This is a genomic window from Chloroherpetonaceae bacterium, from assembly GCA_033763895.1.
In the GTDB taxonomy this organism is placed as follows: domain Bacteria; phylum Bacteroidota; class Chlorobiia; order Chlorobiales; family Thermochlorobacteraceae; genus JANRJQ01.
Map to the genome: position 1 here is coordinate 403,701 of JANRJQ010000007.1, position 115,343 is coordinate 519,043.

85 protein-coding genes and 4 tRNA genes (2 of these 89 cut by a window edge) are annotated in these 115,343 nt (G+C 39.8%); 37 read left to right on the forward strand and 52 right to left on the reverse strand.

What is annotated here, in order from left to right:
• Positions 1-1,375: the 5' portion of a DEAD/DEAH box helicase gene (locus SFU91_06815; GenBank protein ID MDX2128733.1), read on the reverse strand. Its footprint begins 491 nt before the window's first position; only the first 1,375 of its 1,866 coding nucleotides appear in the window; it begins with the start codon at positions 1,373-1,375; its stop codon lies off the left edge, out of view.
• A gap of 328 nt (positions 1,376-1,703) precedes the next feature.
• Here SFU91_06815 and SFU91_06820 point away from each other — a divergent pair, with 328 nt between their 5' ends.
• The 3 genes from SFU91_06820 to SFU91_06830 all read left to right on the forward strand — a co-directional run bounded on the left by SFU91_06820 (position 1,704) and on the right by SFU91_06830 (position 7,756).
• On the forward strand, positions 1,704-2,738 hold the full coding sequence (locus SFU91_06820) for a DNA methyltransferase (GenBank protein MDX2128734.1): 1,035 nt from the start codon (positions 1,704-1,706) through the stop codon (positions 2,736-2,738).
• A gap of 140 nt (positions 2,739-2,878) precedes the next feature.
• Entirely contained in the window at positions 2,879-5,674 is a 2,796-nt protein-coding gene (locus tag SFU91_06825; GenBank protein ID MDX2128735.1) for a prolyl oligopeptidase family serine peptidase, read from the forward strand.
• Between the two features lie 12 nt (positions 5,675-5,686).
• The gene (locus SFU91_06830; GenBank protein MDX2128736.1) at positions 5,687-7,756 is read left to right on the forward strand and encodes a sensor histidine kinase; all 2,070 of its coding nucleotides are present in this window, start codon (positions 5,687-5,689) and stop codon (positions 7,754-7,756) included.
• Position 7,757: 1 nt separating this feature from the next.
• Here the strand turns inward: SFU91_06830 and SFU91_06835 are convergent, their stop codons facing one another.
• From SFU91_06835 to SFU91_06845, 3 genes are read right to left on the reverse strand one after another with little or no spacing between them, the layout of a single operon-like run.
• Positions 7,758-9,065, reverse strand: coding sequence for a hemolysin family protein (locus tag SFU91_06835; GenBank protein MDX2128737.1), 1,308 nt, complete (start codon positions 9,063-9,065; stop codon positions 7,758-7,760).
• Positions 9,066-9,068: 3 nt separating this feature from the next.
• Positions 9,069-9,701, reverse strand: coding sequence for a carbonic anhydrase (locus tag SFU91_06840; GenBank protein ID MDX2128738.1), 633 nt, complete (start codon positions 9,699-9,701; stop codon positions 9,069-9,071).
• The gene (locus SFU91_06845) at positions 9,688-11,334 is read right to left on the reverse strand and encodes a SulP family inorganic anion transporter (protein MDX2128739.1); all 1,647 of its coding nucleotides are present in this window, start codon (positions 11,332-11,334) and stop codon (positions 9,688-9,690) included. The genes SFU91_06840 and SFU91_06845 overlap by 14 nt, the downstream gene beginning before the upstream one ends.
• A gap of 54 nt (positions 11,335-11,388) precedes the next feature.
• On the opposite strand from SFU91_06845, the gene SFU91_06850 reads away from it, so the two are divergent.
• On the forward strand, positions 11,389-11,625 hold the full coding sequence (locus SFU91_06850) for a hypothetical protein (protein ID MDX2128740.1): 237 nt from the start codon (positions 11,389-11,391) through the stop codon (positions 11,623-11,625).
• A gap of 8 nt (positions 11,626-11,633) precedes the next feature.
• Here the strand turns inward: SFU91_06850 and SFU91_06855 are convergent, their stop codons facing one another.
• Positions 11,634-13,493: a GGDEF domain-containing protein gene (locus tag SFU91_06855; protein MDX2128741.1), complete on the reverse strand. Its 1,860-nt coding sequence runs from the start codon at positions 13,491-13,493 to the stop codon at positions 11,634-11,636.
• Positions 13,494-13,755: 262 nt separating this feature from the next.
• On the opposite strand from SFU91_06855, the gene SFU91_06860 reads away from it, so the two are divergent.
• A complete protein-coding gene (locus SFU91_06860; protein MDX2128742.1) occupies positions 13,756-16,200 on the forward strand; it encodes a PAS domain S-box protein in 2,445 nt (814 codons plus the stop codon).
• Positions 16,201-16,202: 2 nt separating this feature from the next.
• Positions 16,203-16,490 carry a EutN/CcmL family microcompartment protein gene (locus SFU91_06865; GenBank protein ID MDX2128743.1) on the forward strand — a complete coding sequence of 96 codons (288 nt, stop codon included), beginning with the start codon at positions 16,203-16,205 and terminating at the stop codon, positions 16,488-16,490.
• Between the two features lie 62 nt (positions 16,491-16,552).
• Here SFU91_06865 and SFU91_06870 read toward each other — a convergent pair whose 3' ends face one another.
• The 19 genes from SFU91_06870 to SFU91_06960 all read right to left on the reverse strand — a co-directional run bounded on the left by SFU91_06870 (position 16,553) and on the right by SFU91_06960 (position 34,776).
• A complete protein-coding gene (locus tag SFU91_06870) occupies positions 16,553-16,876 on the reverse strand; it encodes a hypothetical protein (GenBank protein MDX2128744.1) in 324 nt (107 codons plus the stop codon).
• 103 nt (positions 16,877-16,979) lie between these two features.
• On the reverse strand, positions 16,980-17,618 hold the full coding sequence (locus SFU91_06875; protein ID MDX2128745.1) for a dCMP deaminase family protein: 639 nt from the start codon (positions 17,616-17,618) through the stop codon (positions 16,980-16,982).
• Positions 17,619-17,692: 74 nt separating this feature from the next.
• Positions 17,693-18,430, reverse strand: a complete 738-nt coding sequence (locus SFU91_06880) for a DUF547 domain-containing protein (GenBank protein MDX2128746.1) — start codon at positions 18,428-18,430, stop codon at positions 17,693-17,695.
• 13 nt (positions 18,431-18,443) lie between these two features.
• The gene (locus SFU91_06885; GenBank protein MDX2128747.1) at positions 18,444-19,892 is read right to left on the reverse strand and encodes an alpha-amylase family glycosyl hydrolase; all 1,449 of its coding nucleotides are present in this window, start codon (positions 19,890-19,892) and stop codon (positions 18,444-18,446) included.
• Positions 19,893-20,010: 118 nt separating this feature from the next.
• Complete coding sequence (locus SFU91_06890) at positions 20,011-21,741, reverse strand: T9SS type A sorting domain-containing protein (protein ID MDX2128748.1); 1,731 nt, start codon at positions 21,739-21,741, stop codon at positions 20,011-20,013.
• Positions 21,742-21,783: 42 nt separating this feature from the next.
• Positions 21,784-22,335: a hypothetical protein gene (locus SFU91_06895; protein ID MDX2128749.1), complete on the reverse strand. Its 552-nt coding sequence runs from the start codon at positions 22,333-22,335 to the stop codon at positions 21,784-21,786.
• A gap of 84 nt (positions 22,336-22,419) precedes the next feature.
• Complete coding sequence (locus SFU91_06900) at positions 22,420-24,168, reverse strand: T9SS type A sorting domain-containing protein (GenBank protein MDX2128750.1); 1,749 nt, start codon at positions 24,166-24,168, stop codon at positions 22,420-22,422.
• A 42-nt stretch (positions 24,169-24,210) separates the two neighbouring features.
• Positions 24,211-27,090, reverse strand: coding sequence for a TonB-dependent receptor (locus tag SFU91_06905; protein MDX2128751.1), 2,880 nt, complete (start codon positions 27,088-27,090; stop codon positions 24,211-24,213).
• A 221-nt stretch (positions 27,091-27,311) separates the two neighbouring features.
• Complete coding sequence (gene miaB, locus SFU91_06910; GenBank protein ID MDX2128752.1) at positions 27,312-28,766, reverse strand: tRNA (N6-isopentenyl adenosine(37)-C2)-methylthiotransferase MiaB; 1,455 nt, start codon at positions 28,764-28,766, stop codon at positions 27,312-27,314.
• Positions 28,767-28,805: 39 nt separating this feature from the next.
• Complete coding sequence (locus SFU91_06915) at positions 28,806-29,549, reverse strand: TIGR00266 family protein (GenBank protein MDX2128753.1); 744 nt, start codon at positions 29,547-29,549, stop codon at positions 28,806-28,808.
• Between the two features lie 30 nt (positions 29,550-29,579).
• On the reverse strand, positions 29,580-30,140 hold the full coding sequence (gene frr, locus SFU91_06920; GenBank protein MDX2128754.1) for a ribosome recycling factor: 561 nt from the start codon (positions 30,138-30,140) through the stop codon (positions 29,580-29,582).
• Positions 30,141-30,266: 126 nt separating this feature from the next.
• On the reverse strand, positions 30,267-30,479 hold the full coding sequence (rpmE, locus tag SFU91_06925; protein MDX2128755.1) for a 50S ribosomal protein L31: 213 nt from the start codon (positions 30,477-30,479) through the stop codon (positions 30,267-30,269).
• Between the two features lie 219 nt (positions 30,480-30,698).
• The gene (locus tag SFU91_06930) at positions 30,699-31,397 is read right to left on the reverse strand and encodes a flavin reductase family protein (GenBank protein MDX2128756.1); all 699 of its coding nucleotides are present in this window, start codon (positions 31,395-31,397) and stop codon (positions 30,699-30,701) included.
• A 124-nt stretch (positions 31,398-31,521) separates the two neighbouring features.
• Positions 31,522-31,608, reverse strand: a tRNA-Ser gene (locus tag SFU91_06935).
• A gap of 57 nt (positions 31,609-31,665) precedes the next feature.
• Positions 31,666-31,738: transfer RNA gene (locus SFU91_06940), tRNA-Gly, on the reverse strand.
• Between the two features lie 94 nt (positions 31,739-31,832).
• Positions 31,833-31,908, reverse strand: a tRNA-Arg gene (locus SFU91_06945).
• A gap of 47 nt (positions 31,909-31,955) precedes the next feature.
• The gene (gene glmS / locus SFU91_06950; GenBank protein ID MDX2128757.1) at positions 31,956-33,788 is read right to left on the reverse strand and encodes a glutamine--fructose-6-phosphate transaminase (isomerizing); all 1,833 of its coding nucleotides are present in this window, start codon (positions 33,786-33,788) and stop codon (positions 31,956-31,958) included.
• A 9-nt stretch (positions 33,789-33,797) separates the two neighbouring features.
• Positions 33,798-34,631: an orotidine-5'-phosphate decarboxylase gene (pyrF, locus tag SFU91_06955; protein MDX2128758.1), complete on the reverse strand. Its 834-nt coding sequence runs from the start codon at positions 34,629-34,631 to the stop codon at positions 33,798-33,800.
• A 68-nt stretch (positions 34,632-34,699) separates the two neighbouring features.
• Positions 34,700-34,776: transfer RNA gene (locus tag SFU91_06960), tRNA-Ile, on the reverse strand.
• A 206-nt stretch (positions 34,777-34,982) separates the two neighbouring features.
• Between SFU91_06960 and polA the strand changes: the two genes are divergently transcribed.
• The 11 genes from polA (at position 34,983) to SFU91_07015 (ending at position 45,164) form a co-directional block, all read left to right on the forward strand.
• On the forward strand, positions 34,983-37,862 hold the full coding sequence (gene polA / locus SFU91_06965; protein MDX2128759.1) for a DNA polymerase I: 2,880 nt from the start codon (positions 34,983-34,985) through the stop codon (positions 37,860-37,862).
• 83 nt (positions 37,863-37,945) lie between these two features.
• Positions 37,946-38,326 (forward strand): glycine cleavage system protein GcvH, encoded by a 381-nt coding sequence (gene gcvH, locus SFU91_06970; protein MDX2128760.1) that lies wholly within the window; start codon positions 37,946-37,948, stop codon positions 38,324-38,326.
• A gap of 62 nt (positions 38,327-38,388) precedes the next feature.
• Positions 38,389-38,847: a GNAT family N-acetyltransferase gene (locus tag SFU91_06975; protein MDX2128761.1), complete on the forward strand. Its 459-nt coding sequence runs from the start codon at positions 38,389-38,391 to the stop codon at positions 38,845-38,847.
• Positions 38,834-39,352 carry a DUF2059 domain-containing protein gene (locus SFU91_06980; protein ID MDX2128762.1) on the forward strand — a complete coding sequence of 173 codons (519 nt, stop codon included), beginning with the start codon at positions 38,834-38,836 and terminating at the stop codon, positions 39,350-39,352. The genes SFU91_06975 and SFU91_06980 overlap by 14 nt, the downstream gene beginning before the upstream one ends.
• Complete coding sequence (locus SFU91_06985) at positions 39,349-40,047, forward strand: beta-phosphoglucomutase family hydrolase (protein MDX2128763.1); 699 nt, start codon at positions 39,349-39,351, stop codon at positions 40,045-40,047. The genes SFU91_06980 and SFU91_06985 overlap by 4 nt, the downstream gene beginning before the upstream one ends.
• A gap of 77 nt (positions 40,048-40,124) precedes the next feature.
• On the forward strand, positions 40,125-41,504 hold the full coding sequence (locus SFU91_06990; GenBank protein MDX2128764.1) for a M28 family metallopeptidase: 1,380 nt from the start codon (positions 40,125-40,127) through the stop codon (positions 41,502-41,504).
• A 152-nt stretch (positions 41,505-41,656) separates the two neighbouring features.
• Positions 41,657-41,965: a hypothetical protein gene (locus tag SFU91_06995; protein ID MDX2128765.1), complete on the forward strand. Its 309-nt coding sequence runs from the start codon at positions 41,657-41,659 to the stop codon at positions 41,963-41,965.
• A gap of 45 nt (positions 41,966-42,010) precedes the next feature.
• Positions 42,011-43,057 carry an NAD(P)/FAD-dependent oxidoreductase gene (locus tag SFU91_07000; GenBank protein MDX2128766.1) on the forward strand — a complete coding sequence of 349 codons (1,047 nt, stop codon included), beginning with the start codon at positions 42,011-42,013 and terminating at the stop codon, positions 43,055-43,057.
• Positions 43,054-43,950, forward strand: a complete 897-nt coding sequence (locus tag SFU91_07005; GenBank protein ID MDX2128767.1) for a hypothetical protein — start codon at positions 43,054-43,056, stop codon at positions 43,948-43,950. Before SFU91_07000 ends, SFU91_07005 begins: the two co-directional genes overlap by 4 nt.
• Positions 43,951-44,041: 91 nt before the next feature.
• On the forward strand, positions 44,042-44,494 hold the full coding sequence (locus SFU91_07010; GenBank protein ID MDX2128768.1) for an ApaG domain: 453 nt from the start codon (positions 44,042-44,044) through the stop codon (positions 44,492-44,494).
• 1 nt (position 44,495) lies between these two features.
• Positions 44,496-45,164, forward strand: coding sequence for a class I SAM-dependent methyltransferase (locus SFU91_07015; GenBank protein MDX2128769.1), 669 nt, complete (start codon positions 44,496-44,498; stop codon positions 45,162-45,164).
• Positions 45,165-45,181: 17 nt separating this feature from the next.
• On the opposite strand, the gene SFU91_07020 is transcribed toward SFU91_07015, so the two are convergent.
• On the reverse strand, positions 45,182-46,642 hold the full coding sequence (locus SFU91_07020; GenBank protein ID MDX2128770.1) for a helix-turn-helix domain-containing protein: 1,461 nt from the start codon (positions 46,640-46,642) through the stop codon (positions 45,182-45,184).
• A gap of 233 nt (positions 46,643-46,875) precedes the next feature.
• Here SFU91_07020 and aceB point away from each other — a divergent pair, with 233 nt between their 5' ends.
• Positions 46,876-48,474, forward strand: coding sequence for a malate synthase A (aceB, locus tag SFU91_07025; GenBank protein MDX2128771.1), 1,599 nt, complete (start codon positions 46,876-46,878; stop codon positions 48,472-48,474).
• Positions 48,475-48,522: 48 nt separating this feature from the next.
• Positions 48,523-49,800, forward strand: coding sequence for an isocitrate lyase (gene aceA, locus SFU91_07030; GenBank protein MDX2128772.1), 1,278 nt, complete (start codon positions 48,523-48,525; stop codon positions 49,798-49,800).
• A 218-nt stretch (positions 49,801-50,018) separates the two neighbouring features.
• Here the strand turns inward: aceA and SFU91_07035 are convergent, their stop codons facing one another.
• The 8 genes from SFU91_07035 to rsmA all read right to left on the reverse strand — a co-directional run bounded on the left by SFU91_07035 (position 50,019) and on the right by rsmA (position 59,463).
• Positions 50,019-50,594: a hypothetical protein gene (locus tag SFU91_07035; GenBank protein MDX2128773.1), complete on the reverse strand. Its 576-nt coding sequence runs from the start codon at positions 50,592-50,594 to the stop codon at positions 50,019-50,021.
• 34 nt (positions 50,595-50,628) lie between these two features.
• Positions 50,629-53,100 (reverse strand): TonB-dependent receptor, encoded by a 2,472-nt coding sequence (locus tag SFU91_07040; protein ID MDX2128774.1) that lies wholly within the window; start codon positions 53,098-53,100, stop codon positions 50,629-50,631.
• A gap of 67 nt (positions 53,101-53,167) precedes the next feature.
• Positions 53,168-53,575, reverse strand: coding sequence for a MerC domain-containing protein (locus SFU91_07045; GenBank protein MDX2128775.1), 408 nt, complete (start codon positions 53,573-53,575; stop codon positions 53,168-53,170).
• A gap of 111 nt (positions 53,576-53,686) precedes the next feature.
• Positions 53,687-53,884, reverse strand: a complete 198-nt coding sequence (locus SFU91_07050) for a hypothetical protein (GenBank protein MDX2128776.1) — start codon at positions 53,882-53,884, stop codon at positions 53,687-53,689.
• A gap of 101 nt (positions 53,885-53,985) precedes the next feature.
• Positions 53,986-54,885, reverse strand: a complete 900-nt coding sequence (locus tag SFU91_07055) for an MlaD family protein (protein ID MDX2128777.1) — start codon at positions 54,883-54,885, stop codon at positions 53,986-53,988.
• A 14-nt stretch (positions 54,886-54,899) separates the two neighbouring features.
• On the reverse strand, positions 54,900-57,485 hold the full coding sequence (locus tag SFU91_07060; protein ID MDX2128778.1) for a sugar phosphate nucleotidyltransferase: 2,586 nt from the start codon (positions 57,483-57,485) through the stop codon (positions 54,900-54,902).
• Positions 57,486-57,622: 137 nt separating this feature from the next.
• Entirely contained in the window at positions 57,623-58,498 is an 876-nt protein-coding gene (locus SFU91_07065; protein MDX2128779.1) for a phosphatase PAP2 family protein, read from the reverse strand.
• Positions 58,499-58,635: 137 nt separating this feature from the next.
• Entirely contained in the window at positions 58,636-59,463 is an 828-nt protein-coding gene (gene rsmA / locus SFU91_07070) for a 16S rRNA (adenine(1518)-N(6)/adenine(1519)-N(6))-dimethyltransferase RsmA (GenBank protein ID MDX2128780.1), read from the reverse strand.
• A 178-nt stretch (positions 59,464-59,641) separates the two neighbouring features.
• On the opposite strand from rsmA, the gene SFU91_07075 reads away from it, so the two are divergent.
• The 3 genes from SFU91_07075 to SFU91_07085 are packed head-to-tail and all read left to right on the forward strand — an operon-like array spanning position 59,642 to position 63,213.
• Positions 59,642-60,604, forward strand: a complete 963-nt coding sequence (locus tag SFU91_07075; protein MDX2128781.1) for a transketolase family protein — start codon at positions 59,642-59,644, stop codon at positions 60,602-60,604.
• Between the two features lie 40 nt (positions 60,605-60,644).
• Positions 60,645-61,139, forward strand: coding sequence for a MarR family transcriptional regulator (locus SFU91_07080; GenBank protein MDX2128782.1), 495 nt, complete (start codon positions 60,645-60,647; stop codon positions 61,137-61,139).
• Between the two features lie 4 nt (positions 61,140-61,143).
• Positions 61,144-63,213: a M1 family metallopeptidase gene (locus SFU91_07085; GenBank protein ID MDX2128783.1), complete on the forward strand. Its 2,070-nt coding sequence runs from the start codon at positions 61,144-61,146 to the stop codon at positions 63,211-63,213.
• 90 nt (positions 63,214-63,303) lie between these two features.
• Here SFU91_07085 and rlmB read toward each other — a convergent pair whose 3' ends face one another.
• Positions 63,304-64,050, reverse strand: coding sequence for a 23S rRNA (guanosine(2251)-2'-O)-methyltransferase RlmB (gene rlmB, locus SFU91_07090; GenBank protein ID MDX2128784.1), 747 nt, complete (start codon positions 64,048-64,050; stop codon positions 63,304-63,306).
• 39 nt (positions 64,051-64,089) lie between these two features.
• On the opposite strand from rlmB, the gene SFU91_07095 reads away from it, so the two are divergent.
• The 6 genes from SFU91_07095 (at position 64,090) to SFU91_07120 (ending at position 71,771) form a co-directional block, all read left to right on the forward strand.
• On the forward strand, positions 64,090-65,505 hold the full coding sequence (locus SFU91_07095) for a GWxTD domain-containing protein (protein ID MDX2128785.1): 1,416 nt from the start codon (positions 64,090-64,092) through the stop codon (positions 65,503-65,505).
• A gap of 6 nt (positions 65,506-65,511) precedes the next feature.
• On the forward strand, positions 65,512-66,711 hold the full coding sequence (locus tag SFU91_07100; protein MDX2128786.1) for a glycosyltransferase family 9 protein: 1,200 nt from the start codon (positions 65,512-65,514) through the stop codon (positions 66,709-66,711).
• A 1-nt stretch (position 66,712) separates the two neighbouring features.
• Positions 66,713-67,777 (forward strand): glycosyltransferase family 4 protein, encoded by a 1,065-nt coding sequence (locus tag SFU91_07105; GenBank protein ID MDX2128787.1) that lies wholly within the window; start codon positions 66,713-66,715, stop codon positions 67,775-67,777.
• The gene (locus SFU91_07110) at positions 67,770-68,597 is read left to right on the forward strand and encodes a hypothetical protein (GenBank protein ID MDX2128788.1); all 828 of its coding nucleotides are present in this window, start codon (positions 67,770-67,772) and stop codon (positions 68,595-68,597) included. Before SFU91_07105 ends, SFU91_07110 begins: the two co-directional genes overlap by 8 nt.
• Positions 68,598-68,632: 35 nt before the next feature.
• Positions 68,633-71,131: a DUF5686 family protein gene (locus tag SFU91_07115; GenBank protein MDX2128789.1), complete on the forward strand. Its 2,499-nt coding sequence runs from the start codon at positions 68,633-68,635 to the stop codon at positions 71,129-71,131.
• A gap of 247 nt (positions 71,132-71,378) precedes the next feature.
• Positions 71,379-71,771 carry a DUF3887 domain-containing protein gene (locus SFU91_07120; GenBank protein ID MDX2128790.1) on the forward strand — a complete coding sequence of 131 codons (393 nt, stop codon included), beginning with the start codon at positions 71,379-71,381 and terminating at the stop codon, positions 71,769-71,771.
• Between the two features lie 59 nt (positions 71,772-71,830).
• Here SFU91_07120 and SFU91_07125 read toward each other — a convergent pair whose 3' ends face one another.
• Positions 71,831-72,298 (reverse strand): SET domain-containing protein-lysine N-methyltransferase, encoded by a 468-nt coding sequence (locus SFU91_07125; GenBank protein ID MDX2128791.1) that lies wholly within the window; start codon positions 72,296-72,298, stop codon positions 71,831-71,833.
• Positions 72,299-72,364: 66 nt separating this feature from the next.
• On the opposite strand from SFU91_07125, the gene surE reads away from it, so the two are divergent.
• Positions 72,365-73,192 (forward strand): 5'/3'-nucleotidase SurE, encoded by an 828-nt coding sequence (surE, locus tag SFU91_07130; protein ID MDX2128792.1) that lies wholly within the window; start codon positions 72,365-72,367, stop codon positions 73,190-73,192.
• The gene (gene bshC / locus SFU91_07135) at positions 73,174-74,871 is read left to right on the forward strand and encodes a bacillithiol biosynthesis cysteine-adding enzyme BshC (GenBank protein MDX2128793.1); all 1,698 of its coding nucleotides are present in this window, start codon (positions 73,174-73,176) and stop codon (positions 74,869-74,871) included. Before surE ends, bshC begins: the two co-directional genes overlap by 19 nt.
• Here the strand turns inward: bshC and SFU91_07140 are convergent, their stop codons facing one another.
• From SFU91_07140 to SFU91_07200, 13 genes are all read right to left on the reverse strand, one after another.
• Positions 74,872-75,807 (reverse strand): hypothetical protein, encoded by a 936-nt coding sequence (locus tag SFU91_07140; protein ID MDX2128794.1) that lies wholly within the window; start codon positions 75,805-75,807, stop codon positions 74,872-74,874.
• Positions 75,808-75,836: 29 nt separating this feature from the next.
• The gene (locus SFU91_07145) at positions 75,837-76,766 is read right to left on the reverse strand and encodes an ATP-binding cassette domain-containing protein (GenBank protein MDX2128795.1); all 930 of its coding nucleotides are present in this window, start codon (positions 76,764-76,766) and stop codon (positions 75,837-75,839) included.
• 4 nt (positions 76,767-76,770) lie between these two features.
• Positions 76,771-77,970 (reverse strand): molybdopterin-synthase adenylyltransferase MoeB, encoded by a 1,200-nt coding sequence (gene moeB / locus SFU91_07150; GenBank protein ID MDX2128796.1) that lies wholly within the window; start codon positions 77,968-77,970, stop codon positions 76,771-76,773.
• A 77-nt stretch (positions 77,971-78,047) separates the two neighbouring features.
• Positions 78,048-80,213 (reverse strand): prolyl oligopeptidase family serine peptidase, encoded by a 2,166-nt coding sequence (locus SFU91_07155; protein ID MDX2128797.1) that lies wholly within the window; start codon positions 80,211-80,213, stop codon positions 78,048-78,050.
• 23 nt (positions 80,214-80,236) lie between these two features.
• Positions 80,237-81,181, reverse strand: a complete 945-nt coding sequence (locus SFU91_07160; GenBank protein ID MDX2128798.1) for a DMT family transporter — start codon at positions 81,179-81,181, stop codon at positions 80,237-80,239.
• Between the two features lie 88 nt (positions 81,182-81,269).
• Positions 81,270-81,617, reverse strand: a complete 348-nt coding sequence (locus SFU91_07165; protein MDX2128799.1) for a hypothetical protein — start codon at positions 81,615-81,617, stop codon at positions 81,270-81,272.
• A 143-nt stretch (positions 81,618-81,760) separates the two neighbouring features.
• Positions 81,761-82,189: a M67 family metallopeptidase gene (locus tag SFU91_07170; GenBank protein ID MDX2128800.1), complete on the reverse strand. Its 429-nt coding sequence runs from the start codon at positions 82,187-82,189 to the stop codon at positions 81,761-81,763.
• A gap of 12 nt (positions 82,190-82,201) precedes the next feature.
• A complete protein-coding gene (gene galE / locus SFU91_07175; protein ID MDX2128801.1) occupies positions 82,202-83,182 on the reverse strand; it encodes a UDP-glucose 4-epimerase GalE in 981 nt (326 codons plus the stop codon).
• A gap of 13 nt (positions 83,183-83,195) precedes the next feature.
• On the reverse strand, positions 83,196-84,134 hold the full coding sequence (gene trxB / locus SFU91_07180) for a thioredoxin-disulfide reductase (protein MDX2128802.1): 939 nt from the start codon (positions 84,132-84,134) through the stop codon (positions 83,196-83,198).
• A gap of 53 nt (positions 84,135-84,187) precedes the next feature.
• A complete protein-coding gene (locus SFU91_07185; protein ID MDX2128803.1) occupies positions 84,188-84,445 on the reverse strand; it encodes a glutaredoxin domain-containing protein in 258 nt (85 codons plus the stop codon).
• Positions 84,438-84,773 carry a thioredoxin gene (gene trxA / locus SFU91_07190; protein ID MDX2128804.1) on the reverse strand — a complete coding sequence of 112 codons (336 nt, stop codon included), beginning with the start codon at positions 84,771-84,773 and terminating at the stop codon, positions 84,438-84,440. The genes SFU91_07185 and trxA overlap by 8 nt, the downstream gene beginning before the upstream one ends.
• A gap of 153 nt (positions 84,774-84,926) precedes the next feature.
• The gene (locus SFU91_07195; GenBank protein ID MDX2128805.1) at positions 84,927-96,890 is read right to left on the reverse strand and encodes a T9SS type A sorting domain-containing protein; all 11,964 of its coding nucleotides are present in this window, start codon (positions 96,888-96,890) and stop codon (positions 84,927-84,929) included.
• Positions 96,891-97,215: 325 nt separating this feature from the next.
• Complete coding sequence (locus tag SFU91_07200) at positions 97,216-98,874, reverse strand: NAD(P)H-hydrate dehydratase (GenBank protein ID MDX2128806.1); 1,659 nt, start codon at positions 98,872-98,874, stop codon at positions 97,216-97,218.
• Positions 98,875-98,968: 94 nt separating this feature from the next.
• Here SFU91_07200 and SFU91_07205 point away from each other — a divergent pair, with 94 nt between their 5' ends.
• Together SFU91_07205 and SFU91_07210 are read left to right on the forward strand one after the other, a co-directional pair.
• Positions 98,969-100,522, forward strand: a complete 1,554-nt coding sequence (locus SFU91_07205; GenBank protein ID MDX2128807.1) for a thioredoxin-like domain-containing protein — start codon at positions 98,969-98,971, stop codon at positions 100,520-100,522.
• Between the two features lie 81 nt (positions 100,523-100,603).
• The gene (locus SFU91_07210; GenBank protein MDX2128808.1) at positions 100,604-100,894 is read left to right on the forward strand and encodes a hypothetical protein; all 291 of its coding nucleotides are present in this window, start codon (positions 100,604-100,606) and stop codon (positions 100,892-100,894) included.
• Between the two features lies 1 nt (position 100,895).
• On the opposite strand, the gene SFU91_07215 is transcribed toward SFU91_07210, so the two are convergent.
• The gene (locus tag SFU91_07215; GenBank protein ID MDX2128809.1) at positions 100,896-101,909 is read right to left on the reverse strand and encodes a hypothetical protein; all 1,014 of its coding nucleotides are present in this window, start codon (positions 101,907-101,909) and stop codon (positions 100,896-100,898) included.
• A gap of 49 nt (positions 101,910-101,958) precedes the next feature.
• On the opposite strand from SFU91_07215, the gene SFU91_07220 reads away from it, so the two are divergent.
• Together SFU91_07220 and SFU91_07225 are read left to right on the forward strand one after the other, a co-directional pair.
• Entirely contained in the window at positions 101,959-103,665 is a 1,707-nt protein-coding gene (locus SFU91_07220; GenBank protein MDX2128810.1) for an amidohydrolase, read from the forward strand.
• A gap of 9 nt (positions 103,666-103,674) precedes the next feature.
• Complete coding sequence (locus tag SFU91_07225; protein ID MDX2128811.1) at positions 103,675-106,452, forward strand: M14 family metallopeptidase; 2,778 nt, start codon at positions 103,675-103,677, stop codon at positions 106,450-106,452.
• Positions 106,453-106,464: 12 nt separating this feature from the next.
• Here the strand turns inward: SFU91_07225 and SFU91_07230 are convergent, their stop codons facing one another.
• Both SFU91_07230 and SFU91_07235 read right to left on the reverse strand, forming a co-directional pair.
• Positions 106,465-109,674 carry a two-component regulator propeller domain-containing protein gene (locus tag SFU91_07230; GenBank protein ID MDX2128812.1) on the reverse strand — a complete coding sequence of 1,070 codons (3,210 nt, stop codon included), beginning with the start codon at positions 109,672-109,674 and terminating at the stop codon, positions 106,465-106,467.
• A gap of 142 nt (positions 109,675-109,816) precedes the next feature.
• On the reverse strand, positions 109,817-112,186 hold the full coding sequence (locus SFU91_07235) for an adenylate/guanylate cyclase domain-containing protein (protein MDX2128813.1): 2,370 nt from the start codon (positions 112,184-112,186) through the stop codon (positions 109,817-109,819).
• Positions 112,187-112,513: 327 nt separating this feature from the next.
• On the opposite strand from SFU91_07235, the gene SFU91_07240 reads away from it, so the two are divergent.
• Positions 112,514-112,942: a gas vesicle protein K gene (locus SFU91_07240; GenBank protein MDX2128814.1), complete on the forward strand. Its 429-nt coding sequence runs from the start codon at positions 112,514-112,516 to the stop codon at positions 112,940-112,942.
• A 96-nt stretch (positions 112,943-113,038) separates the two neighbouring features.
• Here the strand turns inward: SFU91_07240 and SFU91_07245 are convergent, their stop codons facing one another.
• Positions 113,039-113,302, reverse strand: a complete 264-nt coding sequence (locus SFU91_07245; protein MDX2128815.1) for a hypothetical protein — start codon at positions 113,300-113,302, stop codon at positions 113,039-113,041.
• 162 nt (positions 113,303-113,464) lie between these two features.
• On the opposite strand from SFU91_07245, the gene SFU91_07250 reads away from it, so the two are divergent.
• On the forward strand, positions 113,465-114,793 hold the full coding sequence (locus SFU91_07250) for a nucleotide sugar dehydrogenase (protein ID MDX2128816.1): 1,329 nt from the start codon (positions 113,465-113,467) through the stop codon (positions 114,791-114,793).
• Between the two features lie 244 nt (positions 114,794-115,037).
• On the forward strand, positions 115,038-115,343 hold the start of the coding sequence (locus SFU91_07255) for an SDR family oxidoreductase (protein ID MDX2128817.1). 567 nt of this gene lie beyond the right edge of the window; the window shows 306 of its 873 coding nt (coding positions 1-306); its start codon is at positions 115,038-115,040; its stop codon lies beyond the right edge, outside the window.

Below are 115,343 nucleotides of genomic sequence, written 5' to 3' on the forward strand. Positions count from 1 at the left end.
GATCATTACTTTTCCAACCTCCGGGGCGTTTGCGATCTCCGCTAAAACGCCGGGAATCATTGCGTTCAAAATTTTGCCTTACACGCTTATCACCGCGCTTGAATGGCGTTGGTGCTCCTTCTCGGCTTGGCTGTTCACCTCTTTCAAAAACTTCTCCTTCGGAAAAATTTTCATCGGACATCGCGACATCACCTTCACCTTCTGCTGAAAAACTGCTTCTGCGTCCAAATGACGACGATGCGGCGGAATAATCGAAACCGGGATAATTTGCCACTTCAAAGCGTTTCCCAACAAATTGCGAAATACTTTTAAAGTGCTTGAATTCATCCGGTGAAACAAACGTAATCGCGTCGCCGGTTGTGGCTGCGCGTCCGGTTCGACCGATGCGATGCACATAATCTTCGGCATAAGTTGGTGTATCGTAATTGATTACATGTGAAATGCCATCAATATCGATTCCTCGAGCTGCAATGTCTGTGGCGACGAGAACCTTGAAATGCTTCTTTCGGAATCCGTTTAATGCGCGTTCCCTCTGAGACTGAGTTCGATTGGAGTGAATCGCAATGGCTTTCACACCTCGTTGATCCAACCGATGTTGAATTTTGTCGGCGCCGTGTTTAGTTCTAGAAAAGACAAGAACGCTATCCATTTCTACAGTATCAAGAATATGGAACAAGAGATCAAATTTTTTCTCTTGAGGCACTTTATAAAACTTTTGGGCGACTGAATCGGCGGTTTTTCTTCGAGTACCAACTTCAACGATAGATGGGTTATTTTGAACACTGCTTGTGAGTGCTTGAATGCCTTGAGACATTGTTGCTGAGAAGAGAAGCGTTTGACGCTCTTCAGGTAAAAATGATATGATTTTTTTCACATCATTGACAAATCCCATATCAAGCATTCGATCGGCCTCGTCAAGCACTAAGATTTCGACTGCGGAGAGATCGATTGTGCCTTGTCCGATGTGATCAATCAACCGACCGGGCGTTGCGATAAGAATATCGAACCCACGATGAAGGTCGCGAATTTGCCGGCGCATATCGGTGCCGCCATAAATTGTCAGTGAAAAGAATTTCATAAACCGGCCATATTCTTTGACCGATTTTTCGATTTGACTGGCTAACTCTCTGGTAGGAGAAAGAATTAACGCACGAATGGGGCGTTTCTTTTCTGTTGGGGTTAGGCTTAATCGGTGAAGCAAGGGCAACACATAGGCTGCTGTTTTTCCTGTTCCGGTTTGTGCCAACCCAATAACATCTTTGCCTTCAACTGCAAGCGGAATAGCCCGAGATTGAATTTCTGTTGGGGCTTCATACCCCGTGGCCAAAATACCTTGTACCAAGGCATCTGATAGGCCAAGTTGTGTAAATGACATGATCTATTTGTTAAGTGTCGAGACGATCTTCATCACAATCGTGGTGTGGTCTGAATTGGGAGGTAACTGGGGTTAAATCCTTTCAGCGTTTCCAAACTTATGGCCGTAACTGCCGTCTCTTAAAATATGGGTTCAGACGATTGCTGTGCAGAATGTGAACCCGTTTGTAAACCTCAAGTTACACAATTTTCTAAATTCCAAGAGAATTTTTTTTGAACCTGTTTGTACTTTCAAAAAATTGCACGCCAAATCCAACTCCTTTTCTTTCTAAATTTTCCTTAGCTTACTTTTTATTCCTCTCTATTACTGCATGATGAGAATCAAACCAATGAAAAACACAGACTATTCTGAACGGAATTATCTCTCTGCTTCGGAGGCTGCCAAATTTTTACAAATCACGGTCAACGAACTTCACTTGCTCACAAAATCGAAAAAGATTTTGGGGCAAAAGTCAGCCAGTGGTCAACTTCGATATAAACGCGCTGATTTACTTCTTTACTCAATTCCTCATAAGAAAAAGGAAACGGTAACAAAAATAGAGCTTTTAGGTTTTGAGCGGAAAGTCAAGCAGTCTTTGGTTCAACTTTTGATTGGCAATTCAGCATTCATGAAAGAGGTTTCTTCGGAATCGATTCATTTGATAATAACTTCACCGCCCTACTACAATGCCAAAATGTATTCACGGGTAAAAATCAAAGGTGACTTAGGAGATATTCACAATGCTGATAAATGGTTTGAGGAAATCGGGTCTGTATGGAGAGAGTGCTTTCGTGTACTTCAGCCCGGAAGAAAAATCTTTATCAACATTATGAATCTTCCTCTCAGGTTGAGTGATGGGGGTTATCGAACGATGAATTTGGTTGGTAAAACAATTGATCTTTGTGAATCGATTGGGTTTATTTTTAAACGCGATATTATTTGGCAAAAGACCAACGGCGTTCGTGCACATTTTGGGACTTATCCCTACCCGGGCGGTATTCTCATCAACAACATGCATGAGTTTATACTTGAATTCGATAAACCGAAAGTGAAATCAGGGTTAAAGTATCCTCACGTTTCAAAGCTCGACAAAGAAAGATCGAAGCTTACAAAAGAATTTTGGTTATCGATAAAAAACAGCGATGTATGGCTTATGAAACCGGAAGCAAGTGGCGATAATCGTACTCATGTTGCGCCGTTTCCGAAGGAGCTTCCGCATCGTTTAATTCGAGCATTTAGCTATCGTAGCGAAACAATTCTTGACCCATTTGCGGGTTCTGCTACCACGCTTATTGCAGCATCTGAATTAGAGCGCAATGCCATTGGGTATGAACTAAACCCTGAAATCGCATCTGAAGCTTGGAAAAAAATTGACGAACTTTAAACACGAGTTTGACAAAGAATCGCTCAAGATATGATTTGTACTAATTCAAAATCTTCTGTTAAAAATTCATATTTCTGGAATTCATAAATTTCTTTCTTAAAAAAGTGACTAAGTTTTAGCGTCAATTCAATCAAACAGCTATGAAATATCGTTTCTCACAATTTTTTTTAGTTTTTATTTTTTTCATTTCATTTTTCGATTGTGAATCTTTTTCACAAAAGAAACCCTTAACCCACGATGTGTATGACCAGTGGAAACGTGTAATAGGAAATGCAATTTCGACCAATGGGGAGTGGCTACATTTTGTTGTGAAACCTCAAGAAGGGGATGCTGATTTAAAAATTCGATCGGTTAAATCAAGCGATAGCGCATCATTTTTTAGGGGTGAAGATCCTCAGTTTTCCTATGATTCAAAACACTTGGTTTTTTTTCTTAAGCCTTCACTTGATAGTGTGAAGAATCTCAAAAGAAAAAAAACCAAATCGGAAGACTTGCCAAAAGATACATTGGCAATATTATCGCTTTCTGATAAACGCCTCGTAAAAATCGAACGCGTGAAATCATTTAAGATGCCCGAAAAAGCTGGCAATTGGATTGCCTATCAACTCGAAAAAAAGAAACCAACAAAAGACACCTCGAAAGTAAAAGGCAGGCCCACAAAGGAAGAGGGAGATTCATTGGGAACAGAGGTTGTTCTTCGAAATCTCGCGAGTGAAAGAGAATGGCGCTTTAAATATGTGACCGAATTTTCCTTTTCAAAGTATGGGAAGATTTTCACATTTATCTCTACCGGCGATGATTCGCTAATGATGCCCGGTGTTTATAGTGTAACTCTCGAAAATGAAACCCTCTCTCCGATTTTTCGTGCTAAAGGAATATTCAAAAAATTGGCCACCGATGAAAATGGTAATACCATTGCGTTTATACATGATTCGGATACCACAAAATCGCGTATCAGATATTATTCTCTCTTTTTGAAGCAGAATCAACAAGACTCAGCATTAAAAATTATAGATACCCTGAATTCGGTCATTCCCAAAGGTTGGCTACTAAGCGAGTATGCTTCACTTTCATTTTCAAAAAATGGGAAAAAGTTGTTTTTTGGTGTTGCTCCAAAACCTTTTTTACAAGACACAACCAAGTTGCCCGAAGAAATTGTCTCTGTGGATGTTTGGAATTGGAATGATGCTAAGCTGCAGCCTGAACAAAATCGGTTCATTACAAGAGAACGAGAAAAATCCTTTCGCACTGTTTATTTGCTAGAGTCGAATGGGGCGCAAGCGTTAGAAACACCTGAATTTGAAACCTTTATCTCTGCAAGCGAAGGAGATTCTCCTAACGGACTACTTCTTTCAGAATCCAAATATGAGAAACGGAAAGTTTGGGAAGGCTATCCCACCCGCGCCGATATTTATCTTGTGAATGTCAATACAGGAAGTAAGAGACTGATTACAACTAATCTGCGGGCTTCAGATCTCCAATTTTCGCCAAAGGGAAATTTTATCATTTGGTACTCCGTGGAGGATCAAAGCTGGGTTACCTATGAGTGTGCAACCGGAAAAAAAACCTTACTCACTAAGAATTCAAATCCTAGATTTTTTGATGAAGAGAATGATCTCCCTGAATCACCATCTCCTTATGGGCTTGCAGGGTGGACTGACGATGAAAAGCCAATCCTTTACGACCGTTACGACTTGTGGCAATTTTCTACGGATGGAAAAACAAAAACACGTTTAACAAAAGGTCGTGAAAGCAAAACCGTTTATCGATATGTATGTTACAACTCCGATGAACGCTCGATTCCTAATACCACCAATTGGATTTTGAGTGTATTTCACGAACCAACCAAAAGCTCAGGATATTCATCCCTTAATCCATCTTCAAATCAATTGAGAGTGTTGACTTACGGCAATTATGCAGTTTCTGATTTTAAAAAAGCAAAAGAGGGTGATGTGGTCACCTTCAGAAAATCAACCGTAAAAGATTATCCCGACCTTCAGCTTACGGACTTAAGGTTTCAATCCATTCAACAAGTTTCGTTCGCAAACCCACAACAAGCCGATTTCATTTGGCCTACGGTTCAACTTGTGAAATGGAAATCATTTAGCGGCGAAATGTTAGAAGGCCTTTTATACCTGCCCGACGATTTCGTACCAACAAAAAAGTACCCGATGATTGTTTATTGCTACGATCGAAGCAGCGAATCACTTCATCAGTATTCACCTCCGGCACCGAGTGCATCGACGGTTAATCGTTCTCTTTACCCAAGTAACGGGTACGTGCTCTTCATTCCGGATATTACTTATAAAGTGGGCTATCCCGGTCAAAGCGCCTACGACGACATTATTTCAGGAGTAAAATCAATTGTCAAACGCGGCTTTATTGACGAAACTAAAATGGGATTGCAAGGCCAAAGTTGGGGTGGCTACCAAACCGCCTTTTTGATTACCAAAACAAAAAAGATGTTTGCGGCGGCAATGGCAGGTGCACCTGTTGCAAATATGACCAGCGCGTATGGTGGCATTCGATGGGAATCGGGAATTAGCAGAATGTTTCAATATGAACAGTCACAAAGTAGAATAGGGGCAACGCTTTGGCAAAAGCCCAATTTATACCTTGAAAATTCTCCTCTCTTTTCTTCAGAAAAAATTGAAACCCCGCTGTTGATGATGGCGAACGATGCTGATGGTGCCGTGCCGTGGTATCAAGGAATTGAGATGTTTATGGCACTCAAACGTTTGGAAAAACCGGTTTGGATGCTCAATTACAATGGAGAAGCACACAACTTGGTTCAACGGAAAAATCAAAAAGATTTATCTGTTAGAATGATGCAATTTTTTGATCACTACCTTAAAGGTGCACCGATGCCCCGGTGGATGAAAACGGGCGTGAAAGCCATTGAAAAATCAATTAATACAGGATTCGAATTAGAATAAATCATCTTCGGTATGAAGGACTTTTTTCCCAAAATTTCGCGAACATTTCCCCCATTTTTTTCATTACGATTCGTTCTGCTTTTCTTTGTATTTCCTCATTACGCATTTGCCTTTCAGGATACACTTGAATGTCATCGAGAACTTGGCCATATCAAACTGAATACGCATTCATTAAGGTATTATGAGGATGTCACAGATTCACTTTCATTGGATTCATTGATAAGGCATGAGCTTAACGGCGAACTTCATTTTTCTCCGAGCCCTTCAACCAACTTTGGCTATACCCAAAGTGCATATTGGGGAAAAATAGTTTTGAAGAATTCCACCAATGAATCCCTGAGTTATTTTCTCGTTTCCAAAGATCAGTATTCAAAAACAATAGATTTCTATTCCATTCCTTCGACATCGAATGGAATCTACTCTGAACATCATACCGGACTGTATTTTCCATTTGATACACGTAAAGGTTTTTTAAGAGAATTTGTATTTCAAACTTCTTTAGATGCACACGAGGTAAAAACGATTTATGTGCGGACAACTTCATTCCGCCAAACCATATTAGACCTTCACTTATATTCCCCTGCCGACTTTGAGCGTCGAAATAGAGTTGAGTTCTATCTTTTTGGTTTGTACTTCGGTGCTGCCTTTTCTTTGATTCTTTATAACTTTTTTCTTTATCTCTCGCTTAGAGATCGAAACTTTATCATCTATGTTCTTTTTAATCTGCCTTATGTTACAGCGGTTTGGCTGCACAATGGATTTGGTTATGAAATCTTGCCTGAATCCATCGCGTTTTTCAGCCGTAGGTATTTGATGTATTCCCTTTACTTTTTCTCCTTGATTTTTGCCATTGCTTTTATTCGTGATTTTCTAAACCTGAAAAAGTTCCTTCCTTCTTTTTATAAAGCCACCTTTATTTTTATCTACCTCTTTATCATCCTTTCGCTCCTTAGTTTTGTTCTTCCACAGCCTTTGCTTTCTAAAGCAATCAATTACACCACATTACCAACGGCCATCTTTGCGATTGTTATTGGTGTTTTAAGAATGAAACAAGGTGATAAAACCGCTCTGTACTTCTTTATCGGTTGGTCGGTTTTTATCACTGGTGGAATTCTCTTTCAATTGGAAGGCCTTAATCTTGTTCCATCAAATTTCTTTTCGAGTTATGCGTATCAAATTGGTTCAGGGTTGGAAATGATTCTGCTTTCGTTAGCGCTCGGCGATCGTATCAATACACTTCGTCTCGAAAAAGAGGCCGCGGAAAAGGATGCAATTGAAGCTGAACTTTTCCGATTAAGAAACATCGAATTGGCTTCTGCACTTCAAGAGTCTGACCGACTGAAGAAGATTGCCGAAGAAGCGAACAAACAAAAAACCGAACTCTTTGCTATAGCAGCTCATGACTTAAAAAATCCGCTCACTTCGATAGGAGGCTTTTCAAGTTTAATTCTTGAGGAATCGGATATCGAGAAAATTAAGATGATGGCGGGTCGCATTCAATCGTCAAGCAGAAGAATGGTGAACCTCATTTCTGAACTCTTGGAATCATCGGCGTATGAAATTGGATCGATTACTCTTAAAAAAGAATCGTTTCATCTTTCGCCAATCCTTGAAGCGGTTGCAAACCAAAACAGTGCTTTAGCAGAGTTAAAATTTCAACGGATTCAACTCACCTGTGATTCAAAACTTATGCTTGTGGCTGATAAAGCCCGGCTTTTTGAAACGGTTGATAATCTTATTTCAAACGCGATTAAGTATTCATTTGAACACACTACCATTGAACTTTCCGTAATGCCATTTTCTTTGACTAAAAATCATCCAATGCATTCATCGGTAAGTCATCCCTCAGGGATATTGATTTCAGTTCGAGATGAAGGGCAAGGGTTAAGCGAAAGCGACCTTGAGAAAGTATTTAAGCGGTTTCAAAAACTTTCCTCTAAACCAACGGGAAATGAAAGCTCAACCGGCTTAGGGCTTTCGATTGTGAAAGATATTGTAACTCTTCACGGAGGAGCGGCTTGGGTGGAATCGTTAGGAAAAAATAAAGGATGTACTTTTTATCTATTTTTTCCTTTGCCATAGCTCAAGGCTTTTCTGAAAGAAGAATTTTATCGACACGGCGCCCATCCATATCCATCACTTCAATAATATAATTATTCCATTCAATTGTCTGCCCTTCTTTGGGAATGGCTGTAAATAGATGCATCACAAACCCACCTACTGTATTCATCCCTTCAAACTCATTTTTTACTTCTGTACTTACTTTCAATTCATCGAAAAATTCATCTAATGGTGTGGTGCCAGAAACGAGAAACGTCCCATCTTGTCGTCTTATAATTTTGCTTTCGATTGTTGTGTCATCAGAAATTTCTTCAAAAACTGATCTTAAAATATCGTTTAAGGTTAGAACGCCTTGCACAGTTCCGAATTCATCAATAACAACTGCTTGATGATTCTTATTTTTTTTGAATACTTCTAAAGCCTTGAGCGCAGGGAGATTTTCAGAAAGGAAGATTGGTTTTACTTGAATAGTCTTTAAGTGTTCTTTCAAGTTCAGTTCATTTTCACCAAAAAATATCTTAACGAAATCTTTCATTCTAATCATCCCAATAACGCGGTCTATTTCTCCATCGCATAATGGAAAACATGCATAGTGATGGCTTAACATCGTCCGTTTAATGTCATCATCTGTTCCCGAATAATCAATCCACTGAACTTCTTTTCTTGGTGTCATTAAAACACTTACAGTTCGGTCAGAAAGGCGAAAGACGCGCTTAATCATGTCTTCCTCAAACTCATGAAATGTTCCTTGCTCCCTGCCTTGCGAGATTAATACCTTGATCTCTTCTTCGGTTATTTGAGGTTCTTCAGAATCCTTAAACCCAATTCCTTTGAGCGCAATTTTTGTAGAAACACTGAGAATCTTTACAACCAGCAAAGAAATCTTAGTTAGCGAAATCATTGGGCCTGCAATCAAACATGCAATTTTTTCCGGGGAATTTAAGGCAAGCCGTTTGGGAACAAGTTCGCCGATTACCAAAGAGAAGAATGTAATCGGTAATACCACCAAGCCTAAAGAAAGCGGCTCTGCGTATGATGCAATCCACACGAAATCTTTCAAGCGAAGAGCAATTCCTTCAGCAATGGTCGCACCGCCAAAAACGCCGGCCAAAATTCCAATTCCTGTAATTCCCACTTGAACTGTGGAAAGAAAATCTTCGGGAGACTCTGCCAACTCAAGCGCGAGTTTTGCATTCTTATTTCCTTCATTCGCCAATTGTTGAAGTTTTGCTTTTCGTGAAGAAACAATCGCCAATTCTGAAAGTGAGAAAAGCGCATTCAAAATGATTAGAAATAGGATGACAACAATTTCAAAAATGTATCCAGTCATTGTCTATTCGATATCGTATCGATAAATATCTTCCACCTCAGAGCCGGGTTCCCAAAGATGAAGTTGCTTGAGTAAACCGGTTTCGATGTCATAGACCCAACCGTGAAGTGTCGGCTGCTGTTCCTTTTTCCACATCCGTTGGATAATGCTTGTATCAGCAATGTTCTTTAATTGCTCATATACATTGAGCTCAACTAAACGATCAAAACGCTTTTTTTCATCCTGAATCATTTCCAATTCTGTTTTATGAAACCGGTACACATCTTTGACATGTTGAAGCCATTTGTTTATCAACCCATAACTCCTGTGAGACATTGCAGCCTTAACGCCTCCGCATCCGTAATGACCACAAAGCACCACATGCTTTACCTTTAAAACTTCAACCGCGAATTGAAGAACGCTAAGCATGTTGAAATCTGTATGTATCACCAAGTTTGCAATATTCCTCTGAACAAAAAGCTCACCGGGTTCAGCAGCTACAACATCCTCCGCAGGAACACGGCTATCAGCGCACCCAATCCATAAAAACTCAGGCTTTTGTTCATACTTAAATCTTTCAAAGTAATCTTCTCGAATTTGAAGGCATTCCTTTACCCAAGCCTTGTTTGCAAGAAGCATTTTCTTATAGCTTTCCATTTTCTGCTGTTTGTTTTGAAATGTTTTTATCGCTTATTCTTGGATTTCGAATATTGAATAATGGGAGTTCTTTTGAATGAATATTGCGCGTTTCAATCGTAATCTCTTTGTATTTCGCTGATTCTTGAAAATCATTAATGACATCATAAATATCGTTATCAATAAAAATTGCTTTTGTCCCATCAATACAAACAAGGCTTTTATCAGGAATTTGAATTAAGCACTCCTTAAGTTCAGCTTTATTGACAAAAGACATATCCTTATTAAACCGAATAAGATAATAGTCGTCTTGGCTTACCATTGTTACCGAAGAGTGATGATTTGCACGAATCACGAAGAAAAATCCTACGACAGAACCAATTGCAATTCCAATTAAAAGATCTGTAAACACCACAGCAAGAACAGTGACTATAAAGGGAATAAAGACGGAGTTGCCAGCCCGAAACATACCAACAAACAACTTAACTTTTCCCAAGCGATATCCCACTACAATGAGAATCGCAGCAAGACTCGCTAATGGGATTTTATTTAATACAAACGGGATCGTCAGAATTGAGATTAAAAGTAACAGCCCGTGAAATATAGACGAGTATCGCGATTTTGCACCTGCATAAATATTGGCAGAGGTCCTCACAATCACTGCTGTAATGGGTAGCCCTCCTAAAAGACCACTGACGATATTTCCAATACCTTGGGCTCTTAATTCACGATTGGTATCGGAGATGCGTTTATATGGGTCTAATTTATCCGCCGCTTCAAGCGATAGAAGCGATTCCAAACTTGCCACAATTCCAATAGTGAGTGAAATGATATAGGTTTCCTTATTGAATAATGCGTGAAAGTCGGGGAAATGCAATTTTTCCAGTACATTTCCTATTGGCATCAAATCCGGAATGCTGACCAATTGATTTTTCTCTACCGATAATTGGAATGCCGGAAAGAATATTTTTGAGATCTCATTGATTGTAATTCCCAGAAAAACTACGATGAGAGAGGGTGGCAGATAGGTTAGCATTCGAAACTTTTTTGAAAGGATTTTCTCCCAGTAAATCAAGATAAATAAAGAAAGAAGAGAAATAAGAAATGCAATTGGAGTAAAAAATTTTAATGCAATAAGAATAGAAGAGAATGTATTTTCTTCACCCGAAATAAAACTCATTTCGCCTTCAAATTGATTATCCCACCCTACGGCGTGTGGGATTTGCTTGAGCACAATCACGATTCCAATTGCAGCCAACATTCCTTCAATGACACTCGTCGGAAAATAATTTCCAATTACCCCTGCTCTTATTTTACCCAATAACAATTGAAAGAATCCTGCAAGAACCAACGCTGTCAAAAATGCATCGAATGATCCAAGCTTTTGAATTGATGAAGCCACAATCACGGCTAATCCCGCAGCTGGGCCGCTCACGCTGACTTCAGAACCGGATAAGAAACCAACCAAAACTCCACCGATAATACCCGCAATTAATCCTGAAATCAAAGGCGCGCCAGAAGCAAGAGCTATTCCAAGACAAAGAGGCAATGCAACCAAAAAAACAACAAAAGATGCGGGCAAATCAAAACGAAGTGTTTTCTTCATTTCATTTATAACAGTGAATTCACTTTCCTTTGGTTTGGTGATGCTCATTTAAATTGAAGTTAATTTTTGAGTTGATATCGCTTTTTTGAAGGTCACACGGGGATGTTCGGGAAATGGATTGGCAGTTGGGATGAAAACGAAGAAGAAATTTGGGATAGACTTTTGTTTCATGAATACAGCCATTTAGAAACATATCCTTCTTTTATTCATCGAAGCGTTGAATTCAAATCTTTTTCATTTGAATTTAGTCTAATCTTGCGACGCATAAAAGAAGAATTTCATCTTACCACGATTGTCTTTAATCGTGTTGTAGAGTTAAAACGATGGGTTAAAAATTGATTATTCATTTAAGGGAGAATGCTAGCAAGAGTAATCCCCCCGTTTAATCCCTTTGCACTCTTTTTCATTTGAGCTAAAATCTTTCCGATTTCCTCTTGGTTATCATATTTAAACCCTTGTGAAAGTTCAAGAATCCCTGCGCTAACTGTAAGGAGTGAAAAGTCTTTTGGATTTCCTTCTCGGTCAATCGAGCGAATCTTCCCAGCTTCACGGTCGGCGGGGTCATATAGATCGGCAACCTCTTTGCAATACTGAGTGCAAATGGATTTCACCAACTGCAATACCTCATCAATGTTTTTCCCCAAAGAACCTAAAAAGAAATCGTCGCCACCCACATGACCTAAGAATAGCTTTTGATCAACTTCGCTTTCGTTTCTCTCGGAGTAAAATGAACCCATTGAAGTGGCTTTTTTCAAAATATCTGAAAAAAGGAGAATCGCTCGGTCGCCTCGTCGAAAGCCGTATTTATCATTAAAGGGCTTAAAATTATCAAAGTCAAAATAAACCAGATACCTTGCCATATCTGAAAGCGTCAATGCTCTATTGATAAAATCAGTGATTCGTTGATTTCCATTGAGCTTTGTAAGTGGATTTTGATCCCGTGCTTGCTCTAAATTTTTTTCATTGAGAATTTTCAACAAATCAGAAGCGAATAAAAAACCAACATACTTCCCACCTTCTGTCATCATAATGCCTTCATCCCCTTGAGAGACTGAAAATGTGTTCATGATTTTTTCTGCAGAAAATCGAAGTTCAGATTTGGGGCAAGAAGAAAGAAACTCCATAACCCCCTTGCTTTTAGCAATCCTTTTTAAGACTTCCCTTCCATACGGGGAATAAACATATTGTTTAAGACCACTTTCACGAATGATTCCAATAGGTTCTTTAAGCGAATTGAGGATCGGAATAAATGAACATTGAGGGTTATCTCGAAAAATATTAAACACATCTTCAATATCAGAATCTGTTTTCAAAGTCGGGAGCGGTTCAATATGATTTTTTAACATCAACCGATCATCTTTCAGTTTACGGCGATCTTTATCATTGATTTCTTGAATGTGAGAGTACTGCCCAACTATTTGACGGAAGTCTGTTGAAGGAGATTTCACGAAATACCCTTGAACATAATCACAGCCGAGTTCTTTACACAAATAATACTCCCTTTCATTTTCAACACCCTCTGCTATGACAGTTATTCCAAGAAGGTGTGCCAAATGAACTATGTTGGCAATAAAGAGTCTTTTCCTAAATGCTGATTCATCTTCGGAGACAAAAAAGCGATCGATTTTGATATAATCCGCTTCTGTATTATAGAGCTGTTGCATCCCAGAGTAGCCTGTGCCGAAATCATCAAGTGCAATTTTATAGCCCTGCGATTTCACTTTTTTGATGAGCTCAACCGCTTGTTTGACCGTATTAAAATCATACCGCTCAGATATCTCAAAACAAATTGATGAAATCGGAATCTGATATTTTTCTATAAGTTTTGCAGTCTCTCCTCTTTTGTAATCAGGCATAAGGATCACGCGCTGATCGACATTGATAAATGTCACTTTCTCCCTTAACACCGCATGATTACTTATCTCTGCAAAAAGCTTTTCGCGTAAAGCAAGTTCAAGACGAAAAAGATTTTTTTCTTTAAATGCCGTATCAAATACATCCGGAATACTCCTAAATCCTCCGGATTGCCAACCGCGAAGCAACGCTTCAAAACCCATTACTTCTCCGCTGGTGAGATTAACAATGGGTTCAAATTCAAAATGAAACTGATCCTTGATGATTGGTAGCCACCAATTCTCAAAGTAATCGCTTGCTTCATGAAATCGACTAAAAGGAGAATCGAAAGAAGTGCCTGATGTGCGTACCATTATTTTCCTTTTTTTTGGTGTGAATCGGTTTAATTCTAATTCATTATAGGGCTTATCGATTAAGGGAGTGTAATAGCAGTGTTAGCGAATGATTAATAAATCTCTGAAAAATCATCAGCTTTAGCCTGCCTGAATAGCTTTTTTTCATTAAATTCCTTCATTAATGAGGAACTTACGGGTTGTGCTCAAATTTAAAGCCACTGAAGTAAATCACAGTTTTATTCAATTTGTGATTCTTACTTTTCAAAAAAAATACTTGCCAATGTCTTCGCGCATACTTCACTTTGAACCTGAAAAGTTTGATGCTCAACTAATCTTTATTGCATTACAAACCGAGCGTCTTCAAGCACAAAAAGAAATTTATGTTATTGATCATGTAACGACGCTTCCAGCATTTACAAAAGCTTTTGTGGAGTATGAGTATGATCTTATCTTAACTGAATACCAACTTCCTGATACATCTTCTGAAGGGCTAATTTCTACCATTCGCTCGAAAAACCCTGATTTACCGGTGATTTTTGTAACCTTAATTGAAGATCCTTCTTTAGCAAAAAAACTCATCTTAGCTGGCGCTTCCGATGTCATCTATAAATCTCACCGAGCTCACTTAGGCGGGGCAATCGAAGAAGCGCTGCAAAGAAAACCCATTTCAAGTCATTCAAAAAAAGCTGGAAAGAAAATTGTCATCGATGATATTGATGAGGATCATTTATCCGCTTCGAAAAGCGCCATCGCATCACCATTTCAAGAAGATGTTGCGTCTGATTCACACACATCTGATGAACTCTCATCGAGCGACAGTTCTGAATTTGAACGCTTAATTCGCAGTACAAAACCCGGTGCATTACCATTTGAAGAACCTCGAAAGGAAGCAAATGAAGAAACTCAACCGCTAGAAGATGAACAAGAAGAAGGAGAAATGACCGTTCGAAGCGGTTACGCTTCAAGGGATGAATTCAACCATTCTTTAAAAGTTAAAAATGATGATACTTTTCTAACCATCGTGTTGGAACAACTTCCTGATGCCATTGCCGTTCTTCAAGACGAACAAATTGTATTTTTCAATGCAACCTTCAAGAGACTCGTCTTAAAGCCCGAAGATTCGATTCGAGGATTAAATTTTGTGGAGGATTTTGTGACACTTCACGATGCAAAAAAACTCCGCGAAGTTTTGCGTCAATCAACCCAACAGAAAATTGAATTCACGCTCCGATCCGGGAAAAATAAAATTGCAGTAGCAGCTTTAATCACTCCAACGACATACGCCAATACGCCTTCAATGCTCTTGATTTTAGAAGATTTAACCGAGAAGAAGGCACAGGAGAAAGCGGCTCTCGAAAGAGAAGATCGATATCGGCAGCAGTTCGATACATTTAAGGAACGTCAAGAGCGATATCGCCTGACATTTGAATACAATCCTACACCGGCCATTTTAGAAATTGATGCGGAAACGGAAACCTTCCACCAACTAGATGACGGGAATCGCTCCGCTCTTCAATTTTTTGGTTTTGATAAATCAGAATTGCTCCCTCTAACCGTTATTGAACTCATTGCCGACGAACATCAAGAAAGTTTCTACTACGCGAGAACCACAGCTTTTAATGGTGAACCTGTTACCATTGAATCTGTCGTGAAAACGAAAGGTGCCGAGCTAAAACCCGTTACAGTAACGATGATTGTTGAGCAAGTTGAAAATAAAAAAGTGCTCATCTCATATTTTCAACCACAGACAATTTCAAATTCTTATTCGGGTGCCATTGATCTCTCTAAAGAAACCTTGCAACTTGACGAGGCAGATTCTTTTGACAATGACATCGCATTGTCCTCTTCACCTTCGCTACAAGAAGAAATTCGTACCCTTAAAGCAGATTTACAAAGCGAACGCCTTAGCTATGAGGAACTTGAAAAGTCTTTTGCTGAGAAAGAAATTTTTATTAAGTCAATTCAATCCGAACTAAGCTCAACCCTAAATTCAAATCGAAATCTTGAAGAAAACGCCGAGAGGTTCTATTCGATCCTTGACCGAATATCGGTTGCTGTCATTTGGGTTGATTTATCGGGCCAAATCTCATTTTGGAACAAAGCGGCTGAAGATTTTCATCAAGTTCCAAAATCTAAAGCCATTGGGTTCAGCTCGGAACGCATCATGAAATATCGTTATGCGTCGCTCTCAAAAAAGGAAGCCGCAAAGAAAAGTTTTGATACCGAGGGTAAATGGAAGGGCGAGGTCAGTTTTATCTCAGCCTCAGGCGAAGTCAAACATGCAATTCTTCAAGTTGAAAAGCAATTTAATACCCAAGGCGAGATGCAAGGCGTTGTCACTTTGCTGGAGGATTCAACAGTTAAAAAGCGCCAAGAAATTGACCAAGCGTTGCTTTCTGCGAAGTCCACTGCATTACAATCAAACCGGGCATTAACCGTCTTTGGAATTGATTTCAAAGGCGAAATCACTTTCTTAGAAGGCTCCGTGCTTAACCTGAACTTTTTTGGCGAAGCCGAGATTGGAAAGTCATCGTTCGAGATATTCAGAAAGCACCCCGAATTCATTGATTTTCTTAGCCGTGGGCTTTCAGGAGAAAAGATCAGCGACTATCTCGAAAATGGCGATTACTCAATTTCAGTCGCGCCCGTCTTTAATCAATCGGGGATTGCTATCGGCGCCGTATGCACCGTGGCTGCTTATTCTAAAATTTCAGCGGCCTTTTAAGTATGCTTTTATGCAAAGTTATTGGCAATACCGTCGCGACCAAAAAAGATGAAGAACTTCGAAAAGCAAAATTGCTTGTTGTTAAACCCATTGGTTTGAAAAGGGAGTTTCTAAAATCACCTGAATTCATCGCACTGGATACCTTAGGCGCGGGAATCGGAGATATGGTGCTCGTTGCTCAAGAAGGTGCTGTTGTAGAGCAAGTTTTCAAAAGTCCCAAAATGCCCGCAAATACAATTATTTTAGCGATAGTTGATGACTTTCAAATAGCAGAAAAAGCAAGCATTTAAACAGAAATCAAAAAAGCCGCGAACCGCGGCTTAAAATTTGATGCGGAAAAACGTAGAGAAGTTTACTTTTCAGTCCCTTCACTCAATTGCGCTTGAGGTTTTTCGCTCTTGACAATCGGAACAAATTTTCCATTTACAAGCTCTACCGGCACTTTTGCTATGACCTCCGCTAAATGCTTTTGAGCGGCAAATTGCTCTTTCTTTTTCGCTTCCAATTGCGATTGATCAAGCCCAACGACATTATCGCTCGTATCAAAAATTGGTGCAAATTTCTCATTATCGTGATCCAACTTGAATGAGGTGAATTTGTATAAACCATAAACCAACCCAAAAAAGATGGGTAGCGCAAAGGCATAAATAATTAGCCAAGAAAGTCCGCCTTCCATAGATTACTCCTTTTCTTCTGTTAATAAAACTACCTACAAGGTAATCACCCGAAGAGAGAATCGTCTTTGCTTTTTGTAAAACAGACGGCCGACTTGGACGAATTTAAATTATCGAATCTTGTAATGGGGGTGGTGAAACTTGGATGAGCTTTACTCCTGAAAGACGAATCAATTCTTCAATGTTGTGAATCTTATAAGGCTTATCGTAATAAATCCTTTTCACCCCAACATTAATTAGAACTTTCAGGCAATTCATACAAGGGCTTGCTGTGATATAAATATCAGAACCGTGAATTGAAGTACCATTTTTCGCCGCTTGAGCAATCGCATTAATTTCTGCATGAATCGTTCTCATACAATTCTCTTCTACGCTTCCATCGGGGTGAGTTGATTTGTAGATCAAGCATTTTGGCCCCTCGCAATGAGGCAATCCAGCCGGCGCACCATTATATCCCGTTGCTAAAATATTGTTGTCACGCACAAGCACAGCCCCGATTTGCGCGCGTTCACAGGTTGCTCGCTTTGAAATCAGATGCGCAACACTCATAAAGTAATCATTCCACCCGATGCGATTCGCCGTCTTCAATGGCGGATTCTCAATGTGATGTAGAGGCTCGGGCAATCGGTGATTTCCATTTTGCCAATCTTTCGTTGCGCCAACAAATCCAACTGTGATACCGCCACTTATACCTTTAGTTCTTTTTTCCTTTGACTTTGAAATCTTAAGTGTTCCTTTTTTCATTTCTTCCAAAACAAATTTCGTTTTTCAGCAATACTGCGCCTTAATTTCCCGAGCAACATTCTCATTCATTATTCTCATTTGACTTCATTTAGGCTCCAATCATAATCCATAAACTTTATCTCAACTGTTCCACTTTCAAGTATTTTTTGTTGTGATTGCGTGAGGTATGGTTTCAAGTAATCAAGTAACGCTTTCCCATTTTTCTTAAAATCATTGGCATACCAATCAAATATTGGGGACAGGTACAAAGTATTTTCTTCAAACTTAAATTGATTTTTTAGGGTATCACTTAAAAATATTTGGAGTTGATCATTTAATTGCTCTTTCAATCGCTCACCACGGTAGGCTTCAGGGCGAAGTATCGGGCAAGATTCCGATGCGCAATTCACAGCAAAGTGAATTTTTTCTTCCCCAAGTTCCTTCCTCAATATTTCATGCTCGATATAATCAAGCGAATAAACCTTACCACCAACTTTGCAAAACTCTTTCTTCCAAGGTCCTGAAACAAACCCGAAGATTGTGTTTCCAAGAAATGTGACATCGCGAATACTTTTTACAGGATAGTTATCAAGAATCAACTTAAGGGTATAAGCATTATAAGCATTGATCCAAAAAGCAATTTTTTCTTCCCTCGTTTTTAATTGGGTAAGATCGGCTTTTTCGAGTTGATTCAAATAATCCTTAAAAAGTGGTTCCTGCTTCAATCCTTTGTAATTGACCTTTCCATTCACAACATATTTTTTTAGAACGGCATCAAATATTGAGTGGTCAAATGAATTCGGTGCACCCGTAACCGAAATTGTAAGAAGCATAAATAAAATCATCTTAAGAAAGAATAAATATCAAAGCCTCGGCAGAGCGAATTCGAATCGTAATTCCACCTTCCCATAAGTCAAATTGAGGACTATTAAATCGCGAAGAACTCACAATTTCGATGTGTTCGTAATTGGTAACATTCTTAAAGGCATCGGTAAAGAAATGTACTTCAGCCGTTGAATCACCAAAGTTCGCGATTGTCATTGCCCTTCCGGTATTTGCGCCTGCAAGCCGTTCAAAGCCAAGGACTTGAGCCGATTGCCCTTGAAGCTCAAGCACTTTCAACTCACCCCTCACAAATGCCGGATTATCTAAAATCCTTAACAAATTTTCATAGTAAAATTCTGTGTCAGCATCGGTCGTTTCCTCCGGTGTTCGAATCAGTTGAACAGGCAATTTGATTCGCTTCCCTTCAAATTGTCCATCATGAAAGAGCCTTGCCCCGAGCGAGGTTGCCGCTATCGCACCCGCCGCTTTATTGAACACCCCAAATACAGAGGCGGCTCTCGGCTCATCATGATTTTCGATAAAGCGCACCAGCTTTTGTTGAAACACCTGTGATGCCTGCAAATGCTGCTTCAATCCACTGATATCGCGTGTCACCAAACGATCATAAAAGCGCTTGTCGTAGGTATAATCAAAGCCTAGCTGATGTAAGTTCCATTCGGTATCCCAATATGCTTCTGCGATAAATAAAAATTGAGGATGTGAACCTTTCACTTCTCGAATTGCTCTATCCCAAAATTCATTCTCCATCTCTCCGGCAATCCATCCCCAAGTTTGATTAAAAATTCTTTTGAGTTCAAGCATTGCCATATCACATCGAACACCATCACAAAGTGCGGCGATTTTTTTGAGCGTATCAATTATTGCAGCCTGCAAACCCTTATTCGCATAATTGAGTTGAAGCGTGTCTGTCCAAGCCGGAAAGTACGGGTCTTTCCCGTGTGCTAAATGATGGTGATCAATTGAGAAATATGACTCGGGAGAGGAATAAAATACTCTTTCTGAGGCTTGAATAAAAAACTCAGGATTTGTTGAAACCCAGTGATGATCAAGCGCAACATGATTTGGTACGAAATCAAGAATGAGTTTTAATCCATATTTATGCAGTCTGTCGCGAAATTTCAGCAGCGCATTTTTACCACCTAAAGAATCTGCCACTGAATAATCCTGAATGCAATAAGGAGAGCATACCACATCTTCCGGTTTTGGATCAGAAAGTGTTCGACGGTAATCAGTCCAAAGCCCCGGATGTTCAACCGCAACGCGCCTTCCGGGCTCACTTGGTTTCCAAACACCCATCAACCAAACCGCGTCAAATCGCGATTCCTTCCATTTCTGAAAAAATGAATCGGGGATATTTTCTAATGAGGTTGCTTTTCCATCAGCAATGAGGTTCTTTATCCAAACCCGAGTATTGATTTCGTAGATAATCGGGAATTTCTGTGCGTTCATTTTTCACTCCCACTTTCCTTCACGGCGAGAAGATAGCCGATATTAGGATTGAGCTTTGAGTAATGTCCTCTTCTCTATTTTCAAATTAGCCCCAAGAGAGAGACTTCCCAAATAAAATTTACTTCACCAAATTCATCTTGCGCGATTCGCTAACATCACCCACTTGCAAGCGATAGAAATATACACCGCTGCTAAGCTGTAACGCATTGAATTGCACGCTATAAGTACCGATTCCTTGGCGTCCATTGACGAGCGAAGCCACTTGTCTTCCTAACACATCATACACCTTCAAGCTCACCAATCCGGCTTGTGCTAAGCGATAGTTAATGGTTGTTGAAGGGTTGAATGGATTCGGATAGTTTTGTGAAAGCTCAAAGGATTGAACCGGATTCACCGCTTCTGCTCTCCCAACAACGGAAAGTGTTGTTGATGTGCGTGAAAAGTTAGTCCAACCGATGGTCCAATCACCTTCATTGTTTTGTGTAGAAAAACCAGCAGGAACTAACGGAGGTAATGCGCCCATATAAGTAGCACTTACATCAAAAAAACCATCATTCGGCGGAGTAGCACCATTTAAGGTTGCCGGGTTCTGCGGACGAAGATTCGGGCGAACACCATTTAGCGGTGTAACATAATTGAGGTTCACAAATTGCGGGTCGGCAACCACATTTCCTGCTGAAGCTGCATAAAGAGGGAAAAGTCCTGTGGTATCCCCATCACCCGTGGTTCTATTGGCTGAACGAATGGCAAAAATTGCTTTTGATCCATTTTGTGCAGAATCACTTACTGAAGTTCTGTTCTTAACAAAAAACATAGAATTGCTGACAGCAAGTGCAGAATCCGCTGAAGCGGGTGAATAAAGGTTATCACGAGTTCCGTCACCATCTACAACAACCCCTGCGGCACCGAAATTTGCGATGATGTGATTTCGATGCAATCCGCCTGTATTGGCACGAACATAAATACCGTCATTGATTTCATTATTGGCTTGTCGGATACCGGCACCAATCATCGTGACATTCCACGCAGCATATTTGTTATGTGGTTTTGCGCTGGTACCTGAACCATCATTGTTTGATTCATAACCACGATTTGCAAGTTTCTCATCTTGAACACCAACGACAAATTGGATTCGCCCGCGATATCCAAATTCCGTATCAATCATATCATCATCACAACCGGTCGCTACCAAATACTTCGCATCGACTGTACCCCCTGAAAATTCAAAGGCATCATCCGCGATAAAATATGATTGCAAATATTCAATTTTTGTTCGTGATCCTACAAAATTAAACTGAAACCCATTTGCTTCATTTCCTTGTCCCAAAAGACCACCACCCCACTCAACACGCATATATCGTATAGAACCACTGCTATCTTCATCAAATTGGCCACCCGTCATCCCGGGCTCATGAGTTTGTAAATTTACCCTATTTCCTCTTGCGATACCGTTGAGAATCACACCACCAATTTGACCTCGACCACCTCGTCCACCGGCGCTATCTGCTGCGCTGCTGGTGAAAATAACTGGCGCCGACGCCGTGCCTTCAACGATTAATATGCCACCTAAAGAAGGATTCGTTGCGTTTGTAGTGTCTATACTTCGAAGCGTTTGGATTGCAGCTTTTGAATTCGTTTGCCCAACTAATTTTGTGCCCGCTGGGATTTTTAGGGTAGCACCGGGATGAATATTGACAAAGCCGAAAATGTCATAAACCGTATCGGCACTTAAAGTCCTTATTCCTGAGGTGATATTACTTTGCAGCGTTGCCCTCGGTTGAGCATAGAGAGATCCTAATCCCACACTGAATAAAAGCCCAACAATGATATAAACCTTCTTTGAAATCATAAACAGAGAGAATTTATTGTTCAAAAAAGCCAACGATTTTCCTTATCGCTTCTCGGTGTAATTCAAAATCTTAAAGCGTTTGTTCATTTCAATGATAGCAACAATTTGCTTAATAATCACTTGATTCCCCTTTTCATCTCGGGCAATAACTTCAGGATAAAGATGGAGTTTAAATGTCCGGTATTCATCAGGTTTACCCTTCATTCGTAACCCCTCAAAAGTAAGTTTTTCTCCACCGTGGCTGCTAAGTGCCTTTAACATCCCCTTTGCGGAATTGAGAAAATGAAGTTCCCACGCCGATTCTGTTGGAATGTTATACTTCGGGTCGCTCGATTCGTTATCCGGCCAAAACCACTGTTTGAATTCTTTTGGAGAGAGGCTGATATTGAGCAGAGCCGTTGTGTCCCTTTTGTTTAAGGCAACTACAAAAATTTCTGCAATCTCCTCTGGCGTTGCACTTGAAAAAGATAAAACACGCTTTTTTATACTATCGGGTAATACTTCCCCTTTCTTAAAGGGCTTAATCAAATTCTGTGCAGAAAGGCTGCCTACAAAAAAACTGAATGCTAGAAAAAGAGATATGAGATGCTTCATAAGTAAAATGATAAAGATAAAAAAAGGGGCATCCCGAAAGATGCCCCACAATGAACAAATCAAGTCAACAACAATAAAAAAACATTACTTAACCAAATTCATCTTGCGTGACTCGCTGAATTCACCCACTTGCAAGCGATAGAAATATACACCGCTGCTGAGGTTCGAAGCATTGAATTGTACGCTGTATGTACCAACACCTTGGCGTCCATTGACGAGCGAAGCCACTTGTCTTCCTAAAACATCATACACCTTCAAGCTCACCAAACCGGCTTTTGCTAAACGGTAGTTGATGGTTGTTGAAGGGTTGAACGGATTCGGATAGTTTTGTGAAAGCTCAAAGGATTGAACAGGATTCACTGCTTCTGCTCTTCCACCAACTGAAAGGGCTGTGGTTTGTCTTGCAAAGTTAGACCAAGTTGCAGTCCAATCTCCAACGGTGCTTTGAGTTGAAAAACCGGTCGGAATTGACGGAGGAAGTGCACCCATAAAGGTCGCACCAACATCAAAGAATCCGTCATTCGGCGGAGTAGCTCCATTTAAGGTTGCCGGGTTTTGCGGACGAAGATTCGGGCGAACGCCGTTTAATGGATCGTTATAATTTACGCTAACAAATTGCGGATTTGCATTTACATTACCTGAAGAAGCAGCATAAATTGGAAACAAACCAGTTGTATCACCATCACCTGTTGTTCTATTGGCTGAACGGATTGCATAGATTGCCTTTACACCGTTATCAGTTGTTGAATCAGTTGTGCTTGTTCGGTTCTTCACAAAGAACATCGAATTTGTAATCGCAAGTGCAGAGTCTGCTGAAGCAGGTGCATAAAGGTTGTCACGAGCAGCATCACCATCAACGACAATACCAGCAGCACCAAAGTTTGCAATAATGTGATTTCTATGCAAGCCGCCAGTATTGGCACGGACATAAATACCGTCATTGATTTCATTGTTGGCTTGTCTGATACCGGCACCAATCATCGTGACATTCCAAGCAGCGTATTTGTTATGTGGCTTTGCGCTGGTTCCTGAACCATCATTATTCGATTCATAACCACGGTTGGCAAGATTTTTGTCTTGAACGACTACGACAAATTGAATGCGACCGCGATATCCGAATTCGGTATCAATTTGGTCGTCATCGCAACCGGTTGCAATTAAGTATTTGGCATCTGCTGTTCCGCCAAACCATTCAAAAGCATCATCAGCGATGAAATGCGCTTGCAAAAATTCAAGTTTGGTGCGTGAACCTGCGCCATTAAAGGTAAACCCATTTACTTCATTACCTTGAGAAATAACGGTTCCACCGTATTCAACACGCATATAGCGCAATGAGCCGCTGCTATCGGTATCAAATTGTCCACCACCGGGGCCGGTACCACCTTCACCGAAACGGGTACCGCCGGGGACGTTGTTTTTTGCAATACCATTTAAAATCACGCCACCAATTTGACCTCTTGCTCCTTTGCCGCCCGCGCTATCTGCTGCGCTGCTGGTGAAAACAACCGGTGCATTGGCTGTACCTTCAACAACAAGAATACCACCCAAAGTTGGGTTGGTCGTATTGGTTGTATCGTTGCTCCGAAGGGTCTGAAGCGAAGGACGGCTACCGGTAAGCCCAACAAGTTTTGTGCCGGCAGGAATGCGAAGTGTTGCTCCCGGAAAAACATTCACAAACCCGGTAACTTCATATACGGTATCGGCACTCAATGTTCTGAGACCCGAGGTGATATTTCCATTTAATGCAGCACGAGGTTGTGCATAAGCAACGCTGCTGACCATTAACGCCAGAACAAGCATTGCGAGGTTTTGTACTATATTTTTTTTCATCATTTTTGATAAGGATAAATTAGAAAGATAAAGAACAAGTAAATGTTACATGTTAAAAGACAAGGCGATACCGAAGGTTCGTCCTACAAAATACCGTTCAGCCCAAGCCTCACCGATTACAAATAAATAGCGGTCGTTTAAGATATTTTTTGCGCTGAATTTCACCGTTAAACTGTTGAAAAACTGTTGGCTGATGGAGATATCCACTTGATTTCTCGGCATTTCTTCGACATTATCGGTCAAATTCCGAACGCCGGTAAGTTGTGAAATTCTTCTTCCAAACACATTGTAAAGTAAAGAAGCATTAAATCCACTTTGCGGATCGCTGTAGGATAAATTGAGATTTACGACATAGGGCGATTGACCTTGTAAGGGGCGCTCTTTTTTTACTGCTTCAGGTGCTTGCGAAATCTGCTGACCTTGGGACTCGTTATACAACACCAATGTTTCAGGCGGCTTGATGGTGGATTGAACAATCGTTACATTTGCCCCCAAAGTCAACGGATCTAAGAAATCGGCGATAAAGTTTAATTTCTTTCTAAATTCAAACTCTGCTCCGTAATTTTTTGCCTCAATGGCATTAACAGTGGTAAAGAAAAGATTGGTACCAATATCATCTAAAACAATTCTTTCAAGAGGATTATTAAGATCTTTGTAGAAGAAACTAACCGCAACCATCTCACCAAACCCTTGAAAAAGCTCTGCTCTTAAGTCAAAATTTTGAATAGTGGTTTGAACAAGAAATGGATTACCAAGGGTTGAACTGATGTAATCATCAAACTGAAATGGCGCAATTTCACGCATTTCGGGTTGTGCAACCGTTTGACTGAATGAGGCTCTTAGATTAATTGATTCACCAATCGAATAAATTAAGTTTACGGATGGAAGGATATTGGTTTGATCAAAACCACCATTGACAGGAACCGGCTGAACAAATGAACCTCGAATTGCATTGGCCTCTAAAAAATTATTTTCAAATCGGATGCCCCCTACAAATTTCAGATTGGCAATAATGGGCAATTCAACCATAAAGTAACCCGCAGTCGTCTTCTCATTTGCGGTATAACTATCCGATGGGTTTGTATCATCTAAAAATTCAATATCACCATTTGCTACGCGTTCTGGAATAAAGAGAGCATCCGGCTGAACATTGATGATGTTTGAAAATCTAGCCGCTCTAAAAGAAAAACGTCTCGCGCTAAAATCTCTATCTTTTTGAGAGTACAGTCCTCCGACCTTTAGTTTTGATTTTAGCCCATCCCATTGTGTAAACGAAAAACTGATATTCCAAATAGCATCGAATTGCTTGTCATCCAAAAGTCCAAAGAATCGTTGATTTCTGAAATTTTGCATCGAAAAGAAGTTTTCTTCAATACTTCCCGAATAAAGTGATTCTCTGTTATCGGGTTCATCTCTTTTCGCCGTTGCATATTGAAACGTCCAATCAATTTCTGGTTGACCCAGTAAGTCAGTCACAAAATGATTTCCGGTCAGTTGAGTTGACGAGAGCTCACGAGTTACAAATCTTAATCTAGTAGAACGAACATCTTGTGAGGGGTCAAATAAATTATCCCGTCCAAAAGCAATTCTGGTTTCATCTTCTGCACTTCTATTGTAAGTGGCTTTGAGCCCCAATTTGTTATTATCAGAAAGTCGGAGATTGAAGTGCATAATACCACCAATGTTTACCGTAAACATTGAAATATCGGTATTGTAACGATACCTAAACTTTCCGATGTCTTCATCAAAATCAGGGTTAGGGAAAAAGAGACTGGTGTTTCTGTATGAAGCATCGTTATTGTAACTCAAACTCGCAATGAACCCTAAAGGAAAAAGACCGAGTTGATATTGATCGCCAACGGATAGATTGTAAGATTGATTTAGTCCATAGTTACCGCTTCTTGGTGAATAAACTCCATTATTGAACAATCTTAACACATCACCACGCGCATTACCCACAGTTGCACTCGATTTCAATTCATTGATTGAAGGCAATCCAGAGGGCAATGCTCTTAATCCATCGTCGAAGGCCAAAAAATCAGTACCGCTGCCGGGGTAATTCGGGCGTACTTGGAAATGAGTTAGCGTATTATAACCAACCGAAGAACCGACGCTTAATTGAAATTCATCCGGAAATTCTTTCGTCTTAATCTTCACCAAACCGCCGGCAAAGTTTCCGGGCTGATCGGGTAAAAAGGTTTTGATGGTTACCAAATTCTCAATGAGGCTCGAAGGAATAATATCAAAAGGCACGGTTTTCTTTTCAGGTTCGGGGCTTGGGATGTTCACACCGTTAAGTTGTGTAGAACTGTAGCGTTCACCCAAACCGCGAACATACACATATTTACCACCCATTACCGTTACACCGGTGATTCTTTTTGAAGCTTCGGCGGCGTCGGAATCGGGTGTTCTTTTCATCTGTTCAGCACTCACGCCATCTTGGACAGTCAACGCTTTTCGCTGTTGAGCGAGTAAAGCACCTTCCGTTGCACCAGAAACATCCGCTTGAACGACAATTTCCTCGGTGTTTACCGTCTCTGTGGCAAGCCTTATATCTTGGCGGTTCAAAACCCCCGCTTTAACCACAACCCCTTTTATAAGGCTTTGCTTATAACCAATATAAGAGACCTTTAAATCGTAGGTTCCTTCAGGAAGCATCAGGTTGAAAACACCATCCACATTGGTTTTACCTCCTGTGGTAGTACCAACGACGAGAACTGTCGCCCCAATCAGTTCTTCCCCATTATCTTTATCAGTTATTTTACCAGTAAGTTTTACTTTTTCTTGTGCACTCAAAGTTTGAAATGCAATGCACGCTGTGAGCAGTATAAGAATGATTTGGGGAAGAAGGGAGAAAGACGGTGTAAGGCTACTCTTTTGAGAAGAAATTTTATTTGAAATAAGGGAATTAGCTGTCAGATTCATAACGGTCGTTTGTTTCGATCAAAGAAGGAGCAAAAAGCTCGTCAAATTCTTTTATTCCAAGACGCCGCTAAGTTAGACTAACAATGTTACGAAACTGTTAACATGAGATTAAGGGGAAATTAAGATTCGCTGTTTAACGGAAAATAAAAAAAGGATTATCCCTCTATTTCAAAAAAAAAAAACAGAGATACGGTTTTTTAAGGCCTCTTTCCAAAGAGAGATCAAAATGTTATTCTTTTGCCTATTAAAGTCGCGGAGGTTGCTTCTTCAATTTTGACCTTGACATACTCCCAGAGTTGTTCACCGTTTGATTTTGGAAACACGACGACTCGGTTATCGTCTGCTCGCCCCATCCACATTTCTGAAGAGCGTTTGCTATTGCCTTCAATAAGAACGGTTTTGGTTTTGCCAATATCCTCTTTATAGTTTTGGGCAGATATCTTGTGTTGTAAAGAAACTATTTCTTCAAGGCGGCGCTGCTTGACTTCCGCTGGAATATCATCACGCATTTTTTTTGCCGCCGGCGTATTAGGTCGCTCAGAATAAATAAAGGTGAACGCATAATCGTATCGAACCGCTTCTAAAAGTGAAAGTGTTTCTTGGTGTTCTTCTTCTGTTTCTGAACAAAAACCTGTGATTAAGTCCGTTGAGAGAGCGCAATTCGGAATTTTAGTACGAATCATTTCAATTTTACGGAAGTAATCTTCCCTTGTATGATTTCGGTTCATGATATCAAGCATTCGTGTTGAACCCGATTGTACCGGCAAATGAATTGATTTACAGATATTTGGCCGGGAGGCAATGGTATCAATGAGTTCCTCTGAAATATCTTTTGGGTGTGATGTAGAAAAGCGAATTCTTATTGAATCATCCACCAAGCTTGCTTCATAAAGTAATCGCGCAAAAGACACGCCTCCGATTTCATCTTTATAAGAATTCACATTTTGACCTAAAAATGTAATCTCTTTGAAGCCTTCCTCAGAAAGCATTTTCACTTCGTCAAGTATTGAATCTGCGGCTCGGCTGCGTTCGCGCCCTCTTGTAAAAGGGACAACACAAAAAGAACACATGTTATCGCACCCGCGCATAATTGAGAGAAAGGCACTCTTCCCTTGGCGCCGAATAGGCGTGATATCAGAATAAGTTTCTTCCAATGAAAGAAATACATTGGCTGCTTTCTGGCCGGATTCAGCAATTTCAATCAACTGAGGTAAAGAGCGATAAGCATCGGGACCTGCAATTAAATCAACGATTTTTTCTTCTTCAAACAAGCGCTGCTTCATTCGCTCTGCCATACAGCCCAAGACCCCAACAATTAATTTTGGGTTTTTCTTTTTGATTCCTCTGAGCTTATCCAACCGGTGATGAATTTTTTGCTCTGCATTATCACGAATTGCGCAGGTATTTAAAAATATTATATCTGCATCATGTTCAGAATCAGTAAGCCCAAAACCATCTTTGCGCAAAACTGACGCGACAATTTCGGAATCCGAGAAATTCATCTGGCAACCGTAAGTTTCAACATAGACTTTCCCGCGGATCGGTTCAATTCGATCTCGCTTAGAAATGCCAACAAATGTTTCTTCCCCTGATACTGATTTTTCTTTTGTATCCTCAAGAAGATTGACCGAATCAAGCATTTCGATACTGTCTTTGCTCCCCTTATGTTCCATCATGATGCTTATCCTTAAAACAAATTTCTTGAAATCGTAAGATTATTCTCTTCCCAAAAGATTGCCAATACCTAATCCGCCTTCGTCACGGCCGCCGTAAGAAGCCGAGAGAACTCGATTTGCCAATCGTGAAAAAGGCAAACTTTGAAGATAGACCAAGCCGGGACCGGTTACTTGTGCAAAGAATAGGCCTTCGCCACCAAAGAGAGCGTTTTTAAACCCACCAACGAATTTGATATCATAATCGACCGAAGGCGACATCCCAACAAGACAGCCCGTATCAACGCGGAGTGTTTCACCTGCCTGCAATTGTCTTTCCAGAATGGTTCCGCCTGCATGAATAAAAGCCAGACCATCTCCGGTTAAGCGTTGAAGAATAAATCCCTCGCCGCCGAAAATTCCGGTTCCGATTTTCTTTGTAAATGCGACTGTGATATCTACGCCAGCAGCAGCACAAAGAAAGCCGTCTTTTTGGCAAATGAATTCGCCGCCTACTTTCGCCAAATCAATCGGGATGATTTTTCCGGGGTAGGGTGCAGCAAAAGCGACCTTTTGTTTTCCTCTCCCTTGGTTTAAGAACGTTGTGATAAAGAAACTATCTCCCGAAAGCATTCTTTTAAATCCTGCAAAAAGTCCACCCCCAGTGGAAGTTTGCATTTCGATTCCGCTTTCCATAAAAAGCATTGCCCCAACTTCGGCACGAACACCTTCTTGGGGGTCAAGCTCAATTTCGACGACTTGCATATCGTCGCCATACAATTTGAAATCAATCACATCTGCGGGCATAACTCTTTCTGTTTTTTTGGTTGATAATGATTAAACTTCCATTAATTCCTTTTCTTTTTTCTGAACACTTTCATCAATCAATTTTTCATACTTTTGAGTCAAAGCATCGGCATCTTTTTTTCCTCGGTTTTTATCGTCCTCGGTAATCTGTTTATCCTTTTCTAACTTTTCAACAGATTGAATGGCATCTCGTCGAATATTTCTCAGGGCGACTTTCCCTTCTTCGGCGTGTTTCTTCACCATTTTGACATAATCTTTACGACGCTCTTCAGTTAAAGGTGGGATCGGAATCCGCATGACTTGACCTTCAGTAACCGGATTAAATCCTAAGTTAGCATCGCGTATTGCTTTTTCTACGGCTTGCATTAGTGAACGATCCCAAACTTGGACACTTAAGGTTTTATTATCAACGACAGAAACATTTGCAACTTGTTTCAAAGGTGAAATCTGACCATAAGACTCTACTCTTACTCCGTCCAAGAGTGCTGTGCTTGCTTTACCGGTTCTGATCGTGGCAAGCTCATGTTGGAGACTCTCCAACGTTTTTTTCATTTTTTGGTCTGCACCACTCAAAGTTTCTTTTAATGACATACTTGATAGATTATTGTATTGGTTTAAAATGAAAACCGCCCAAATATACTCCTACAGTCGTATAATTGGGCAATTCTCAAAACTTCATCATAATGCCACGAAAGGACATTATTTAACAAAATTGCCTTAGGCGGTTGCTTTTTTAGCAAATCGCTTGTTATACCGATCTACTCGACCTGCGGTATCAACCAAAACCTGTCGGCCGGTATAAAAAGGATGGCAATTGTTGCAAATATCAACTTTCAGAGCCGGTTCGGTGGAGCGGCTTACAAAATGATTTCCACAATTAGCACATGTGACTTCGGTGCGGATATAAGTTGGATGCGTATTTTCTTTCATTGTTCTAAATATATAATTGATTAATAAATTGGTTTCTCACCAAAGAGAATAGAATATCTTTTGAAGTAGTTTCTCACTGATTGTGACAACGAATCCCTTAAAAAACCTTCCCACTAACTCACATAGTTCAAATAGTTCTTCTCAAAGGGGTGCAAATTTATGATACACGATTAAATTTTCCTAACAACTTCCCAAAATCTCCCTAACTCATTCTCCATTTCAAAGTTTGATTTCCGGCCTTTTTAATTCAAAGGTGTTTTCTACACAGCAATACCGATTTCCTCCCATCGCGCCAATCACCTTTAATTCATTTTGATTAATTTTTCCATCTTCGGTGAAAAGTGATTCTCGAACATGCACATGTAAAACTTTACCGATGATTAGCGTCACCTCTTCTGTCAGCGGCATCAGCGAAATGAGTTTGCACTCCATCTGAACCGGAGAGGATTCAATGCGAGGCGCTTTGACAATCAATGATTTCACGGTTTGTATTCCAAGAAATTCTAGTTCACTGATTTCTGGTGGAAAGTTAAACGCGGTTGCATTCATTGGATCGGCTAAGGTTTCATCGACCATATTGACCACAAAGTCTTGTGCCCATTCAATATTTCGAAGGGTATCCTTTTTCTTTCCTTTTGGCGAAATAATTGAAAAAGCAATAAACATTGGTTGAGCATTCAGCGCGGTAAAAAAACTAAAAGGTGCGGCGTTGGTGAGTCCTTCTTCGCCAACGGTAGAAACAAACGCAATTGGTCTTGGGACAATTGTAGAGATCAGAAGTTGATAGGCTTCTCTGGCTGAGAGCGCCTCAGTTGAAAAATCGCGCATTCCCCCCTTTTCATGAAGATGAGGCACGTTTTCAAATGATATGCCCGGAGGCGGAAGTGGATTATTAGAGGAACGTTCGGGCTGATTCATAAAACTCCTTTTGATAGATTGATATAGATTGATTTTGGTTTTGCAAAAGAAGTTATTACAGGGGAAGAAAGAATCAAAACTTTACTTTAGAGAATAAAAAAACCTGCCCTAAGGCAGGTTCAAGCGGAGAGAGAGGGATTCGAACCCTCGATACAGTTGCCCGCATATCGGTTTTCGAGACCGACCGATTCAACCACTCTCGCATCTCTCCGAAAAAAATGGTTGTTAAAAGCAAAAAGCCTCTAACTGAGGCCTAATGCTTACTGCGAGCGAGAGACGAGATTCGAACTCGCGACCCTCACCTTGGCAAGGTGATGCTCTACCAGCTGAGCTACTCTCGCAAACTTTGGTTAAAAAACCGGTCAAAGAACAAATCAAATGGGTTGCAAATATAAAAGCCTGAATTATTCTATGCAAACCTTTTTGAAAAATTTGTGCCCTCGATAGGATTCGAACCTACGACCAACAGTTTAGGAAACTGCTGCTCTATCCATATCTGAGCTACGAGGGCAATTCGACCTTATACTGGAAAACAGGTAAATGAAAATTTTCAATGGCTTATTCCACAGTCACAGATTTTGCAAGGTTTCTTGGCTGATCGACATCACAGCCGCGCATTACTGCAATGTGATAGGCTAACAGTTGCAACGGTAAGACCGTTAGTAACGGCAACAATTGATCTTTCGTTTCAGGAATTCGTATTACGAATTCAGCAATCTTTTGAATTTCATTATCACCATCGGTGGCAATTGCAATAACCCTACCCTTTCGGCTTCGAACCTCTTCGATATTGCTGACGATTTTATGATAGCCGGCATCGCGGGTTGCAATAAACACTACCGGCATATTTTCATCAATCAAAGCAATTGGCCCGTGTTTCATTTCGGCCGCAGGGTAGCCTTCTGCGTGGATGTAAGAAATTTCTTTCAGTTTCAAAGCACCTTCAAGTGCTACGGGGAAATTAAATCCGCGACCTAAATAAAGAAAGTTTTTTGCGTCCTTAAAGAGCGCTGCAAGTTTTTCGATTTCCTTATCCTGCTCAAGAATTTTACGAAGTTTATCGGGTAAAACCTTTAGCTCATCAATCAGCACCTTAAGTTCTGCATCAGAAATGGTTCTTCGTTTTGCAAGCCCTAAAGCGAGTAAAGTTAAAACAGTGATTTGAGCTGTGAATGCTTTTGTTGACGCCACACCGATTTCCGGCCCGGCATGTGTATAAATCCCGCAATCTGTTTCGCGAGCAATGGTTGAACCGACTACATTACAAATTCCCAAAACCAATGCCCCTCGAGATTTTGCTTCTCTTGCGGCAGCGAGCGTATCAGCTGTTTCGCCGGATTGAGAAATCACGATAACTACATCATCTCCATTGATAATCGGGTTTCTGTAGCGAAATTCAGAGGCATATTCGACTTCAACCGGAATTCGGGCAAATTCTTCGATTAGGTATTCACCGACTAAGCCTGCATGCCAACTTGTTCCGCAGGCGCAAATAAGAATTCGCTTTGCATTTCGAAGGCGCTCGAGATGTTGACCAATTCCCCCTAACTTGATGCCCGCTTCATCCCATAAAACACGACCGCGCATTGAGTTTTCAATCACTTCCGGCTGCTCAAATATTTCTTTGAGCATAAAGTGTGCATAACCTGCTTTTTCAATTTCAGTAAGAGAAAAATTCAATTCATCAATTTGCTTTGGTAATTGAATATTCTCGGTATTTTTTACCGTATAGCCGTCACGAGAAATAACGGCCATTTCATGATCGGCTAAATAAATTACGCGGCGGGTATGACCAACAATGGGAGAGGCATCTGAACCCACAAAGTATTCCCCATCGCCGATTCCTAAAATCAGTGGGCTTCCATTTCTTCCGACAATAATCTTATCGGGTTCACGAGACGAGATAACGCAAATGCCATAAGTACCAACCACTTGCCGAAGCGCAAAGCGAACTGCCGTTTCGAAATCGCATTTTGTATTGTCCCAAATTTCTTCAATTAAATGTACCAAGACTTCCGTATCGGTTTGGCCGAGAAAAGTATGACCTTTACGAGTGAGTTCAGTTCGAATTGAGGCATAGTTTTCAATAATGCCGTTGTGAATCAGAGCGATGTCACCTTTAGAATTGAAATGCGGATGAGCATTGGTATCGTTTGGAACGCCGTGTGTTGCCCATCGCGTATGACCGATTCCAATGGTGGCGGCTTTCATTGAATCTGGAACTGACTGCTCCATTTCAAGCACCTTTCCCTTTTTCTTATGAATTTCGAGCTGAGGGTTAAGAGTTGCGAGACCGGCGGAGTCATAACCGCGATACTCCAATCTTTTTAAGCCTTCGATAAGAATTGGTACGGCTTTTTTTGAACCGATATAAGCGACAATTCCACACATAAGTTTTTTTTATTTCGAATTGATAAACCTCGCCATTGTTGAATGATATTCTCTTGCTTTTTCAATAACAGCGTTAAGATAAGCCTCTCTTGACAAATAATTTCCTTCAGGGTATAGAATCGCTCTTCCGATATTAATCAAAGCAGGAGCTGATTTTTCGCCCAACCCTAAAGTGATTGCTTCTTCAAGGTCACCACCTTGGGCACCTACACCCGGAATAAGGATTGGTGCCATTTGTTCCAATCTTCTGATCTCGTTAAGTTGATCGGGTTTCGTTGCGCCTACCACAAGTCCTAAATTCCCATTATGATTCCATTTCTTGACTTTATCCAACACCTCCAGATAAAGTTGTTTTCCGGAACTCAGATGTTGTTCTTCAAAATCTTTAGAACCGAGATTTGATGTTAAACAGAGAACAAAAGTGAGTTTCTTTTCGAATTGAGCAAACGGAAGAATTGAATCTTCTCCCATATAGGGCGGTACAGTAATGGCATCAAAATTCCAATGATTAAAGTATGCCTCGGCATAAAGTCTGCTAGTATTTCCAATATCCGCCCTTTTGATATCCGCAATTGAAAAAAGGGAATCGCCCCATAAATTCATAATTTTTTTCAGTTGCTGTAAGCCGGCGATTCCTTCGGCCTCGAAAAAGGCGAAATTCGGTTTAATTGCTGAAATAAATGGGTGAAGGGATGATAAAATGTCGTTGCAAAATTCAAAAATTGGCTCAGGTGACTTTTGGTAAAAAAGGGGCATTTTTTTGATTTCAGGGTCTAAACCAAGGCAGATTAGGGATTCTTTTAAGGCAATGAGCCTATTTAGTTTCTCAACCGATGATTCCACGATATAAAATTTTGCGTTCTTCTAACTTTCGGGAAAAAGTGAAAAAGAGAAATTTCATGACAGGGGTTTGGTGGGACTTGAAGGACTTGAACCTTCGACCAATCGATTATGAGTCGACTGCTCTGACCAACTGAGCTAAAGTCCCATTTCTTGCTTAAGCCACAATTGAATAAGCTATTCAATCTTGAAAAAATCATATATTGACCAAAACTTTATTCAACGGCAAAAAACAGAACTGCAAATATACAACCTGAAATTATTCTAGCATCGCTTTGTTTGTTTTTTTTGCGATGAGATTTCATGTTTCCATACCAATGTTTTGTTCGGTTCATTGCCAAAATTTTACCGACAATGACAACCTCGCTCTTTGATTCTTTTGAAGATGCGCTTCCAACTTCAAAAGAACTTGGTTTAACCAACTTAAATAATAAGCCCACCTCAGAATCAGAAGAAACGCCCAAACTTTTTTTACTTGATGGGATGGCTTTGGTTTACAGAGCCTATTTTGCTTTAATGCCAATGCAAATGAAAACCAAGTCTGGAATTCCTACCGGGGCGGCTTATGGTTTTATGACGACGCTCCTAAAAATTCTAGAGCAATATCAACCTGAGTATTTGCTTGTTGCATTCGATACCCGCGAAAAGACTTTTCGTCACGAGCGATTTCCGGCCTATAAAGCCAATCGTCCTGCCCCACCCGAAGATTTAACCCAACAGTTGCCCTATATTTTTTCCTTGGTTGAATCATATGGAATAAAGCTCATTATGCAACCGGGCTTTGAGGCTGATGATATAATGGGTTCACTCGCCATAAAATTTCAGAACGATTGTGAAATTTTTTTAGTAACGCCGGATAAAGACTTTTCTCAATTAGTGAATTCAAAGATTAAGATTTTGAAACCGAGTCGCGAAGATGATTCTTTTGACCTTTACTCACGTCGAGAAATTCACGAGCGATACGGGGTATACCCTGAACAGTTTATCGATATGCTCACCTTAATGGGTGACTCATCGGATAATGTTCCGGGCGCAGAAGGTGTAGGCCCTAAAACAGCTGCAGGAATCATTAATGAATTTGGCTCATTAGAAAACTTATTTAATAACATTCATCAACTTAAAAAACCGAAGGTCAAGTCGAATATACTCGCCGCACAAACGAAACTAACACTCTCCAAGTTCTTAGTGACCATTAAAACCGATATGGATTTGGCTATCAGCTTAAGCGAAATGAAACCCACCTCACCCCAAAACGAAAAATTTTTCTCATTGCTCCAAGAATTAGAATTCAAGAGTTTTATCAATCGATTTAAACATCTTTCTCCCGTTACGCTTCCATCTGTTCCGGATGCGATTGATGAGGCACTTGAACGGGATGAACCACCGGTTTTGAACGGCGGTGGGGTTTCAGCACCGGTATTGATTCAACCACATACGCTTGGCACTTATCATTTAATTCAAACCAAAGCCGAGTTACATCAACTCGTACTTTCGCTCGGTGAAGTAAGCGAATTTTGTATTGATACCGAAACCACAGAGCTTGATGAATTGAATGCCAAACTTGTGGCGGTTTCCATTTCTTACAAAGAGCATGAATCGTTTGTGATTGATTGCCTTCGTGGCGAATTGACGGATATCGAAGTCGTTTCGGCTCTCAAGCCGATACTTCAAAATCATACGATCCGAAAAATTGCTCAAAATGGAAAGTATGATGCGATGGTTTTGAATAAATATGGTATTGAACCCAATTGGGTTGGGTTTGATACGATGCTTGGTCATTACATCCTTGACCCCGATAAAGCTCACAATATGGATGATATGGCAGCCGAATATTTTGGTTATAAAACCATCTTGTATAAAGAGTTGGTTGGTGAAGGAAAATCTGAAAAACTGATCAGTTCGGTACCCATTGAATCGCTGGTTCAATACTCCGGTCAAGACGCAGATGTCACTTTGCAATTGGCGCATGTAATCGAAGCGAAACTGAAAGAATCGCCAAAGCTCTTTGAAGTTACGATGGAAATCGAAGTGCCATTGGTCAATGTTCTTTCTAAAATGGAACTTGCAGGCGTTTGTATCGATAAGGTCATGCTTGCAAAACTTTCCGAAACCCTTTCAAAAGAGATTGACTATGCAGCAGCCGATATTTATAGGGCTTGCGGCGGGGAGCAATTCAATATTGATTCACCAAAGCAACTTGCTGAGGTTCTATTTGAACGCCTTAAACTCCCTCCTAAAAAGCGCACGAAAACGGGTTACTCGACCGATGTACGGGTGTTAGAGGAACTTGCGGCAGAATTTCCGGTGGCTGAAAAGATTTTGGAGTATCGGAGTTTACAAAAGCTTCGTTCAACTTATGTTGAGTCGCTTCCAACGCTTATTCATCCAAAAACAGGAAGGCTTCACACTTCATTTAATCAAACGGTAGCATCCACCGGCAGGCTTTCTTCTTCGAGCCCAAACCTACAAAACATCCCGATTCGAACTGAAATCGGCCGCGAAATCAGACGGGCGTTTATTCCGCATCATCCAGAGCACTTGCTTCTTTCTGCCGATTACTCACAAATTGAGTTGAGAATTGCCGCTGAAGTTTCGGAGGATGAAACGATGCGTAAAGCTTTTCAGACCGGTGAAGATATTCACACGCGAACCGCTCAGTTGGTTTTTGGGGTTCAAGAAGTAACGAAGGATATGCGAAGAAAGGCTAAAGAGGTGAACTTTGGTGTTCTTTACGGCATTCAGCCTTTTGGTTTAGCTCAGAGGCTTGACATTCCTCAATCCGAAGCAAAAGAAATTATCGATTCTTATAAGAGCAAGTATCCAAAGCTCTTTTCATTTCTAAAAACAATTATCGAAGAAGCCCGAACGAAAGGTTATGTCGAGACTCTGAGAGGGCGACGTCGTTACATTGCTGATCTTGCAAGCAAAAACTTTTCCATTCGCAATGGGGCTGAAAGGGCTGCGATCAATATGCCAATTCAAGGAACAGCAGCCGATATGATCAAACTCGCGATGATTTATGTCGATCGAGAGATTGAAAAGCGAAAACTCAGTTCAGTAATGATTCTTCAAGTTCATGATGAATTGCTCTTCAATCTTATTCCTTTAGAGGAAGCGGAAATGAGGGAATTGATTTCGCAAAGCATGAAGAAAGCAGCGATCGATGCAGGAATGAAACATGTTCCTGCCTTGGTTGAAATGGGCACCGGAAAGAATTGGTTGGAAGCTCACTAAGATTTCTTTTCAAACTTGAATTCGTTTTTTGATTTCTTCAAATGTGCTAACTTGTTTTCCCGTTAACTTAAAATTATCAAAAAATGGAATTTCCATCGGACCTTCGTTATACAAAAGAACATGAATGGATTAAGCTCGAATCCGGAGATATCGCTGTAATTGGCATCACGGATTTTGCACAATCCGAACTTGGAGATATTGTGTTTGTCGATCTTAAATCAATCGGCACCAAATTAAAAGCCAATGATATTTTCGGCACAGTTGAGGCAGTAAAAACCGTTTCGGATTTATTTCTACCGGTTGATGGTGAAATTGTGGCACACAATGACGCCTTAAAAGATGCTGCATTGGTCAATAAAGATTGTTATAAAGATGGTTGGATGATTAAACTTAAAGTTTCAAATTCTGAGTCAATCAAAGGATTAATGAGTGCAGAGGAATATCAATCTTCAATTGGGAAGTGAGGTCAAAACGCCTGCGAATCGGGCGTTTTCTTTTTTACATTTTATTTCACACATTTTTAACGATGAAAATCAGAATCAAAGAATTGCAAAGTGAAGCCGAACTGAAAGTTGGCTTCCCGGTCATAAGGGAGCTTCGGGGGCATTTGAGCGAGTCAGAATTCCTTACGATATATTTCGAGGCAAAAAAGCGTGATGACTTTAGAATTTACGGAGCTTTTGATGAAACCAAAATGGATCAATGCTTAGGAATTTTAAGTGTGAGAACGTTGTGGGATTTCTTACACGGAAAACATCTTCTTATTGATGAAGTTGTTGTTTCAAAAGAAGCTCGTGCTAAAGGAATCGGCTCTGAACTTGTTCGTTTTGCCGAATCGATGGCGGTTGCGCAAGGTTGCGATATGCTTCGTGCCTCAGCCGGCGTACTGAATGAATTGGCTAAACATCTTTACGAACGCGAAGGTTGGCGGGCAAAATCAGTGGCCTTCAAGAAAAAAATCAACAAATTGAATGAAGAGCTTTAAGGTCAATCGTTTTATCAAGTTCTTTCTTCCCCTTTTCTTTTCTTTTCAAGCGATTACCCTTGTAGCCAAAATTCAATTTCCTACCAATTCATTACCCGGTTTACTTGATACAGCGACTGCCAAAAAGCAACTTTCGGAGGAAGTGCTTTTGGCAATGGAAACGCCAAAGAATTTGGAGATTATCATTGAGCGAACCGTTGAGGGTCAACTCGAAGCCTCGCCTGCATTGAAACCATTCAAAAAAGAGTTGGAAGTTTTTTTTAAGAAAACCATCGGATGGGAAAGCTTGAAAGAACCGCTTATAGCCATCTATGTACAATCATTTTCACTTTCGGAGTTAAAAGATTTGCTGGTATTTTTCAAATCAAAAACAGGAAAACGCTATTCAGCAATTGCGCCGGAATTTTCGGGAATGATAAGTGAAATATCAATGAAGAAAGTCTCCGAGAATTCAGAGGAGTTACAATCGATCTTTAATAGAAGCCAAAGAACCAATCAAAAATGAGCAGAGTCAGAACCAATTCTCTTTCATCAGAAATCTCCGCCTTTATTTTTGATATGGATGGTGTTATTGCCGATAATATGAAAATCCACACCAAAGCGTGGCTTGCGCTATTCGCCGACCAAGGCTACGAGATGGATGTTCGTGAATTTTTGGAAAAGACTTCCGGAATGAAAGCCGCGGATGTTGTGCGATTTTTTTTAGGGAAGAATATTTCGTCTGAAACAGTTACTTCTCTTATCGATCAAAAAGAATTCTACTATCGAACCATTTACCGCCCAAAACTAAAAGCAGCAAAAGGTCTTCGAAAATTTTTAGATGATGCTCGAAAGGCAAAGATCTTAATGGGGGTTGCGACCGGCGGCAGTCGCAAAAATGCAGATTTTGTTTTAAGCGGATTAGAAATCAAGTCTTACTTCCGTTCTATTCTTACGGCAGATGATGTAAAAAAAGGAAAACCAAATCCTGAAATTTATTTAAGCTCTGCAAAAAATTTGGGCGTTCAACCCGAAAATTGCTTGGTTTTTGAAGATGCGATGCCCGGCATTGCCTCTGCAGAAGCGGCGGGAATGAAGGTTATTGCAGTGACCACTTCTCACTCCAAAAAGGAATTTTCAAAAGAAATCTCAAAACTCTCACCGATTGTGGGTTTCATCTACAACTTCTCCGAATTAAAAATTAAAGACTTGCGTTCTTAACTACCAAAGCGTTCCACAGCATTCATAATTTCATATACAACCTTTTTCAAAAATCTAAAATCAAAATTCCAATACTAATGAATTCAAGACCGCATTCATTGTCTTCTTTCCTTTTGATTTCAATTCTCTTGCTTACCATTCATACTCCCAAAATACAAGCGCAAATGGCTCCTTCTGATTCACTTGCAGCCGTTTCCTATCGATCACTTTCTGAGAAAATAATATCACACGCCACCAAAGATAGTTCTGCGTTTCTCAGGCTCGCTGAACTTTGCGACCGCTTTGGCCATCGTTTTAGTGGCTCACAAAGCCTCGAAAAGGCATTAGATTGGATTCTCACAGAAATGAAAAAAGATGGTTTCGATCTTGTCGCTTCCGACCCGCTTAAAGTTCCACGATGGGTAAGAGGCAAGGAATCATGTGAACTGCTAAGCCCTCGCCCGCGAACACTCCCAATGTATGGGCTTGGTGGAAGCATTGCCACGCCTAAGAATGGTATCACGGCTGAAGTATTAGTGGTTGGCAGTTTTGAAGAATTGGAACGGAGAAAATTGGAAGCAAAAGGGAAAATTGTTTTGTTCAACATTCCTTTTACGAACTATGGTGCAACGGTTATCACGCGAAGAAATGGCGCAATCTCGGCTGCGAAAGCGGGTGCTGTGGCAAGTCTTATCCGATCTGTAGGACCATTCTCAATTCAATCACCTCATACAGGATCGATGAGCTATGCCGATTCGATTCGCAAAATCCCACATGCAGCGATTTCACTTGAAGATGCCGAGATGCTCTCTCGCATGCAAGCGCGCGGCGAGAGAATACGAATTCGTTTGAAGATGGAAGCTAAAATGAAGGATTCATCTTTTTCGCGAAATGTTTACGCAGAAATCAAAGGAGGTGAAAAACCGGAGGAGATTGTGGTGATGGGTGGCCACAGCGATTCGTGGGATGTCGGTCAAGGCGCAATGGATGATGGCGGAGGATGTGTCGCCGCGTGGAATGCATTGCTCACCTTAAAGCAATTGGGTTTAAAGCCAAAGCGTACCATTCGGGTTGTACTTTGGACAAACGAAGAAAATGGTTTTTGCGGAGCAAATGACTATGCAAACCGTCACGGCAAAGAGAAACATATCCTTGCAATTGAATCGGATGGCGGGGTTTTTAAACCGGTCGGTTTTGGATATACAGGCAATGACGCGATGCTTTCTCGCGTTCGCGCTGCGGCTCAATTGCTTTTGCCGTTGGGTTCGGGTAATATTACCCTTGGCGGTGGCGGTGCGGATATTGCCCCTCTGATGAAGCTCGGTGTTCCCGGAATGGGCTTAAATGTTGAAAACAGCAAGTATTTTTGGTTTCATCACACGGATGGAGATACGATGGATAAACTTTCTCCAAAAGAAATCGCGCAATGTGTGGCTACGCTTGCCGTAATGGCTTTTGTGGTGGCAGATATGCCATAACAAAATGTGTTCTAACTTGATAGGTTGAGATACTTCTTCAGATTTATTCCTTTTTTAGGGTTCAAAGTTTTGAACCCTTTTTTTTTGAGCGTCACTTTTGCTTGACAATTGAGTATTTTTAAAAATACTTTTCAGAATTAATTGCTACGATTATGAAATTTCCACGTTGCGATATGTACCCGAATGAAGAGGGTTTTTACTGTCAATGCATTGGTTGCCCTGTTATTTCAAACATCACTCCCGGCTGTGCACTGAGAGAAGTCTCGGTTGGTGTTTATGAATATACCGGCGAAACACCGAATGGTGGCGTTAAAGCGGTGCTAACCTTCACAAACGATGAAGGCGAGATTGTCCCTAAACCGGATGCAAAGCATGTCGAGATACGGGAATTCGATCGAAATGGCGGTATCGTTCAGATTCTTTTTGGCGTGGCCGACCCGCAAGGTTTCTTTCTAGAGTAAATGAACAATTCTAACGCCCCTAAATGAACGAATACGGAGATAAAAATGAACGAACAATCATCTGAACTTGAAAGCGAAGGCTCATCTGAAATCCGCGATATATCCATCATCGGTGCAGGGCCAACCGGTATTTTCGCTGCCTTTCAATGCGGAATGAATGACCTAACTTGCCGTTTGATTGATAGCATGCCACAAGCAGGCGGGCAGCTAACGGCGCTGTATCCAGAGAAATTTATCTATGATGTTGCCGGTTTTCCTCGGGTAACAGCCTCGCAGCTTATCGAAACATTGATGGAACAAGCGGAACAGTTTTCTCCTGAATACATTTTGGAATCTCAAGTGACTTCGCTTCAAAAAAATGATGATGGCACTTTCACCATAACCACATCAACCGGCGATTCCTATCTTTCAAAGGCCGTCATTATTGCAGCGGGACTTGGCGCTTTTTCTCCTCGAAAGCTTGATCAATTGGGCGATGTTTCAACCCTTGAAGGTCATGCCATTCATTATTCAGTAAAAAGCATTTCTGATTTTGAAGGCAAACGTGTGGTTGTCATTGGCGGAGGCGACTCCGCGCTTGATTGGGCAGTAACGCTCCTAAAGGTCGCGACTTCGGTTACACTTGTTCACCGAATGAAGCAATTTCAAGCCCACGGCAAAACCGTTGCAGATGCAATGGAGGCCTCCGAAGAGGGTAAAATGAAGATTTTCTTAAATACCGAACTTGTAGGCATTGATCATTATCATCGTGAAATTCAAAAGTTACACTTTGTTCAAAAGCCTGATCATTTTTCATTGCAAGCCGATGTTCTTCTACCATTAATCGGTTATAAATCAGACCTTGGTCCAATAAAAGAATGGGGATTGGAATTGGATGGAAACAAAGTGAAAGTAGGTTCCGATATGAAAACTTCCGTTGAAGGAATTTATGCTGCCGGAGATGTAGTTTCTTACCCGAATAAACTTTACATCATTCAAACAGGACTCGGTGATGCAACGATGGCCGTTCGCAGCAGCTTGGGTTACATCAAACCCCACGAAAAAATAAAACACCAATTCAGCAGTATCAAAATGGCAAGCAAAAGCAAATGATACATTCTACCTTAAAATTAACAGACACAATCTTTGATGCAGCAGAGCAGTTTTTTGAAGGGAAATCAACCCAACGCTCTTTAGCAAACTCTTTAGCCCTAGTTTTTCTTGCTTCTTTGATTGTCATTGAGTTTTCTAGACAAGGCTGGCTCTTTGAGCCGCTTGCGTCGCTGATTCCTAAAAATCATTTTTATGCCGTAGGCTTAGCGTTTACTCTACTCCTGATTATCGAAGTGCTTTCGCTTGTGTTTACTTTAGCACACTCGACCTCCGATTCATTGGGCAAGCAATTTGAAATCCTGTCTATCATCTTACTGCGTCAATCTTTTAAAGAATTTGTCAATTTCGAAGAACCGATCCGATGGGCAACAATCGGCGAAAAAATTTATCCGGTTCTTTCAGATGCTTTTGGAGGTGTGATTATCTTTTTGATTGTAGGGTTATTTTATCGAGCTCAACGGTATATCCCCATAACAAAAGATGCACAGTTTCTCACCAAATTTTATTCTACAAAAAAATTACTCGCCCTTGCACTACTCTTCATTTTTACTTCAATTGGAATCTATGATCTGGTAAGAATGGTGCAGGGTGTTTCAGATACCTATTTTTTTGAAACATTTTTTACCATCCTCATCTTCAGCGATATTCTCATTATCTTTATTTCGCTTCGGTATAGCGCTGATTATCAACGTGTTTTTCGCAATTCCGGATATGCCCTAACAACCGTGATTATTCGCTTGGCACTTACTGCTCCGCCATTTGTAAATATCACTTTAGGGATTGGCGCGGCGCTATTTGCTTTAGGTCTAACTGCAGCTTATAATTTATTCTCAAAAGAGAAAGAGGATAGAATATTAAACGCCAGTTCCTTAAGCTCTGAAAAAGCAAGTTGATATTTTAACAAGGATCTGAAATTCCTCTCGAATAGAAGTATTACGACAAAATTCTTTCAACAAAATTTTTTCAATACCAATTACCAGTACGATGCCACCTACTTTTGAAAATGAGTTTTGCAGAGTAACAATCGAAAAGCTCGAAGAAATTTCTCCCTCAAGAATTCAACCGCCTTTCAAATTTGGCTATGCCTATACCATTTCGATTGAGAATATTTCTGAGTATGTCATTCAAATTCAAAATAGAAAATGGGTTGTTCGAGATGGAGATATGAAAGATAAAATTGTTGAAGGTGAAGGCGTTGTCGGTGAAAAGCCAATACTGAAACCCGGAGAAAAATTTGTTTATCAAAGCTTTCATGTCATGCTTTCACGATTCGGCAGCGCGACAGGTTCTTACTTTGGTGTCTTTACTGATGCCATAACCACAAGTGTATTCCAAGACGAGTCACTTGAAACCGATTCTCAACCACAGCTTGAAGGGAATCCCTTTGAAGTCTCGATTCCTGAATTTTTACTCATTCACCGCGAAATCCCCCAATAAAATGGGAAATACAATGATTCCCGCGATGGATTGGAATTTAGTAGCAAAAGAATATGCCGAAAAATTACTCACCCAACCGGAATATTTTGAAAGCTATGATTCATTTATTTCCCTTTTCCCTAGCTTAGATTCTGAGGTTTTGGATATTGGGTGTGGTCCAGCAAGCATCAGCAAATACATTCACGAAAAGCGGCCTCAATTTAGGATTACAGGCATCGACACTTCACACAAAATGCTTGAATACGCTCAACACAATTGCCCTGATTCCTTTTTTTATCTTCATGATGCAAGAGATCTATCGTCACTCAAAGAAAACCGGTTTCAAGAGAAACAATTTGATGGCATTACGATTGGCTTTTGTATTCCATACCTAAACAAAGATGAAACAAAAAAATTGCTGCTTGATTGTACAAATCGCATTAAACCGGGTGGCGCATTCTATTTGAGTTTTATTGAAGCTATTTTACCGAATCATAAATCTGAAGGAATAAAGAACCCTGAATCACTTACTCAAATCACACTGTACTCGCTTGAAGAAATGAAACAACTTTTGCTTTTATGTGGCTTTGTGCCACTCTTTCATTTCCAGTCAATTTCAAAGACATCTTTTGTTTACAAAACAGTTGCAATCGTTTCATTATTTGTTCCAAAAATGAACCCCAAACCTTAACTCAAATAATCACACCATTAGAGCTTCTTCAATTCCTCATACAATAGATTTCGACCAATTTCCCGCTCTAGGTGAATCGGCGGCGCGACACGTTCATTGCAGTCAATAATCGGACATTGCTCACACGTCGTGCTGACTTGACGCGTTTTGATCGATCGATCATTCAAAAATTTTGCCGCATTCATCAAATTTTGATTGACCAAAAGCCCAATGGTTACTGATGAATAAGACTTTCTGTAATCATGCTCAGCAATAGAAAAGCAATAGTATGAAACCGGAGGTTCTTGATAAGCAGAAATTTGTTGTTCGAAGAGCAGCGGGCTCGACTTCGCCGTACGAATCCGTTTCAAGATATTTACCGAAGCCCATCGCCTGCAATAGTGTTCATCCGCAGCATTTGCATGTGGCGTGTGCTGACGCGCCAAATGCAGTTCTTTCGTCATCGTAAATGTGCTAAGTGTTTCATCCGTATGCATTCGTATGAAAAAAAACTCGTTAATTCCAAAATGTTGAGAAAGCATGTTGGTGATCCGCTGCAAAAGCATCTCTGGAGTTACCCCATATTTCGAAATTAGAGAAAGCATCAGTTCCTCATCGGCTTTCGATTGCCCAAGCCATTTCTTTAAGTCTTTCACAATTTCTTCTTCATGCATCATCAATGCCACAGAAAAATAAGATGCCTTGAAATTGTTAAGCAACATTTCAAAACTATCTGCTTTCAGAAGCCGTGTTTCAAAAGGTCGCTCCTTCAAGCCAAGAACTTGAAATCCTAACTCACGCCCCATTAAAAATTTTGATTGAGCAACTGACAATCCATCATTTAAATAGAGAACTTTTTTTTGCGGTTGAAAAAAACTTCTTACACTCGTCAATTGTGGTATTGCGCCCAAGGAAGTACGATCCACCTTAATCCCATACTCTCCAAGCAACGCCATTTCAATTCTTGATTCATCCAGTGCTTTACCATTCGGGAGTTTCAGGGATTCTTGTAATGTTTTGGCAGCGTGTTCAATCTCAATAAAGTAGTTGTCATTTAAATCTTGATATGATCGAAGGGCTGCCATATAAAACTCTTCTTGACTCAATTGATGGGTTCGAACCATTTTGACGATGGTCGAAATAAATGCGTTGAGTTTATCTGGGGTTTCGGCAAAGAGATCAAATGTCTTATGGATATCAAGCCCAAAGGTATCTAACGGGAATAGCTTAAAGAAATCAGAGCGAAGCAAATCCACAATAGGCTGTAAGCGCTTATTGGCTTGTAGCGTGACAAGATAATCGTATTCAACTTCTAAGGCTTTGGCTAAGATGAAGATTTTATCGGGTTTCGGATACTTCTTCCCCCGTTCAATATCATGAATGTATGAAGGAGCAAGCCCTGTCAAATCTGCAAGTTCCTGATAAGAAAGATTTCTCTCTTGCCTATGAAATTTCACTTTAATCCCAAAAACAGTTCGTACGAGTGCTTGTTGCTCCATAAAATCATGATTGAAAGAAGATTGAACTTGCCCGTATGGGTCTAACTTCAACTAACTTTTCAAAATACCCATTTTCCAAGCCAAAAACGAATAACGGAGATTTTGTGAAATTTCGCTAAAAAAAAGAAAAAAATATTTTCAGCGAATATTTCGCTAATTGAAAAGTATTCTTATATTTGTCCATTCATACGAGCACAAACGAAATTCAACATTTAAGAAAATCCGAAGAAACTATGACAGAGTCACTCACCACCGTAAATTTTCAAATCACGGGAACTCAACCGGTACGGTATCAGCAAATCCTTACCCCTGAAGCAATACAATTTGTCATTTCGCTTCACGAGCGATTTAATGAACGCCGTTTATCTCTCCTTGAGAAAAGAATCCTTCGTCAAACCGAATTCGACAATGGCAAACTTCCCGATTTCCCTCTTAATGCCGACGCCATTCGAAAGTCCGATTGGAAAGTAGCCCCACTACCGCCCGATTTACTTGACCGACGAGTTGAAATCACCGGCCCGGTTGACCGCAAAATGATCATTAATGCTTTGAATTCAGGCGCAAAGGTGTTTATGGCTGATTTTGAAGACAGTAATTCTCCTTCTTGGGAAAATAATCTTGAAGGTCAACTCAATCTTCGTGATGCCATTCGCGGTACCATTGAATTCACGAATCCCGAAAATGGAAAAATTTATCGACTGAACGAAAAAATTGCCACCCTCCTTGTTCGACCTCGCGGTTGGCATTTGGTTGAAAAGCACTTCTTGGTTGAAGAGTTACCCATCAGCGGCTCGCTCTTCGATTTTGGACTATACTTCTTCCATAATGCCCAAACGCTGATTCAAAAAGGCAGCGGCCCATATTTCTATTTACCAAAATTGGAATCGGCAGAAGAAGCAAAACTTTGGAACGATGTTTTCCTCTTTGCGCAGTCTTCGCTTGGAATTCCATCTGGCACCATCAAAGCCACGGTTCTTGTTGAAACAATTCTTGCAACTTTTGAACTTGATGAAATTCTCTATGAACTTCGTGAACACTCTGCAGGGCTAAACTGCGGTCGTTGGGATTACATTTTTTCTTACATCAAAAAGTTCAGAAATAACCCGAAGTTTCTTTTGCCCGACCGCTCAAAGGTTACTATGACCACCGATTTTCTGAGAGCTTACAGCCGCCTTGTGATTAAAACTTGTCACAAACGCGGCGTTCACGCAATGGGCGGAATGGCCGCTCAAATCCCCATCAAAAATGATCCCGTTGCTAATGAAGCCGCCATCGAGCGCGTCAAAGCCGATAAGCTACGCGAAGTGCAAGATGGGCATGATGGGACTTGGGTTGCACACCCCGGTCTTGTCCCTGTGGCAATGGAAATTTTCAATACCTATATGCCTCAACCAAATCAGATTGAAAAGCAATTGCCGGATTTTGAACCAACTCGCGACTTATTGCTCCGTGCACCTGAAGGCACCATAACAGAAGCTGGGCTCCGAATGAATATCAATGTCGGCATTCTGTATATCGAAAGTTGGCTTCGGGGTGTTGGTGCCGCAGCAATTTACAACCTAATGGAAGACGCGGCAACCGCGGAAATTTCACGCACGCAAGTGTGGCAATGGATTCACCACCGAGCGGTGATGGAAAATGGAACAACGGTTACGCTAAATCTTTGCAAAAGATTGATGCAAGAAGAACTCTTGAAAATCAAAACCTATGTCGGCGAGGAAGCTTATCTCCACGGACGATTTGTAGAGGCAACCGCCATTTTTATGGAGCTAATTGAATCATCAAAGTTTCAAGATTTTCTCACACTTTCTGCTTACGACAGGATTAATTAACACTTTATTGAACAAAAAGAACTTTTCTAAACAAATCACATTACGCTTATGAACAAAGAGCAAAAAATAACGGCTCTCAAGAATGAATGGGTCAACAACCCGCGCTGGGTTGGTGTTGAACGTACTTATAACGCAGAAGATGTTATTAAACTTCGCGGTTCGGTCGATATCGAATATTCTATTGCGAAAGCCGGCGCACAAAAACTTTGGCACATGCTTTTGACCAAAAAATTCGTTGGTGCATTAGGGGCATTAACAGGCAATCAAGCCATTCAAGAAGTTATGGCTGGGCTTGATGCGATTTATTTAAGCGGTTGGCAAGTCGCTGCCGATGCGAACTTAGCCGGTGAGATGTATCCCGATCAATCTCTCTACCCTGCAAATTCAGTTCCAAGCGTTGTTAAGAAAATTAATAATGCATTGCTTCGTCGAGATCAAATTCAATCCGTAACCGGTGAAGGCAATATCGATTGGCTTGCACCTATTGTTGCGGATGCGGAGGCGGGTTTCGGAGGCAACTTAAATGCCTTTGAATTAATGAAAGCAATGATCGAAGCCGGCGCAGCAGGCGTTCACTTTGAAGATCAACTTTCATCCGCCAAAAAGTGCGGACACTTGGGCGGAAAGGTGTTAGTGCCAACTTCAGAAGCAATCCAAAAACTTATTGCGGCACGCCTTGCCGCCGATGTTTGCGGCGTTCCAACAATTCTCATCGCTCGAACCGATGCCGATGCCGCAAATCTTCTTACCTCTGATGTTGATGAAATTGATCGCCCTTTTGTAACCGGCAAGCGTACTTCTGAAGGATTTTATTATGTGAAAAATGGCGTCGAACAAGCCATTTCTCGTGGAATATCTTATGCACCCTTTTCAGACTTACTTTGGATGGAAACTTCAAAGCCCGACTTAGGAGAAGCCCGCGAATTCGCTGCAGCCATTCACGCCAAGTATCCGAAGAAGCTTTTGGCCTACAATTGCTCTCCTTCATTCAATTGGGCGGCAAAACTCAGCGAAAGTGAAATGCTTTCCTTCTCCGAAAAAATTGCTGAGATGGGTTACAAATTTCAATTCATTACCCTTGCCGGCTTTCACTCGCTCAATACCGCAATGTTTGAGCTTTCCTTGGCTTATAAAGAACAAGGCATGCTTGGGTTCAGCAGCCTTCAGCAACGGGAATTCGCTTTGCAAAGCAAAGGGTTTTCTGCCGTCAAGCATCAGGCTTTTGTAGGTACACAGTATTTCGATTACGTGCAAAACACCGTGCAACAAGGCAATTCTTCAACCGTTGCAATGGCGGGAAGTACCGAAACGGAACAATTTCATTAACATTTCAAGAACATTTTGTTAAGGCACGACTTATCTCAAAACAAACAACAAAGGGTAACTTTCAATGCACTTTTAAGCACATTAGGTTCTTTCTTTTTTTGAACATTGCTCCAAAGTTGTACGGGCTCGCTTATGCGAGCCTTTGTTTTCAAAAAAAAGGCTGAACATTCATGTTCAGCCTTTTTGATTTCACCCTTCTTTAATTGAAAAGTAAAAAACTAATGTACGGCAACTGCAGGAATTACTATCAACTGATTTCCTGAAACAACCACAGGGAAGGTTACATCGAAATCGGTATCGAACTCTTCAGTTTTGTTACCTGTGTCATAATGGCGAAGCACCACGCGCAATGTTCCGGTTGTACTTCCGCCACTGGTTGCTTGAAGCGTATAGTCAATTCCGAAGTCGGCATTTTTGGAATCCTTGTTCAAATTTGAAACCACCATACGCGATGTATTTGAAGTAAATACAAACATGTGACTATCAGCTTCTTCACGAATTTCCTCCGTGAGGTCTTCATTATCGTTGTCATTGCGTAATAAAATGGTTCCGTTATAGGTTACGCCGGCTTGCAGGCGAAGCGTATCAATCGTTGGTGCATTCCCACCGTCGCCATCAAGGTCTTTTGCTTGTCCTGAAACAACATTTGAAGCGGTTGTCGAATTTGTCAATTGAAGCCTCAATGTTGTTACGGCACCGTGCTCGTGGTCGTGGTCATGACTCTTGCATGCATTGAATCCAAAGGCGACAATTGCACCTAAAACTACCGAGAAAAAGAATCGTGTGATTTTCATTGTGATGAAATGATTTAGTTAAAAAAATAAATTGCTACGAAGAAGAACCAAAAGGAATTTGAGCTCGAAGAACAAAATTGCGTCCGGGGTTATCGATATAGTAGCGGAAGCGGCTTAAGTATTCACGATATCGTTGATTCGTTAAATTTTGAACTGAGAGCGAAAGGGTGAAAAAATTCTTACCATCGAATTTGATTTTTGTTCCCATTTCAAAATTCAAGAGGGCATAACCTGCGGGAGATTCCGTCAGTCGAATCATTAACTCGCGGTAATCCGCTTCAGAGAGTGAACTCTGCGTGATGTTTTCTTGAGAGATAAGCGGTGCAGGAATTCGATTCTGTCGTCTTACCCCTTCAATACCCAATTGAATGAAATTCTCGCTTAGCCCCCAAACATCTGGCAAGTCAAAATGCAGAGAAACGGATGCCCTATCGGAGGGTATTAAGATGAGCGGTTCATTTCGGGTTAAATTATCGCCTCGAACAATCGCAACCTTTGATTCTAAACTTGCCCAAGTGTTCAGCTGTGCTCGTAAAGAAAACTCAGCGCCATAAATGGCTGCGTCAGATTGGGAATACGCCGTTGCCGGAAATGCACCACGAAGAGTTAGAACAATTCCTGTGGGTTCTTGAAAGATGAAATTTGAAAACCGATTGTAATAGGTTGATATTTCGATTTTCACGTCCGATGATTCGATTTCCGCTCCAAATTCAATCGAATTCGATTGCTCTACCAAGAGCGTTGGATTTCCACGCTCGTAAATTGCAGTTCCGTGATGAACCCCATCGCTATAAAGTTCATTGATAGAAGGTGGTCTCCAAGCGGAAGCAATATTTCCTGATAAATAAAAAGACTCCCAAACTTTCTGTTTATAACCAAGGCTAAATGTCGCAGCTTGAAAATCTCTTGTGACATCGGTTGAAATTCGTGAGCTTCGATTAAAAACAGCGGCTTCTTGAATTCTATAATCGAACCTTCCCCCGAAATTGATAGTACTTGATTCAGAAAGCTGTATTTCTTCTGTCACAAAAAGACCGATGGTGAAACTGATAAAGTCTGGGATTAGCCGTTGGCGTGATTCACCTCGAACATTCATTTGAAAAACTGTTGAAACGCCCAATCTTCCGATTGTATTTTTTAGCCAAGAGCCAAAAAAATTTTGGTCGGGTAATTGTGTCAATTTTGCGTCACTGGTCGCTGTAAAGAGTTGCATTTTCAGAGCAGGAATCGTGCCTGAGATACCGCCGAAGGTAAATGCATCAAATTCTTTTCGGATATTGAGTTGAGCGCCCGTCGAGAGTTCCCAATTTCCAATTAACGAGGGAATGGAAAATGCAATCGAAGCCCTATCGTGCGATATTTCCTGCCTTGGAGAGATGATATCATAAGTAAATGTTGCAGAACTGTCGAAAATGGAACCGCGTTCAATGGCACGCTGTAAGTCGGTTAAGTTCCCGATATGGGCACCGCGGTATATTCCCAATTCGGTCATGAAACGGCTGTAATGAAATCGCCAAGCAAGGGTTTGATCATTCGCAATATTTCCAAAAAATACAGCCACATCGGTTTCACGAAATCCGGAGTTTCGAATAATGTAATCGGGGGTTTCTGAATTGCCGGCTTGCCTGATGCTCGCTTGAAATCGCCAACGCAAATCATCATTTGAGAATCCAAACATCTTAAAGTCGCCGCTGATTTCTGCTGAAAGTGCGCCTTGTAAGTTATTTGAAAAGGAGTTCACACGAACTTCTCCGCTTAAACCGTGCTGTGTTTCAAATGGCTTTGGTTCAACCCGAATCACTCCCCCTATCGCGTCTGCCCCATACTCGACGCTTCTGCCTCCTTTGAGTACTTCAATTCGACCGGCAGCAAATGGATCAATTTCTGGTGCGTGTTCCGCGCCCCACTGCTGTCCCTCTTGCCGAATCCCATCATTCATAATCACAATCCGCTGACTGTGTAATCCACGAATAACGGGCTTTGAAATTGATGGACCTGTCTGTAAAATGGTTACTCCTGTAACTTCGGAAATCATTTCGCCAAAGGTCTGCCCTCGATGTCGGTCGAGTTCCTCAAGCTTCAGTACTTCTGAAGACTGAGTTGATAGGCCGGAGCCAAGAATCCGTTCACTCTGAACTTGCATCTCTTCGTACTGAATGTCGGCCGTTTGAAGCGAAACCCGCAAATCTGTTTCAGGAATTGATCCGAGGGGCATTACCAACATTTTATAGCCAATTCTTGAAAATCGAAGTTCAAATTGGTGGGGTGAAGGAGATTGAATTGATCGAATTGAAATATTAAATCGACCCTTTTCATCAGTTACTGTGGTTGAAAGCGTTGTGGGGTTCGCTTTCTTTTCAACATCCAATAGATAAACCAATACTCCTGCAATCGGCTCCTTCGAAATGGATTCAAATACCTGCCCACGAAGACTTCCGGTTAGAGAATCTGTTTTTACTTGCGCAACGATTCGGTTGACATAAATACAATCGCAAATGAATTGCATTTGAAAAAAACAGAAAAAAAACAGAAGCCGAAACTTCCAAAATCTTGAAAAAATCATATTACTTTAATCAACTCCCAACGGGGCACGATTTTGTCAATTTAAAATTAATCATGTGCGAAGACGCAACAATAATGGCACCAATCGGGGTTACAATACTTTCAAACTCATCAAAAAAAAGATGACCGGACGCGATTATTCCAAAACCCAAAACAATCAATAAAATTGGCAAAGCATTTTTATGGTGAAATCGAAAACTATGTGATAGAGAAGAAACACCAACAATGATTCCAAAACTGATTATTGAGAACTCGATAACCGGATGGGCCAAAACTGAAAAACCTGTTGCTCCTGCAAGAAACAATGGAACAAACAAGCAATGAATTGCACAAATCATAGAAGCAGAAAACCCGATTTTGTCAAGGTTTAATCCTAAAAATGAATTTGGATGATGCGGCCTTTCTTCGCCTTGATTCATATTTATCTTCAATGTGATAAAAGTTGAATTATTCAACAAACAAAAATTGCAAATAATTCGCATTTAAATATTTTGCAAAAAAAAAAGACACATTTGTGTCTTTTTTAAGAACTAAAGGATATTGATTTTCTTTGCTTCTTGTTCAAAGAACTTTGCTTCATCAGCACCGGTCGGAACCTTAACAAGTTTCTCAGCGAAACGCCACTGTCCGGTTTTCGTTGATTTGATCGATTGAATAAGTTTAACGGCCTTGAAGCCAACATCTTGCTTTTTCTTTACTGCCTTACCAGAATCTTTCTTGGCTGCCATATACTCTCAGAAACGGATTATTGTCGAAAATTTCGAATTGTCAGATATTATTTTTGAGCCGCAAATATAGTCATACCAAAGTCTCAAAAAAAAAGAATTCATCAAAAAACTTTCAATTTTACTTTTATACCATCATCCTGACCCAGTTTCAAAACTGAATCGAGTTGAACAATTGCACTTTCAAGCCTTGATGCAAAAAGCGTATCATACATTAATTTTCCAATGACGGATTTCCGATTCGATTTGATTTCTTCAACGACCGGTTTGATGACTAAAATCGCTTCATTAATGTTGCGTGCGGTAGTTCGAAATTCCTCCAAAGAAGATTTAACTTCGGGTTTTAATTCTCGCATAAAGCTATCGGCTGAATTAACGGTGCTTTCCAAGCGACCCATTAATTCAGAGACTTTAACACTTCGCATATCGCGGCTGACATAGGCAAGATCAGTCGTTATTTGCCTCATATTTCTTAAGGTTAAGCGAAGATCATTGGCCATATCATCATCACCTAAAATTCGATTAGCATTGGAGAGCGTTCGTTGCATATCAGAAAGAAGTAAACGAAGGGTATCGACAGTTGTGCCGGCAAAACCGACGAGTTCAGGAATATCCGAAACAAAATAGCCCGGAATCATTTTCCCTTCTTCCAAGAATCCCCATTCTCTTGTTCCGGGAATGAGTTCAAGTTTCTTTCCCGTCATGAGCTCATACATCATTAATTTCACTTCAGCGTCTTTGAATAGCTCAAGTTCGGGAGGAAGAGAGGCGGAAACAATAACGAGAGATTCGCTAAAGCTAATCGATTCCACTTTACCGACTCTTAAGCCACTGACCATCACGGGGTCACCGATTTGCAACCCTGAAACATTTCTAAAACTAAATTGAACTTGTCTAGTTCCGACCTTGACATCTTTTCCCCACCAAATCACATAAATCAAGATGACGGCCGCACTTAGCACAGTCAACCCAACTTTTAATTCCTTTGATAAAGAAAAATCCATTTCAATTTGATCGTTTATTCTAAAACCCATCCGCTTAATTTTCTTTCGTATTCAGAAACAAGCCTAACAGCGCGGCTTTTGGAGCGAGACTCGGCGTTAATATGAAAAATATCCCGCTCTTTATCCGGTAATAGAAGAAGGGAGGTTTCATTATCAAAAATGATCTTTACACCATCAATCAAAATTCGGTAATTGCTTGCAGTGTCTTCCATAATTTTACGCATTACCTTTCCCTTTGCATCTTTTGGGCACGAAATGTTTCGCTTTATCATAAAATATTTTTCAGGGTAACGCACTGATAAATCACCGATTCTGACCTTTGATTTCGCCATCATTTCCATAATCTTCACGCAAGAAAACATTCCATCAACAGCGAATAAAAACTTCGGAAATACAAATCCGCCCTTTGTACCGCCTACAAATGAAATTTCTGGGTCAGACGCAATGGTACGCATTAAATCAAGATGGCTGTCTCCGGTGCGAACTACGGCAATACCTCTTTCAGAACAAATGTCATCGATTTCTTGTGAGGCAGTGATAGGTACCGCGATTTTTCTAGTTTCAGGGTTTACATCGATAAATAATCTTGTAATGAGGGTTAGTAATCTTTGATGATCTAGAAAATTTCCGCGTTCATCAGCAATATAGACGCGCTCTGCGCCTCCATCAAGCATAAACCCAATATCATAGCCTAATGACACTACAATTTCAGAAAGTTTATCAGCTGCTTGCAAAAATTCATCGGCGGTACGAGTAAATTTTTTTGGATCTAAAAATGCGTTCATCGAAATAAGGTCAATCCCTAGCCCCCCGATAATGCTGGGGAAAATCGTTGATGCTGCCCCGTGAGAGTAATCAATCGCCACGCGTAATCTGGCTTTTCGAATCACATCCGACTCCACAGAGTTTAAAAAGCTATCGGTGTAACTTTCGATGGCACGCTCAGGGAAATTAAGATTACCGACATTTTCATAGCTTGAGCGTTTGTAATCTTCCCCAAAGAAATGACGCTCAATTTTCTGTGTTTTGCCGGTAGGAAGATCACGCCCGTCTTTATCAAAGAAGATGATATCGCAAAGGTTTTTATCATAAGGGGATTTTCGAGTATGAACGCCGCCTAATTCGGTACTGTTTTTAAGGCGATGTCGCGTGATTGGAATCGGTGTCGCTTGAAGGTCATTAACCGTTATTCCTGATGAAAGCAACCCTGCAATGAGTGCGCGGCTGATCATTCGTGAAACTTTATCGACATCTCGGCTTACGGCAACAGTGCCACCTTCTCCGATAATCGTGCCAAACGAAGCACCTAACTTTGCTGCAAATTCGGGATTGATTTCAATATTGGCAATGCCAGTTATTCTTGCACCGGTAAAAAGTTCACGAGACCATTTGGATTCCCACACCAAACTTTGCGTTAAAATTGCTCCGTCTTCAATTTCCTTTTCGGGCCAAATTTTAATGTTTGGTCGTATCACCGCATGATTACCGATTTTGCATCGCTCGGCGATAAATGTTTGCTCCTCAATTTTTACATCATTGCCGATTTTAACATGATTACAAATCACCGATAAATGGGCATCGACATTTTTCCCAAATTGGACTTCACTCCACGCAACGACTTTATTGAGGTGCGAGCCATCGCCAATCGTCACGGAATCTCCAACAACAGAATTATGAAGGGTTACACCTTTTCCGATTTTAGACCCTTTTCCAACATAAACACTTCCCGAAAACTTAACTGTATCGGGGTCATACTTTGCAGTTTTATGAACAAAAATCCCCGCAGCGATTTTCTCGTAACCCTCGCCGAAATCAAGCCCAACCCGACCGTGCAAACAATCTAAATGCGCTTCTTGATATTCGGGAAGAGTTCCGATATCGCGCCAATACCCTTCGGCGATGTACCCATAAAGACCCATATTTTCACGAAGCATTCTCGGAAATAAGTCTTTTGAAAAATCATAATCTTCATGAAACGGAATTAAATCGAGAACTTCTCTTTCGAGGATATAAATACCGGTATTGATGGTATCGCTGAACACTTCTCCCCAAGTTGGCTTTTCAAGAAATCGTGAAACTTTTCCATCAGGCTCTGTAATAACCACACCAAATTGAACCGGATTTTTAACACGGGTTAAAATCATTGTGGCTTTTGCGCCGCGTTTTTGATGGAATTCCATCGCTTTTGCAAGATTAAAGTCAGTCAGCACATCTCCTGATATCACTATAAACCGTTCATCGATCAGGTCTGCAGCATTGCGTACACTTCCTGCAGTTCCATAATCCGCATCAGATTGAATGTAATGCATCTTAACCCCAACCTTTTTTCCATCTCCGAAGTAATCGCGAATTGCATCAGGCTGATAAAAAAGCATTGAAGTAATTTCCTTTATTCCATACTGCTTTAAGAGATTGACAATGTGATGCATCATTGGTTTCTGCATCATTGGAACAAGAGGCTTGGGAATATTCATCGTAAGCGGTCGAAGCCTTGTACCAAAACCGCCGGCCATTATCACAGCTTTTTTGATACTGATATCGCTTTTTGTTACATCGGTTTTGGGTTCAGTTTTTAGTGGTTCCGCTTTTAGATCTGACATAAGATATGTTTGTTATTTTCGGGTTAAGTGCAACAGAATCTACAAAAAAAATGATGAGATTCTTGAAAATTTCAATAAAATCTGCATAACCATTTTGTTAGGTCATTTAACGAATCGCCATTGAAATCGCATACCAATTAAGGCAGAATTTTTGATGCTTTATCATTTCGAATCTCTTTCTGAAATACGAGTGGAAGTTTACTCTCAATAAAATTTTGTAAAAACTCGGTTTGGTCTTTAAAGAAAGATTGTGCGTATGGGGCACTCCATATCGTGAACACAAAGAATATTACGCCGGCAATTAAATCTACAGCGTAATGATAGCGAAGATAGATCGTTGAAATAATAATGGACACACCGATAGGGAAAACCATTAAAAAAATGGATTTACGGTATTTCCAAGCCATAAATAATGTAACGAGGGTAATATCTGTGTGGCCTGAGGGAAAACAATCAAGTGCAACGTATCCTTCTAATTGATGAAGTAAATTTCTTACCGACTCTGCGATCCAAACACCGGGTAATTCTTGATCAATTTGCGAAATATCATGTAAGGTAAATCTTGGTCCTCGTGCCGGCATAAAAAAATAGCCGACATAAGAAACAAAAAATGCATAAACAATTGAAAATACCGTGTTTTCAGCTTCTTGTCGTTTTTCTTTTGACACCAAATAAATCACAATTGGAAAAGGCAAGAAGAAGAATGTCACATAAAGAATTTGGAGATATTCGGTGACAAAAGGATTTTCAAATTGATAAGCCCAGTGGGTTGCATGTTGCCCAAAAAGTTCGAAATCCCAATGAATAAGAAGATCATCAACCGTATAAGGGATAATGGTTGGTATAATCCCTAAAGTTTCGGTAAATAAAATTGGAACAAAGAACATCGGAGCAAAGTAACGGGCTTTTTCACTGAAATATTTACTGAATAAAGGAAGAAGAAGAACGGCTGCACCTAAAACAGCAAAAAGAAGCAGTCTGCTTGGCCTTGTCGCGCCGATGACTTCCAACATAAACAGCAATAATATGTAAAATATGATCAGGGACTCGAAAGAAAAGTACTGCGATTTGAGTGTTTTAATACCGCAACAAAAAAAATTGAATGTTTTATTTTTAATCATGTAGTCAATAGAATACGAAGTATAGTTTTTTACTTTTTTGCCAAGTTTATGGAAAGCAAAATAAACTCTTCACGAGTCAGCGTTTCCGCTCTGCGACTAAGGTCTATTTTGTTATCAATCATCCTTGATTCATTAAAAAAATCAATATCGTATTTCCCTTTTAAGTTGTTTAACAATGTTTTTCTTCTCATTGAAAAAGCATTTCTAATCAAATTTCGATAAAATTTTTCATCCACCTCGCCTTTTTTTATAGCGGGATGCGGGTTAAATTTTAATTCGATAACGGCACTATCGACATTTGGCGCGGGAAAAAATGCTTTTCTTCCCACTTGAAATAGATATGACACCTCCGAAAAGGATTGGAGTTGCACCGCTAAAATCCCATAGTCTTTTGTTTCTGGTTCGGCTTTCAACCGTTTCGCAACTTCATCTTGAATCATAAGCACGGCTCGATCGATAAAACGCCAATTTTCTAATAACTTAAAGATGATTGGTGTCGTGATGTAATATGGAATATTCCCTACCACAACAAGTTTTTCTCCTTTGTAGAAGGATTCCAATTCTATTTCCAAAAAGTCACCCAAGATGAACTCTGCATTCAAAAATTTTTTCTGTAAACCTTCGAAAAGGGAGTTATCGACCTCAATCGCTTTTAATCGATTGGTTCTTTGAATTAGAAATTCCGTTAACGCACCTTTCCCCGGACCAATTTCAATCACCGATTCAGAACTATGAAGGTTAACGGAATCAGCAATTTTTTTTAGGATATTCTTATCCTCCAAAAAATTTTGACCCAAATGCTTTTTTGGTCGGTGAATTTTTCCTTCAAACTCAAGAAATCGACCTTGTTTATTCAATGTTTACCACCATTTTTCTCCTATACCAAGGAAACTTTTACAAATTCGAATGAAATCTGATTGAAACAAATCTCTTCTTCTTTATATTTTACTCAGATAATTAAAGAGATCTTGCAAAAGACTTGCAACATAATTTATTTCACGATATCCACAAATATCGTTTTAGAATTCATAAAACATGATGACACGCATTAGCTCACGAGGAGAAAAAGCAACGCGCGCAGGTTTTGGAGAAGCTTTTCTAGAGATAGGAAAAACAGATTCTAAAGTTGTTGCGCTCTGTGCGGACTTAACAGAATCTGTGGGGATGAAAAAATTTGCGGAGCACTTCCCTAATCGATTCTTTAATGTGGGAATCGCAGAAGCTCACATGACGTCGATGGCTGCCGGTTTCGCAACCGCTGGGTATATTCCGTTTACTGGAACTTTTGCAAATTTTGCAACAGGAAGAAGTTTCGACCAAGTTCGACAATCCGTTTGTTATTCTGAGAAAAATGTCAAAATCTGCGCCTCACACGCCGGTTTAACGCTTGGCGAAGACGGAGCAACCCATCAAATTTTAGAAGACATCGGTTTGATGCGTTCATTACCACACATGACGGTTGTTGTTCCGGCAGATTTTTCTGAAACGAAACGTGCTACAGCAGCAATTCATAAATTTCACGGACCAGTATATTTTCGGTTCGGACGTCCTTCTATACCTGACTTTACGCCTGATTCCATTCCATTCGAAATTGGGAAGTCAATCACCCTTAAAGAAGGGAATGATGTCACGATTATCGCTTGTGGGGTTATGGTTTGGAGAGCCCTTCAAGCTGCTTATTTGCTTGAAGATAAAGGCGTCTCTGCGCGAGTCATCAATATGCACACCATAAAGCCGCTTGATACAAACGCTGTTTTAGCCGCTGCAAGCGAAACAGGAGCGATTGTAACCGCAGAAGAGCACCAAATCAATACTGGTCTTGGAGACCTCATCGCAAATTTCTGCAGCCGCTATAAACCCATTCCAATTGAAATGATTGCTGTTGAAGATAAATTCGGCGAATCCGGAACAGCCAATCAACTTCTTGAAAAATATGGTTTAACTGCCGAGCGAATCGTTGAAAAGGCACTTAAAGCCCTTCAAAGGAAAAGAAATTAACACAACAAGTTATCAATCAATTTAGGTCGATTTAAGTGGAATGGGACAAATACTTCGCGATCGATTAAAGCAATCTCACTTCAAATCTGCTTTTCAAGAAGCAACCCTAAATGTGCTTGTAACTGCTGATTATCTCAAGGAAAAAATTGAAAAACTTTGCAGTGAAAATGGTATAACCGCGCAGCAGTATAATGTCTTAAGAATTCTTAAAGGTGCCCACCCAAATGGTCATCCTAGAAGAGAGATTTTGAGCCGTATGATCGAACGCTCTCCGGATGCAACACGCTTAATCGACCGCTTGGAAGAAAGAGAACTTGTGGAAAGAACGGTCTCAGAAACTGATAAAAGACTTTCAATTACAAAAATAACTGCCAAAGGGCTTGAGATTGTCAATAGAATGGCTGCACCAATTGAAGCTTTGGATCATCACCTTTTCAGTCAAATTTCGCCCGAAGAAGCGGAAACACTTTCATCACTATGCGAGAAGATTTACGGTCAACAAAACAACATCAAAACTTTCGATAACCAATCATAAATCAATGAAAAAAATACTTCTATTCATTTTTCTTGCGCTACCCATTGTGGCTTCGGCACAAAAATGGAAAAACACAACTTTTGATAACCGCTTTAACCGCTCAATGTTTCGCGAATTGGAAGAATTCCCAACGCCCAATGAATTCCGAAACGCCAATGGTGCTCCCGGTAAATCCTATTGGCAACAAAAGGTAAATTACAAAATTGATGCTTCACTCGATACCGCAACTCACACGGTGACAGGTTCGGAGAAAATTACCTATTTCAATAATTCTCCCGATGAATTAACCTACTTGTGGTTACAGGTTGATCAAAACCTGAATTCGCTCGAGCACAGCAGAACTTACAAAGTGCAACGCTCTCCTGATCCGGCAAACCCATTACCTAAAAACCCAAATGCTTTGCGATTTCTTTTCAATGAGCCTTTTGATGGTGGGCATAAAATCAGCCGTGTACAGCTTATCAACAAAGGCAAGAAGGTTAATGCAAAAACGTATGTCGCCGGAACGGTGATGAAAGTAAGCCTTCTCGAACCATTGAAATCGGGTGGAAGCGTTGAACTTGAAATCGATTGGTCATATAAAGTACCAGACCAAGGGCGCGGAGCAAAAGAAAAAGTAAAAGATGGTTGGCTTTATGAAATTGCTCAGTGGTTTCCACGCCTTTGTGTTTATGATGATGTCAGCGGTTGGCAAACGAATCAATATATGGGGCAAGGTGAATTTCACTTGGAATTTGGAGATTATGACGTCAAATTAACTGTTCCATATAATCATATTGTTGCTGCTACGGGCGTTCTTCAAAACCCCAAAGATGTGCTAACCAAAGAGCAGCAAACACGGCTGAAAGATGCCTTAAGTTCAGAAGGGCCTCAGTATATCATTCGACCAAACGAGGTAATGACACCCGGCTCTCGGCCAAAATCTAGTGGGACATTAACTTGGCACTACAAAGCGGAAAATGTTCGCGATTTCGCTTGGGTTTCATCGAAAACTTATGTGTGGGATGCCGCCGGCTATAAATACGATTGGAAAAATCCTAAAGAAAAAGTGATCGAATGCCACTCCCTATATCCACGCGACGCAAGCCCACTATGGGATTCGGTTTCAACCAAAGCCATTATTCAAACAATGAAAACCTATGGCAGAATGGCTTTTGAATATCCATACCCCGTCGCGATTAATGTTCACGGGCCTGTATTTGGAATGGAATATCCGATGATTTGCTTCTGCGGTGCTCGTCCACGTCCCGACGGCACCTATCCAACTGCTTTAGCTCACGCTCTCATTTCAGTCACGATTCATGAGGTGGGGCATAATTGGTTTCCAATGATCGTTTCTTCTGATGAACGCCGTTGGACTTGGCTCGATGAAGGTGTGAATACATTCCTCCAATACTATGCCGAACTAGATTGGGATCCCGCCTATCCTGTCCGCCGTGGACCTGCAAAAATGATTGTTCCTTATATGAAAGATTCGGATCAAGTGCCATTGATGACAAACTCCGATCAAATTCACAAAGATTTTGGTAATAACGGGTATTCAAAACCTGCCGCAGGACTTGTCATGCTCCGCGAGCATATCCTAAAACCGGATGTCTTTGACGAAGCATTTCGTGAATATTGCAGACTTTGGAAGTTTAAACATCCTGAACCAGCCGACTTCTTCCGCTCTCTTGAAAAAGGTAGTGGCGAAAATTTAGCGTGGTTTTGGAGAGGTTGGTTTTATTCGACTTATAACAATGACCAAGCAATTGCCGATGTCAACCTGACACCCAGTGATTCTCTTGGGATTAAAATGAATCGAGGCAAATACTTCTATCGCATCAAAGTTGTCAATAATGGCGGATTAGTGCTACCTCTAGAAATGAAAATCACATATGGCGATGGAAGCAACGAATTGATGCGCTTCCCTGCTGAAGTCTGGATGCAAAATGAATTGGACTTTGTGAAGGGTTTATTCACTGATAAAGAAATTACCAGTGTTGCGCTTGACCCTGAGGAAAATTTCGCTGATGTTAATCGTGAAAACAATACTTGGAAAAAGCCGGAACAAAAGCCTCAACAAAATCCTTAATTTCGTTGTCAGGAATAAAAAGGAGGGCAGAAATGCCCTCTTTTTTTTGGTCATCTTTCCCTTTTTGTTTGTCTGAGGTTTTAATTCTAACTAAAGTTTTTTGCTCAATATCCTCTGACGAACCACTTCATAGAGCATGATTCCGGCAGAGACGCTTGCATTAAGCGATTGAATTTTTCCCCGAATCGGGATTTTCACAAGCTCATCGCAAGTTTCACGTACAAGATGCCTCATGCCTTTGCCTTCAGACCCAATTACCAACGCAATGTTCATTGAATAATCAAAATCGGTGTATGATTTCGTTGCTTGTAAATCGGTACCAACAACCCAGATTTGATGCTTTTTTAATTTGATCATTGTTTGTGAAAGATTTCCCACCCTACAGATTCTGACATAAGCCGTAGCGCCGGCAGAAGTTTTATGTACGGTTGAATTTATGGGCGCTCCGAAATCTTTTGGAATTAACACGGCGTCGACTCCCGCTGCCTCAGCTGAACGAAGAATCGCACCGAGATTTTGTGGGTCTTCAATGCTATCTAAAATCAAGAAAAATCGGGGTTGCACGGGGTTTTCAGCAAGAATATCATCAAGGTCATATATCTTTGTTTCGTCTGTAAGAGCGACAACCCCTTGGTGCTTATCCGTTTTAGCAAAATCACCTAATTTTTGATTGCTTGCTTTACCGATTGACACTTGATTTTGCTTGGCAATTATCAGCATTTCATTCAAACGCTTGTCATTGGCCATATTAATCGGAAAGTAAATTTTTGAAATTGTATCGGGTTTCGTTCGGAGGAGTTCATAGACGGCATTACGGCCGTAGATAACTTGTGGCATTTGTAAATTAGTGAATTAATCGAGTTAACTTGTTTTTGAATGATCAATTTAATTGTAAAAGTTGGTAGAGCAGTCTGCCGAAAGTACGGAATCTTCATTTTTTTATTCACAAATCCTTTCCTTCTTTATTCTCAGCAAACCGTGCAAACGCTGAACGGTGTCGATTTCGGAGTCTTTGAATCTGACTCCACATTCTATAAAGTTGAGGTGTATTTCAACTTTCCCAAATGGAAAATTCCTTATAAAGCCGTTAAACCTAATCTCTTCACAACCTCACTCAAATTATCATTAAAAGCAGAAGCGTCAACTGGGAAAGTATTTGAAACGCAATCTCAACTTGACTCCAATGATGATTCTAGCCGAATTCTTACTTCCACACTTTTAGGCTCAATGCGACTAAAGGTCATTGATGGCGAGTATAAATTTACCTTAACAGCAGAAAATCAAGACGGACGGTATAAAGCAAAAACCGAAAGAGTAATTAAAGTAGGAAACCCACGTTCAAAACTTAGATTGAGCTCATTGATTTCGGCATTTTCAATTGAATCATCCAAAAACATCAACTCGCCTTTCTATAAAAATAATCTTGAAGTTATTCCCAATCCTGAATCCGCCTATGGGAATGGGTTAGATACCGCTTTCTTTTATGCCGAACTATATGGCATTAAATCTGCGAATATTGTTGGAGAAAAAATATACCAATCAATTTTTCTCACAAGAGCCGGAAAAAAACTTGAAGAAACAGAAGTAAAGAAAGTTCGAAGCAGACTGTATGATGCTGTGGTATTTAAGGAATCAATGTTTGTCGGCGATTTACTCAGTGGTAGTTACGACTTTGTCGTAACTTTAGAAGATAGTAGTAAGCAAAAAATCGCTGAATCCAAGAAGCGAATCTTTGTCACCAATCCCGTTACAACCATAAAACGAAAGCGAATCAGTGACTCATTTCTTGAGCCCGAATTTGCCCGTTTAAGTGAAGAAGAACTTGATGAAATGCGCTCTCAAGTAAAGGCTATCATTACTGAAGATGAAGCGAAAGCCTACGAAACACTTACCACTTTAGACTCCAAAAAATTCTTTTTTCAACGTTTTTGGGAAGCTCGAGGTGGGGTAACAAAAGTACGCGAATTCGTTACTTTGATTGGTGAAACAAAATGGTGGGGCAGTTCATTTAGAAAAGGGTATGAAACAGACCGTGGGAAAATACTTCTCAAATATGGAAGGCCAACCAATGTTGAAGTTTTCTCCCAAGAATCGAATACCCGCGCACATGAAATTTGGACTTATGAAAATTTCCCGGGAAGAGGACGCGTCTCATTCGTTTTTGGAGATGTACGAGGTACAGGCGAATTTGAACTTCTTCATTCCGATGTTCCAACGGAAGCATTTAATCAAAACTGGAGATTGCGCTTGCAAAGTACCCAATCCGGCGCAGGAAGCAATTTTATGAGGTAGTTAACCGTGAAACTAAACCACTTTATAAGTGATGTCAAGGAAGCAGTTTTTCGCCTAAAACTTGCCTTAATCGCTAGTTTTAATCGCAAAGCAGGGCGTACTTCCAATTCCCTCCTTATCGCCTTGTTATTAAAATTTTTGGAATTAAAATTTAATAAAGCATCAATTTCAATTCCGCTTGAATTATCACAGATTAAGAAAATCCTGATTTTCCGCGGAGATCAAATTGGTGATATGATAGTCTTCACCTCAGCTCTAAGCGCGTTGAAATCAATTTTGCCCAAATCATCCATCCATATCTGGGCTTCGGCTTCAAACGAAATCATTCTCCGCTACAACCCCAATGTTGAAAAGATTTTCTCTGTTTCTCTTACCGAGGAATCAATAAATAAAAACATCGCTCAATGCCAAATGGAATCATACGATTTATTGATTGATGTTTCGTTTTGGGAACATTATCTCACGGCTTCAATTGCCCAAAAAATCAATCCAAAGGCTATTACTGTAGTGCTTGATAATAAAGAAGGAAAGCGGGAGTTGTATCTCAAGAAAATGTATCATGCTGTTCTTCTCCCCAAAGGTTTGAATTGGGCGGAAGAGTATCACTTAGCTATGCTTGAATTGTTTGGAGTAAATGAACCTAAGTCGGTAAAGACATCAATTTTTATCTCAGATATTGAAGCCAATGCTGTTTCAAAATTTCTTAACACTCATAAAATCAATGATTCATTTATCATCTTAAACCTAAGTGCAAGAGAATCATGCAAAAAATGGGGAGCAAAAAATTCTATAGAATTTTTGATCCGATATTGCCAAGACTTGCTTCCTCATAGCCAACTTCCAATCATCATAACAGCCGCTCCAAACGATTCATCGGATGTTCTTGAATTGCAAAGAACCATCTCAAATCCAAACATCTATTACTATCCTTTCACATCAAATTTTTTAGAAATCGTTGAACTCATCAATCGATCAATAGGTTGCCTTTCACCCGATACGGCTTTCGTTCATGCCTGTGCAGCAATGAACACGCCCATTTTGGTTTTGTGTACCACAAAATCAACAACCGCTCAATGGCTTCCTTTAACTGAGAAAAAGATTGTATTGTGGGCACCTCACAATCATGATACCTCAGCAATCCCTGTAGAAACTGTTTATCTCGCTTTTCAGCAGCTGTTGAATCAATTTATTATCAAGAAAGTTTAAAATGAAGATTGCAATAATCGGCAATGAGTATGAACAACAATTTCCTCTTATAGGCTATGGTGGAATTGAATCTTGTGTGGAAAATCTTGCGTTGGGTTTGTCAAAAACCGCCCAACAATTTTGTTGTATTGTCCCTAAACGAGTTGAAAATGAACCAAAAAAAAACCTTTATCCTTTTGAAATTATCGAGGCGGATTTCATTCCTTCAAAAAAATCGCGTCGAACCGTGTGGGATTTTATGGCAAAAGTTAAACCGATCCTTGAATCTTATCGACCAGATATCATTTGGTCTCAAAATGCGTGGTCTGTTGATGTCCCAATTTCATTAGGGATTCCTGTATTAACCACAATGCACGATAGTCATGAGCGAGAAGCCTCTTGGCTTAATAACTCTCCCTTAGTTTATTATCGCTACATTTCAAAATTCCAATTCAAGAATTGGGTAACTGAGGCGTGGCAACTTCCAAAAAGCACGCAAATTTACACCGGTCTTGATGAAAGCGAGTATGACTTTTCAGAAGTCACCGGTACATATTTCTTGTGGGTTGCCGGCCTTGGTTGGGGATGGGAAAATAAAGGTCTTCATCTTTTTGCGAAGCTGGCGAAGAGAAATCCTCATTTACACTTTATTGCCTATGGTAGCCGCCGATTTTCGGTCGAATTCAAACTTTTCTGTGCTACTTGGAATTTGAAGAACTTTGAGTTTAGAGGGATTTTAAGAAGGGGTGAAATGCACCGTGAAGTTTTCAAAAATGCTCGTGCATTTATCTTCCCAACGCAAATCCCGGAAACCTTAGGGAGAACCGTTCTTGAGAGTTTCTCTAAAGGCACACCTGTATTAGGCTCTGCCAATGGTGCTTTACCTGAACTAATCCAAGATTGTGGAGTTTCAACCAATTCGTTTGATGATTTAGAACAATCTCTTTACATGACCTTCAACCGAAAAAAATGTTTTGAGAATAGTTTGCGCTTTTCAGTTACTGAAGAGGTTCGTCGTATGGTAATGACAAGTCAATTGATTCTTTCAGGAAATCGCATTTCCAGTTTAAATGATGACAATGAATAACAAGCCTAAGTTTTTTGTCGTATTTAGGGCATGCGATGCCATAACATCATTCAACGGGTCTCCGCGTCCTTTTGGACTTAGCAAAACAGAGCTGGTTAAAATTTGTTTTCTTTCGCTTTATGAATCACTACTCCCTTATGAACATGAAATTGTTGTTTTAGGTGATAAACTTTCCAAAGATCTTGAAGATTTTTTTCTTAAATCGAAAGTCACGCTGATTCAAGGAAATTGGGGAAATGAAGCCTCTCTCCAAAAGGCATTTGATTTGGGATACAGCCAACCTAGTGCAGATTGGGTTTATTTTTGTGAGGATGATTACCTTCACTCAAAAGACGCTTTCCACCACATCACTGATCTGATAAGCAATAAAAAGGAAATCCTTTACCACAAACCGCGAGGCTTTTTTCAACGCCCATTTTCAACCGATTTTTCAACCCTACCCTTGGTCATCCATCCAACAGATTACCCCGATCGATACTTGTATTTTAGAAGAAAAAAATCCTTTGTTTTTTTAGGGAATACTTGTCATTGGCGGCAAATCAGCAACACTACATTTACATTTCTTCTCGAAAAAGAAACACTAAAACGATACTTTGACACATTCAATAGGTCAATTAAAGGAGCAAACGATGGTTATTTGAGCAGTAAGCTCTATGGCCAATCATTTTTTTATGGGAAATCACTTTGCTTATCACCGATTCCCGGAATTGCTTCACACATGCACATCGATACAATTTCTCCTTTAGTAAAGTGGAAAAAAAGGATCGATGAAATTGAAAAAGTGCAATTATTAGGTAACCTTTCTATAGAAAAGTCGTAAAAAATGCAGTTTATTTCGTTGCACTTAATCACTTCATGAATCTCAATTTTGTTTTTTTTCGCCCCTCCAATTGCAGTCGTAAAAGACTCTTTCAATCGGTTTATACAATTTTTCTTCTTTTCGTTGCTGGTGTTTGGATAAACTCTCACTCTTTATCAGCACAAACAGCTGTTGATAGTCTTATCATTTATGGTGTTGTCAGAGATGCTGAAACCACCTTACCGCTTCGTGGAGCGAGAATTGTGATTGAATCAACGAAACAAACGGCACGAACAAACTCTTCCGGAATTTTCAAGCTTGTCATACCGAAGGGAACTCAAAAAGCCATTATTTCAAAAGCGGGATACGAGGAACTTAGAGCAGAAGTTGAAATCGAAATGTCTGATGTCTGTGAATATTTACTTGAGCCCGTCAATTTCAATAAAGATGAATTCGTTGTAGAGGTTGACCCCGAAGATCCCATCACCAAGCTGATCCGTAAAACACTGGAAAGAAAAGCCAAACAAGTTGATTCAATCAAAACCTATTCATACACCCTCTATACAAAGTTTATCACCTCAGCTGATACCGTAACTGCCAATAGATCAAGCGGATATGGGGATACCACTATTGTATTTTTATTTGAATCCTATTCTCGCGGGTACTATGAAAAACCCGAGCGTTACTTTAATGAAATTTTCCAACGAAGGCAATCAGCCAATGTTCCTCCAAGAGCAAACTTCGTGGCATTTGGAACAAATATTAATGCCTACGACGATATCGTTATTTTACTTGATCAAGAAATTGCAACACCTTTTCACCCCAATGCATTGGAATACTATTCCTTCCAACCCATCGATACCATCGATGCTCGTGTTGCGCCTCATGCAATCCGTTTTGACATAAAACCGAAAACATCTTACCGACCTCTTTTTACCGGCATCGTTGTTATTGATACCCTGCACTTTACACCAATTCGAGTTGCACTTCAACCCTCTAAAACAGTAAGGCTTCCGTTTGACGCAGCCTTACTCTATGAACAAGAGTTTTCTCTCTTTGAAAAAAAATATATCATGCCCACTCAAATGAGAATTGAAGGTTCAGCGGAAACTTCTTTTTTATGGGTCATTAATCCCCGTGTAGATGCATCCATTTATACTCTTGCGTATAATTATTCATTCAATCAACCGATTAGCAACGACCTCTTTTCTCAGCGGCGTGTTGAGGCAACAGAGAATTCAGATAAACTCGATAGTGCTTATTGGAATCCTCCTGTTTTACCACTTTCGCCCACTGAAGCACAAGCCTATCAATCGATTGAGATGTTGATCGATAATCCCGACTCTGCCATCGGAACCAATGTTGTTGCACAAATCTCCAATGCCATCAATCGCTCATTAGGCGTGTTTAATCGTCGCCCTTTTAGTGGCATAGAAGATTTATTTCGATATAACCGTGTTCACGGGGCTTACTTTGGCGTGGGTTTCAAAGAGTTATTACTGGATGAGCGGCTTAGACCTGAAGCAAAAATAGGTTATGGTACTTCAGATAACCGTTTCTATTACGAAACAGGGCTCACCTATAGTTCCGATAAATCCGATTTTTTTTCGATTACGGCAAAGTATTACGACTATTTAGCTAGAAGAGATTTTGACTATACTGTCTCTTCACCACTGATTACTTTAGGTTCTGCAATCTTTAAATCAGATTATGGGGATTACTTTTATGGAAAAGGTCTATCTCTTTCATCAACATTCGGTTTTGGACAACTTCAACAAGTTACACGATTAATCTTCCAACACCCGATTCAAATGACCTTTTTCCTTAAATCAGAAACTCAACGTTCTGCAGGAGTCAATACCGATTTTTCACTTTTTGGCGGCGGACGCCCTTTCCGCGATAACCCCTCCATTATTGACGGCACAATGCGCTCTTTTGGCGGTGAATTACTCTTCAACTATAGCCCTTATCGGAGAATAAAAAATTTCGGATTTCAACTTAGAGCTGAAATATCAAAGCCATCTTTCCTTTCAAGCGACTTCGATTTTGAGCAATACTTTGCGGCCTTTTTATGGCGAACGGTAACACTCCCATTATGGCGATTAGATGTTCGTGTTCAAGGGGGATATTCTCGTGGAAATGTTCCTCCACAACGATTTTTTAGTTTAGAATCTGCCCTAAATGGAACTGGAAACACAGGTCTTTATCGGGCAATGAACATTAAAGAGTTTTATGGAGACCGATTCATGATGATGACGGTAGAGCATAATTTTGGTGAGGTTGTTCCGGGTCTTTTAAGAATTCCGAATGTCGCGTCCTTTGGCTTGGAATTTATTTTAACAGGAGGGCTCGGCTGGTCGGAGTTTTCATCGAATACGAGAAATTTTACGCAAACTTCCCTGCCTGCTACGGTTAGTACAGATGATCGTTGGTATTATGAAGTAGGGTTCGGGATTTCACGAATCCTCCTTTTTCTTCGATTTGATGTCTCTGCAAGAATATCACAAAGACAAACCCCTGAGTTTTTCTTTGTCTTATCTACCCTTGGACTTTAATTCTATTTTTTTCAACTTTTTTCCCATTCCTCTTTGACCTGATTAATCTCCCTTTTCTAATTCTCTTTCTTCTTAAAATCCATTGTCAAGCCCAACCAGTTAAATAATGCTTAACAATTCGCTTTTCTTTTAACATTTCTTTACAACACCAAGTGTAACAATGCTCTTTAGGCGCTCGTTAGATATGCTCGTATTCACTTTTACATTAAAGACATCAGATTAAAATCAATCAAGAGATATCACCATTATGAATAATAAATTTTCAATGAAGCATTTTGCAATTTTTGCATTGTTGCTCACCGTTTCTTTCAGTGCTGTAAATGCTAATGTTAGACTTTCTCTCGCAGAAAAATCTCAAGCATTTATTGAGTCGCTTTTCAACAACAATCTTAGAAAAGCCAACAGCATGCTCTCCACAAAATCCGTTTTCCGTGACGGGACTAATCTAGAAGAATACCGAGATGCGATTGCTGCAACTTTCGGTGATTTCCAAGAGGTTCGTGATGTAGAAGCCAAAGAAACCGAACAAGGCATCGTTTACACAGCCAAATGTGTATTTAACGGTGGAAATGCGAAAGCAGAAATTCATTTCGATAGAAACGGCCTAATCGAACGCTTTACCTTCAAATCGGCTAATTAAATAATCCGGGCTTCTTAGGTAGAAATAGAAAATAGAGAAGCAGCTATAAAGCCGCTTCTCTATTTTTCTTTATGGTGGTTTAGAAAAGCTTCACAATTTTCATTTAAGCAATGTGGGTTATGAATACGGCAACTCTCGAAAATTTCTTCATAATCATAATTGATGGTTATTTCCTCGCCTATCGCAATCTCCCTTTGTGCTTCTAAAATCAATGTTGATTCACTTCGGTCTAGCACTTTGCAATTCGGTTTACAAGAATGGTTGATAAATCTGATTTTTCCAGAGTTTGCGGTATCGATAAAGCAATCATCTCCGTTATAGAAGATATAAACATTATCTTCTTCATTTTCTCTCCTCATACATTCATCAGCATTAATCATTTCGCCACTGATAATCATGACCATTTCACCAGTATTAAATGTTCTTAAAGAAAAAATCCCTTTTCCGTGAATGGGAGACTCCTTTACTTCGATGTAATCAGGGTTTACAAGCTTTGGGTCAGTATATAAATTGCTTTCGAGAGACATTTGAAAAATTTTTTATTGCGAGAAATGATTATCTTTTAAAGCTAATATAGGAGTCAATACAATTAAATGAACACTGTGTCCCAATCAATTAAGAAAAAAAAGTCTTTGCCTTCCCAAACGCCTCAACTCAAAAAGCCTTATATCTTAGTTTGCAACGACGACGGCATTGATGCCGAAGGAATTGAAGCACTTGCAAATGCTATGAAAAAAATTGGGGATGTTATTATTGTTGCTCCGTCATCTCCTCAAAGCGGAATGAGTCATGCAATGACCCTTGGAAAGCCCCATCGAATTACCCCTTGGCAGAAACAAAAAAAGCTATTTGGTTATTCCGTGGCTGGAACGCCAGTAGATTGCGTAAAAGTTGCGCTTACGAAAATTGTTCAACGCAAACCCGATTTAATGGTCAGCGGAATAAATTATGGCAGTAATACAGCAATTAACATACTGTATTCTGGAACTGTTGGTGCGGCCATTGAAGCATCAATTTTTGGTGTCCCTTCTATTGCTTTTTCACTAACGACCTACCAAAACGCAAATTTTTCTTATGCTGCAAAATTCGCACAATCTCTTGCAAAAAAAGTACTCCGTGAAGGATTGCCTAACGAAACTATTCTAACGGTAAATATTCCAAACCTTCCTGAAAATGAAATTAAAGGGGTGGTTGTTACTCGTCAAGGGAAATCAAAATGGAAAGAAGAATTGTTAGAACGACAAGATGCTTATGGGCTTCCTTATTACTGGTTGAAAGGAACGATGAACCTCTATGATGACTCAATTGAAGATGATGAGTTTGCCATTCGAATGGGTTATGTTTCAGTAACCCCGATTAACTATGACTTAACACACGATAAATTTATGGAAACTGTAAAAGCTTGGAAACTCAAGAAATAAACTCAAGAAATCCCGCAATCCCACTTGACACGGATTATCTCAGCAATTACACCTCTCGTATCTTTGTTGACCTTCATTCTATGGACTTGTCTCGCCGTAGAAAAGCAACCCAATTCTTTTCAGGCGATTCTTTCTCAGAAATCGATCAAAGAAAAAAAATTGAAACCTTAAAAAACATATCGTTTCAACGAGAAAAGATTTATGCAATTCTGACCCGCCAAAATCAGTTGTATCAAGCCTCTAAAGCGACAATCTCTAACATTGAAAAAGTGAAAAGCCCCAACACCTTCTTTATCGTAACTGGTCAACAGGTCGGTTTGTTTTCAGGGAGTCTTTACACGATTTACAAAACAATAACCACAATTGCCTTATCGAAATTTCTAACGAAGAAATGGCGGTCGAATTATCCCGAAATTTCATTCATCCCACTTTTTTGGCTTGAAGGCGAGGATCATGATTATGAAGAGATTTCAAAAGTAACCACTTTTCATCAAGGAAAACCTGAAACCTTTCAATTTCAATCCTCTAATTTTCAAAAGCGCAAAATGACAGGCCGTACCGTCTTAGGTAAGGATATTGAACTATTCATTGATACATTTATTGCCCTTCTGCAACCATCAGACTATAAATCGAAAATCGAATCGTTATTGAAGGAAACATACACACCGGAAAAAACTTTCACCGAAGCGTTTGCAACGCTTATGATGAAGTTATTTTCCGAAGACGGATTAGTTTTTCTCAATAGCGATGATCAAGAATTCAAACGCCTTTGCGCTCCTGTTTTCTCGCGTGAAATAATGAATGATACTGAGAGTAGCCAACAGGTTATCGCGCAAAGTGCTTTGTTAGAAGAAGAGGGGTTTCAAGCGCAAGCAAAATCACAGCCAATTAATGCCTATTTGATTGAAGATTCTCGACGATTACGCCTTGAACGGCTTAATGCAAAGGAGTTCAGCTTGTTACCCGATAAGTCAAAAGTGTCTGAAAGTAACATTTTAGATTTCATTTACAACGAACCCGAAAGATTTAGTGCAAATGTAATCTTAAGACCATTAATTCAAGATTACGCATTTCCAAATGCGGTGTATGTTGGAGGACCGGGCGAGGCAGGATATTGGGCACAACTCAAGTCTCTTTACTCACACTTTAATATTGAAGAACCGTTATTTTATCCAAGAGCATCACTTTCTTTGCTTGAAAACAAATACTTAAAAGCCTTTCATACCCCATCTCTTTTAAGCGAAGAATTGGGCATATTTTTTTCCGATAAAAATAAGTTTATTCAGACTCGACTACCTGAAGCGGGGTCGGCTTTTGATAAAGCACTTTTTGAGGAGTCTGAAGAAAAGCTACGGATAATTCTGGAATCACTTAGGCATTATTTTAATACCCATCAACCCGCAATGATTCAGCACTTGAATGCATCTGCCGAAAAAATGATTTACCATTTGAAAACACTTCAAGAGAAATCTCAAAAACTTGAATTAGACAAGCATCAGGTTGCTCTCAATCAAATTGAAAAAGCTTATACAAACTTAATTCCCTCGAACATTCTTCAAGAAAGGGTAATCAATTTCTTTTTTTATGCTAATAAATACGGGTTTGAACTTTTGGAGAATATGAAATTTGCAGTCGAATCTAATCTTGAAGAGCCAAAACACCTCGTATTAACCCTCTGATTACCGTATTGCGATTCCGCCTCTGATAAACTCCCCTGAAAAGGTTTGTTGCCCTAAAAACCTAAAGGAATAGTCGAAGTAGAACTCAACATTATTCGAAGCAAATGCCGTTAACCCAAGATTGAAGTGATAAAAGGTTTCATCACCAACAAGATTAATTCTTCTTTCAAGTGATTGAGCACTGATATATCGAATTCCGACAGGGGTTTGAAACGTCCCTAAGCTTTGAATTCCGCTAAGGCTTAATCGAATCAAAATTTCGGGAGAAGCAGTTAAACCAAATTCAAATTTGAAGGGTATTTGATTTACAAAATTTCCACTACGAAGCCGATAACCTGCATCAAATGCAAGGTATAAGGGCACTTTTTCAGCCAAGAGATTAATAATTCCCATAAGTCTGGATTCATAGTCCAAAAGCCCCGTACCGGTTGGGATTCGAGCACTGATATCGCCGGTTGGTGGTTTAATGCCAAGTTGTAATGAAAGCCCACCGGCTGCATTATTGATAATTCCCCATCTTCCCCAAACCCAAGTTTCAGAAAATCCTGCCGAGGAATATCGAATATCTTGTCTTTCAACCAAAACATCTGCATAATCCGTGACATTATATAAATAAGAGAGTTTTGCACCAACCGTAATCACATCCGATAACCCGTATTCGTATTGAAAATCGAAGGATGGTTGCCGAAAAAAAGCATTAACAATTCCAAAGTCATCTTGTTCAGGTCGATCCTTTGTAAAAAGAGGTTGTCTGGTTTGTTGATCCGTAAACTCTTCTTGCGCAGAAAAGTATCCGAAGCCTAAAATAATTGAAAAGCCCTTTTCAGGAATAGGTCTTACCAAACTTGCCGGAACTCGCTGTGCGAGAAGTCCAGAACCGGAGATGAATAAGAGTGGGAGAAAAGCAAAGCAGAAAAATCGCGTTCGGTTTGACATTGAGAGTTAAAAACTTTTGCAGAACTTAATTAAGCAGCAGTCTCTGCAAGTGCATTCGATTCCCCAACTTTGAGAATGAATATTTCCTTGAGTGATGGTTCTGCCAATTCAAATTTAGTAATATCGGTATTTGGATGATTTAATACTTTTTGCAGAAATTCTTTGTGTTTTGTGTCAGTAGGCAACTTAAACTCAACAAACTTAGGTTGACGATCTGCAATTTCAACAAGCCCAGTTTTTTGAAACTCATCAATAAATGTATCATCCCCTTCAAACTCAATCAAAAGGTGATTTTTACCGTAAGATTTTTTTATATCACGCACCTTACCGTCTAAAACCTTTTCTCCATTATTGATCAAAGCAATAGAATCGCAAATCTTTTCAACTTGTTCCATTCGATGAGTTGAAAAAATAATTGTTTTTCCACTCTTTTTCAGATCTAAAATGACCTCCATAATCAACTCAGCGTTTATTGGGTCTAAACCTGAGAAAGGTTCGTCCAGTATCAACAGCTCTGGATCGTGAAGCACCACAGAGATAAACTGAACTTTTTGTTGCATTCCTTTTGATAGCTCTTCAACTTTTTTTGGTGCCCAACTTTCAATTTCAAATTTTTTCAACCAGAAATCGATTTTAGATTGCGCTTCCTTTTTTTCGAGTCCTTTTAACTCTGCCAAATAAAGAAGCAAATCACCAACTTTCATTTTTTTGTATAGCCCCCGCTCTTCGGGCAAGTAACCGATTTTATTTTGAAGATTCTCATTCATCGATTCCCCCAAAAACTCAACCGAACCCTTATCGGGAATCGTGATACCGCAGATCATTCGAATTGTTGAGGTTTTACCGGCACCGTTAGGCCCAAGGATACCAAAGATTTCACCTTTTTGAACTTGAAGTGATAAATCTTTAACGGCAACTTTTTTATCGTAGTACTTATAAATCTGTTTTAATTCAAGCATTTGATTAATAGGTTAACATCGTTTTATCAATTTCATTAGCCCAAGCATTAATTCCACCAACAAGGTTTTTAACATCCTTAAATCCGTTTTGCTTCAGATACTCGGAAGCTTGAGCAGATCTTCCCCCCATTTTACAATGAACGATAATTTCTTGATCCGGATTCAATTCCTTCAATCGATTCGGAAGTTCTGGAAGTGGTATAAGCTTTGCGCCCTCAATCTTACAAATCTGCCACTCATCCAAATTTCGTACATCCAAGATAAATGGTGCTTCACCTCCGTCTAAACGCTTTTTTAACTCATGAACGGTTAATTCGGATTGACTTTTCATATCATTTAAGGTTAGTTTGTTGTCGTTTTTTTCCTCTGAATACCCACAAAACGATTCGTAATCGATCAGGTCAACAATGCTTGGATGATCCCCGCAAAGTGCACAGTCGTTTTGTTTTGAAAAGCGAATTTCATTGAATTTCATTTTTAATGCATCAAAACGCAGCACACGATTAATTAAAAGCTCACCGATACCCGTGATTAACTTAATTGCTTCAATCGCTTGGAGTGACCCAATAATTCCGGGTAAAACACCCAAAACGCCGCTTTCCGAACAATTCGGAACTTCTCCCGGCGAAGGTGGTTCAGGGTACAAGCAACGGTAACAGGCATAAGGTGTTTCATTCTCCCAATCGCCTGTACAAAATACAGAAACTTGACCCTCAAAGCGGAAAATACTCCCAAATACCAATGGCTTTTTCAAAAAAAAACAAATATCATTAATCAGATATCGGGTAGGAAAATTGTCTGAACCATCAACAATTAAGTCGTATAGACGAACGATATCTTTAGCGTTCTTTGCAGTTAGACGAGTATCATGCCCTTTCACTTCGACAAAGGGGTTGATTGAATGAATCGTATTTTTTGCGGATTCTAGTTTACTCTTCCCGATTTGCTCGGTGCGATGTATCACTTGTCTCTGAAGATTGGATAGCTCCACAACATCATTATCCACGATTCCGATTTTTCCAACGCCAGCTGCTGCAAGGTACATAGCAGCAGGAGAACTTAAACCTCCAGCTCCAATAAGCAATACGGAGGCTTGTTTAAGCTTCGATTGACCGAGAAAACCAACTTCAGGTAGCAATAAATGGCGACTGTACCGGCCGATTTCATCATTTGAAAATAGCTTTGATTCATCTGCAATGCTCATTTCTCTTATCTAACCCGTTGTTTCCTGATTGAGGCGTTTTCAGAATCTTCAATCAATTGCCATAAAAGGAAATCCAATCAATCTTTTCGTTTCTTAATTTCTACATAACTAGGCGTCATTCCGGTATGATACATTAAAAACGAGTATTCATCTGCTCGCTCTTCAATTAGCTTTTCAGTACTGCTTGCGCCGTGCCCTGAGTTTACCCCGATCCGAATTAATGTAGGGGCTTTGCCAAGTTGCTGTTCTTGAAGCCTTGCCATAAACTTGAAACTATGAGCAGGAACCACCCGATCGTCGTGGTCTGCAGTGACCACCAAAGTCGCCGGGTATGATTGCTTTTTTAGATTATGATAAGGGGAATACTTGTAAAGATTTCGGAAGTGAATACTGTCTTTTACTGAACCGTATTCAGCAGCCCAATTCCAGCCAATGGTAAATTTTTCATAGCGTAACATATCCATCACGCCAACACCCGGGAGAGCAACTGCGAACAAGTCCGGCCGTTGAACCATAGCGGCTCCTACAAGCAACCCACCATTTGAACGGCCTTGAATTCCAAGCTTTTCCTTCTTTGTATATTTTTCCTTTATAAGCCACTCGGCCGCTGCAATAAAATCATCAAACACATTTTGTTTATTCAATTTCATTCCTGCTTGATGCCATTTTTCTCCATATTCACCACCGCCTCTTAAGTTTGCCATTGCATACACGCCACCTTGCTCCAACCAACCTATCCTTAAAGGATCGAAGTTTGGATTAAGGTTGATATTGAAACCGCCGTATCCGTATAAAAGTGTGGGGTTGTTTCCATCCAGTTGAATCCCCTTCTTATAGACTAAGAACATCGGTACTTTTGTTCCATCCTTACTTGTGTAAAAAACTTGCTTGGTTTCAAAGTCTTCGGGGTTAAAATCAATCTCAGCTTTTCGGAAAAGCGTCGCATTTTTTGACTCAATATCATATTCATAGATCGCCGGCGGATAAGTAAATGAGGTAAATGTGTAAAACACTTTTTTATCACTTCTCTCTCCACCAAAACCGCCAACGGTTCCAAGTGAAGGTAAAGTGATTTCATTTTCAAAGTTTCCCTTAAGGTCATGAACATAGACACGGTGTGTCACATCTTTCATGTACCCTAAAATTATTTTACCGCCAACACTCTGCGCAAAAACCAATGGCTCGGGTTTCTCCGCGACAATAGTTTCCCAATTGGCTTCCTCTGAATTGTTGAGATCTATTTTTATTAGTTTACCATTATCAGCCCCTTTATTGGTTTGAACAATCAAACTTCCTTCAATATGATCAACAACATTAAAATCATAATCAAATTGATTCACAATCGCCTTAAAGCCATCATCTTTTGCCTTCAGGTTTTTGACCTTAAATGCAGTTCCATCGAAACCTTTACTCCGATCAGAAATACTTAAAATGAGGTATTCTTCATCATCGGTTACGGAAGCTAAATGAAACCTCAGCGGGTGTTCACGATCTTCGAAAACCAATTCATCTTGATTTTGATTGGTATTCAGCTTGTGATAATACACCAAATGATTTTCGTTTTTAGCCGAGTACTGTTTCCCTGATTCTTTGGGTTCGGGGTAACGGCTATAAAAGAAGCCTTGGCCCGCCCAAGAAATGCCGGATACCTTCACCCAATCAATTGAATCTGAAAGATTTTTTTTCGAATCGATTTCTTTAATGAAAATTCGTTGCCAATCTGAACCTCCGGCAGAAATGCTATACGCAACATATTTCGCATCTTTTGATACGGAAACGTTTGTCAACCGAGAAGTGCCTTCACTTGAAATAGCATTTGGATCTATTAAAACTTCGGGCGAACCTCCTTCTTTCTGGATATAAAGTATCGATTGATTTTGAAGGCCATTATTCTTATAAAAGAAGGTATAGTTACCTTTTTTAAAAGGGGCTGAGTATTTAGGATAGTTATAGATTTGCATGAAGCGCTCTTTCACTGCATCCCGAAATGGAATTGCTTCTAAATGGGCAAATGTGACCTTATTTTGCTCTTTAACCCAACCTTCAACTTTTGGTGCACGATCATCTTCAAGCCAATGAAAAGGGTCTTTAATTTGTACCCCGTGAAGAGAATCAGTATGTGATACTTTATCAGTTTTTGGGTAACGATAAGTTTCATTTGTAGGATTACAACCAGACATGTAGGTGCAAAAAGATACGAGTATGAAAAATAGTGTTGTGATTCGATATGATGTTGGTGTCATGTTACTAAGTTTTTTAATTTTCTTTAAACATCTTGAACCTTTCTTAAAGAAGCAAGAAGACTTTGTAAAAAAACTGCTATTAAAATTATCGCACCACCAATTATGGCATTAATTGATGGCTTCTCACCTACAAACAAAATTACAAGAATCGGATTGAGTACAGGTTCTAACATACCGATAAGCGATGCATCCAAAGCTTTCACTGTTTTTATTCCCTTAGAAAACAAGAGATACGGAATCCCGATTTGAAAGACGCCTAAAGCTAATACCATTATACTATCGGCAGTGCTAATCGCAAACCCCATATAAACATCTTCGTGTAGAAGTCCTTTCGGATTAAAAGATGCCTGCCACATAACCACTGAAGAACAAATAATAACAATCCAACCTGAACCCAATAAAATGACATCAATCGGTCTTTCATCTTTCTTTTTTCTTAAGAGTATCGTCATCAAGGCAAATGAAATACCGGATAACAAAGCAAAAACATTCCCATAAAAGCCCTCTTTCGAAATTCCCTCAAAGAAAAATATACCCATCCCAATAAAACATATTGTAATGGTAAGCATTTGCCATACTGTTGGCTTTTCATGCAATAAAAATGGTGATAGAATCAGTATATAAATAGGAGCGGTGTATTGTAATAAAATAGCGTTTGCCGCAGTGGTGAACTTTGTTGCCAATACGAACAGTATTAATGTGGAGGCAAAAGCAAGCGACCCGAATATTGTTACTTTATCTGAAGAAATTGAATTTGGTTTATAAATTATAAGTATTGTTGCAATCGCAAAAAAAGATCGCCAAAACGAAATTTGAAACGCATCAAGCGAAACCGATTTAATTAATACTCCTCCGGTGCTCCACAAAATTGCAGCGATAACGACAAGAATTGCACCGCTTCCAAAAAAGTAGGATGAACCAAAACTATCATCTTGATTTGTACCTTCATTTTTTGGAAATGGATTCATAAATGACATTTTATTATTCGCAATTCTGAATTCGCATCAATAAGTCTAATCAACACTAATACTTCATCACAACCGAATCAATCATTTTTTACTCAACTCTTACTATCATTCCGTATCCTAAATGTATCAATTCTTGCTCCATAATCAATCCGCCGATTCTCTCTCTCGTGCCAAATGGAACCAGAAAAATATCTGCCCAAGCCGATTTTCCTTGTAGGGCTTTTTGAACAGATTCCCTCGAATTCAGTTGTAAAAAAAGCTGTTGTGTTTTAATAACAGACACTTGTACAGGCATAACGAGATCAATTAAAATTCCCAACTCGATAGCTCCGGAAACCTTATACTTGATTTCAGCAGGCTTAAATATCTCACCCTCTACCTCATTTGTGCCATTTTCAAATTGAAATGTTTTTGGTTTAGTAACTTTGATATTCACCTTCATAATGTCTATTGCTCGCGTCGTACCTTTTCTTAAAGAACTTGGGGTAAGAGAAAATGATTTTGATCGATTGATAATCCGGGTTTAATGAAAATTTAAAATGCTTTTATCAATTTAGTCTTCATCATACCTCAGATGATTTATATGAATGTAATCGTTTCTTCAAAAACAGTTTTATTTATACCAACCGTCCAAGATTTTGTTTCTTCAATAATTCCTTGACCTAGGCTAATGATTAACATCGAGGTATAAAGCTTGCAGTGCTTTTCATCATCGCCAGAAGGATAAGCACCAGCATCTGTATGAGAGTGATAATTTCCTACGATTTCTAATCCAACTTCACGGGCTTTTACCTCTGCTTTCCAAACTTCAGACAAGGAGATTTCAAAACCTGTTTTTTTATCTCCATCAAGCACATTTTCGCAGGGTAACACCGCATAAACCGTGTTTTCTACTTTACCATTCGGTTCAAAACCAGCTTTTCCGATTAATAACCCGCAACATTCTTCAGGGAAAACTTGCTTTGCATGCTCCTTGATCTTTTTAATTTTTGAGAGCGAGATTCTCATAGCCAAGAAAAATTAACTTGAAAAGCGAGCTTGATGCCATTTCCACGCAGTTGAGACAATTGATTCTATTTCTTTATATCGAGGCTCCCAACCTAACTCTTTCCTAGCCTTTTCAAAACTGCCAATTAGCTTTGCGGGATCGCCGGGTCGTCTTGGCCCAAATTCAACTGTTATGTTTTTTCCAGTAACTTTTTGGATAGCCTCTATAACTTCTAAAACACTAAAACCATTGCCATTTCCAAGATTAAATGCGGCTGATCGATTTTCGTGATTAATAAAATCAAGTGCTCGAATATGGGCATCAGCTAAATCATTCACATGAATATAATCTCTAATACAAGTTCCATCTTTTGTAGGGTAATCTTTTCCAAACACAGTGATATGTTTTCTTTTCCCTAAGGCAACATCCAAGACCAAAGGAATCAAATGGGTTTCAGGTGTGTGGTCTTCACCGATTAGGCCGCTTTCATCTGCTCCTGAAGCATTGAAATAACGAAGTGCCACATACTTTAATCCATAAGCTTGATCAAATTCTTTTAGGGTTTGCTCTACAAAAAATTTTGAACGCCCGTATGGGTTAAGTGGATTTTGAGGATGACTTTCAGAGATTGGAACTTCCGAAGGTTCACCATAAGTGGCGCAAGTTGAAGAGAAAATGAAATTTTTTACACCAAACTTCAACATGACCTCTAGAAGATTAAGTGTTGAGGCGTAATTATTCCTATAGTATTTAAGTGGATTTTCAACCGATTCACCTACGTATGCATAAGCCGCAAAATGCATCACGGCACTGATTTTATGCCGATTAAAAACTTCTTCAATAAAAGATTGGTCTTGTAAATCTCCATATTCAAAAGGAGTTGTTCCAACAAAATCTTGATGACCATAAACTAAATTATCGAGAATTACTGGATTGTATCCTCTTTTTATCAGTGCCTTAACCGTATGAGAACCGATATAGCCTGCGCCTCCGGTGACTAAAATTTCCATCATTCATGTACTAATTTTATTGGACATGCAAGTTTTCAATATAACGTTCAGCATCAATCGCTGCCATACATCCTGTTCCAGCTGCTGTTACTGCTTGCCTATAAACCTTATCTTGAACATCTCCACATGCAAACACACCCGGCAAATTGGTTTCTGTACTTGATTTTTTGGTAATCAAATAGCCCTGCTCATCCATTTCTAACTGTCCCTGAAATAAATGAGTATTCGGTTGATGTCCTATTGCTACAAATACACCGTCACACGCCAAAACCTCAATTGAATTCGTTTTGAAATTTTTCAACTTGACACCATTGACTACTTTCCCATCTCCTAAAATTTCCTCGATACCCACACTCGTTTTAAATTCAATTTTAGGATTTTTCTTGGCACGATCAACCATAATTTTAGAGGCTCGAAAATCATCTCTTCGATGTAATAAAATGACTTTAGATGCATATTTAGTGAGAAAACTAGCCTCTTCCATTGCTGTATCTCCCCCTCCCACAACAACAACCACTCGATTTTTATAAAAAAAGCCATCGCAGGTGGCACACGCCGAAACACCATAACCCATATACTTTCTTTCACTTTCCAACCCTAAAAGCTTGGCCGAAGCCCCTGAAGCAATAATCAAAGACTGAGTTTTGACAACTTGTGTTTCATTGAGGGTTAATTCAATTGGGTTGTTTTTTAAATTTACGTGTGTTATTGCTCCATAATGAAATTCAGTCCCAAACCTTCGGGCTTGTTCCCTCATATCATCCATCAACTTCGGACCCATAATTCCGTGTGGAAATCCCGGAAAATTTTCAACTTCGGTAGTAATCGTGAGTTGACCGCCCGGTTGCATTCCTTCGATGACCAATGGGTTTAAATTTGCTCGACTTGCGTAAATCGCGGCCGTAAGCCCTGCTGGGCCTGATCCAATAATTGTAACTTGATTTTCAGACTTCATATTTATGATAAAAGCCTGAGTTGGGGTCTCAGGCTTTGTAATTGTTATCGAGGTTATAGCTCAAATTGTAATTCCTTTGAAAGGATATTTGGATTGGGATTAACAAGCGCCTTTTTCCCGGTGGAATCTTCTATCACTAAAGTAGGTACACTTCTTTTCCCCCCTGTTATGGACATCACGATTTCAGCGGCTTCAGGCAACTTTTCGATGTCAATTTTTTCAAAATGAATTGACTTATCTTTTAGTATCCGCTCAGTTCGATGACAATCAGGACACCAACTTGTCGTGTACATTGTTACTTTCCTATCCATTCAACTGGGCGTTTAATTTTGATGCGAGTACACCTTTTGGAACGGCACCGACAACTTGATCAACGACTTTTCCTCCGCGAAACAAAAGAAGCGTTGGAATAGACCGTATCCCAAACTTCATAGAAATTTGAGGATTTTCATCCACATTTACTTTGGCAACAGTCGCTTTACCTTCATATTCATTGGCTAATTCCTCAACAACCGGAGCAATCATTCTACAAGGACCACACCAAGGTGCCCAAAAATCAACTAAGACTGGTTTATCTGAGTTTAAAACTTCTGATTCGAAATTTGAATCGGTTGCGATTAAATATTTTGAGTTTGACATAATTCAGTGTTTAAGTTATAGGCCCTTATATATACTCGTTCATCCATTTATAGTTGTCAATGATAGCATAGAATTTTCTCTTCCTTAATAGAATAATTCTATAAAAAAAAAGGCGCCTCTAATCGAAGCGCCTTACTTTTGCAATCAAAAAACTTATTTGATTAACATCATTTTCTTTACTGCATTGAAATCTCCACTTCTCAAGCGATAGAAGTAAACACCCGATGAAAGATTCAACCCATTAAATGAGTAACGATGTGCGCCTGCCTGCAGGTTTCCATCCACTAAAATTCCAACTTTTTGACCCAGAACATTATAAACTTCAAGCGTTGTTCTCCCTGCTTGTTTCAATGAAAATTCTATGGTTGTCGCTGGATTAAATGGATTTGGATAATTTTGCGAAAGCGTGTATTCATCCGGCATTCTTACTGACACCACTTGGTGTTCAGTTACAACACCACCAAATGAAACATCAATTAACTTGTAGTAATAAGTTCTGCCTGCTTGCAATCTTGAATTGTCAATAAAACTGTATTCTTTACCTGTAGAATTTGTCCCTAATCCCTTGAGCGATTCAATGGTTCTGTAAGAAGCGATTTCTTCAAACCCGTCATTTTGATTTTCGGAACGCTTAACTATGAAACCTAAATTTTCAAATTCAGATCTTGTTCTCCATTGTATTGTAGTTGTTCTACCTTCAGTTGGTACCACCTTAAATTCTGCTAGTTCAACCGGCAATGGGTTATCCGCAGGATTAACAGTGCCTAATGCAAATGCATCTGTCTGTGTGAAAGTCACTGAACTTGTAATGGTTCCAGATGACTCATCACCTGTTTGTCCGCCGTCACCAAGGTTTTCCCAAGCTGAACTGGCAATATCTAAACTTGCCGCTCTTAAACTGTTTCTTTCGGTAGCAAATATTCCCCCAGCCGAAACAAAGTCATCAGCGTTCCAACTTAGCGTTACAGAACCGTTATTGTAGGTTCCTCCACCACTATTTGATACAGCAAAATATCTCATAGACGAAACTTTGGATAAAGTTCCTAATGAGTAGGCAGGTGAACCCGCAGGAGCATTTGTATTCACTTGTCGTAGAGTGAATGAATTTGAACCAGATACATGAGAAACGGTTAATTCAACCGGCAAATAGGATACGGCGAAGTTAAACCCATTCCAAGTATTTGCACGATGACCTGAAGGAAATCTTCTTGTAACGCTCGGATTATTTGGATAATCAATTCGAACATTCCCTTCGACAAATGATGTTGTACTTCCGCCTATAATTGGTGTTCCGCTCGCGCCGTCACCATTGTCAGTATCGGTTAATCGAAGTGTCGCAGATGGTATGACAATAACGCCATTTGTAAGGTTCAAAGAGTTTGAAACAATCTGGTTGCTGTTTATTGTCAAGTCTCCTGTAGTTTTATCCACAGTTAAATCATAGAAAGAGGTGACTTGGGAACCACTTATGGCTTGATTTACAGATGTACCAGAGAAAGTAACATTAGAAGATCCTGAAGTAAAAGTGCCATTATTTACCCAACTTTCTGAAAGGGTAATTGAAGATATGTTCGAAGCATCGAAAGTACCGCTTGCACCTATTGTAACTGAATCCAAGTCAACTAAAGTCGCTGATTCACCTGCAAATAAAGTACCACTTGCAACATTGAGATCACCAACAATATTAGCATTTGAAGTGAACTCAACGGAATTTGTTGAACCTTGAATTGTCAAATTATTGAAGTTAAAATCAGGGGAAATTGCTGATCCAGAAATGACCTGTGAACCATTACCGTTAAATGTATAGGTCCCTGTACCGGCATTGATATTACCATCATTAGTCAAGTTACCAGAAATTGCGATTCCATAAACCCCAGAATTTAATGTTCCAGCCGTAATAGTTAAATCATCAGTAACAGAAATTGAATCATTCAGAGTTAAGCTTTGACCTGCTTTATCAACATTTAATGCTCTAAATTGAGTGACACCCGTAATCGTTTGTTCACCTGAAGTGCTGGTAAAAGTTACTGAGTGACCTGATGTAGAAGTTAAAACATTCGCTGCTGCATCATTTCTCCAATTTCCTCCCGATAAAGTTATTGTATTTGCCCCAATATTAACAGGACCGGATGCACTTTGGATTCTAAAGTTACCACTAAGTGTAAGTGGTGCATTTATATTCTTTGTTGTTCCACCGTCTAAAGTCAAATTGTGGAAGTTTAAGGTGCCCCCTAAATTTTGTGTACCAACAGTTGCAGAAAACTCAACCAAACCAGCACGAGGTTCAAATGTGCCGTTATTTGTGTAATCGTCAAATATTTGAATCGAATAATTACCTGAATTGTTCGCATCAAGTGTTGTTAAACTTGCGATTTCAAAATCCGTCACAACAATATTCGAAGACAATGTTTTAGTTCCGCCACCAGAGATAGTAACATCATTGTATGTGGTAGGTGTTGCGGGCAAATTATAGCTTGCCGTTGATGAGTAGTCCACTAAACCACCGTTCGTAATATCAAAGAAAGTTGTTCCTGAAATTGTATAATTCGGGAAAGTACCTCTTAGTCTTAAAGTTCCATCGCCTGTGAGAGTCCCAAATGTATGACCTGTTGTGTTATTGGTGGAAATATCAACAACTCCACTTCCAACAATTGAAAGTGACGCTGCACTTTGACCATTTGAATTCGTCGTTATTGTATGACCAGTCAAAACAGTCACATCAGTTACGCTTGTCGGAAATGTTCCCGCAGGTCCACCAGTTCCATCAAATGAAACCGTCCAAGAATTGACATCATCCCAATTTCCTCCTAAAGTTGCATTTCTGCTGTAAAGTGGTGGGGAGAATGCAGCCAATTCTCCGACAATCCACTCATAATTGATTCCAGTTGAAAATGCTACATTCGCTGTGTGACCTGCAATATCGCTTGCTGTATTGATTGTTGGTGAAGTTGGAGTTTGCCAGATTGCTCCATCGTAATAACGAACAACATAGTTTACTTCAGTACCGTTAACTAAGCTATTACTATAAGTAAAGGTGTTTGTTGAATTAATGCTACCTGTACCTAAAACTTCGGTTTCAAAACTTTGTCCTAGTGCGCGCGATGTTATAAAGGCATTTGTGTATGAATTGTTTGGAGAAACAATTCTCACTGCAAATCCAGTAGGTGCGCCACTTGCAATTGACGCAGTTGTAACCGTATATGGATTGTAATCTCCGCTAATACCAATTGGAAAGGTAAATGATAACTGGGCAGGAGTTGTACCGGTTCTTACAACTCTTGAGCCTGTTTCAGTTCCATCCATTAATATTTTTCTTGAAGAAGAAAATGGACCAGATGTCAATGCTGACGGTCCAAATGTGAAATTATTAGTTGTTCCGTTTAAGCGAACAAGACCGTTTGCATTCATTGTAAAAGTATTGTTCACCGTTACAGGTGTTAAAATATCTAAGTTAAGTCCGGTTGCTTTTGTTATTGTTAGATTTGAGAATGTTACAGGATTATTTCCTCTTATTGTTTGATCAAGAGTAGAAGAAACAAAAGCTGTTGTCCCTGTAGCTGATGTAAATGTTCCGTTATTGACAAGATTTCCTTGCAAACGAAGTGTTCTTCCATTTACATCAAATGTTGAACCTAAAGCGATATTCAATGTATCTACATTGAGTATCATACTTGCTGTATTCAGTCGAACAATTCCAGTTCCTGTTAGATTTACATTTCGTAGTCTTAATTCATTAGTAACATTTGCTTTTGAGATCAACTGAATCCCTAATCCATTAAAGGTTACTGTTGAAGTACCAATTTGAACAAAACTTGTATCTCCAGCTGCTGTTCCATTTAAGGTTAAATTTCCGCCAATTGTAAGATTGTTGTTTTGAGTAAGCAATCTCGTATCAGCTTCTAAAGTGAGATTTCCTCGAACAACTGTTTCACCAATCATTCTCTTATTAATTGGTTGGGTATTCGTTGCTTGTCTAGATAAAACCAAGTTGCTGTAACCTCCACCATTAGAAGAGTTTAGAGGTGCAATGTCTTGATTGGTTGTAGCGGTCGGGAAATTATACGTAACTGTTGAACCATCTTGAATGGAATAGGTTGCAAAGTTTCTTGGATAATTTCCGCTACCAGAAATGACAAGATTACCTGTTGAACCAAGGGTAAATGTTCCCCCCGAACCAGAGCGGTCAAATGCACTTGAAGTTTGCGCAATAGTAAGGGTTCCTGAAGCTACTGTTAAATTTCCAATTACACTTAAAATAGATCCATTAACAGTTTTATTTGATGTTCCTGAAATTTGAACATTATTATAGGTTAAAGGTGAAGACGGAAGTGTATAATCTGTAGAACCACTGAATTCGACTGTTCCTCCTCCGCTTGCCAAAAATGAAGATTGGAGTTGTGGAAGAACATTGCTTTCAATTCTTAGTGTTCCAGTTCCAGAAATGCCTAGTCCAAAAGTTTGGGCTGATGCTGATGTAATGTTTAGTACACTACCTATTCTGATTTCAACAGAGGCAGCGGTTTTTACACCAGTAGAGATGTTCATTGTATGACCATCTCTAATAACAACAGGATTGGTTGATGTCGGTTCTGTATCAGATCCTACATAGACAAATGATGTTGAGTCTGCTGACCAAGGACTTGTCGCCGGATCGTTCGTAGCAGCATCCCAAGATACAGAACCTCCAGACAAACCATTTCTCCAAGAGTAGAATATCACAGGATCAACAAATCCAGTACCTGCTGTAAAGAAATAATTTGTAAAGTTTCCTGTAGTGTTAAGTGTAAAGAAATTTGATCCTGAGTTTATTGTTCCTGTTGATGTTGTCCAAGTAAATCCATTGAAGATTCCTGTTTCATAAGATCCATCACCACCAACAGTAGGAACGTCTGTTTCCACCGCTACATCAACATAATTGTAAGTATGTGATAAAATCACCCCGGCACCAAAACCTTCAACGGTAGTCTTCCAATTGTAATTTAATGAGGTTGAAGAAGCTGATGGATATCTAGAGTTTGTAGGAGCAATTTGAACAGTACCTGCACCGTCCGCGGTTGTAACCGAGATACTAACTGGACGATAATAAGTGGCATCTGTAGAAAATGGAAAAATGAAAGGAACAGTAACTGAATTCGGGAAAGCCCATCTTACTCCGGCAGAAGATGAACTTCCTGATGTTCGGACTGAACGTGATGCTGAAAAAACTCCTCCTGTAATTGCAGTTGCTGAAGGATTATTAATTGACAGAAGGTTATCACCAATATTTAATAAACCATTCGTTAAGACCAATTGGTTATTTACAGCTAAATTACCTGTTGTAGAAACACTGGTAAATGTTGGTGATAATCTATTAATCGTTAAGTTATGGAAAGTCGCATTACCTAGTATTGATTGAGCAAAATCATCTAAAACCCCAGCATCTGAATAAAACGTAACGTTAGCGTTTGAGAAATTGGCGTTGAAAGACCCTGAAGCAACATTTAATGTCCTTGTTACTGTTAAACCACTGTTTGCTGCCAATTGAACACCTCCAGAGGTATTGAAAATTCTTAACCGTCTAACTACTAGGTTAGAGGCCGTAATTACTTGAGGATTAGTTTGTCCGGAAAGACCACTACCATTCATTTGAATTTGAGATCCACCAGTTGCGTCTGGCGCAAAACCTGACCGTATATAGCCGTTAAGAACAGTTAAGTTTCCACCAACGACAAGTTCTGATAGAATATTTGTTGTTGAATCCGTTGCAAAATCTACCCGATTTAATCGAAATTGACCAGATAAATTTACGGTTAGATCATTAAGAACAGTAAGTGTACCAGCGCCGTTGACATTTCCAATATTTCCAGTAAAATCTGTTCCATATCCAATAAAAAGATTCCAAAAAGGGACTGTTGAAGTTATTGCTACGTTGTCATTTCTTCCATTTACATTCATTGCAGAAGTTCCAATTCGTACATTTCCTCCCGTAACATTAAAAGTTGGTGAGGCACTAATACGAATAGCAGTATATGGAGAAGTCGCAGAGACTGTATGACTTCCTACAACTTCAAGATCTCCGCCACTCATATTAAATTGACTTGCTGAGCTATTCATTGTAAATGCAGCAACCGTACCCACAGAAGTATTATCCGTTGATTGTCTTCCTCTTTGAACCCTTACGATACCTCCGGATTGAGTATAGTTCAATGCTGCTCCAGTACCGGGTTGTATATTAGAAACAACATTTAAAGTACCATTAATCACAGTAAGAGAACTTCCTGTTCCCTCGTATGTTATTGAATTTTCTGATATACCGCTAAAATCAGTACCGACGTTTACCGTTCCAGATTCGATTCTTAAAGCTCCTCTTAAAATAAGCCCAGTACTAAATCCTGTTGCCCCAACATTCACGGTAGCATTAGCATTTTCTACAGTTAATTGACCAGTTGTCGGTATCGTATAGTTCTCGTTGTCCGTGGATAAGTTAAGTGTGATACTTCCAGTTCCTCCGATTCTTAGATTTCCATTAACAATTTCAATTGCCTTAACTGGCCCTGTGGTTGGACCATCGATTGAAAAATTTGTCGCGGTAACAAGAATTGACGGGGACTGAGATGTTCCTTTATTAACAATAAAACGATTGAAACTATAGGAACCAGAACCAGAGATAACACCATTGCTCGTGCTTGTAAATGTTACATTACAAACTTGACTTCCATTAATGAAGTCTAAAGTACCTGAATTTTGAATGCTTCCTGAAATTGATAAAGTATTTGATAATACCGAAACTCCAGCCAAATTAAATGTTCCGTTGTTATTAATCGAGGCGGCAGTAATTGCTCGAGGTGTAGAACCACCATTAAAACTTAAAGTAGATCCTACACCTGTTGAAATTTCTCCACCAACTGTAATATTCCCAGAAGTAGCATTGCTGAAGAGCAATGTTGTTGTTCCGCTGACTTCAAGATTTCCTGAGAGAGTTAGGTTTGCGTCTGGTAAAGTTTTGGTACCACCTCCACTTGCTGCTAAAGTGTTATAAGTTGTCGGTGTTGAAGGGATAGTATATATTCCAGTACCACCGTATTCAATTCTGCCACCACTCGAACTTAAAAATGTGGTATAAGTTCCACCCGGGAATGCTGGTGGTGTTGAAGTGTTAGATTGTAACCTTAAGGTTCCTGTACCTGAAACGACACCAAAAGAATGACCTGTTGTGGCATTTGCAAGGGCGAGTGTTCCGCCTGATTGAATTTCTAAAGATGCAGATCTTAAGTTGCTAATGTTTGCCGTGACTACATTTGTACCACCGATAAAGACTGGCCTCCTAGAATTTGGCGTCGTACCGGCAACAGGTCCTCCGATACCAGTCGTAGACCAAGTGTTAGGATCAGTCCAATTTCCTGAAGCACGGCTGTAGTAAGTTAGAACCGCGCCGAAAGATGATGGCTCACCTGCAGTAAAATCGCCCGTGAGGTAATTAACTGAATTAAATACGATGGTTGAGTCTGATTCGTTAACCTGAGAAACATCATTTATTCTTGACCAAACTACTGGAGAATATCTTGCCGGAATAAACGCTGTTTCAGCACCATTAATGATATCTGTTTTTCTGTATTGAAATGAAAGAGTAGAAACTGGTGAAGATAGTCCTGAATCTGATAAAGACCAATAATAAGAAAGTGCCAAAGAATCCGATGTCAGTGGATTTATTTCATTAACTCCCTTTACAGTCAAGGCTCCAAGCGTTGCACTAGCGGTAATGTTAACGGTTACAGGTGTATATTTATTGCTTACACCGATAGGATAGGTAAAGGATGCTGGAACAGACGCCCAAATTTTTCTTACTCCAACCGCCGACGGCGTTCCGTCAGTTTGAATCATTCTTAAGAAAGTTGAAGTTGCTGTTGCATTGGATACAGTAGCGGTACCGCCTAAAGTAAGTCTGGCAGTTCCAACTAAATTAAGAATTCGATTTTGTGATGTATTTTCAAATGTCAAGACCCCGTTGATGGTAAAATCTTGATTTGCATTTACAGTTACGGACGATGCTGGCCCATTGATTGACAGATTTGTAAAAGAACCCGTTCCGGTTAATTCGTGAGTTGTACTATTGACTAATTGAACAACCCCAGTTCCGATTTGCGAGCCGTTGTTTACAGCATTTCCAGAAATTAGGAGAGAAAATGCACTTAAATCTAAAGTAGAACCCGAGGAAACAATTAAACTATCAATTGTATAACTTGAAGCTAATGACAAGCTTTGACCACTTGACATTTCAACAATTAAATCTTTAGTTCCAACACCAGACCATTCAGTGGCTGTTGTTGTTTTAGAATTACCGGTATATCTGATTCTATAGTTCGTAATATTATCAATACTCCCTGTTAAAGAACCTGCAGAGCGGGACAAAGTCGAACCGTTAGAAAGTCTCAAATTCGACCCTGCCGAAAGGGTACTTGAATTAAGGAAAAGGGTATCGGTGACTTCATTAAGTGCGCTTAAGGTTTTTGTGCCGGTAGTTCCACTTATAACCAAATTTGAAAAACTAGGGGGGGTAGTTGCATTTCTTGACCCTACAAGTTGATTTCCGTTTCCAGCATATTCAAAGTAACTTCCGGGAGAAAGTGTATAAGAGGCAAATGATAACGAGTCGCCGGGGAAATAATTGAAATTATTTGTATTTGTAACTATAAATCGTGAAGAAGACCCTAATGTAAAATTAAAAGTACCTGCACTTGACGGATTAAACCGATTTGAATTTGCTCTAAATTCACCCGCCGTTACTAACAAGTTTCCAACAACATATGATCTATTATTTGATAAAATCGGCGCATTGGTTCTGTTTCCTCTGCTTATCCAATCTACAAAGCGATTAACCCCGGATGGATTGTTTACAACAACATTGCCTAAAACATTTGAAGCATCAACAAAGACTTGATAACCTTCTGAAGACCCTGAAGCAGAAGCGACGCCATTCCCAAATCTTAACTCTGTTCCGCTCAATACTGTCGGTTGAGCCCAACGAAAGCCAATGCTGTCGAGTGGAGGACCACTGAGTGCGGCATTTGTTGAGTCAAGAGGAGAATTTGCAAAAATTGAAACCGCGTATCCTGAACCCGAAAAAGCTGGTGGATTAATCAATGTTATCGTACCGCCTGTAAGATTGACTATACCTCGCTGTAATTGCAATACACTAAAAGAACCGGGGATATTTTGGTCAGTGTTGGGATTAATATTAAAACTTCCACCACTCATTTCAAAGGTTGCCTTTGCATCATTCAAAACGAACCTTCCATTAAGGTTGAATGTCCCCTGAAGCAATTGAAACAATTGACGCTGATCTGAAGATGTGCTTTTAAATTCCGGATCATTATTTCCATTACCTAAAGTAATTGTTGAGTTACCATCGCCTACATTGACAACAGCAGTTGCTCCATTTAGAATAAAATTGCTTCCCCCAACACCCGGATTAGCAGGAAAAGTAATATTATTTGTTCCATTGCTTAGCGCATTACCAATGTTTAGTGTCCCACCTGTAATATTAACGGTTGCGCCGATTCCGCCAAAAATATTCAATGATGCCCTAACATTGACGGTTCCTGATGCTAAAGAGAATTGCGCTCCACCTTGTAAGCTAAGATTTCCTCGGTTTCCTCCTCCGATATTAAGCGTTCCTCCGTCAACATTAAGTGAACCCAGCGTTTCAATTTCTAAGAAGCTTCGCGATGTTGGCGCAGGAAGTTCAGAAAGCGTATTCACACCGATGTTAAGGAAAGACCCTGAATTAAAATTCGCGACACCTGAAACGGTCGCCGCTGAAACCCCACCCCCAAATAGGACATTTGCCATATTTGAATTTCCGAGAATTTCAAGGGTAGAGTTTGTTACATCTATCCCCCCAACCCCATTTATCCCAAAAACGACAAGATTGACGCTATTTACAGATGTCACGTTTTCATACATTCTCAAAGTAGAATTGGCAGATAAATTCACTTGAGAATTTCCCAAATTAGAATTTTGGGCACCAGCAGAAATAAAAGAAGGATTTTGGGATACAACGATTAGTGAATTTGATACATTATAAGTCGTAGTGGCCGCTAGATCAGACGCTATTCCCAACCATCTACCGTAAATACGGACAGTTGAATTGGTAACATTCATCGTTCTCGTAAAGGCGTTGTTTTGGTCAGCCGTTAAATTCCCTGTACTATCAGACGCATTTCCTACCAATAGGGTACTGTTGGTAACATTAACTGTAGTATTTCCTCTAAAGAAAAAAGCTGATCCTGCAACAGTCAAATTACGACCAGTTCTAAAAGTAGCACCTGATAAAACATTTAATGTGCAACCTCCACCAGCTGTTGTTCCGCTTAGAAAATATTCAGAGATATTAATTTCTGACCCTGAACCAGTGACTGTTATAACTCCCGATCCCGGTGTATCTTGATCACAAACAAATCTTCCAAACCCGAGCGTAGGATGACCAATATTTAAAACTCCTCCACCTGAGACTGTGAGGGTTGAGGTACCTCTTAAATAAAAAGCAGAAAAAACTGCACTAAGATTCTGTGCGATATTAACAACTGCACCATTTGTAATGTTAATGTTTGTACCATTGCCGGCAGCAGTTCCTGATATAAGATATTCCGAAATGGTTAGAGTTGACCCTGCGCCGTCAACATTTAGTGTTGCTGTAATCGGAGTATCGGCATCAGCGACCAAACGCCCAAAAACACCTGTAGAACTCCCAACTTCAACATCTCCGCCAGTATTAATATTCAGCGCGGAACCGCCTCTTAAATAAAGTAAATCAGCAACAGCTGTTCTCGAAGGCCCCACTCTTAATAAACCTGAGTTGGTCACGTTTGTCGTCGCAGCGATACTTCCTCCTGTTCCGGAAACATATCTACCAGATTGAATAAGGGAAGAAGTTCCATTGACTGTAACCGTACCTCCTGCATCCAATCGAATATCTCCAAAAACACCATTTCCAACTAACAATTGACCACCATTTTGAACTGTAATCACTGAACTTGTGACGCCGGTAAGAAGCTTCGACTGATTTGCGGTTGTATTATTTTGCCCAACTCGCACAATCGCCGAAGAACCATCAATAGTAAGTGATGCACCATTAAGAGTTAAGTTAATGGCATTATCACCGGGCGCAAAATTCATTTCACCTTGAAGAACCACAATTGACCGGTTAACCCCTAAAGTAATTGAACCTGCGCTATTGTAATTATAAACAGCACTATTATTGTGGCGATACTCACCAAGTGTAAAAGTTGTTCGATCGAAAGGAATTGCTGTGGTAAACGCGGTCGAATTATTGATGATTCTATTATTGGGCGATGTTCCCGTGTTATTAAAAGTAATAGTCCCGGCTGTTGTTCCCCCAATAGTAACAGTCCCACCAAGTGAAATGGTTTGGTTTAGAGCTCCATTAAAAGTTATGTTATTAAAACTTGAAATGCCGCTTCCAGCTAAATCTCCTCTTAAAACTAAATTAACGACATCAAAATTAACTCCGTCAGCATTTCTTAGGGTTAAAGTACCGTTATTTGTCAAGTTTCCAGAAGTCAAAGTATGAGTGTCAGCCCCACCATCAGGGGTTGTATTGCTTGAAAAAATAGTACCTCCGATAGAAACAGTGGTTGCACCTGTAACGGTAATTGCCCTTCCGCTTGTATTATCAAAGCGCAATTCCCCTGAAACTCCTTCACCGACTTGAAAAGATCCTAATGGTTGAGCTGGAGAAACATTTAGTGTTACAATATGACCATCACGAATCGTCACTAAACCCGTACCAGCATTTTGACCCGGGTAACCTTCTGCCGGATTTGACACCCAAATCGTTCCGTTGTAGCGTTCCCAACTTGCCGTTGTTGTCCAAGTAAAAGAAGCCGCATTGGTGCGATAATCCCCTATTGCCTGTGCCAAAAGATCACCTATCATTACTGTATTTGCAAGTACCAGCAAAGAGAAGGTTAAGAAAAATGAAAAAATACTCCCAGCAGTAAAGAAACGAGGAAAGCGAGAATTCATATCGGAATGATTAGTATTGAAAATAGAAACTTGTTCGACTTGAGCAGCAGAGAAAGGCGTATTTATTTGAGGAACTTGATAGCGCTGAACCATATTTTAATTCTAGAATTAAAGGCAAAAAAATTATGTTAAGTGGCTTCTTAGGTGGCTCAGGCGATGAATGATTCATTAACTGAGCAAATTTAAGAACTTTCTTAATCAAAAGTGAACCCAAAATCACAAACTGTGACTTGCTATACAACTTTAAGACCTGAACTGAAATGAGATAAATATCCTTAACGTGCAGGCTGTTTCAAAGTTATTGACAAATGTGTAAAAAATTGGGTTTGACCTAACTCACTAAAAATACAAAAAAAATAAGGAAAAAAGAAGTTGAGAGATAAATTTTCAACTACAGCCTCAGAAACTTAATCCCGATTCAACTTGAGATGATGAAACCTATCGATTGAGCGATTTGAGAGGCAGAAGGATACCGCGACTTCAAGGATACCAGAGAAACTGCTTTGCCCATAATGAATGATGATATCGCCGCCGCATGAATGATCTGACAACCTTGAGCTGCAAAAGAGGCAATCATTCCTGAAAGCACATCGCCTGTACCTGCTGTTGCCAAATTTTCATTACCGTTTGTTACAAAATAGGATTCCTCATTTGACAAAATGACGGTCGTTGGTCCTTTCAGCAACAAATTGGCCTTAAAGCGGTTTACAAAAGTGCGTGAGAGGGTTAATTTTTCAATTTCAATATAATTCGAATTGAGACCAAGCAGTTTAGCAAATTCACCGTGATGAGGGGTAAGGATTACATTCTCGAAATTCAATTGATTCAGTAAACCCATTTCAGAAATAGTATAAAGTGCATCTCCATCAATCACCAAGGGTTTACGAATTGAGACGTTGTTCAAAAGTTGCTTGAGTATATCCGCCATTAAATTTACTTTTTCTGAACTTCTTCCAAATCCGGGGCCAATGACGATTGCATTTGCCCATTTCGCTTTATCAAGGATAGACGAGGGATTTTGATCGATTAGTATCGCTTCAGGAACTTGAGTATGAAAAATATTAAATGAAGACGAGGGTGCAGATACACAGATATAACTGGCCCCCGAATTTATTGCACCAAGTGCCGTTAATACGGCCGCTCCTATTTGAGATTGTGACACCTCTTGAGAACCTGCGATTACCAAAACCTTTCCGCCTGTTGTTTTATTGGCTTCCCGATTTCGTGAAGGAAGATTTTCTGAAACGAAATTACTATCGACCCATTTTATTTTATTTTTTGGAAGAAGGCGGTCAGTAATTCCAATATCGGCGCAAACGATTTCACCTGAAAGTTTAACGCCATCTGCAAAAAAATAGCCTGTTTTAGGATACCCTAACGCAATGGTCAGAGTCGCTTGAACCGTTTCCATTTGGGCTATCCCGCTTTTTGCATCTAAGCCGCTTGGTAAATCGAGTGAAATGACAATGCTACGATTCAAATTTTGAAGAATATTTACCGTTTGAATTGCTTCATTAACCAACTTTTCTTTTGGGCTCGATTGATTGGTTTTGATTGATGTGCCTTGTTTCTCAAGTTCTTTTTCGCTTAAAAAAGGGAGAAAAGGATTATTGAGTTCTGTTCTTTTTATACCGTCGGGGTGATCTGATTTCCGATAGCCTGTTCCTAGGATAGCATCAATGATAAAATCGTACTTTCCTTTTTTGATGATTTCAGGGATGCCTTCATCTGCCTCAAAGATTCTAAGACTTGTGCCAAGGGAGATAAACTGACGCAATGATTTTAAGTTTTGGATATTATCCTGTTTCAATTCACTTTCATTTCCAAGATAAACGAGGTCGAGCGAGACATCTTGAGAAGCAAGAAATCTGCTAAGAACAATTCCATCTCCACCGTTATTTCCTTTACCACACACCACAAGAAACTTTTTTGATTTGAAATCGGGATATCTTGATTGGATGATATTAAAACACTCTTTACCAGCAACTTCCATCAATTGCCGTTCTGACACCCTTAGTTTAATGATGGTATCGTAGTCGGCTTGACGCATTTCTTCAGGGGTGACAATGTATTTCATTTTATCTTTGACTTTGTTTTAAGTTGCCTCAACGGTAAACTGCTTAACGGTTTGAAATCATTAATTTATCAACGCAAAATACACCTTCTTCCTTTTGAGTACGAAATCATCGCCATTTTTAGGATTAGTGAATGCCCCTGATATTCCGGCAAGTCTCCCTTGGTACAACACAGAACAGCCACTATCGCTGAAGAATCTCCAAGGAAGATTTGTCCTTTTGAAGTTTTGGACATCTGGCTGTATCAATTGCCTTCATACTTTTGATGAAGTTGATCAATTACGAAAAAAATTTCATCAGGATTTGGTTGTTATAGGGGTACACACCGGAAAATTTACTTATGAACGAAGCGGGTTTCTTCTAAGAAATGCGATTCAAAAAATTGGAATCGACTTTCCTGTTGTTGATGATTTCAAATATCAGATTTGGGAATCCTATACGATTCAAGCGTGGCCAAGTTTTATACTTATTGCACCAAATGGAAAAATTATTGGTCAGTGTTCCGGAGAAGGAAGTTACAAACTGCTCAATCAAATTCTTTCTCGTGCAATTAGTTATTGGGTAGAAAATAAAAAGTATAGTCCATTTGATTCACAAAATGAGATTCAATACGGGTTTCATACAAACCCTTTTTTTTCAGTTCAAAAGAAAAGTGGTGAAGTAATCTCCGGCCTAAATTATCCGACGGGGCTAGCAACAGATCATCTCAAGAAGCGACTATTTATATCTGATACCGGAAATCATCGAATTTTAATGATAGAAGAGAGCGGGGTTGTCTTGAATGCTATTGGAGGGTTGGACGCCGGTTTTAAAGACGGTGAATTTTCTGAAGTAAAATTTCGTAAGCCAAGAGGTATTTTTTTTGATGAAGCTCATGACTGTTTGTTTATTGCTGATGAAGGAAATCATGCGATTCGAAGGGTGAGTTTAGCTCATCGTAAAGTGGATACAATTGCTGGAAATGGATTTCAGAGCGTTGTGAAACCAGTACAGGGCCGTGCTGAGGAAATTGGGTTAAATAGCCCGTGGGATATTGTAAAAAAAGGCGGCTCGCTAATTATGGCTATGGCTGGTTCGCACCAACTATGGGAGTTTAATTTGGATTCAAATTCACTTCAGTTATTGGCAGGCTCGGGAAGAGAGGAATTGTATGACACTCGTGCAGAGCATGCCGCATTGGCTCAGCCTTCGTCCCTACTGTTCCACAAAGACCGTTTGCTTTTTTTAGATACTGAAAGCAGTGCTTTAAGAAGTCTTGAATTAAATGACTCCGCAGATTTTGAGTTTAAAGGTGTGAAACATGTAAAAACTTTAATTGGGAAAGGGCTTTTTCACTTTGGGGATAAAGATGGGGAATTTGATGATGCATTGCTACAACATCCGAGAGGACTCGCTCAGCATCACGAATTCGTTTACCTCTCAGATACATATAATCATAAAATCAAACGGCTTGATTTGAGATTAAGGAAAATTGAAACCCTTATCGATAATACCGAATATGATTTATTGATGAGTGAGCCGGAAGGAATTGCGATTTCCTTTCCTCATTTATTCATTGCCGATTCGAATCATCATCGAATTTTATGTTACAATCTTGAAACAAAAACATTTCGCAAAGTGGAACTTATCATGCAAGAACTTAATACTTAGGGGGTAAACTAAATTTTACTATCACAGAAGAGAAGGTTAACTTTCAAGTTCCTATTGAAAAATAAAAAACTTAAAATATCAATGCCGACAGAGACAAGTACAATTAAGAGCAAACGAGATAAAGAAAAAACTCGAAAAAAAGCAGACTCCGACAAGCAAAAAAAACTTGACTCATTAAGCTTGCCTTTGGAACCAGAAAACTATGTTCTTATCGGAATCGGATGTTTTGGTTTATTGGTTGGGTATTTGTTAATGGCTTATGACAACAATGTTGACGGTTTTTTTTCAAGAACCTTTTCTCCGGTTATCATTATTGCTTCGTTTGTATGGATGTTTTATGCGATTTTGCATAAACCGAAACCTAAACCCTAAACTATTTCTTTTCGCTAAATAGTGAACTTGTGAGGGTATCAATGAGAACTTCATGAAGCCACAAAATTGGGTTCGCGGTATTGTATTTTTTTTGAGAAGAGATAATGTTACTCATCTGTTCGGGAAACGAGGCGATGGCCTTTTTTATTTTTTTATCGATGTCAATCGAATCTCGCTTAATCCAACGGCTTACTAACAATACCCCAATCGGTGAAATCACGAATTTCCATATTAACAAGATTGAAATAGCTCTGATTACAATAAACAGTGCACTTTCATTATCACCGAGAATCAATACCGGAATCACGGTAAGTGTTAAAGCAGAAAGTAGAAATAAACCCTTTAAGCCCTTTTTTTTCTTTGGTAAAATCTCACTCAAATGATGGTGACTATCGTTCACCGATTTTACAGGCTGAGGACTTCCCTTTTTCACCCGTTTCAAAATTAGTAAGGGCAAGCGAGCAGCATAGATTGCGACTAAAATTGCGCTCATTGAATAAATTGAAAAGTAGATTGAGATCATGAGCTTTGAAAATTGGGTGTTAAATATCCCAAATTGTTTTAGAATATTTTCCGCAAAAAGATCTACTGCATTCCAAAAGGGTTCTCCGAAAAGTATTGTCAGAGTAATCAGTCTTTGTAAGGCAGAAAACCAATGTGCGAGGAGTGACAAAACAAAAGTTCTGATTGCATGATTTTTACCTATTGCTTTCAGGATATAAGCAGATACCGATTGAAACCCCAAAGCAAGGTACGCCCCAAGCGAAGCGTGTGGGTTCACTGCCAACTTAACTCCAAAAACGACCATACTGGGAGAGATCAGTTCACTTTTTAATTTTGAGAAATAGCTGATTAGCGATAAAACCAGCACACTTGTAGCACTTAACCAAAGGCCGGTGAATGGAATTTTAAACGCATGCAATACACCTCCTAAACCTGCTTCATTAAACGCCCACAACCCTGTGATTCCTTCAAAATTTCTTATTCCGACATTTTCTTCTTTAAACTCTTTCACAAATCCTTAATTTGATATTGATTTTTGAAATTAATCACAAAGCGTATTCATGAACCATAAATTTGTTTCTCTATTTTTTTTCGTCAACCTCCTCCTTACTTCATGTAATAAAATTGAATCTCCAAAAGCCGACTTAATATTAATCAACGGTGATTTCATCACTCTTGAAGATTCCCTTCAAAACGCGAGAGCATTAGCAATCAAAGCCGATACAATTTTAGCGATTGGTTCCTTAGAAGAACTAAAGTCTTTTATTGGCCCTAACACGGACACCCTTGATTTGCAAGGAAATATTGCATATCCCGGCTTTATTGATGCTCATTCACACTTTTTAGGAATAGGTGAAACGAAGAAGATTCTTTGGCTCGGTAAAGCCAAAAGTTGGAATGAAATCGTTTTAATGGTTGGAGAAGCGGTAAAAAACACCCCAAAAGGGACTTGGATTTTAGGTCGGGGATGGCATCAGGAAAAATGGCAATTCCAAACCGGTAAAACGGTTGAGGGATTTCCGGTTCATGATTCACTCAGTGCTCTTTCTCCAGAACACCCCGTGTTACTCGAACATGCAAGTGGACATGCTTCTTTTGCGAATTTGGAGGCAATGAGAAGAGCCGGCATTCAAAGGGAAACGCCAAACCCTGAAGGGGGGATGATTTTAAGAGATGAAAAGGGATTGCCGACAGGTTTTTTTCAAGAGACAGCCGCTGAACTTTTGGAATCAGCTTACCGTGCTACTCGATTACAAATGACTGAAGAAGAAAAGGAAAAAGAGTTTGAGGAACTAGTTCAACTTGCTACTGAAGAATGTCTATCAAAAGGTGTAACGAGCTTTCACGATGCGGGTGTCGGTGAAAGTGTTCTGAAAGGATACCGAAAGCTCTCAAAAGAAAATCGATTGGATGTTCGGCTTTGGGTTATGATTAGTGGAAGAGAAAACAATCTTGAAGAAAAACTCAAACAATATAAAACGATAGATCCCACACAAAAATTTCTTACTATTCGTGGAATTAAAGAATATATGGATGGTGCGTTAGGCTCCCGCGGGGCTTGGTTACTTTCTCCCTACTCAGATTTACCCGATGCAATTGGGCAAAATGTTCGAAGTTTAGATAGCATTAAGTATTCGGCTCAACTTGCAAAGAAATATGGATTTCAATTGTGTACTCATGCCATTGGCGATCGGGCAAATCGAGAAGCACTTAATATTTATGAAGAGGTATTGAATGGGGATCGAAGTTCTCGGTGGAGAATTGAGCATGCTCAACACCTTTCAAATGAAGATATTCCTCGCTTTGCAAAACTTGGCGTTATTGCTTCGATGCAAGGGATTCATTGCACTTCAGACGCCCCTTTTGTTTTGAAGAGACTCGCCATTGCAAGGGCTACAGAGGGTGCTTACGCTTGGAAAAAATTAATCAAGAGCGGTGCAGTTGTAACAAATGGGACGGATGCTCCGGTAGAAGATGTCAGCCCACTTGCATGCTTTTATTCAAGTGTTACGAGAAAGATGAGTGATGGAACGCCTTTTTTTGCAGAAGAATCGATGTCGAGAATTGAGGCGCTACAGTCTTACACAATACTTGCCGCATATTCTGGTCATGAAGAACATGTGAAGGGCAGTCTGAAAGTCGGTAAGTATGCAGACATCACAATTTTGGATACTAACCTTCTTACGGCTTCTGAAGAAGCATTGAAATCGGCTAAGGTTTTGTACACGATTGTTGGCGGAAAAATTAAATATCAGCGAAAAAATTAAGTTTCATTTATGAATTGGAAGATTTATCAATTATTGCGTTTTGTACTTATCGTTTATACAGTGCAAAGTAGCCCATTATTGGCTCAAAGTGAGATTCCTTTCGCTCCAAATTCAGTGTATGACTTAAAGGTGCCGACTCCTAAATCTATTTTAGGGTTTGAGCTTGGGTCGAGACCGGTTCGCCATAGTGATGTGTTAAAATTTTTTCAAGTTTTAGCCAACCATTCAAATCGAATTCAACTTCGTACTCACGGTTATTCACATGAAGGGAAAGAACTGATTTATGCTATTGTGACGAAACCGGAGAACCTTGAAAAATTCAATGAGTTGCAAGCTCAACGCACAAGACTTTCAGACCCAAGATTTATCACTCAAGCAGAAGCAAATTCGATTGCTGAAAAAATTCCAGCACTTGCTTGGATGGCATATACGGTTCACGGGGATGAACTTTCAGGGACGGATGCTTCTCTACTACTTGCTTATCATCTTACGGCTTCTCATGATAGCTTAACATTACAATTGCTTTCTGAATTGATTATTTGTATCGAACCTATTGAAAACCCTGATGGTCGGGATCGATTTGTGAATATGGTTTATCAATGGGAAGGACAAGTTCCCAATTGGGACACGCAGAGTTTAAATCATACGGGGACTTGGCCAAGGGGCAGGCATAATCATTATCTCTTTGATTTGAATCGTGATTGGCTTGTTGCGGTTAATCCCGAAACACAAGCACGTATTCGTGCGATTCAGGAGCTAAAACCTCAACTTATAATTGATGCTCACGAAATGGGGTCGGATAAAACTTATTTCTTCAATCCGCCGGATGAGCCGATTAATCATGCTGTGGGTGATTTAACAAGAAAATGGTGGAAAATTTTTGGTTCGGAGCAAGCCAAGTCATTTGATGCTTACGGTTGGAGTTACTTTACTCGTGATACCTACGATGAGTGGTACCCTGCCTATGGGTCATCATACCCGTTATACTTTGGTGCCGTTGGAATTCTTTATGAACAAGGTTCAACCCAAGGCTCTGTGGTCAAACGATCCGATGGAACGATACACACCTTTCGTGAGTCGGTTCACCATCAATTCGTCAGTTCGATTTCGAACTTAAAGACCGCTGCAAATAACCGAAAATCTCTCTTGTTGGATTTTTATACGCTTCGGAAGCAAGGTGGTGTTTCGGGGCGAAAGGACGACCCTTTGGTTTTTTATTTAATACCAGATACAACGAGCACAAGGTTTCAACGCTTTATGGAACTTCTCAAATTGCACCAAATCGAAGTAAGAAGTGCTGAGAAAGAATTCAATTTTGATGCTTATGACTATTGGAGCGGGAAAAAGGGATCACGCCGATTTCCAAAGGGGACAAGAATCATTCCGCTCGATCAGCCAATGGGAAGACTTGCAAAAGTTATGATGGAATTTGACCCGAGGATGACAACCTCATTTTTAACTGAAGAGCGAAAATCATTGGAGAAAAAAAGTGATTCTAAGATTTATGATGTTACAGGTTGGTCAGTTCCCATTGCATATGGGCTTGAAACTTATTGGAGTTCTCAAAAACCAGCGATTTCAACTCAACCCGCTTCGCTTGTTGAGGAGAAGCAACGGAGGGTAATTTCACCCGAAAACCCACCTTTTAACTCGAGTTACGGGTATTTGATTCGATACAATGATGAACGCTCGATTCGTGCATTGAGCACCCTTTTCGAAAAGGGGTTTAAAGTACGCACTTCAGAAAAGCCGTTTAGCATTGGCGGTTCCTTTTATGGGAGCGGTACGCTTCTCATTAGAAAACACGAAAACGCTCCTGAATTGTTATCATCTTTGAAAAATATTGCAGAGGCTAATGGAATTGAAATAATCCCAACTTCGACGGCTTTGGTTGAATCCGGTTCTGATTTGGGGGGAGACGCTTTTCCTATTCTACTCTTACCAAGAATCGCTATTCTTACCGGTCCCGGTATTGACCCGACTTCTTTTGCACCATTGTGGCATCTTTTAGACGTTCGATTTAAGCAAAGGGTCACTCTACTTTCGACGACCGACTTCAACCGATTTGATTTGGCTCGATACAATGTTTTATTGCTTCCTTCAGGAAATCTTTCTCTTGCATTAAACGGATCCGGACAAAAAAAATTAAAGGAGTGGACGGAAAATGGCGGAACAGTTATTGCAATGGAAGCCTCTGCTTCATATTTGGCAGATTCCAGTGTTGGTTTTACTCGAACTGCGCTACGCTCTCAAGTATCAAAACGGCTTTCGGAGTATGAGAAAGCCATCCTGAATGAAGAATCAACAGTTACAGTGGATAGTCTTTCACTTTGGAGCGGAAAAATTGAATTATCATCTCAAAAGCAATCCAATAAGGGCGATGAACTTCCACCGGATTTTGAGAATCGCGCAAAACTCTTTATGCCACGCGGAACAATAATGGCGGTTCAAGTTCATTCTGAACATTGGCTCGGGTTTGGAGCCGATCGAAAGGTTGGTGCAACCATCTTTACTTCCGATATCTTAGTTGCGAAGCCGCCGGTGGAAGTTGCAGCACGATTCGAAAATGCTGAGAATCTTCGTCTTTCCGGGCTTCTTTGGCCTGAAGCCCGCCAAGCGTGGGCACGCACTGCTTATTTGACAAGGGAATCAAAGGGTAAAGGACAAGTAATTTTATTCGCTGGTGAACCTGCCTTTCGAGCATACTATCATGCCACAGAACAACTCCTGCTAAATGCGATTTACTTAGGACCGGGCTTAGGCACTCGGTTCAACTTAGGATGGTAAGTAACTTTTCATTTATCCAAATGGAACTTTGAGTTTTGCTTCGACACCTTTAGTTGGGGCGGTATTCAATTCGAATGTAGCCCCAATTTCTTTTGCTCGAGCATTCATATTGAACAACCCATTTCCACCTCCTTGAGGTTTTGACTCAAGGTTAAAACCATTTCCATTTTCGAGATAATGAATAAACAGGATATTTGAAGCGAACTCACCAACGATTTCGATTTTTGTGGGTTCACCATACTTGACAGAGTTATTCAATAGTTCTTTAAGAATGAGATAAATGTTTCGCCGAAAAGTATCCTCCAAGGAGAGGTTGGGATTAATTGAAGAAAAATCAAATTTCAACTCGATTTTTTTGGTTTCAATGATATCGTTCCCAAATCTCTGTAAGCGCGAAATAAGATCTGAAAAATGATCATTCTTTGGAGCAACTTCCCATACAATGTCATCAATAGCAATTTCTGCGTCTCGAAGCAAACCTTCAATTTTGTTAATGAGCTTATTAATTGAAGTTTTAAGAGAGTCTTCAACCTCGGTTATTGCTCCTATTTCATGAAATTCATTGCTGGAGTCTATTGCTGCTTCGAGTTGGGCTAACGAGTGTTTCAGAGACTCCGTGTAAAGCCCTATGCTGCCTATAGTAGAACCAACATCATCGTGAAGATCTCGAGCGATTTTCTCTCTCGTTTTGTTTTGTGCGAATTCAATGTTCCTTTGGTTTTCAATTTGACGGATGTATTCTTTGATTTTCCTTTGAGAATAAAGGTATGATATAGATACTACCGAGCCAATAAAGAAAAGAGCCGTTGAGAGAATAAACCACCACATACGCCAAAATGGGGGCATGATTCTAATTCGAAGTGTTTTGCCATTGGTATTCCAAACGCCACTGTTATTGCAGGCACGGACATGAAAGGAATATGTTCCGGGTGCTAAATTGGTATAGCGCACTTCTCTATTCACCCCACTGTAAACCCAATCGCGATCAACCCCGTCCATTTTGTAGGCGTAACGGTTTTGAGCAGTATTTGTGAATTCGAGAGCGGCAAATTCGATAGAGAATACGCTTTCGTCAAAGTTTAGCACGATATCTTGTTTTTCGCCAATGGCTGAATCAAGTTCTATGCTTCGGTCAAACTTTTTGAAATCTGTAAAAGCAATTTTGGGAGGAACCGGATTATCGAGCAAGGAATCTGGGAAGAAGGAAGTGATCCCGTTTGTGCCCCCAAAGAATATTTCACCTGATGCACTTTGATAGTAAGCACCTGTATTAAATTCGTTTCCTTGAAGACCATCGCTTTGGTCATAGTTCTTAAAGGTGCCTAAACGAGGATTAAAGTTGCTGATTCCATAATTCGTACTTAGCCAAAGGTTTTTTCGACCATCCTCAACAATGGCATAAATGAAATTATTCGGTAAACCATCTTTGGTTGAAAATCTACCAAATGTTTTTGTTTCACGGTCAAAATGATTTAATCCTTCGGATGTTGCAATCCAAATTTGATTATTTGAATCTTTGAAAATCATGTTGACCAAATTGGTCGAGATCGATTGAGGATTTCTTGGGTCATGAGAATATTTGATGCTTTTCATCGTCTTTAAATCATAAACATAACATCCTTCATAAGTCCCTAACCAAAGCGTGGTGTCGTTCTCCAAAGCCATTGCTCGAATCGAACCTGTGGCGATTGACCAAATTTCTTTTTTGGTTTCAATGTTGATTGCGTGAACACCTCGATACTCTTGTCCAATAATGACAAAATTTTGTGGAAGACACTCGATAAGATGAGTAACGCTGTTGTATTTCAATTTTTCTTTAACACGAATTAGATCATTATTCTTTTCTAATGTAAATAATCCACTATTTGACCCTACCCAAACTTCTCCATTTTGAAGCTGCTTGATACAATGAACCGTTTTAATTGATTTTATTTGCGGGTCAAATTTCACACTTGTACTGGCTGAAGAATTATGCAAATACTTCTTCACATAACTCAATCCATCCAATAAAGAACCAACCCAGAGTGAGGTGTCACGATCAACGGTTAAACTCATTACAAAATTGCTTGAGATCGGAACATCAATCGGGTTTGTTCGTTTTCTGGTTGAAGTCAGTGTTGTGTTTTGAAAATGGTTAAAGTGACTTGTTGAAAAAACAACTTTCTCGATTCCAAAGCCATCAATCGCGCACCACAATATTCCAGACTTATCTTGATAAATGCGTGAGATGTACATTGAACTGAGACCGAAGGATGTATTATTTTCGGCCGTTACTTTTCGAATTTGAGTCCCATCGGGTAAGTATTCAAAGGCACCAATTTTAGTTCCAAGCCATAGGGTTGGTTGAGTAAAAGAATTGATGGATGATGGTTCAGGAATAAATAGATGATTACACTGAAGGGTTAACTCTCTTAACCCGGGATTTGTAATTATTGAAAAGCTGTTTAGACTCGTGATAAATTTAACAAGACCTCTCCCCGGAATGACACCCCACATATTATGATCTTGATCAAACGCAATGTCTTCCGTGGAGAGTCCATCTGGGTAAGAATACTTTTCAACGACTACTGTCTGAGAATTTTTCTTTTCACTTAATTTTATTATTTCCGAATTGCTTTCAGAAAATTGGATTTTATCCTTTCTATACTCTTGGTCCAGTTCAAATTCTTCTTTCGTAAGAATTCTATAAATCGATTGGTTTGTAACAACCCATTCTTTCTTGTTTTCATCTTGATGGTATGCTAATATTCTATCGGGAAAAGAAAGAATTTTCTTTGCTTCTAGCGTTGATGGATTAATCTCATAGATATGTTTTTCTGAAACGAGGTAATCTTTTCCATCAAATCTTTCGACAGGGATACCACGAAACAGATGCTTTGAAATATTTGATTCTTTTGTCCAAACAGTTTCAAACTTGTTTGTAATTCTATTTAGGCGTTGAGTTCCTTTTGAAGTTGAAACCCAGATGTTCGCACTCCGATCTTCAGAAATAAAATGCACATTATTGGAGGCAATAGTTGAACTATCAGCCGTATTATTTCTGAAAACTTTAAATTTATACCCATCAAAACATGCAAGTCCATCAAAGGTTCCAAACCACATAAACCCTCGTTTATCTTGATGAATTGAACTCACATAACTATACGGCAACCCCTGATCAACACTATACTTTTCAACGCGATACTTTTGAGCGTGCAAAGAGATAAGATAAGGCGATATCACAAGCGATATCGCCCCAATTAGCAGCAAATATTTAGTTCGAAATCTTTTTTGCCTCAAATTAAGATTATCCATTAAATCTGAAACAAAACATCTTGATACTTACTTTATTCAACTGAATTTGTATTCACACCTTAATCAATAACTATTCCTTAGCGATTGCCATCACACCTTTAAGCGCCGTTTCGGCCGGTGCAAGTTCTTCATAAACTTTACCCGGTTCTTTCTTAGCAACAAGCTCATAGACTTTAATTGGTTCTTCTTTTCCTTGAACGGTAATGGTAGCGAGTTCTCGGCAAAGGCAATAATCTTTCACTTGTTCGTAGGTGTATTGTGAAATCATGATTGAGGTTTTGAACGCTTTGTTTGCGGCTTCTAAACGCGCAGCAAGGTTCATTCCGTCTCCCATAGCGGTATAAGCAAATCTTGAACTCGAACCCATATTTCCGACAATGACTTGGGCGGTATTAATCCCCATCCTTGAAAATATTTCCGGCTTGCCTTCTGCCTTCCACTTTAAGCGAAGTGCCGTCAAAGTTTCTTGCATTTCAATGGCAGCCCAACAGGCTTGCTTCGCATGATTTTCAACGGAGACCGGAGCATTCCAGAAGGCCACAACGGCATCCCCGATGTATTTATCAAGTGTGCCGCCATATTTGAAGACGATATCCGTCATCGTTCCCAAGTATTCATTCAAAAGTTCGACAAGCTTTTCAGGCTCATTTTTATACCCTTCCGAGATATTGGTAAAGCCCTTGATATCGCTGAAAAACATTGTAAGTTCGCGGCGTTCACCACCAAGCTTGAAGGAATCGGGGTTGGCAATCATTTGATCAACAAGCGCCGGCGTAACATAAACATTAAAGAAACCTTTAATCATTTTTTTCTGGCGCGACTCAGTGAAATATTGATACAATATGCTTGAGCCATAGGCAAAAACTAATGTCGCGGTAAATGGCACGATGCTCAAAATAACCCGATTTTTTTCAAATATGTATTGCGCATAGGCATCGGCGATGAGATATCCACCGATTGCGATTGTGAGTGAAAAAACTTCAACGGAGAATTCTTGAAGAGATTTAATTCTATAAAGAATAAAGGTCACTAAAGCTGAACCTAAAAACACACCACCAATAATGAAACTCTTTGTCAATACTTCTCTTGAAGCGATATATGCAATCGGATTGACCTCGCCGATGATAAGCACTAGCAAAACAACACCGCCAAATGCAAAAAACGCCGCTACATAAGACATTACGATCAACACGGGTTGACTTGTAATTTTTAGGCGTTTCAACGAAACAATGATTCCAAAGGATAAAAAAGAAACCAACACCATTACCGCTAAAATGAAGAGCGGGTTAACGGTTCTTAAAAACTTCCCATCAATAAGATTTTGAACTGCGACTGCGTGCATTTCAACCCCATACATTCGGTTTTGATCAGAGCGGCCGTTTGTCCACATTGATGTTGGAAAATCGTCCTTTGCTTCAGGAAACATTGGCCCTACGATACAAACTTTTCCACGAACCAATTGTTGGACACCTGAAAGTGTATCGTCAAATACATCTGTCGCCCAAAGCATTCTAAATTCTTCATTCGACATCAATAGCTTTTGAAGAGAATCACTTTTTGCAACTTTAATTGAATCGATACCGAGTTGTTCGTAAATCCCGTTTTCTTTAAGCGCTGCATAAAATGCTTTTAACTCCAATTTTGTATTGAATTCATAGTCGTCCAGAATGTTATCAGCTGAAATTTCTACAAACGAATGACTGGGGCCGTATGGATTCAAGAAAACAGATTCTCCATCATAACTAGGTATTTTTTTTCCAGCAAAAGTAAATGAAGTCCCATCGGAGTTAAGAGAATCATCACTATTGTAAAACAGCTTGGCGATGAGGTAACCAAAAGAAATAAATTGATTACCAACAACATCGGCACTCGAAGGATGGTATCTTCGCAAAACCCCATCATTGTCCGTTCTGACATTCACATTACCGACATTCGTTCCGGGAGAACCGTCAAAAATGGTAACATAATTTGCTTTTCGAACCGCAGTATATTCTACTTGCGAGCCTTCCGTCATGTTCGTGGGCTCACGACCGGCAACAACAACATTTTGCCATTTTGCAGCCGCTTCGCGGAAAGCAACATCTCCCCCCGTTCGATCAATATCATCGAACACAAAGTCAAAACCTACTACCTTTGCGCCTGCGCGGTTTAGGTTGTTGATTATTCGAGCATGATAATCGCGAGGCCACGGGAATGGGCGAATGGCCTCTTGAGCCACATCGTTAACTGCAATTAATACAACGCTTGATGTTTGTTTAAAGGTCGAATCCATTGGCCGCTCATTAAAGCGAGTATCAATGATTTTGAGTTCTAAATTTTCAAAAACCGTAAGGCGTGATATTAAAAAAGAAAAGACAACAATAAATGGCGCGATGACTAATGAGAGGAACCAAATATTTCCAACAACTTTTTCCTTGAAAAAAATCTTCAAATTTTCCATAAATAGATTTCATTTTTTTGACGGACTTATTCATAAACATAAAGAAAAAGCCGTTAAATCATATCATTCTCTTCTAATCAGGTTTGTCGATTGATTTTCTTTCCAACTCTCTTCTTATTAAGTTTTATTAATTGTGACCTGCCTTGCAGCAAAAATTAACTTCATTGCTTACGTTTGTAAACTTGTAACTTCGCACGCCACTCACTTAATGAGATGAAGTTTTCTTTATCGACCATTGTAGTGCTTCAATACCCGTCAGGTTGTTTGTGGGTAAAGTTGTAAAACGAATTGATGTATCATGAATTTCCTGCACAAGACATAAGAAAGATGACCAACAATGTTGAACAAAAACCCGAAGAAATCAAATTAACGGCCGCCATAAATCCAGTAGATGATACTGATCAAAAAGTTTCTGTGAATAGCGGGCTTAGTTTGGAGGATGATGTTACAATTGAACTTCGCAAGGAATTGGAGCGATTCAAAACCGCTTTCCCAAAACGGGTCAAGCTCGAGAATGAAACCATCGAAAAAGGGCTTGCACAACTTGTACTCACTTTGATTGAAATATTGCGAGGGGTTTTGGAAAAACAAGCCATTCGAAAAATGGATAATCAAACGCTTTCAGATGAAGAAACCGAACGCGTGGGGGCTGCACTGATGAAACTTGATGAAAAGATTACTGAACTATGTGAACATTTCGGCATTGACCGAAAAGATTTAGACCTGCAACTCGGTCCTTTAGATGACTTAATTTAATGGCTTTATTATTGATTGAATGATCGCAAAAAAACTGAAAACCTTGTAGATATCTGCGATCTTCTTTAATCCTCGAATCCTTAATCAATCAACAACTCATTCATCGGTTCCCATTATATCCTCTGAACCGGCCGTACGAACTGTGTCTGGGACTCGCTTTGTTTTGATCACGGTTTTCTTGATTTCTGGCTGAATTTTTACGCTACCAGTCTCCGAATTCAAATCGACCGACTTCTTTTGTTTTGGAACGACCGTTCCCATATCGGTTTCGCGAATTGTTTCCGCACCTGCAGTTCGAACGGTATCAGGCACCACGCGAACCTCAGTTCTACCACTTTGATTTTTTTCTTCGTTTGGCATATTTTTTATGTTTAAATGCTTTTTATTTAGGGACTACATTTTCAATAACTCAACGAGTATGTGATTCTATTCGTTTGTAAATAAGCCCTCGGTAGAAACACACACATTCTCACCCAAAACCCTTATCTTTGCCGCTCATTTGAAAAAAGTTTTCACATTCGTATGGATTTACGCTCAAAATTAGAAGAAAAAAAGGCCGTTATCGGGGTTGTCGGTTTGGGGTATGTTGGCTTGCCTTTGGCGGTCGAATTTGCTCGTAAAGGATTTCCAACCTTAGGAATTGATCTCGATAAACGCAAAATTGATTCGCTTCAAGGCGGAAAAAATTATATTCAAGATATTCACGAAGCTGAGTTTCAAGAAGCTATCAAAAATGGATTTCGTGCTGCTGCAGATTACAGTGAGATTTCCACTTGTGATGTGATCTACATTTGTGTTCCTACGCCTTTTACAGCCAATAAAGAGCCGGATATTTCTTTTATTACCTCTGCTGCAGAATCGATAGGTCGGTCACTTCGCAAAGGTCAATTGATTATTCTTAAATCCACCACTTTTCCCAATACGACCGAAGGTTATGTGATGCCGATTTTGGATCAAAGCGGTTTGAAAGTTGGAACAGATTATTTCTTAGCGTTTTCGCCGGAGCGCATTGACCCCGGAAATACCAAGTGGAATACAAGTAACACGCCCATTGTTGTTGGTGGTGTAACACCAGCGTGCACCGAACTCGCTGCGCTGACCAATCGGCAAATTATTGCACATGTTCATACGGTATCGTCACCAAAGGTGGCTGAGATGGAAAAACTGCTTGAAAACATTTTTCGCTCGGTTAACATTGCGCTTGTGAATGAACTCGCCGTCTTGTGCGACCGAATGGGGGGAATTAACATTTGGGAAGTCGTTGAAGCGGCTTCAACAAAACCGTTTGGATATATGCCGTTTTACCCCGGCCCCGGAATTGGCGGTCACTGCATTCTTATCGACCCATACTACCTTGCTTGGCAAGCCCGTGAATATGATTTCCAAACCAACTTCATTACACTTGCTGCCGAAACCAACGAAAATATGCCGTTCTATGTGCGTGATATGATTTTGAAGGAAGTGGCACGAATGCCCGTTACCGTTGAATCCGCAAAGTTTCTCTTTTTGGGTGTGGCTTTCAAAAAGAATGTCGATGATATTCGTCATTCTCCGGCCATTAAGGTTATTGAGCTATTACAAAAAGAAGGGGCAAAAAATATTGCCTATTGCGACCCGCATGTTCCCACATTTAAGGAACACGGAACAAATGGAGTTGTAATCGAAATGACCGGAACATCTTTTTCAGTCGAAACACTCCAATACGCCGATTTGGTGATTATCACCACCGACCACGCCGCTTTCGATTATGAACTTGTTACCAAGCACGCGAAGCGAATTATTGATACCCGAAACGCTTTGAAAAATCAAGGAGTCAAGGAAAAAGTGATGTTGCTCGGCGACGGTCAATAACCATTTATTAATAGTTACACGAAAAGAGGGCTTGGTTAAGCCCTCTTTTTTTAAGTTAAATTTTGATTAATGAAAGTTCAGGAAGGTTAAAAAATCCAAGAGTTTCTTATAATGGAATCAATCGTTTTATCCTTCTTCTTTTAGCCCTTTTAGATTTATGAATGTCCCTTTTTATCTCCACTGATTGTTCTTTTAAGTTTCTTCTTGATAGAAATCTTTTTACTTAAGTAAACATATAAAAAAAATGTCACACAAAGTATTGGTTACAGGCGCAAGCAGTGGCTTCGGGAAGCTTACCGTCAAAACTTTGCTTCAAAAAGGTCATCAAGTTTCAGCTTGCATGAGAGATCCAAAAGGAAAAAACAAATCCGTATCTGAGGAGTTGAGTTCATTAGGTGCAAAAGTTATTGAACTTGATGTCACAAATGACCAAAGCGTTGCTAATGGGGTTAACAGCACGATTACTCAATTAGGGGGATTGGATGTTCTTTTTAATAATGCCGGCGTTGGTACACTTGGTATTCAAGAGTTTTATACAACCGCTGATTAT

Bases quoted from the DNA above. Each gene is read 5' to 3' on its own strand.
- SFU91_06820 (MDX2128734.1), top strand. From the start codon at position 1,704: ATGAAAAACACAGACTATTCTGAACGGAATTATCTCTCTGCTTCGGAG.
- SFU91_06825 (MDX2128735.1), top strand. From the start codon at position 2,879: ATGAAATATCGTTTCTCACAATTTTTTTTAGTTTTTATTTTTTTCATT.
- SFU91_06830 (MDX2128736.1), top strand. From the start codon at position 5,687: ATGAAGGACTTTTTTCCCAAAATTTCGCGAACATTTCCCCCATTTTTT.
- SFU91_06835 (MDX2128737.1), bottom strand. From the start codon at position 9,065: ATGACTGGATACATTTTTGAAATTGTTGTCATCCTATTTCTAATCATT.
- SFU91_06840 (MDX2128738.1), bottom strand. From the start codon at position 9,701: ATGGAAAGCTATAAGAAAATGCTTCTTGCAAACAAGGCTTGGGTAAAG.
- SFU91_06845 (MDX2128739.1), bottom strand. From the start codon at position 11,334: ATGAGCATCACCAAACCAAAGGAAAGTGAATTCACTGTTATAAATGAA.
- SFU91_06850 (MDX2128740.1), top strand. From the start codon at position 11,389: ATGTTCGGGAAATGGATTGGCAGTTGGGATGAAAACGAAGAAGAAATT.
- SFU91_06855 (MDX2128741.1), bottom strand. From the start codon at position 13,493: ATGGTACGCACATCAGGCACTTCTTTCGATTCTCCTTTTAGTCGATTT.
- SFU91_06860 (MDX2128742.1), top strand. From the start codon at position 13,756: ATGTCTTCGCGCATACTTCACTTTGAACCTGAAAAGTTTGATGCTCAA.
- SFU91_06865 (MDX2128743.1), top strand. From the start codon at position 16,203: ATGCTTTTATGCAAAGTTATTGGCAATACCGTCGCGACCAAAAAAGAT.
- SFU91_06870 (MDX2128744.1), bottom strand. From the start codon at position 16,876: ATGGAAGGCGGACTTTCTTGGCTAATTATTTATGCCTTTGCGCTACCC.
- SFU91_06875 (MDX2128745.1), bottom strand. From the start codon at position 17,618: ATGAAAAAAGGAACACTTAAGATTTCAAAGTCAAAGGAAAAAAGAACT.
- SFU91_06880 (MDX2128746.1), bottom strand. From the start codon at position 18,430: ATGCTTCTTACAATTTCGGTTACGGGTGCACCGAATTCATTTGACCAC.
- SFU91_06885 (MDX2128747.1), bottom strand. From the start codon at position 19,892: ATGAACGCACAGAAATTCCCGATTATCTACGAAATCAATACTCGGGTT.
- SFU91_06890 (MDX2128748.1), bottom strand. From the start codon at position 21,741: ATGATTTCAAAGAAGGTTTATATCATTGTTGGGCTTTTATTCAGTGTG.
- SFU91_06895 (MDX2128749.1), bottom strand. From the start codon at position 22,335: ATGAAGCATCTCATATCTCTTTTTCTAGCATTCAGTTTTTTTGTAGGC.
- SFU91_06900 (MDX2128750.1), bottom strand. From the start codon at position 24,168: ATGATGAAAAAAAATATAGTACAAAACCTCGCAATGCTTGTTCTGGCG.
- SFU91_06905 (MDX2128751.1), bottom strand. From the start codon at position 27,090: ATGAATCTGACAGCTAATTCCCTTATTTCAAATAAAATTTCTTCTCAA.
- miaB (MDX2128752.1), bottom strand. From the start codon at position 28,766: ATGATGGAACATAAGGGGAGCAAAGACAGTATCGAAATGCTTGATTCG.
- SFU91_06915 (MDX2128753.1), bottom strand. From the start codon at position 29,549: ATGCCCGCAGATGTGATTGATTTCAAATTGTATGGCGACGATATGCAA.
- frr (MDX2128754.1), bottom strand. From the start codon at position 30,140: ATGTCATTAAAAGAAACTTTGAGTGGTGCAGACCAAAAAATGAAAAAA.
- rpmE (MDX2128755.1), bottom strand. From the start codon at position 30,479: ATGAAAGAAAATACGCATCCAACTTATATCCGCACCGAAGTCACATGT.
- SFU91_06930 (MDX2128756.1), bottom strand. From the start codon at position 31,397: ATGAATCAGCCCGAACGTTCCTCTAATAATCCACTTCCGCCTCCGGGC.
- glmS (MDX2128757.1), bottom strand. From the start codon at position 33,788: ATGTGTGGAATTGTCGCTTATATCGGTTCAAAAAAAGCCGTACCAATT.
- polA (MDX2128759.1), top strand. From the start codon at position 34,983: ATGACAACCTCGCTCTTTGATTCTTTTGAAGATGCGCTTCCAACTTCA.
- gcvH (MDX2128760.1), top strand. From the start codon at position 37,946: ATGGAATTTCCATCGGACCTTCGTTATACAAAAGAACATGAATGGATT.
- SFU91_06975 (MDX2128761.1), top strand. From the start codon at position 38,389: ATGAAAATCAGAATCAAAGAATTGCAAAGTGAAGCCGAACTGAAAGTT.
- SFU91_06980 (MDX2128762.1), top strand. From the start codon at position 38,834: ATGAAGAGCTTTAAGGTCAATCGTTTTATCAAGTTCTTTCTTCCCCTT.
- SFU91_06985 (MDX2128763.1), top strand. From the start codon at position 39,349: ATGAGCAGAGTCAGAACCAATTCTCTTTCATCAGAAATCTCCGCCTTT.
- SFU91_06990 (MDX2128764.1), top strand. From the start codon at position 40,125: ATGAATTCAAGACCGCATTCATTGTCTTCTTTCCTTTTGATTTCAATT.
- SFU91_06995 (MDX2128765.1), top strand. From the start codon at position 41,657: ATGAAATTTCCACGTTGCGATATGTACCCGAATGAAGAGGGTTTTTAC.
- SFU91_07000 (MDX2128766.1), top strand. From the start codon at position 42,011: ATGAACGAACAATCATCTGAACTTGAAAGCGAAGGCTCATCTGAAATC.
- SFU91_07005 (MDX2128767.1), top strand. From the start codon at position 43,054: ATGATACATTCTACCTTAAAATTAACAGACACAATCTTTGATGCAGCA.
- SFU91_07010 (MDX2128768.1), top strand. From the start codon at position 44,042: ATGCCACCTACTTTTGAAAATGAGTTTTGCAGAGTAACAATCGAAAAG.
- SFU91_07015 (MDX2128769.1), top strand. From the start codon at position 44,496: ATGGGAAATACAATGATTCCCGCGATGGATTGGAATTTAGTAGCAAAA.
- SFU91_07020 (MDX2128770.1), bottom strand. From the start codon at position 46,642: ATGGAGCAACAAGCACTCGTACGAACTGTTTTTGGGATTAAAGTGAAA.
- aceB (MDX2128771.1), top strand. From the start codon at position 46,876: ATGACAGAGTCACTCACCACCGTAAATTTTCAAATCACGGGAACTCAA.
- aceA (MDX2128772.1), top strand. From the start codon at position 48,523: ATGAACAAAGAGCAAAAAATAACGGCTCTCAAGAATGAATGGGTCAAC.
- SFU91_07035 (MDX2128773.1), bottom strand. From the start codon at position 50,594: ATGAAAATCACACGATTCTTTTTCTCGGTAGTTTTAGGTGCAATTGTC.
- SFU91_07040 (MDX2128774.1), bottom strand. From the start codon at position 53,100: ATGCAATTCATTTGCGATTGTATTTATGTCAACCGAATCGTTGCGCAA.
- SFU91_07045 (MDX2128775.1), bottom strand. From the start codon at position 53,575: ATGAATCAAGGCGAAGAAAGGCCGCATCATCCAAATTCATTTTTAGGA.
- SFU91_07050 (MDX2128776.1), bottom strand. From the start codon at position 53,884: ATGGCAGCCAAGAAAGATTCTGGTAAGGCAGTAAAGAAAAAGCAAGAT.
- SFU91_07055 (MDX2128777.1), bottom strand. From the start codon at position 54,885: ATGGATTTTTCTTTATCAAAGGAATTAAAAGTTGGGTTGACTGTGCTA.
- SFU91_07060 (MDX2128778.1), bottom strand. From the start codon at position 57,485: ATGTCAGATCTAAAAGCGGAACCACTAAAAACTGAACCCAAAACCGAT.
- SFU91_07065 (MDX2128779.1), bottom strand. From the start codon at position 58,498: ATGTTGGAAGTCATCGGCGCGACAAGGCCAAGCAGACTGCTTCTTTTT.
- SFU91_07075 (MDX2128781.1), top strand. From the start codon at position 59,642: ATGATGACACGCATTAGCTCACGAGGAGAAAAAGCAACGCGCGCAGGT.
- SFU91_07080 (MDX2128782.1), top strand. From the start codon at position 60,645: ATGGGACAAATACTTCGCGATCGATTAAAGCAATCTCACTTCAAATCT.
- SFU91_07085 (MDX2128783.1), top strand. From the start codon at position 61,144: ATGAAAAAAATACTTCTATTCATTTTTCTTGCGCTACCCATTGTGGCT.
- rlmB (MDX2128784.1), bottom strand. From the start codon at position 64,050: ATGCCACAAGTTATCTACGGCCGTAATGCCGTCTATGAACTCCTCCGA.
- SFU91_07095 (MDX2128785.1), top strand. From the start codon at position 64,090: ATGATCAATTTAATTGTAAAAGTTGGTAGAGCAGTCTGCCGAAAGTAC.
- SFU91_07105 (MDX2128787.1), top strand. From the start codon at position 66,713: ATGAAGATTGCAATAATCGGCAATGAGTATGAACAACAATTTCCTCTT.
- SFU91_07110 (MDX2128788.1), top strand. From the start codon at position 67,770: ATGAATAACAAGCCTAAGTTTTTTGTCGTATTTAGGGCATGCGATGCC.
- SFU91_07115 (MDX2128789.1), top strand. From the start codon at position 68,633: ATGAATCTCAATTTTGTTTTTTTTCGCCCCTCCAATTGCAGTCGTAAA.
- SFU91_07120 (MDX2128790.1), top strand. From the start codon at position 71,379: ATGAATAATAAATTTTCAATGAAGCATTTTGCAATTTTTGCATTGTTG.
- SFU91_07125 (MDX2128791.1), bottom strand. From the start codon at position 72,298: ATGTCTCTCGAAAGCAATTTATATACTGACCCAAAGCTTGTAAACCCT.
- surE (MDX2128792.1), top strand. From the start codon at position 72,365: ATGAACACTGTGTCCCAATCAATTAAGAAAAAAAAGTCTTTGCCTTCC.
- SFU91_07140 (MDX2128794.1), bottom strand. From the start codon at position 75,807: ATGTCAAACCGAACGCGATTTTTCTGCTTTGCTTTTCTCCCACTCTTA.
- SFU91_07145 (MDX2128795.1), bottom strand. From the start codon at position 76,766: ATGCTTGAATTAAAACAGATTTATAAGTACTACGATAAAAAAGTTGCC.
- moeB (MDX2128796.1), bottom strand. From the start codon at position 77,970: ATGAGCATTGCAGATGAATCAAAGCTATTTTCAAATGATGAAATCGGC.
- SFU91_07155 (MDX2128797.1), bottom strand. From the start codon at position 80,213: ATGACACCAACATCATATCGAATCACAACACTATTTTTCATACTCGTA.
- SFU91_07160 (MDX2128798.1), bottom strand. From the start codon at position 81,181: ATGAATCCATTTCCAAAAAATGAAGGTACAAATCAAGATGATAGTTTT.
- SFU91_07170 (MDX2128800.1), bottom strand. From the start codon at position 82,189: ATGAGAATCTCGCTCTCAAAAATTAAAAAGATCAAGGAGCATGCAAAG.
- galE (MDX2128801.1), bottom strand. From the start codon at position 83,182: ATGATGGAAATTTTAGTCACCGGAGGCGCAGGCTATATCGGTTCTCAT.
- trxB (MDX2128802.1), bottom strand. From the start codon at position 84,134: ATGAAGTCTGAAAATCAAGTTACAATTATTGGATCAGGCCCAGCAGGG.
- SFU91_07185 (MDX2128803.1), bottom strand. From the start codon at position 84,445: ATGGATAGGAAAGTAACAATGTACACGACAAGTTGGTGTCCTGATTGT.
- trxA (MDX2128804.1), bottom strand. From the start codon at position 84,773: ATGTCAAACTCAAAATATTTAATCGCAACCGATTCAAATTTCGAATCA.
- SFU91_07195 (MDX2128805.1), bottom strand. From the start codon at position 96,890: ATGGTTCAGCGCTATCAAGTTCCTCAAATAAATACGCCTTTCTCTGCT.
- SFU91_07200 (MDX2128806.1), bottom strand. From the start codon at position 98,874: ATGAAATACATTGTCACCCCTGAAGAAATGCGTCAAGCCGACTACGAT.
- SFU91_07210 (MDX2128808.1), top strand. From the start codon at position 100,604: ATGCCGACAGAGACAAGTACAATTAAGAGCAAACGAGATAAAGAAAAA.
- SFU91_07220 (MDX2128810.1), top strand. From the start codon at position 101,959: ATGAACCATAAATTTGTTTCTCTATTTTTTTTCGTCAACCTCCTCCTT.
- SFU91_07225 (MDX2128811.1), top strand. From the start codon at position 103,675: ATGAATTGGAAGATTTATCAATTATTGCGTTTTGTACTTATCGTTTAT.
- SFU91_07235 (MDX2128813.1), bottom strand. From the start codon at position 112,186: ATGGAAAATTTGAAGATTTTTTTCAAGGAAAAAGTTGTTGGAAATATT.
- SFU91_07240 (MDX2128814.1), top strand. From the start codon at position 112,514: ATGACCAACAATGTTGAACAAAAACCCGAAGAAATCAAATTAACGGCC.
- SFU91_07245 (MDX2128815.1), bottom strand. From the start codon at position 113,302: ATGCCAAACGAAGAAAAAAATCAAAGTGGTAGAACTGAGGTTCGCGTG.
- SFU91_07250 (MDX2128816.1), top strand. From the start codon at position 113,465: ATGGATTTACGCTCAAAATTAGAAGAAAAAAAGGCCGTTATCGGGGTT.